General features: G+C 45.4%; 104 protein-coding genes and 1 pseudogene (1 of these 105 running past the window's edge). 47 read left to right on the top strand and 58 right to left on the bottom strand.

Annotated elements, in window-relative coordinates; translation table 11 throughout:
* On the bottom strand, positions 1 to 568 hold the 5' portion of the coding sequence (locus F8R13_RS04850) for a pirin family protein (RefSeq protein ID WP_152832210.1). It extends 272 nt beyond the left edge of the window; 568 of the gene's 840 nt are visible here — the first part of the coding sequence; it begins with the start codon at positions 566 to 568; its stop codon lies beyond the left edge, outside the window.
* Positions 569 to 618: 50 nt separating this feature from the next.
* A complete protein-coding gene (locus tag F8R13_RS04845) occupies positions 619 to 1014 on the bottom strand; it encodes a DoxX family protein (RefSeq protein WP_152832209.1) in 396 nt (131 codons plus the stop codon).
* 131 nt (positions 1015 to 1145) lie between these two features.
* Here F8R13_RS04845 and F8R13_RS04840 point away from each other — a divergent pair, with 131 nt between their 5' ends.
* From F8R13_RS04840 to F8R13_RS04830, 3 genes are all read left to right on the top strand, one after another.
* Complete coding sequence (locus F8R13_RS04840) at positions 1146 to 2048, top strand: LysR family transcriptional regulator (protein WP_152832208.1); 903 nt, start codon at positions 1146 to 1148, stop codon at positions 2046 to 2048.
* A 91-nt stretch (positions 2049 to 2139) separates the two neighbouring features.
* Positions 2140 to 3342: a methyl-accepting chemotaxis protein gene (locus F8R13_RS04835; RefSeq protein ID WP_152832207.1), complete on the top strand. Its 1203-nt coding sequence runs from the start codon at positions 2140 to 2142 to the stop codon at positions 3340 to 3342.
* Between the two features lie 248 nt (positions 3343 to 3590).
* Entirely contained in the window at positions 3591 to 6425 is a 2835-nt protein-coding gene (locus F8R13_RS04830) for a PAS domain S-box protein (protein ID WP_152832206.1), read from the top strand.
* On the opposite strand, the gene F8R13_RS04825 is transcribed toward F8R13_RS04830, so the two are convergent.
* The 5 genes from F8R13_RS04825 to F8R13_RS04805 are packed head-to-tail and all read right to left on the bottom strand — an operon-like array spanning position 6412 to position 12023.
* On the bottom strand, positions 6412 to 7683 hold the full coding sequence (locus F8R13_RS04825; protein ID WP_152832205.1) for a hypothetical protein: 1272 nt from the start codon (positions 7681 to 7683) through the stop codon (positions 6412 to 6414). The genes F8R13_RS04830 and F8R13_RS04825 overlap by 14 nt on opposite strands.
* Before the next feature lie 18 nt (positions 7684 to 7701).
* A complete protein-coding gene (locus F8R13_RS04820; protein WP_152832204.1) occupies positions 7702 to 8427 on the bottom strand; it encodes an ABC transporter ATP-binding protein in 726 nt (241 codons plus the stop codon).
* Between the two features lie 37 nt (positions 8428 to 8464).
* Entirely contained in the window at positions 8465 to 9790 is a 1326-nt protein-coding gene (locus F8R13_RS04815) for an FtsX-like permease family protein (RefSeq protein WP_152832203.1), read from the bottom strand.
* Complete coding sequence (locus tag F8R13_RS04810; protein WP_152832202.1) at positions 9787 to 11154, bottom strand: FtsX-like permease family protein; 1368 nt, start codon at positions 11152 to 11154, stop codon at positions 9787 to 9789. The genes F8R13_RS04815 and F8R13_RS04810 overlap by 4 nt, the downstream gene beginning before the upstream one ends.
* A 47-nt stretch (positions 11155 to 11201) precedes the next feature.
* Positions 11202 to 12023 carry an outer membrane lipoprotein-sorting protein gene (locus tag F8R13_RS04805; RefSeq protein WP_253806350.1) on the bottom strand — a complete coding sequence of 274 codons (822 nt, stop codon included), beginning with the start codon at positions 12021 to 12023 and terminating at the stop codon, positions 11202 to 11204.
* A gap of 211 nt (positions 12024 to 12234) precedes the next feature.
* Between F8R13_RS04805 and F8R13_RS04800 the strand changes: the two genes are divergently transcribed.
* The 9 genes from F8R13_RS04800 to F8R13_RS04760 all read left to right on the top strand — a co-directional run bounded on the left by F8R13_RS04800 (position 12235) and on the right by F8R13_RS04760 (position 22188).
* A complete protein-coding gene (locus F8R13_RS04800; RefSeq protein ID WP_253806349.1) occupies positions 12235 to 13392 on the top strand; it encodes an efflux RND transporter periplasmic adaptor subunit in 1158 nt (385 codons plus the stop codon).
* A gap of 1 nt (position 13393) precedes the next feature.
* A complete protein-coding gene (locus tag F8R13_RS04795; protein ID WP_152832201.1) occupies positions 13394 to 16579 on the top strand; it encodes an efflux RND transporter permease subunit in 3186 nt (1061 codons plus the stop codon).
* Positions 16580 to 16799: 220 nt separating this feature from the next.
* Positions 16800 to 18002: a zinc metallochaperone GTPase ZigA gene (gene zigA / locus F8R13_RS04790; RefSeq protein ID WP_152832200.1), complete on the top strand. Its 1203-nt coding sequence runs from the start codon at positions 16800 to 16802 to the stop codon at positions 18000 to 18002.
* A gap of 11 nt (positions 18003 to 18013) precedes the next feature.
* Entirely contained in the window at positions 18014 to 18472 is a 459-nt protein-coding gene (locus F8R13_RS04785) for a transcriptional repressor (protein ID WP_152832199.1), read from the top strand.
* A gap of 10 nt (positions 18473 to 18482) precedes the next feature.
* Positions 18483 to 19043 (top strand): carbonate dehydratase, encoded by a 561-nt coding sequence (locus tag F8R13_RS04780; RefSeq protein WP_152832198.1) that lies wholly within the window; start codon positions 18483 to 18485, stop codon positions 19041 to 19043.
* Positions 19044 to 19056: 13 nt separating this feature from the next.
* A complete protein-coding gene (locus tag F8R13_RS04775) occupies positions 19057 to 19671 on the top strand; it encodes a DUF2796 domain-containing protein (protein ID WP_152832197.1) in 615 nt (204 codons plus the stop codon).
* A 20-nt stretch (positions 19672 to 19691) separates the two neighbouring features.
* Positions 19692 to 20381 carry an ABC transporter ATP-binding protein gene (locus F8R13_RS04770; RefSeq protein WP_371414903.1) on the top strand — a complete coding sequence of 230 codons (690 nt, stop codon included), beginning with the start codon at positions 19692 to 19694 and terminating at the stop codon, positions 20379 to 20381.
* Complete coding sequence (locus F8R13_RS04765; protein WP_152832196.1) at positions 20378 to 21631, top strand: ABC transporter permease; 1254 nt, start codon at positions 20378 to 20380, stop codon at positions 21629 to 21631. Before F8R13_RS04770 ends, F8R13_RS04765 begins: the two co-directional genes overlap by 4 nt.
* Complete coding sequence (locus F8R13_RS04760) at positions 21631 to 22188, top strand: DUF3299 domain-containing protein (protein WP_152832195.1); 558 nt, start codon at positions 21631 to 21633, stop codon at positions 22186 to 22188. The genes F8R13_RS04765 and F8R13_RS04760 overlap by 1 nt, the downstream gene beginning before the upstream one ends.
* A gap of 54 nt (positions 22189 to 22242) precedes the next feature.
* On the opposite strand, the gene F8R13_RS04755 is transcribed toward F8R13_RS04760, so the two are convergent.
* The 6 genes from F8R13_RS04755 to F8R13_RS04730 form a co-directional block, all read right to left on the bottom strand.
* A complete protein-coding gene (locus F8R13_RS04755) occupies positions 22243 to 23010 on the bottom strand; it encodes an ABC transporter ATP-binding protein (RefSeq protein WP_152832194.1) in 768 nt (255 codons plus the stop codon).
* Position 23011: 1 nt separating this feature from the next.
* Complete coding sequence (locus F8R13_RS04750) at positions 23012 to 24019, bottom strand: iron ABC transporter permease (protein WP_152832193.1); 1008 nt, start codon at positions 24017 to 24019, stop codon at positions 23012 to 23014.
* Positions 24016 to 25056, bottom strand: coding sequence for an LLM class flavin-dependent oxidoreductase (locus F8R13_RS04745; RefSeq protein ID WP_152832192.1), 1041 nt, complete (start codon positions 25054 to 25056; stop codon positions 24016 to 24018). The genes F8R13_RS04750 and F8R13_RS04745 overlap by 4 nt, the downstream gene beginning before the upstream one ends.
* Positions 25053 to 26087: an ABC transporter substrate-binding protein gene (locus tag F8R13_RS04740; protein ID WP_152832191.1), complete on the bottom strand. Its 1035-nt coding sequence runs from the start codon at positions 26085 to 26087 to the stop codon at positions 25053 to 25055. The genes F8R13_RS04745 and F8R13_RS04740 overlap by 4 nt, the downstream gene beginning before the upstream one ends.
* 22 nt (positions 26088 to 26109) lie before the next feature.
* Complete coding sequence (locus tag F8R13_RS04735) at positions 26110 to 26649, bottom strand: molybdopterin-dependent oxidoreductase (RefSeq protein WP_172967699.1); 540 nt, start codon at positions 26647 to 26649, stop codon at positions 26110 to 26112.
* Between the two features lie 115 nt (positions 26650 to 26764).
* On the bottom strand, positions 26765 to 28804 hold the full coding sequence (locus F8R13_RS04730) for a TonB-dependent siderophore receptor (protein ID WP_152832189.1): 2040 nt from the start codon (positions 28802 to 28804) through the stop codon (positions 26765 to 26767).
* 575 nt (positions 28805 to 29379) lie between these two features.
* Here F8R13_RS04730 and recQ point away from each other — a divergent pair.
* A complete protein-coding gene (recQ, locus tag F8R13_RS04725; protein WP_152832188.1) occupies positions 29380 to 31209 on the top strand; it encodes a DNA helicase RecQ in 1830 nt (609 codons plus the stop codon).
* Between the two features lie 444 nt (positions 31210 to 31653).
* On the opposite strand, the gene F8R13_RS04720 is transcribed toward recQ, so the two are convergent.
* Positions 31654 to 32700 carry a zinc-binding alcohol dehydrogenase family protein gene (locus F8R13_RS04720; protein ID WP_253806348.1) on the bottom strand — a complete coding sequence of 349 codons (1047 nt, stop codon included), beginning with the start codon at positions 32698 to 32700 and terminating at the stop codon, positions 31654 to 31656.
* 297 nt (positions 32701 to 32997) lie between these two features.
* Between F8R13_RS04720 and F8R13_RS04715 the strand changes: the two genes are divergently transcribed.
* Positions 32998 to 34068 (top strand): GGDEF domain-containing protein, encoded by a 1071-nt coding sequence (locus tag F8R13_RS04715; RefSeq protein WP_152832187.1) that lies wholly within the window; start codon positions 32998 to 33000, stop codon positions 34066 to 34068.
* Between the two features lie 88 nt (positions 34069 to 34156).
* Here F8R13_RS04715 and F8R13_RS04710 read toward each other — a convergent pair whose 3' ends face one another.
* Positions 34157 to 34342 (bottom strand): hypothetical protein, encoded by a 186-nt coding sequence (locus tag F8R13_RS04710; protein WP_152832186.1) that lies wholly within the window; start codon positions 34340 to 34342, stop codon positions 34157 to 34159.
* Between the two features lie 204 nt (positions 34343 to 34546).
* Here F8R13_RS04710 and F8R13_RS04705 point away from each other — a divergent pair, with 204 nt between their 5' ends.
* Entirely contained in the window at positions 34547 to 34870 is a 324-nt protein-coding gene (locus F8R13_RS04705) for a hypothetical protein (RefSeq protein WP_152832185.1), read from the top strand.
* A gap of 96 nt (positions 34871 to 34966) precedes the next feature.
* Here F8R13_RS04705 and F8R13_RS04700 read toward each other — a convergent pair whose 3' ends face one another.
* The 3 genes from F8R13_RS04700 to F8R13_RS04690 form a co-directional block, all read right to left on the bottom strand.
* Positions 34967 to 35755: a DUF4395 domain-containing protein gene (locus tag F8R13_RS04700; RefSeq protein ID WP_152832184.1), complete on the bottom strand. Its 789-nt coding sequence runs from the start codon at positions 35753 to 35755 to the stop codon at positions 34967 to 34969.
* 326 nt (positions 35756 to 36081) lie between these two features.
* A complete protein-coding gene (locus F8R13_RS04695; protein WP_152832183.1) occupies positions 36082 to 36975 on the bottom strand; it encodes a class I SAM-dependent methyltransferase in 894 nt (297 codons plus the stop codon).
* A 43-nt stretch (positions 36976 to 37018) separates the two neighbouring features.
* The gene (locus F8R13_RS04690) at positions 37019 to 37930 is read right to left on the bottom strand and encodes a LysR family transcriptional regulator (RefSeq protein WP_152832182.1); all 912 of its coding nucleotides are present in this window, start codon (positions 37928 to 37930) and stop codon (positions 37019 to 37021) included.
* 128 nt (positions 37931 to 38058) lie between these two features.
* Between F8R13_RS04690 and metE the strand changes: the two genes are divergently transcribed.
* Entirely contained in the window at positions 38059 to 40416 is a 2358-nt protein-coding gene (metE, locus tag F8R13_RS04685; protein ID WP_152832181.1) for a 5-methyltetrahydropteroyltriglutamate--homocysteine S-methyltransferase, read from the top strand.
* A 53-nt stretch (positions 40417 to 40469) separates the two neighbouring features.
* On the opposite strand, the gene F8R13_RS04680 is transcribed toward metE, so the two are convergent.
* The gene (locus F8R13_RS04680; protein WP_152832180.1) at positions 40470 to 44258 is read right to left on the bottom strand and encodes a hypothetical protein; all 3789 of its coding nucleotides are present in this window, start codon (positions 44256 to 44258) and stop codon (positions 40470 to 40472) included.
* 199 nt (positions 44259 to 44457) lie between these two features.
* On the opposite strand from F8R13_RS04680, the gene F8R13_RS04675 reads away from it, so the two are divergent.
* Positions 44458 to 44571 carry a histidine phosphatase family protein gene (locus tag F8R13_RS04675; protein ID WP_216642596.1) on the top strand — a complete coding sequence of 38 codons (114 nt, stop codon included), beginning with the start codon at positions 44458 to 44460 and terminating at the stop codon, positions 44569 to 44571.
* Between the two features lie 17 nt (positions 44572 to 44588).
* Here F8R13_RS04675 and F8R13_RS04670 read toward each other — a convergent pair whose 3' ends face one another.
* Complete coding sequence (locus F8R13_RS04670; protein ID WP_216642595.1) at positions 44589 to 45149, bottom strand: helix-turn-helix domain-containing protein; 561 nt, start codon at positions 45147 to 45149, stop codon at positions 44589 to 44591.
* Between the two features lie 64 nt (positions 45150 to 45213).
* Here F8R13_RS04670 and F8R13_RS04665 point away from each other — a divergent pair, with 64 nt between their 5' ends.
* Positions 45214 to 45996, top strand: coding sequence for an SDR family oxidoreductase (locus F8R13_RS04665; RefSeq protein ID WP_216642594.1), 783 nt, complete (start codon positions 45214 to 45216; stop codon positions 45994 to 45996).
* 105 nt (positions 45997 to 46101) lie between these two features.
* Here the strand turns inward: F8R13_RS04665 and F8R13_RS04660 are convergent, their stop codons facing one another.
* Positions 46102 to 46569: a nuclear transport factor 2 family protein gene (locus F8R13_RS04660; protein ID WP_152832178.1), complete on the bottom strand. Its 468-nt coding sequence runs from the start codon at positions 46567 to 46569 to the stop codon at positions 46102 to 46104.
* Positions 46570 to 46656: 87 nt separating this feature from the next.
* Here F8R13_RS04660 and F8R13_RS04655 point away from each other — a divergent pair, with 87 nt between their 5' ends.
* Entirely contained in the window at positions 46657 to 47223 is a 567-nt protein-coding gene (locus F8R13_RS04655) for a TetR/AcrR family transcriptional regulator (RefSeq protein ID WP_216642593.1), read from the top strand.
* A gap of 143 nt (positions 47224 to 47366) precedes the next feature.
* Positions 47367 to 48047 carry a 2,3-bisphosphoglycerate-dependent phosphoglycerate mutase gene (locus tag F8R13_RS04650; RefSeq protein WP_152832177.1) on the top strand — a complete coding sequence of 227 codons (681 nt, stop codon included), beginning with the start codon at positions 47367 to 47369 and terminating at the stop codon, positions 48045 to 48047.
* A 29-nt stretch (positions 48048 to 48076) separates the two neighbouring features.
* Here F8R13_RS04650 and F8R13_RS04645 read toward each other — a convergent pair whose 3' ends face one another.
* Both F8R13_RS04645 and F8R13_RS04640 read right to left on the bottom strand, forming a co-directional pair.
* Complete coding sequence (locus tag F8R13_RS04645; RefSeq protein ID WP_152832176.1) at positions 48077 to 48280, bottom strand: hypothetical protein; 204 nt, start codon at positions 48278 to 48280, stop codon at positions 48077 to 48079.
* Positions 48281 to 48543: 263 nt separating this feature from the next.
* The gene (locus tag F8R13_RS04640; protein WP_216642592.1) at positions 48544 to 48843 is read right to left on the bottom strand and encodes a helix-turn-helix domain-containing protein; all 300 of its coding nucleotides are present in this window, start codon (positions 48841 to 48843) and stop codon (positions 48544 to 48546) included.
* A gap of 480 nt (positions 48844 to 49323) precedes the next feature.
* Between F8R13_RS04640 and F8R13_RS04635 the strand changes: the two genes are divergently transcribed.
* Complete coding sequence (locus tag F8R13_RS04635; protein WP_216642591.1) at positions 49324 to 51201, top strand: bifunctional diguanylate cyclase/phosphodiesterase; 1878 nt, start codon at positions 49324 to 49326, stop codon at positions 51199 to 51201.
* 123 nt (positions 51202 to 51324) lie between these two features.
* Here F8R13_RS04635 and F8R13_RS04630 read toward each other — a convergent pair whose 3' ends face one another.
* From F8R13_RS04630 to arfB, 3 genes are all read right to left on the bottom strand, one after another.
* Positions 51325 to 51888 carry a cytochrome b gene (locus F8R13_RS04630; RefSeq protein WP_371414902.1) on the bottom strand — a complete coding sequence of 188 codons (564 nt, stop codon included), beginning with the start codon at positions 51886 to 51888 and terminating at the stop codon, positions 51325 to 51327.
* Between the two features lie 206 nt (positions 51889 to 52094).
* Positions 52095 to 52883: a glutamate racemase gene (murI, locus tag F8R13_RS04625; protein ID WP_152832174.1), complete on the bottom strand. Its 789-nt coding sequence runs from the start codon at positions 52881 to 52883 to the stop codon at positions 52095 to 52097.
* Between the two features lie 32 nt (positions 52884 to 52915).
* A complete protein-coding gene (arfB, locus tag F8R13_RS04620) occupies positions 52916 to 53335 on the bottom strand; it encodes an alternative ribosome rescue aminoacyl-tRNA hydrolase ArfB (protein ID WP_152832619.1) in 420 nt (139 codons plus the stop codon).
* 170 nt (positions 53336 to 53505) lie between these two features.
* On the opposite strand from arfB, the gene F8R13_RS04615 reads away from it, so the two are divergent.
* Entirely contained in the window at positions 53506 to 54447 is a 942-nt protein-coding gene (locus F8R13_RS04615; protein ID WP_152832173.1) for an MBL fold metallo-hydrolase, read from the top strand.
* A 26-nt stretch (positions 54448 to 54473) separates the two neighbouring features.
* Here F8R13_RS04615 and F8R13_RS04610 read toward each other — a convergent pair whose 3' ends face one another.
* The 4 genes from F8R13_RS04610 to F8R13_RS04595 all read right to left on the bottom strand — a co-directional run bounded on the left by F8R13_RS04610 (position 54474) and on the right by F8R13_RS04595 (position 57490).
* Positions 54474 to 55397, bottom strand: a complete 924-nt coding sequence (locus F8R13_RS04610; protein WP_152832172.1) for a DMT family transporter — start codon at positions 55395 to 55397, stop codon at positions 54474 to 54476.
* Between the two features lie 76 nt (positions 55398 to 55473).
* Positions 55474 to 56202, bottom strand: coding sequence for a helix-turn-helix domain-containing protein (locus tag F8R13_RS11810; protein WP_371414901.1), 729 nt, complete (start codon positions 56200 to 56202; stop codon positions 55474 to 55476).
* A 28-nt stretch (positions 56203 to 56230) separates the two neighbouring features.
* The gene (locus tag F8R13_RS04600) at positions 56231 to 56698 is read right to left on the bottom strand and encodes a carboxymuconolactone decarboxylase family protein (protein ID WP_152832170.1); all 468 of its coding nucleotides are present in this window, start codon (positions 56696 to 56698) and stop codon (positions 56231 to 56233) included.
* A 135-nt stretch (positions 56699 to 56833) separates the two neighbouring features.
* Complete coding sequence (locus tag F8R13_RS04595; protein WP_152832169.1) at positions 56834 to 57490, bottom strand: methyltransferase; 657 nt, start codon at positions 57488 to 57490, stop codon at positions 56834 to 56836.
* A 153-nt stretch (positions 57491 to 57643) separates the two neighbouring features.
* Here F8R13_RS04595 and F8R13_RS04590 point away from each other — a divergent pair, with 153 nt between their 5' ends.
* Together F8R13_RS04590 and F8R13_RS04585 are read left to right on the top strand one after the other, a co-directional pair.
* Positions 57644 to 58540 carry a HipA domain-containing protein gene (locus F8R13_RS04590; RefSeq protein WP_152832168.1) on the top strand — a complete coding sequence of 299 codons (897 nt, stop codon included), beginning with the start codon at positions 57644 to 57646 and terminating at the stop codon, positions 58538 to 58540.
* Between the two features lie 14 nt (positions 58541 to 58554).
* Positions 58555 to 59289, top strand: coding sequence for an HIRAN domain-containing protein (locus tag F8R13_RS04585; protein ID WP_152832167.1), 735 nt, complete (start codon positions 58555 to 58557; stop codon positions 59287 to 59289).
* A gap of 159 nt (positions 59290 to 59448) precedes the next feature.
* Here F8R13_RS04585 and F8R13_RS04580 read toward each other — a convergent pair whose 3' ends face one another.
* From F8R13_RS04580 to F8R13_RS04565, 4 genes are read right to left on the bottom strand one after another with little or no spacing between them, the layout of a single operon-like run.
* Positions 59449 to 60081, bottom strand: coding sequence for a Vat family streptogramin A O-acetyltransferase (locus F8R13_RS04580; RefSeq protein ID WP_152832166.1), 633 nt, complete (start codon positions 60079 to 60081; stop codon positions 59449 to 59451).
* Between the two features lie 14 nt (positions 60082 to 60095).
* Entirely contained in the window at positions 60096 to 60980 is an 885-nt protein-coding gene (locus F8R13_RS04575) for a biotin-dependent carboxyltransferase family protein (RefSeq protein WP_152832165.1), read from the bottom strand.
* A complete protein-coding gene (gene pxpB / locus F8R13_RS04570; RefSeq protein ID WP_152832164.1) occupies positions 60977 to 61711 on the bottom strand; it encodes a 5-oxoprolinase subunit PxpB in 735 nt (244 codons plus the stop codon). Before pxpB ends, F8R13_RS04575 begins: the two co-directional genes overlap by 4 nt.
* Positions 61708 to 62436, bottom strand: a complete 729-nt coding sequence (locus F8R13_RS04565) for a 5-oxoprolinase subunit PxpA (RefSeq protein WP_152832163.1) — start codon at positions 62434 to 62436, stop codon at positions 61708 to 61710. Before F8R13_RS04565 ends, pxpB begins: the two co-directional genes overlap by 4 nt.
* Before the next feature lie 48 nt (positions 62437 to 62484).
* Between F8R13_RS04565 and F8R13_RS04560 the strand changes: the two genes are divergently transcribed.
* From F8R13_RS04560 to F8R13_RS04545, 4 genes are all read left to right on the top strand, one after another.
* The gene (locus tag F8R13_RS04560; protein WP_152832162.1) at positions 62485 to 64731 is read left to right on the top strand and encodes a primosomal protein N'; all 2247 of its coding nucleotides are present in this window, start codon (positions 62485 to 62487) and stop codon (positions 64729 to 64731) included.
* Positions 64732 to 64882: 151 nt separating this feature from the next.
* Positions 64883 to 65386, top strand: a complete 504-nt coding sequence (locus F8R13_RS04555; protein WP_152832161.1) for a DUF2062 domain-containing protein — start codon at positions 64883 to 64885, stop codon at positions 65384 to 65386.
* Positions 65383 to 67332: a TIGR03545 family protein gene (locus F8R13_RS04550; protein WP_152832160.1), complete on the top strand. Its 1950-nt coding sequence runs from the start codon at positions 65383 to 65385 to the stop codon at positions 67330 to 67332. Before F8R13_RS04555 ends, F8R13_RS04550 begins: the two co-directional genes overlap by 4 nt.
* 106 nt (positions 67333 to 67438) lie before the next feature.
* Positions 67439 to 70642, top strand: a complete 3204-nt coding sequence (locus tag F8R13_RS04545; protein ID WP_152832159.1) for a methyl-accepting chemotaxis protein — start codon at positions 67439 to 67441, stop codon at positions 70640 to 70642.
* 51 nt (positions 70643 to 70693) lie between these two features.
* Here F8R13_RS04545 and bioC read toward each other — a convergent pair whose 3' ends face one another.
* From bioC to bioB, 4 genes are all read right to left on the bottom strand, one after another.
* The gene (gene bioC / locus F8R13_RS04540; protein WP_152832158.1) at positions 70694 to 71635 is read right to left on the bottom strand and encodes a malonyl-ACP O-methyltransferase BioC; all 942 of its coding nucleotides are present in this window, start codon (positions 71633 to 71635) and stop codon (positions 70694 to 70696) included.
* Positions 71636 to 71643: 8 nt separating this feature from the next.
* Complete coding sequence (gene bioH / locus F8R13_RS04535; protein ID WP_152832157.1) at positions 71644 to 72486, bottom strand: pimeloyl-ACP methyl ester esterase BioH; 843 nt, start codon at positions 72484 to 72486, stop codon at positions 71644 to 71646.
* A 109-nt stretch (positions 72487 to 72595) separates the two neighbouring features.
* Positions 72596 to 73771: an 8-amino-7-oxononanoate synthase gene (gene bioF, locus F8R13_RS04530; RefSeq protein ID WP_152832156.1), complete on the bottom strand. Its 1176-nt coding sequence runs from the start codon at positions 73769 to 73771 to the stop codon at positions 72596 to 72598.
* 48 nt (positions 73772 to 73819) lie between these two features.
* A complete protein-coding gene (gene bioB, locus F8R13_RS04525) occupies positions 73820 to 74845 on the bottom strand; it encodes a biotin synthase BioB (RefSeq protein WP_152832155.1) in 1026 nt (341 codons plus the stop codon).
* A gap of 407 nt (positions 74846 to 75252) precedes the next feature.
* Here bioB and F8R13_RS04520 point away from each other — a divergent pair, with 407 nt between their 5' ends.
* On the top strand, positions 75253 to 75966 hold the full coding sequence (locus F8R13_RS04520; protein ID WP_152832154.1) for a ComF family protein: 714 nt from the start codon (positions 75253 to 75255) through the stop codon (positions 75964 to 75966).
* Positions 75967 to 76092: 126 nt separating this feature from the next.
* On the opposite strand, the gene F8R13_RS04515 is transcribed toward F8R13_RS04520, so the two are convergent.
* The 12 genes and pseudogenes from F8R13_RS04515 to hisB all read right to left on the bottom strand — a co-directional run bounded on the left by F8R13_RS04515 (position 76093) and on the right by hisB (position 84186).
* Positions 76093 to 76779 (bottom strand): zinc metallopeptidase, encoded by a 687-nt coding sequence (locus F8R13_RS04515; protein ID WP_152832153.1) that lies wholly within the window; start codon positions 76777 to 76779, stop codon positions 76093 to 76095.
* Between the two features lie 4 nt (positions 76780 to 76783).
* Positions 76784 to 78379 (bottom strand): annotated as a pseudogene (locus F8R13_RS04510) (thioredoxin domain-containing protein); the annotation flags it as partial.
* Between the two features lie 12 nt (positions 78380 to 78391).
* Positions 78392 to 78667, bottom strand: coding sequence for a DUF255 domain-containing protein (locus F8R13_RS11805; protein WP_172967695.1), 276 nt, complete (start codon positions 78665 to 78667; stop codon positions 78392 to 78394).
* Entirely contained in the window at positions 78636 to 79733 is a 1098-nt protein-coding gene (tatC, locus tag F8R13_RS04500) for a twin-arginine translocase subunit TatC (protein ID WP_152832150.1), read from the bottom strand. The genes F8R13_RS11805 and tatC overlap by 32 nt, the downstream gene beginning before the upstream one ends.
* Positions 79734 to 79736: 3 nt before the next feature.
* A complete protein-coding gene (gene tatB, locus F8R13_RS04495) occupies positions 79737 to 80231 on the bottom strand; it encodes a Sec-independent protein translocase protein TatB (protein ID WP_152832149.1) in 495 nt (164 codons plus the stop codon).
* 40 nt (positions 80232 to 80271) lie between these two features.
* Positions 80272 to 80514 carry a Sec-independent protein translocase subunit TatA gene (locus F8R13_RS04490; protein WP_152832148.1) on the bottom strand — a complete coding sequence of 81 codons (243 nt, stop codon included), beginning with the start codon at positions 80512 to 80514 and terminating at the stop codon, positions 80272 to 80274.
* Between the two features lie 162 nt (positions 80515 to 80676).
* A complete protein-coding gene (locus tag F8R13_RS04485) occupies positions 80677 to 80997 on the bottom strand; it encodes a histidine triad nucleotide-binding protein (RefSeq protein WP_029912177.1) in 321 nt (106 codons plus the stop codon).
* Between the two features lie 82 nt (positions 80998 to 81079).
* A complete protein-coding gene (locus tag F8R13_RS04480; protein ID WP_152832147.1) occupies positions 81080 to 81409 on the bottom strand; it encodes a phosphoribosyl-ATP diphosphatase in 330 nt (109 codons plus the stop codon).
* Positions 81406 to 82179, bottom strand: coding sequence for an imidazole glycerol phosphate synthase subunit HisF (gene hisF, locus F8R13_RS04475; protein WP_152832146.1), 774 nt, complete (start codon positions 82177 to 82179; stop codon positions 81406 to 81408). The genes F8R13_RS04480 and hisF overlap by 4 nt, the downstream gene beginning before the upstream one ends.
* 12 nt (positions 82180 to 82191) lie before the next feature.
* Positions 82192 to 82935, bottom strand: coding sequence for a 1-(5-phosphoribosyl)-5-[(5-phosphoribosylamino)methylideneamino]imidazole-4-carboxamide isomerase (gene hisA / locus F8R13_RS04470; RefSeq protein WP_152832145.1), 744 nt, complete (start codon positions 82933 to 82935; stop codon positions 82192 to 82194).
* A gap of 31 nt (positions 82936 to 82966) precedes the next feature.
* Entirely contained in the window at positions 82967 to 83599 is a 633-nt protein-coding gene (hisH, locus tag F8R13_RS04465) for an imidazole glycerol phosphate synthase subunit HisH (protein WP_152832144.1), read from the bottom strand.
* Positions 83599 to 84186: an imidazoleglycerol-phosphate dehydratase HisB gene (hisB, locus tag F8R13_RS04460; RefSeq protein WP_152832143.1), complete on the bottom strand. Its 588-nt coding sequence runs from the start codon at positions 84184 to 84186 to the stop codon at positions 83599 to 83601. Before hisB ends, hisH begins: the two co-directional genes overlap by 1 nt.
* A gap of 416 nt (positions 84187 to 84602) precedes the next feature.
* Here hisB and ccoN point away from each other — a divergent pair, with 416 nt between their 5' ends.
* The 9 genes from ccoN (at position 84603) to ccoS (ending at position 93229) form a co-directional block, all read left to right on the top strand.
* Positions 84603 to 86033 (top strand): cytochrome-c oxidase, cbb3-type subunit I, encoded by a 1431-nt coding sequence (gene ccoN / locus F8R13_RS04455; RefSeq protein ID WP_152832142.1) that lies wholly within the window; start codon positions 84603 to 84605, stop codon positions 86031 to 86033.
* Positions 86034 to 86106: 73 nt separating this feature from the next.
* Positions 86107 to 86934: a cytochrome-c oxidase, cbb3-type subunit II gene (gene ccoO / locus F8R13_RS04450; RefSeq protein WP_152832141.1), complete on the top strand. Its 828-nt coding sequence runs from the start codon at positions 86107 to 86109 to the stop codon at positions 86932 to 86934.
* A complete protein-coding gene (locus tag F8R13_RS04445) occupies positions 86927 to 87109 on the top strand; it encodes a hypothetical protein (RefSeq protein WP_152832140.1) in 183 nt (60 codons plus the stop codon). Before ccoO ends, F8R13_RS04445 begins: the two co-directional genes overlap by 8 nt.
* Positions 87110 to 87132: 23 nt before the next feature.
* Entirely contained in the window at positions 87133 to 88032 is a 900-nt protein-coding gene (gene ccoP / locus F8R13_RS04440; protein ID WP_152832139.1) for a cytochrome-c oxidase, cbb3-type subunit III, read from the top strand.
* A 71-nt stretch (positions 88033 to 88103) separates the two neighbouring features.
* Positions 88104 to 88250 (top strand): hypothetical protein, encoded by a 147-nt coding sequence (locus F8R13_RS11455; RefSeq protein WP_172967694.1) that lies wholly within the window; start codon positions 88104 to 88106, stop codon positions 88248 to 88250.
* Between the two features lie 128 nt (positions 88251 to 88378).
* Positions 88379 to 89851 (top strand): cytochrome c oxidase accessory protein CcoG, encoded by a 1473-nt coding sequence (ccoG, locus tag F8R13_RS04435; RefSeq protein ID WP_152832138.1) that lies wholly within the window; start codon positions 88379 to 88381, stop codon positions 89849 to 89851.
* Between the two features lie 102 nt (positions 89852 to 89953).
* A complete protein-coding gene (locus tag F8R13_RS04430; protein ID WP_152832137.1) occupies positions 89954 to 90496 on the top strand; it encodes a FixH family protein in 543 nt (180 codons plus the stop codon).
* Positions 90497 to 92989 (top strand): heavy metal translocating P-type ATPase, encoded by a 2493-nt coding sequence (locus F8R13_RS04425; RefSeq protein WP_371414900.1) that lies wholly within the window; start codon positions 90497 to 90499, stop codon positions 92987 to 92989. It abuts the gene before it with no gap.
* Between the two features lie 12 nt (positions 92990 to 93001).
* The gene (ccoS, locus tag F8R13_RS04420; RefSeq protein WP_371414899.1) at positions 93002 to 93229 is read left to right on the top strand and encodes a cbb3-type cytochrome oxidase assembly protein CcoS; all 228 of its coding nucleotides are present in this window, start codon (positions 93002 to 93004) and stop codon (positions 93227 to 93229) included.
* A gap of 31 nt (positions 93230 to 93260) precedes the next feature.
* Here ccoS and F8R13_RS04415 read toward each other — a convergent pair whose 3' ends face one another.
* The 4 genes from F8R13_RS04415 to F8R13_RS04400 are packed head-to-tail and all read right to left on the bottom strand — an operon-like array spanning position 93261 to position 98564.
* Positions 93261 to 94946 carry a formate--tetrahydrofolate ligase gene (locus tag F8R13_RS04415; protein ID WP_152832136.1) on the bottom strand — a complete coding sequence of 562 codons (1686 nt, stop codon included), beginning with the start codon at positions 94944 to 94946 and terminating at the stop codon, positions 93261 to 93263.
* Between the two features lie 36 nt (positions 94947 to 94982).
* Positions 94983 to 96170 (bottom strand): glycolate oxidase subunit GlcF, encoded by a 1188-nt coding sequence (gene glcF / locus F8R13_RS04410; RefSeq protein ID WP_152832135.1) that lies wholly within the window; start codon positions 96168 to 96170, stop codon positions 94983 to 94985.
* 4 nt (positions 96171 to 96174) lie between these two features.
* Complete coding sequence (locus tag F8R13_RS04405; RefSeq protein WP_152832134.1) at positions 96175 to 97128, bottom strand: FAD-binding protein; 954 nt, start codon at positions 97126 to 97128, stop codon at positions 96175 to 96177.
* Positions 97128 to 98564: an FAD-linked oxidase C-terminal domain-containing protein gene (locus tag F8R13_RS04400; protein WP_152832133.1), complete on the bottom strand. Its 1437-nt coding sequence runs from the start codon at positions 98562 to 98564 to the stop codon at positions 97128 to 97130. Before F8R13_RS04400 ends, F8R13_RS04405 begins: the two co-directional genes overlap by 1 nt.
* 62 nt (positions 98565 to 98626) lie before the next feature.
* On the opposite strand from F8R13_RS04400, the gene F8R13_RS04395 reads away from it, so the two are divergent.
* From F8R13_RS04395 to F8R13_RS04385, 3 genes are all read left to right on the top strand, one after another.
* Positions 98627 to 99742, top strand: coding sequence for an alanine--glyoxylate aminotransferase family protein (locus F8R13_RS04395; protein ID WP_152832132.1), 1116 nt, complete (start codon positions 98627 to 98629; stop codon positions 99740 to 99742).
* A 196-nt stretch (positions 99743 to 99938) separates the two neighbouring features.
* Positions 99939 to 101087, top strand: coding sequence for an EAL and HDOD domain-containing protein (locus F8R13_RS04390; protein ID WP_253806347.1), 1149 nt, complete (start codon positions 99939 to 99941; stop codon positions 101085 to 101087).
* Positions 101088 to 101091: 4 nt separating this feature from the next.
* Positions 101092 to 102078, top strand: a complete 987-nt coding sequence (locus F8R13_RS04385; protein WP_152832130.1) for a GGDEF domain-containing protein — start codon at positions 101092 to 101094, stop codon at positions 102076 to 102078.
* Between the two features lie 87 nt (positions 102079 to 102165).
* Here F8R13_RS04385 and F8R13_RS04380 read toward each other — a convergent pair whose 3' ends face one another.
* The 3 genes from F8R13_RS04380 to gpmI form a co-directional block, all read right to left on the bottom strand.
* Complete coding sequence (locus F8R13_RS04380; RefSeq protein ID WP_152832129.1) at positions 102166 to 103578, bottom strand: glutamate synthase subunit beta; 1413 nt, start codon at positions 103576 to 103578, stop codon at positions 102166 to 102168.
* A 21-nt stretch (positions 103579 to 103599) separates the two neighbouring features.
* Positions 103600 to 108075: a glutamate synthase large subunit gene (gltB, locus tag F8R13_RS04375; protein WP_152832128.1), complete on the bottom strand. Its 4476-nt coding sequence runs from the start codon at positions 108073 to 108075 to the stop codon at positions 103600 to 103602.
* 243 nt (positions 108076 to 108318) lie between these two features.
* Complete coding sequence (gene gpmI, locus F8R13_RS04370) at positions 108319 to 109884, bottom strand: 2,3-bisphosphoglycerate-independent phosphoglycerate mutase (protein ID WP_152832127.1); 1566 nt, start codon at positions 109882 to 109884, stop codon at positions 108319 to 108321.
* A 138-nt stretch (positions 109885 to 110022) separates the two neighbouring features.
* Between gpmI and F8R13_RS04365 the strand changes: the two genes are divergently transcribed.
* From F8R13_RS04365 to F8R13_RS04350, 4 genes are read left to right on the top strand one after another with little or no spacing between them, the layout of a single operon-like run.
* Positions 110023 to 110484: a rhodanese-like domain-containing protein gene (locus F8R13_RS04365; RefSeq protein WP_152832126.1), complete on the top strand. Its 462-nt coding sequence runs from the start codon at positions 110023 to 110025 to the stop codon at positions 110482 to 110484.
* The gene (gene grxC / locus F8R13_RS04360) at positions 110484 to 110759 is read left to right on the top strand and encodes a glutaredoxin 3 (protein ID WP_253806346.1); all 276 of its coding nucleotides are present in this window, start codon (positions 110484 to 110486) and stop codon (positions 110757 to 110759) included. Before F8R13_RS04365 ends, grxC begins: the two co-directional genes overlap by 1 nt.
* A gap of 26 nt (positions 110760 to 110785) precedes the next feature.
* Positions 110786 to 111244: a protein-export chaperone SecB gene (secB, locus tag F8R13_RS04355; RefSeq protein ID WP_152832125.1), complete on the top strand. Its 459-nt coding sequence runs from the start codon at positions 110786 to 110788 to the stop codon at positions 111242 to 111244.
* Between the two features lie 54 nt (positions 111245 to 111298).
* Complete coding sequence (locus F8R13_RS04350) at positions 111299 to 112315, top strand: NAD(P)H-dependent glycerol-3-phosphate dehydrogenase (protein ID WP_152832124.1); 1017 nt, start codon at positions 111299 to 111301, stop codon at positions 112313 to 112315.
* An 89-nt stretch (positions 112316 to 112404) separates the two neighbouring features.
* Here the strand turns inward: F8R13_RS04350 and F8R13_RS04345 are convergent, their stop codons facing one another.
* On the bottom strand, positions 112405 to 112869 hold the full coding sequence (locus tag F8R13_RS04345) for a tRNA (cytidine(34)-2'-O)-methyltransferase (RefSeq protein WP_152832123.1): 465 nt from the start codon (positions 112867 to 112869) through the stop codon (positions 112405 to 112407).
* A gap of 26 nt (positions 112870 to 112895) precedes the next feature.
* Between F8R13_RS04345 and F8R13_RS04340 the strand changes: the two genes are divergently transcribed.
* Positions 112896 to 113843 (top strand): dihydroorotate dehydrogenase, encoded by a 948-nt coding sequence (locus F8R13_RS04340; protein ID WP_152832122.1) that lies wholly within the window; start codon positions 112896 to 112898, stop codon positions 113841 to 113843.
* A 29-nt stretch (positions 113844 to 113872) separates the two neighbouring features.
* On the top strand, positions 113873 to 115066 hold the full coding sequence (gene tyrS, locus F8R13_RS04335; protein WP_152832121.1) for a tyrosine--tRNA ligase: 1194 nt from the start codon (positions 113873 to 113875) through the stop codon (positions 115064 to 115066).
* Positions 115067 to 115343: the final 277 nt, after the last annotated feature.

Here is a 115343-nt window from a genome sequence, read left to right as displayed (position 1 = left end):
GGGTGAAGTCAGTATTGGCAGGTAAAGAAACATCGAAGTAGGTTGGCTTCACCCAATCGTTGATGATGGGGCCTTGCGTACCTTCATCGGTTTGTCCGCTGATAACACGGACTTCGGTACCATTGTCGCGGACTTCCACCGGCAGTTGTTCCGGGTCATAATCCTGATAATGAGGGTCTTGCATCTTGGCGTGACTCGGCAGGTTGATCCACAGCTGAAAGCCACGCATCGCGCCATCGACCTGCTCCGGCATTTCGGAGTGCACAATACCTCGACCAGCCGTCATCCACTGGATACCGCCGGGTTTGAGCAATCCGTTATTGCCTAAATTGTCTTCATGGCGCATGGTGCCTTCCAACATATAGGTCACGGTTTCAAATCCGCGGTGCGGATGCGGCGGAAAGCCGGCGATGTAATCTTCCGGGTTTTCCGTTTCAAAGCGGTCAAGCATCAGAAACGGATCAAGCATATTCAGCTCCGGGCTACCGATGACTCGCGTCAACTTCACGCCCGCACCATCTGATGTCGGCATGCCGAGTGTCAGCATGCGGATTTCTTTGGTTGTCATAGCAGTTCCTTTGTTTTGGCTAGGGGCGGTAAGTGATACGACCCCATGACTTAGTCTTGTTTGTTTAAGTGTCGGTTGTCCAGCGAACAAGTTCCGGCGCCATGATGAATCAAGGTTAGGAAACCACCGATAATCGCCATGTTTTTCAGGAACATGATTTGTTGGATTTGGTCGGCAAAATTGGTGTGGAAAATCAATGCCGCCAACAAAGTAAAGCCAGCCAATAGGAAAGCGGCAATACGTGTATGCCAACCAAAGGCAATCGCCAAACCACCTGCGACCTCGGTCAAAATAACCAAAGGTAACAATGCACCGGGGACCCCCATGGCTTCCATGTAACCTTGGGTGCCGGTGTAGTTGGCGATTTTTCCAAGCCCGGAAATGATAAAAATAGCGGCGAGCATCACGCGCCCCAAAGGCGCAGACAGTTTAATGAGTGAGTTCATGATTTTCTCCTTAGGTCAGTGAGTAAAGTTTTTGCTTTGAGTCTATGATAGAACTTGTTATCTATAAGAAAAACCAGCAAAATTAAAACTTACTGTTGCTATTTCAAGAACAATCACAGGCGGTGGGCGATATGGGTCAGTTAGAAAAAATCGAGATATTCATACGGGTCGTTGAGGCAGGCGGTATCGGTAAGGCGGCGGAGCAGCTGAACATGGCAAAGTCCGCAGTCAGTCGTCGACTCAGTGAGTTAGAAGATGAGTTGGGCGCGAAGCTGATTCACAGAACCACGCGCTCTTCTAATTTGACGGAAGCCGGTTTGCGCTTTTACGAAAAAGCGCTGGGGGTCGTGTCGGCATTTTCCGAGTTGACGCAGAGTGTTAATGTCGATGATCAGGCGTTATCCGGTTCCTTAAGAATTGCCGTGCCTTTATCATTTGGTATGTTGCATCTGACGAAGGTCTTTGATCAGTTTATGAAGGTCTATCCAGGGATTAACTTGGATATTGATTTTTCCGACGGTGAAGTTGACTTGATCAGCTCGGGGTTCGATATGGCGATTCGTATATCGGATTTAAAGGATTCCAGCATGCAGGCAAGGAAGATTGCGCCAATCCGTTTCGGCTTGGTCGCCAGCCCGGCCTATCTTGAAAAACATGGCGCACCTCAAAGTTTGCAAGATCTCAAGCACCACCAGTTATTAAAGTATGGTAACGATGGCATGAACTCGTGGCGACTGACGGACGAAAACGGTGAAACGCATGACATTAGTTTTTCCACCCGCTTGCAGGCCAATAATGGCGAGTTCCTGAAAGAGATGGCGAAAGCCGGCCACGGTATCGTCATGGAGCCGACCTTTATTATCTGGAAGGATATGCAGTCCGGTTCTCTTGTGCCGGTTTTGGAGAACTACTACCGTCCGGAAATCTATGTCTATGCGGTTTATCCTCGTAACCGCTTCGTATCTAAAAAAACACGAACGATGATTGACTTCTTATTGGATTATTTCAAGCAAAAGGCCTATTGGGATGCGTAATAACTCTTATATAAGGTGTGTTTCAGACTAGGAGTTGGCAAGCTACTTGCTGATTGGCTGGAAAAGCAAAAAATCTATAAGGAAGAAATAGATGGTATCCTTCGACTTCAAACAACCTAGCATTCTACGCAGAATGTTCTTGGTCTTTCTCGGATTTGGCCTCGGGATGGGGGTGATATTTCCGGTATTTGCCCATCTCTTCGTCATCTGGAAACCCGGGATGTTGTGGTGGTTCGTTATGGCATGTGTTGCCGCCGGTGTGAGTATAGGGGTTTTCAACTACTGGCTGTTGAATGTCATGTTGCTAAACCGATTGAAACGTATTGGTGAAGTGGCAAACGCCATCAGCAATAACGACATTACTCACAAATGTAGCCTTGTCAGTAACGACTTTATTGGTGACATGGCGCAGAGCTTTAATGGTATGTCCGGCAACCTGCGTGACATGGTGAAACGTATTGCTCAGGTATCCGGCGAGTTAAATCGAGCATCGGATGAAATGACTGCCGTCACCAAAGAAACTCAATCTGGTGTTGAGCGCCAACAAGAAGGCACTCAGCAGGCGGCACAGGTGATCGCTAAGATGTCAGATACAGTGGTAGAAATGTCAAACAATACCCAAGCGGCATCTGAAGCGGCAAATGAGGCGAATATTGCCACCGAAAAAGGGTCAAGTGTCGTAAACAGTACGGTATTGTCCATTAAAAAACTGGCGGAAGAGGTTGAGCAGACTGCAACCGTTATTCAACGTTTGAAAGAAGACAGTGAAAATATCGGTTCGGTGCTGGACGTTATTAAAGACATTGCCGAGCAAACCAATCTGTTGGCGTTGAATGCGGCGATTGAAGCCGCAAGAGCCGGCGAGCACGGACGTGGCTTTGCTGTGGTGGCGGATGAGGTTCGTGTATTGGCAAGCAAAACGCAGGAATCGACCAAGCAAATCGAAGGGATGATTGAAAAACTTCAGGATGTTGCTTTGGAAGCGGTAGGGGTTATGAACCAAGGCCGTGAGCAAGCCCACAATAGTGTATTGCAAGCGAACGAGGCTGGTGAAGCGTTGCAATCCATCGCTGAAGCGGTGAAAACCATCAAACAGATGAACAGCCAAATCGCAACTTCGGCAGTGAGTCAACGCGCTCAGTCCGATGTGGTCAGCGATAATGTCCATCAAATCAATGATATTGCCCAAACCGTTGCTGCCGGCGCGGCAAAAACCTCTGAGTCCAGTGCTTTGGTTGGCAATTACGCGACGCAGTTGAGTAGTCTTATCGGTCAGTTCAAGACCGACAAATAGCCTTTTCTTTTGTTATTATATGCGCCTCCGAAATCGGGGGCGTTTTCATTTCCATTGTAGAAAATTTCGATTCAAACAGTTCTGGTTTACGCAAATTTAGGTATCAATTCGTCCGGCCGTTTATTAATATATATTTTTATAAGAATACGATAGATTTTAGAGGGGTGCTTTCATCAGAAGTGTCTCTTTAATACGACATAATGTAGCTTAGTTTGAGTGGTATCATGCGCTTGACTAAGGGGGGTTAGATGAGTTTTTCACATGTGCTGGATGATCTTGAGTTAAAAGATCATATCCAGTTATTGGATAGTTTGCCGGTGGGGATGGGAATTGTTGAGACCAACGGTACTATCCGCTTTATCAATAAAGCTTTTGCGGAGATGCTTGGCCGTAGTGCCAAAGAAATGGTGGGAATGCATCAATCCTCCCTTCACCCTGAAAACGGTGAAAGCAAAAATACTTTTGCTCAGCATATAGAGGCTTTGGTAAAAGGTGAAATCATTTCTCTCGAAGCGGAAGTACTTCGTGCCGATGGCGAAATTATCCCAGTAGAAATCACTGCTAACACGGTTCTATGGCGTGGTGAATCATTGGTTGTCGGTATTTTCAAGCAGATAACCAAGCGCAAAGAAGCATTAGCATTACTTCAAGCCAGCCAGCGGGAAATGAATGCCATTTTTGAAACCTCGCAAGTCGGCATTATGCTGGTGGATGCCGACCGTATGATTGTGCGCTGTAATCAGCGGATGTGCGACTTGTTCGGCGCAAAATCACTGGATGAATTGGTTGGTCAGCCGGTTCGGACCATTCATGTTTCCGAAGAAACATATGTGGAGTTCGGGCAACGTTATTTTTTCTCCTTGGTGAAGAATAGGGCGATGCATATCGAGTATCAATTCAAGCGACTGGATGGCAGCATCTTTTGGGGACGTATCAGTGGGAAAGCGATGGATGATCACGTCCCTGCCGATCTCTCTAAGGGCGTTATTTGGGTGTTGGATGACATCTCTGAAATGAAAGCCGTTGAGCATGATTTGACGGTTGAGCGAAATCTGTTTGCGGGCGGGCCGACTGTCATTTTGAAGTGGGCGCCTTACGAGGGATGGCCGATAATCTATGTTTCCAAAAATGTGGAAACCATTTTGGGCTATACCTCAGAAGAAATGATGTCTCCAAAATGTTCCTTCGAGAAGCTGATTCACCCTCATGATTTTCCTGGTGCCAAGAAGATTTTGGAAGACAGTCTTTTTGGTCAGTACAAGCACTTTGAGTTGTCTTATCGTTTAAAAACCAAATCCGGTGAATATCGTAATTTTTATGACTATAACCAAGCGGAATATCATCCGAATGGAGAGGTCAAAGAGTTATATGGTTATCTAGTCGATATGACCGAATACTTTGAAGTGCAGAAAATGAGCGACTTGTTGCTGAAGAGTACGACAGAAGGAATTTTCGGGATCGATTTGCAAGGAAGAACCACCTTTGTTAACCCTGCCGCATTGCAAATGCTGGGGTATGAAGAGTCGGAATTGTTAGGACACCAGAATCATAGCTTGATTCACCATTCTGATGCTGCTGGACATGAAATCCCAATGAAAGACTGTCAAATGTCACTGCCGATTAAGACTCGTAGTGATTATCACGTTACTGATGAGGTCTTATGGCGTAAGGACGGCACCTATTTTCCGATCGAATATTGGAGCACGCCGATTAGGCAAGATGGGCAAGTAGTCGGTTCGGTTGTGACCTTTAAGGATATTTCTGAAATCGTGGCGCAAAAACAGAAAATCAGTGATTTGGCTTACTTCGATAATTTGACGGGTTTGCCGAATCGCCAGATGTTTTTCGACGCGTTGAAAGAAGAGCTGATACGCGAGAGAGACAGTAGCCATCGTGCGGTCATGTTGTTGTTGGATTTAGATCACTTTAAAGAAATCAACGACTCATTGGGACACCCTATCGGCGATAAATTATTGTTAGCGGTTATCAGCCGTATCAGACGAAAACTTCATGAAAAAGATGTGTTTGCCCGTATGGGAGGAGATGAGTTCGGCATCCTGTTAAGTCATAATACAGGCGGGATTGAAGCCGAGTGTGTTGCGGATTCGATTGTTGCACTCTTCAATGATACTTTTGATATAGAAGGGCATGAGGTCAAGACGTCAGTGAGTGTCGGGATTGTGTTCTGCGATCCTAGCAAAACCAGAAATGAAATGATTTCTGAAGCAGATACGGCACTGTATCATGCCAAGAGTTCCGGTCGGAGCTGTGCGGTATTTTTCGAGCCTTCCATGTTGGATAAGGTGCATAGAGACGTGACTTTGTTTGGTGCACTTTCCCATGCGATAGAACATCAAGAGTTTGAACTCTACTACCAGTTGCAGTATGACCCTAACACCAAACAACCGGCAGGAGCCGAAGCGCTTATTCGCTGGCCAAAAGCGCCAGAAGCCGTGCGGGATTTCAATTCACCCGCTGACTTTATTCCCATAGCGGAGCGCCGCAATTTGATTCAAGCACTGTGTTTATGGGAAATAGAGCAGGTTGCCAAAGATTTGCCTTTATTACGGGCAGTCGGTTATGAGCATCGAATTTCCATTAACTTATCCGGCAAGCAATTGGCGAGCTCGGAGGATATGGGTCAACTGTTAAAAGCAATCCAAGACAGTGACTTGGCGTTTACCGACCTGGAGTTTGAAATTACCGAAACGGCATTCGCAGAGTTATCGGAAGAAGTGCAAAAGCTGTTGGATGTCTTTATTAGAAATGGAGCAGAACTTGCCATTGATGACTTTGGTACGGGGTTTTCCTCGCTTGCGGTGTTGAGACAGTTGAAGAGCACGTACTTGAAGATCGACAAGCAGTTTATCGACCATGTGCATTCCAATGCCGATGATTATGCGATTGTGGCGGCGACCATTTCCATGTCCAAGGCATTGGGTAAAAAAGTTGTTGCTGAAGGCGTTGAGTCGGAAATACAGCTACAATTGCTGAAAGAACTCAACTGCGACCTTATTCAGGGGTACTATTTTGCCAAGCCTCAACCCTTGCAAGCGGTTTGCGAACAACTTAAAAATACATGACGAACTTCGCGGTCACACTCAGCGGCACCGCGCCAAACTCTGACTGAAGTTGTTGGTTTGAGGTCAAGCCTTTACCGTTGGTGAACAACGCGGAAATCAGTAGACTCGATTCATTGCTGACCGAGTAGGTGGCATTGATCTGGTTTAACCACGATGCCTCGGTGTCCTGCCGGGAGTCTTTCAACCAACTCGACAGTAAAAGGTATTGCACCTGCCAGAGAGGGATGACGTCTTTCTGGATGCTGACGCCCGCCAACTGACGACTCAGTTGCGGCAGTAACCCATAACGATACCAAGATTGAGATGCCACGGTATTGAGTTGGCTAACGTTTTCAGCACCCCGCTCGTTGTTATAGACTTCTCCGGCAATCAAGATGCCGTTGTCGAATTGATAGTCGATACCGGCTATCCAAAAGTTATAGTCGCGCTTCGCATTCTTGTCATGGGTTCGAGTGCCCTCAACACGAAACCCCATGCCTTGCCAACTTGTCTCGAAAGAACCGCCATAAATCCGGTTATCCAATACATCGGCGGCAATCAACCCCAGTTCGGAGACATCACCAACCTGCGCACGATAATGCAAAGCCACATTGGTTTTGCCTTTCGATAGGGTTTGGGCATCCGACGAAAATACATAGGCTGCCGTCAAAGAAGAGAAAGCGCTGGGGTAAAAGTCCAATGTCGCGGCATCAATGCCCGGTTTGAAATCGGTGTCCAAGTCGGTGGGCGCGAAACTCCCAAAGACATTCATCGGCTGCCAGAAACGTCCGGCGCCCCAATCAATGGGTTGGCGGCCGATAGACGCACTGGCGGAAGCATCACCAAACAACTTGGAGATCTGAGGAATTTGCGTTTTGTAAACGGCGCGATCAATTTCATAGCCGATTTTGGTCTGGGTATTGGGGGAGGTGTCTGTCCAGTCGTCCGACAAGGTTTTTGCCCGGAACAAATCCGAACTGTGAAGGTTGCTGGTGGGATAGTTTTCCACATATTGACGGACGGTTCGCAAATGTATCGACCATTGGTCTTGAGGCGAGGTGTCGTCCAGCATCAAACGCAACCCCTGCTGATTGGCATTGAGGTAAGTGTCCTTGCCTTTTTTGCTGCCGGCTTGGTCGGCATCGGCATGCGCCAAAGCACCCAATACGGCGACACGTCCGGTGAACTGAGGCGAAGCCCAGCTTGACGGCGCGTAGCCGACTGCCAATATCTCTATGGCAAGCAGGCAGAATAAAAGAGGAGGTTTCAACGTCCACATGATGGTTTAACCTTTGCGTTAGCCTTTACCATCGTGTTCGATTTTACCGTCACGTAATCGAATAATGCGTTCCGCCCGTTCCATCACGCGAGGATCGTGTGTCGAAAACAAGAAGGTGGTTTGCTCTTCATGCGATAGCTTGTGCATGATGTCCAACAGTGCAAACGCATTTTCCGAGTCGAGGTTGGCGGTGGGTTCGTCCGCCAATACCAGCATTGGGTTTGCCGCTAAAGCACGGGCGACGGCAACGCGTTGCTGTTGTCCGCCACTGAGTGCCGCCGGACGGCGATGCATTACATCTTGCAGCCCAACCAACCCTAGATAGTGTTCGGCGCGAGTCCGGCGTTCTTTTTCATCCACACCTTGCAATACCATTACCAGCTCAACATTTTCCAATGCATTCAAAACCGGAACCAGATTGTAGGCTTGGAAAATAAAGCCGAGTTGATACAGACGGAAATTGGATAAGTCCGATTCGGACAATTGCGTCATATCAATGCCGTTAAGGTTGACCGAACCTTCAGAAGGTCTATCCAAGCCACCGATGATGTTCAGCAGCGTGGTTTTACCAGAACCGGAAGGACCGACCAGTGCCGCAAACTCGCCTTTTTGAACGGTCAGGTTAACATTCGTCAACGCCTCGACCTGTAGCTCGCCTTGCTGGTAGAACTTATTGATATGCTCCAGCGACAATAGTGGTGAACCCTCCTGCTGAGGGTTCTTGTTCTCTAAGTTGTCTGACATATTTTTTCCTATTCCTTTGGCGATTCGTCAACTTGCTTCAAGTTCGCAAGGCTTCTATCGGTGTGACTTTAGCCGCTTTAACGGCAGGGTAAATGCCCGTTACCATGGTGGTAATAAAGACAATTTCCGTCAATTGTTTCACTCGATCCCAAGAGAGTTCAGTGTAGATGATAGGGTCCATCATTGTGCCCATCAAACTGGTTCCACCTTCCATAAACGACGAGAAGTCGATGCCATGATGACTGAACCATAAGTGGGTCAGTCCCCCCAGCAACCAACCGGCGATGATGGCCAGTAAACTCAAAAAGAGGGATTCGAACAACACCAATAACAACAAATGTTGACGGTTCATGCCCAAGGCTCTCAATAGACCAAACTCCCGCGTGCGTTCCAGTACGCTCATCAACACCGTGTTTAAAATACCGAAAACCACCATAATCAATATGAATATCAGAAAGACGTAGTTCCCTGCATTATCCAGTGCAATGAATTGAATCAGTTGCGGCATCATTTCCTGCCAGTCGAGCACGACCAGGTTATGGTCGTTTTTCAGCAAGCCTTTCAGTTTTTGTTTCCAAGCATCCTGTGTGTCAGGATCCTGCAAGAAAATCGCGATACGGGTAAGCGGCTCGCGGAAAGCGTCTCCGCCTTCACCAATCAGAAATTGGCGGGCAAAAGACAAGTGGCTGACAATGAAGAAATCATTCATCTCATCCATCGGGGCATGGAAGATACCTCGAACTTTGGCTAGATAAGCCTGCGAGTCGCCGCCTTTTTTACCCGCCATCAAGACAATCTTGCTGCCTATTTTTGCCTTGAGTTTACGAGCCATGCCAGAGCCGATAATCACGCCACGTTCATCGTCAGATGTTAACCATGCGCCGGAAATAAGCGTGGGTTTGAGTTTCTCCGCCATGGGATCAAGCGGGTGGTGCAGTGAGCTTTCCGTCTCGATGCCGAGTAGCCCTGCCCCCACCGAGTTGTTGGCCGTACTCGCAAGCGTTTGGATGGATATTCTCGGCATCACCTTTCCAGGCAGGTCAAGCGCCTTAATTGCCGCGACCAGTTGCTTGCCATTGTGGAGGAAAGAGTGGTTGCTCGGTGCCGCCTGATAGTCTTTCGGTTGCACGGTGAGATGACCTTCACCAAGCTGAATGGCATTACGAATCATTGAGTTGTGGCTACCGTCGCCAATGCCGATGAAAAGTACCGCCAAGGCGAAACCGACGGCGATTGAGCTTAAAGTGATGACGGTACGTTTGCGGTTACGCCAAAGATTTCGCCATGCCATGGTGCCCAGCGTGGTGATTAAAATCTGCCAGGTTGGGGTTGTACGTGTTGTGGTTTCACTGGCTGGATTCATCGTATCGCCTCCGCTGTGTTCAGTTTTAGCGTGCGCAGTGCCGGAATCAAAGAGGCAATAACGGTCAATACCAGCATCAGGATGACAGCTTGCCAGATTTGATCCATAGAAATCGATCCCTTCATGATGGGTTCGAACACGACACCTGCCCAATCATAGCCGTCCGGTAGCTGGCTGCTGAAGTCAATGCCGTGATGTTCAAAACGGAGTGCTATGCCGCCGCCAACCACGGCACCGATGATGGCAGATAAGACAGCCAGATAAAGGGATTCCAGTAAAATCATCACCAAGATTGCCCAGCGTTTTAAGCCAATGGAGAGCAGTATGCCGAATTCATGGGTGCGTTCGTGAATCGCCATCATCAGGGTGTTAATCATACCCAAAGCCGCCAAGCTGACAACGATAACGCCGATAATCAGTAGCATGGAGCGGCTGAGTGACAGCATGCTGGCAACGGATGGGTTGAGTTGTTTCCAGGTTTCGACAACAAATTTCCCACCTAGATTTTTAAGTGTGTCTCCCGACTTTAATTGTTGAGTGGAAATCTGAGCCAGTTGTTGTAGCAAGTGTTGTTGGATTTTCGTTAAGTCGGCATCTTCCGGTGTTTTGATGGCGACTTCATGCATGCCGTTTTGCATTGCCATCAAATCCTGATAGGCGGGCACAGACATCAAAACGCCCATGCGATCAAAGTTAGGGTCAAACGGGCTGAGTATGCCGGTGACTCTATACAAGGCGTTGCCGATACTGCCGTCGGCAGCCTGAGTCATCAAAATCAATTCACTGCCGAGCGTCAGTTGCAGATTTTTCGCCAGTTGCGTACCCACCAAAACGCCATAACCTTCGGGGTTGATTTCGTCTTGTGTGTCATTTTTGATGGGCGCCATACTTAAGTCGGTTTTGCCGTTGCGGAGGTGTTCAAGCAAATGGGTGACTTGGTTTTCTTGTTTTGGGTCGACGGCTTCAATCAACACGCCGGTGGAGTTTTGTTTGGAGCTTGCCAAGCCTGCTGCATAAAGTCTTGGCGCGAATTTAAGTTCAGGGTTTTGTTTTTCCAGCTGGTTCAGTGTCTGCCATGATAGGGTGGCGTAGAGGTCTTGGTCGTCAAGGTAGGCTTTACGGTGGATTTGCAGCTTTCCGGTGGAAATGTCGGTGGCATAACTCACCATCTGGTCGGACATGCCTTCGAGCAGGGCTGAGTAGAGAATCAGCATCACCAAACTACCTGACAGTGCGGAAACAGTGAGTAGGCTTCGTATGGGGTTACGCCAGATGTTTCGCCAAGAGATAAACAGCAGCATACGAAAAAACCCCGATCCGTGATTGGCGTGAGTGGGCTGGAATTCGGGACTGGGCGTTTTCATGACGTAGCTTTAAGTCTCTGTTGAGGTCTTCATTTCAATGTCTTCTTTCAATGCCTTCTTTTGAGGGATTGCAGTGAAAAGAAACTTTGCGGAACCGACACATTGAATTCAATCTTGTTATATTCGAGCACAGTGGATTCCGTCGGCTTGTCTTCTGGTTGCAGTTTCATAATCATCGGCACGATTTTGCCGTCCACCTTCTTGAAGTCGCTGAAAGTCATGCGGCGAATTAACTTACCGTCTTCGTCATAATAGTCGGCGCGTGTCGGTGTCAGTGAAGATTGGATGACATCCATTACCACTTTACCCCAAACGACGGCGGCATTCTCTTTAGGCAGCGCGGTGATTTCATAAATCTTTTGTCCGTCACGCATGCCGGAGAAGGTCAGGCTGACGTTATAGTCCGCTTCAAAAGTGTTTTCCTTCACCAAGTCGTCATTGGTGAAGTGACTGCCCATCCAGGAACCGGACATCATACTGGGGGGAATCTTGGTGACGCGATTGATCTTAGGCAGATAGTTCCAGATGTTTTCACCGACTTTCAAAGTCGCAATGCCACGGTCTTTGATAGGGGCTTGAATGACGACCAGCGAGTTTTCCATGCCGCGAGACCAGGCTTCAAGGGTGAGCTTGCGTTGGTAGTGACGGGTTTTCACCGTCATGGTCATATCGGCATGGGACGTGGTGCCGCGCCATAGGTTGTCTACATGACGAACCAACGCCTGAATATCGACTTTGTCCGATGGTTCTGCAGCCGTCGCGCAAGTGGTATAGGTCGCAAATAGAAAAAGAGCCAGAAAAGGAATTGAAAAGCCTTGATAGAGACGACGCATCCTGCATCGGTCAAGGCGTAAAAAGGACTGTTCCATCAGAAAATTTCTCCCCAGAAAAAGTGGGTGTTATGCATGGATTCTAAACACCGCATCCAACAGAGTCAAATTACCTGCTGAAACTGCTCAAAATCTCCACGAATCGATCATAATTGTCGGTGATATTTCTTTGCAAAAAAGTGGGTTACGACCTACAATTATTTTCATTTGGTAATGTTTTTCATTCCGGCAATCATGCATGGAATGATCCTTGGAACTTCTTATTTTTATGGCATTCTTTTCGCGCATTTTTTTCCACTCGTTTTTACTTTTCGGCATCCTGACAGGTCTTGTATTGAGTGCCAGTGTGTCGGCGGCAGAAAAGCCGGCGCCAAAAGCGGTCGAAGTGATTGCATACCAGGTTAAACCCAAACCGGTTCAGCAGACATTACGTGCCTTGGGAAGTTTGCAGGCAAAGGATTCCGTTAATATTGCCGCATCCGTTTCAGAAGTCTTGAAAGGCTTACATTTCCAGGATGGACAGATGGTTCGCAAAAGCCAGCTGTTGGTAGAGTTGAATGCCCAAGAGCAGTTGGCGTTGTTGGAAGAGGCGAAAGAGGTGGCGGAAGAAGCCAAGCGACAGTATGACCGGGTAAAAGAGGTCGAAGGGCGCGGTAATGTCACCAAGGCGATGGTTGACCAGTATTACAGTGATTGGAAAACGGCGGTCGCCAAACGCAAAGTCATTGAAGCCCAAATTTCCGACAGACGTTTGTATGCACCTTTTGCCGGGCAGGTCGGGTTTCATCAGTTCAGTGTTGGCGCCTATGTGCCTGCTGGTTCGACCATTGTCAGTTTGGACGACACCAGTCAGATGAAAGTAGAGCTCCTATTGCCGAGCCGTTACCTGAGCCAGTTGAAAGTCGGTCAACCGGTGGAGTTGCGTACCGCATCTTTCCCAAATCAGGTTTTCAAGGGCGCTGTGTTCGCCATTGCCCCTAGGTTGCAATCCAATTTGCGTATGGTTCAACTGCAAGCCAGAGTCGCCAATCCGCAAAATCAACTGAAGACGAATATGGTGGTTGAAGCGCAATTATTGATGCCACCCCAGCAACAGTTGCGCATTCCTTCCAGTGCGATTTTGGCGATTGGCGATCACCAGTTCGTTTACCGTTTGAAACCCATCAAGAACAAAGAACTGTATCAGATGGAAAGGGTCGAAATCCAAACCGGAGATCGCGGTTTCAAGCAAACACAAGTATTAAAAGGGATTGCCTCCGGTGATGTGATTGTCAGTCAAGGCATCATGAGTTTACGTCCGGGGGCGTTGGTGAAAATCAAGGTGATGCAAACCGACCAACCGCAATCGCAACTACTGGCACCGATGAAAAAAGCGAAGCACTCATCCGGCGAAGCGGCGGTGAAATAATATGTGGGTTTCCGATACGTCCGTTAAAAGACCGGTCTTTGCTGCCGTTGTCTCTCTGTTGTTGTTCGCATTTGGCCTGATGTCTTTTGACCGCATGAGTTTGCGGGAATACCCGAATGTCGATCCACCGATTGTCACCATCACCACCGATTATCTCGGCGCTTCTGCCGATGTGGTGGACAACCGCATCACCAAAGTCATTGAAGATCAGATTTCCGGGGTGGCGGGGATAGATTCCATTGATTCCACATCGTCTGACGGGCGTTCAAGCATCAAGGTAGAGTTTACCATTGACCGTGATATTGATGATGCGGCAAATGATATTCGTGACCGAGTTTCACGTGTAACAGATAACTTGCCGGAACAGGCGGATCCACCGCAGGTTCAGAAAGCCGATAGCGATGCCAGCCCGATCATGTGGTTCAACCTTGCCAGTGACCGTATGACGGTACCGCAGCTCACCGATTATGCCGAACGCTATATCGTAGACCGTTTTTCCGTATTGGACGGGGTGGCGAATGTTCGAGTCGGCGGTGGACAATCTTTGGCATTGCGTATTTGGCTAAATCCGCAAAAAATGGCGACCTACGGCCTGACGACGCAAGATGTGGAAAACCAACTGCGCTCCGCCAATGTTGAGTTGCCAATCGGTTCTTTGCAGGGCAGTCAAGTAATGCTCAACCTGCAAGTCGATAAACCGATGCAAACGGTGCAAGACTTCAAAAATCTCGTGGTCAAACAGGACAAGCAAATCGGTCAAGTTACCTTAAGTGATATTGCACAGGTTTATATGGGCGCGGTGGAGCGCCGCCGTATCTTTAATGGCAATGGGATTCCAATGGTGGGTATTGGTATTGTAAAACAATCCACCGCCAACACCTTAACCGTGGCAAAACTGGCGCGTGAACGCAAAGACTTGGTGAACAAAACCTTGCCGGAAGGTTTGAAACTCCATTCCAGCTATGATGCTTCGGTATTTGTTCAAGAAGCCATCAATGAAGTGTATAAAACCTTTGCCATTGCCTTAGTGCTGGTGGTAGGCGTGATGCTGGTGTTCCTGCGCAGTTTCCGCGCGGCGATGGTGCCGATGGTAACCTTGCCCGTGTCGATTATGGCGACCTTCTGGGTGTTGTGGATGCTTGGCTTCTCCGTCAACCTACTGACCTTGTTGGCACTGGTGCTGGCAATCGGCTTGGTGGTGGACGATGCCATCGTGGTATTGGAAAACACGCAACGTCATATCGAGATGGGACATAAGCCGATTGCCGCCGCCTACCTGGGAACCCGTCAGGTCGGTTTTGCCGTGCTGGCCACCACCATGGTACTGGTCGCGGTGTTCCTACCGATCGGCTTTTTGGAAGGCAATATCGGGCGGCTCTTCTCCGAGTTCGCCGTGACCCTCGCGGTGGCGGTGATTTTCTCCATGTGGGTGGCACTGAGTCTGTCGCCTGCCTTGGCGTCCATTCTCCTCAAGAAAAAAGCCGATAGTGTCGGCAGGGTTGATGCCGTTACTGGCGAAGTGAGGCAGGGCAAAGCGAATAAACGTCTGTTCTGGTTTAGAAAACTGCTGATTAAAAACCTGCGACATCCTTGGGTGATGCTGTCGATTTTGGCGGTGTTGTCGGCAGGTATGCTGTACTTCGGTAAAGATGTGCCGAAAGAATATGTGCCGAAAGAAGACCGAGGCGTGTTTTTCGTGATGGTTAAAGGCCCTGAGGGTGCGACTTTTGACTATATGCAAAGTTACATGGCGGAAATCGAAAAACGCCTGATGCCGTTGGTGAACAATGGCGAAGCCAAGCGTTTGTTGGTGCGTGCGCCACGTTCGTTCAGTAACTCGGAAATCTTCAATTCCGGTTTCGTGATTGTGGTGTTGAATGACTGGTCGGAGCGTCGATCCGCCTTTACGATTATGAAAGAAGTGCATCAAAAACTTTCCGATCTAACCGGGGTGAAGGCGATTCCGGTGATGCGTTCTGCCATTGGTGGGCGTATTCAAAAACCGGTGCAATTTGTTATCGGTGGTCCAAGCTATAAAGTGCTGGCGGATTGGAAAGAGAAGATGGAAGATGCCATCGCTAAAACCAATCCCGGGTTGAACAGTTTGGATTGGGATTTTGAACCCAATAAGCCGCAACTGCGTTTGCACGTGGATTATGACAAAGCCAAGGCTTTGGGCGTCACTTATCAAGACATCAGCGAGACTTTGCAGACACTTCTCGGCAGTAAAAAAGTCACCACGGTGAAATACAACGGCGAAGAGTACGACATCATTCTCAAAGCCGATTCCAAGTGGTTCAAGACGCCGCAGGATTTGGAGCAGATTTATCTGCGTTCTGCCACGACCAATGGCATGGTGCCGCTGTCGATGTTCGTCACCACGAAAGTTGAAGGGGTGGCTTCCAGTTTGTATCGCTACAACCGGATCAAGTCGATTACCCTGTCCGCGAAACTGGACGAAGGCTATTCGCTTGGGCAGGCATTGGATTACCTCAATAAACTCACCCGCAAAACCCTGCCGGATGATGCGACCATCGACTACAAGGGAGATTCAAAAGATTTCCAATCTTCTTCAAGCTCAATGGCGTTTGTATTCCTGTTCGGTTTGGTGGTGATTTTCCTGGTGCTGTCGGCGCAGTTTGAAAGTTTCGTGCAACCCTTTGTCATTATGCTCACCGTGCCGCTGGCACTCGCAGGCGGGGTGTTTGCCATGAAGGCTTATGGCCTGACGTTCAATATTTACAGCGAGATTGCCATGGTGATGTTGATTGGTCTGGCGACCAAAAACGGGATTTTGATTGTCGAATTCACCAACCAATTGCGCGATAGAGGGCTGTCTTTGTATCCGGCATTGGTGACGGCCACGCAACTGCGTTTTCGCCCGATTATGATGACGTCCATCGCCACGGTCGCAGGTACTGTGCCGCTGATGTTGTCCAGTGGCGCGGGGTCGGAATCCCGTCAGATTCTGGGGGATGTGCTTTTCTGGGGGGTGAGTTTCTCTACGCTGTTGAGCCTGTTCGTGATTCCGGTTGCCTATGCGTTATTGGCAAAACGCAGTGGTTCACCGCTGCAATCCACACGTAAACTCGAAGCCGCTTTGCAGGACTACCAAGGTACGGAAACGAAGCACTCGACGCCCGAAGGGGTAAGTCGAGAAACGAAGCACTCGACGCCCGAAGGGTAAGTCGAGCAAAGCATTAAAAATCTACCAGGTTGGGGGTGGATTAATTCTGTTCCTGGCACGCATCGTTCTATTTTTTATCATCCATTTGATGACTGCTTTAGAAGAGAGCGGTATTTAATTATTATTGCATATTGCATATTGCATATTGCAATTTAAGTGTTATGTTATAACATATCAAAAATACGCGAATAAGACCGAATAATATCGATTGGATGCTACGATGAAAAAATTGCCTGTTACCGTTCTATCCGGCTTTTTAGGGGCTGGAAAAACCACTCTACTGAACCACCTGTTAAATAACCGAGACAACCTGCGGGTGGCGGTGATCGTCAATGATATGAGCGAAATCAATATAGATGCTAGCCTGGTGGAAGGTGAAGTTTCGTTGAATCGTTCTGAAGAGAAGATGGTGGAGATGTCTAATGGCTGTATCTGCTGTACCTTGCGTGAGGATTTATTGATAGAGGTTTCGCAGTTGGCGAAATCCGGTAAGTTTGATTATCTGGTGATTGAATCGACGGGTATTTCAGAGCCTTTGCCGGTTGCTGAAACCTTTACTTTTGAGGATGAAGACGGTACTTCTTTGTCTGATGTCGCCTTGCTGGATACCATGGTCACCGTGGTGGATGGTGGGAATTTTCTGAAGGATTTCCGTCAGGCAAAATCTTTGCAGGAAGCAGGCGAGAGTTTGGGAGAAGAAGATCAGCGTAGTGTGGCTGATTTGTTGATCGACCAAGTGGAATTCGCCGATATTTTGCTTATCAGTAAAACCGATTTGATGACCTTAGAACAAGTCGAAGAATTGAGTGCGATTTTGCGTTCACTGAATCCTGATGCGGAAATTCTGACCATGTCAAAAGGCAATGTTCCGTTGGAAAAGGTGCTGAACACAGGTAAGTTTAATTTTGAAAAAGCCCAGCAAGCCCCTGGTTGGTTGAAGGAAATGCGTGGAGAACATGTGCCGGAAACGGAAGAATATGGCATAGGGAGTTTTACTTTTACCGCTCGTAAGCCTTTTCATCCATTGAAGTTCTATCGTTTTCTCACGCAACCTTGGGAAACCGGAAAGTTGATTCGTTCCAAAGGTTACTTCTGGATAGCCAGTCAACCTCAGATGGCCGGCATCTGGAGTCAGGCAGGCGGTATCGCACATCACCACTGGGCCGGTATGTTCTGGAAGGCTGTACCCGAGGAACGTTGGCCGACAGACGAAGAGTCTCGCGCTTTCATTCGATCGAAATGGGTGGAACCTTTTGGTGATATGCGCCAAGAACTGGTTTTTATCGGACAAGGATTAGACGAACAAGCCACCAAAAAACAATTAGAATCCTGTTTATTGACCGAAGAAGAACTTTATGCCGGCGCGACTTACTGGATGCAAATGGAAGATCCGTTTGAACAACCCTATAGCACCGGCGCTTAAGGGACATAGATATGACTGAACTTGATAAACGCTTGCAACAAGCTCGAATCACCTGTCAACAACAGGGGCAACGTTTGACGCCGATTCGTGAAAAGGTGCTGAGGTTACTGCTGATGTTGGACAAGCCTGTCAGTGCTTACGAGTTATTGGAACACTATAAGGCCGACGAGCAAAGTGGTACCCAGCCGATGACGATTTATCGCGCGTTGAACTTTTTAGAATCTCAATCCTTGATTCATCGCCTTGCCTCTACACGGCAATATGTCGCTTGTCATCATATTCATAATGAACCTCATAGTGAATTGACCCAGTTTTTGATGTGTGATCACTGTGGCAGCATTGAAGAAACCCCTTTAGCTGGTTCCCTCTGGTCGGCAATACAACATAATGCCGAACAAACGCATTTTCATATTGATCAGCCGAGTCTAGAAATTCATGGCACTTGCCAGAAATGTCAGACTGCAATTTAGGAACCCTGTCATGATTAGACGAAATCCAAGTGGTGATTTACCGCAAATTCATCCTTCTGCCTTTGTTGACCCAACTGCGATTTTATGCGGAAAAATTATCGTCAAAGAAAATGTATTCATAGGACCTTATGCGGTTATTCGTGCGGATGAATTGGATGACAACCAACAAATGGAAGCCATTGTCATTGGCGCACATTCCAATATTCAGGATGGTGTGGTGATTCATTCCAAAGCTGGAGCGGAAGTTTCTATTGGCGAGCGAACGTCCATTGCTCATCGCTCGATTATTCATGGTCCTTGTCGAGTGGGGGCAGGGGTGTTTATCGGTTTTAACAGTGTACTGTTTAATTGTTATGTCGGTGATAAAGCCGTGGTTCGCCACAACTCGGTGGTGGAAAGTTGTGAGTTACCTGAAGGGTTTTATGTCCCTTCCACAGCGCATATTGATAGAGATACTGACTTAACTCAGTTTCCGAAAAAAACGATTAAGATGTCGGAATTTTCCGAGTCAGTAGTGGAAACCAATAATAAATTGGTCAGCGGCTACAAAGCCATTCAAAACGAATTTTAACGGGGAACCCATTATGCGTCTTCTGACTTTGTTAACCATCGGTTTTTTGACCGGGATGCCATTACTTGCCGCTCAATCAGAAGCCCATGAAGCGCACGAGCATGGTGTTGCCAACTTGACTTTGGCGCAGTCTGGCGAAAAGCTTTTGCTGTCGATTCACTCCCCGGCATACAACGTGTTTGGTTTTGAGCATGCGCCGGTTACGGAAGCTGAAGAGGCATTGGTGAAAACGCATTTGCAGGCGTTATCTTCGGGGAAGCAAATAGATGGCAAGCTGTTGATCAGATTTAACGCAGAAGCTCAGTGTGAGCTGAAGAGCGTTGATGTGGATAATCCTTTTCACGCCCAAGCTGAAGCAAGAAAGGAAGCAAATGAGGCGGCAACGCACCATGATGATGCCGACCATGATGCTCACCATGAGCACCACCATGAGCACCACCATCATGCCGATATTGATGCCGATTACAGCTTTACCTGTAAAGCCCCCCTGGACTTATCCTCCCTTGATTTAGACGGGTTGTTCATGAGTTGGCAACATCTTGAGCAAGTCCGGGCGCAGTGGGTAGTGAACAATAAACAATCCGCCGCTACGCTGTCTAGACAGAATACTTCTGCATTATTAAAGTGAAATCGGCAGTGAATAATCGGGTGATTGACATCAACCAACTTCGCTATCGTTGGTCAGGACAAACGCAGGATTGTCTGTCGCTGCCTTCTTTAGTGGTGGAGCAGGGGCAACACCTGTTTATCAAAGGGCCAAGCGGAAGTGGTAAAACTACCCTGCTCAATTTGTTGTCTGGAATTTTGGTGGCGGAAAGCGGCACTCTAAAAGTGTTGAATACGGAGTTGTCTTCGCTGTCAGCGATGAAGCGTGATCGTTTTCGCGGCGATCATTTGGGGGTGATTTTCCAGCAGTTTAACCTGTTGCCTTATCTCTCTACATTGGACAATATTTTGTTGCCCCTTAATTTTTCCAGATACAGACGAGACAGAGCGCCACAGCCTAGGCAACAGGCAGAGCAATGGATGGGTTTATTTGGGTTACCTGAAGGGGTTATTTCCCAACCTGTGAATCGTCTCAGTATCGGTCAACAGCAAAGAGTCGCCATTGCCAGAGCTTTAATGGGTCGTCCTGAGTTGATTATAGCCGACGAACCGACTTCAGCATTGGATGCAGACAATCGTGACCGATTTGTGGATTGGTTGTTTAACGCAGCCGAACAAGCCGGATCGACAGTGGTCTTTGTCAGTCATGACGCCAGTTTGGCAAAGCACTTTCATCACGAGGTGGATTTGGCGCAGTTGAATCAGGCTGCCAAACAGGAGGTCGAAGGATGAATCTGCTGTTACTCGCAATCAAAAGTGCCTGGAGTCGAAAAGCCAGCTTATTGTTGGCGACCTTTTCTATTACCGTTAGCGTTGTCCTCTTGTTGGGGGTTGATACCCTGCGCAAAGAAGTTAAAAACAGTTTTTTCACCACTTTGTCCGAGACGGACTTGATTGTTGGTGCGCGCAGCGGCCCAATCAACCTTCTGCTTTACAGTGTTTTTCATATTGGCAATGCCACCAATAACATGGGCTATCAGGCGTATTTGACTTTGAAAAACCGACCTGACGTCGCCTGGGCAGTGCCGCTCTCGTTGGGAGACTCCCATCGAGGTTTTCGCGTTGTGGGAACCACAGCCGATTTCTTTCGTTATTACCAATATGGTGACGGGCAAAAATTGCTTTTCCGTGAAGGCCATGCCTTTCACGACCTTTATGACGTGGTACTTGGTGCCAAGGTTGCACAGAAGTACGGCTATAAAGTAGGCAGTACCATCATTCTTGCGCACGGGGTCTCGGACAGTGCATTGACCCCTAAGCATGCCGATAAACCTTTTAGGGTCAGCGGAATTTTAAAAGCCACGGGAACACCGGTGGACAATAGTCTTCAGGTTTCATTGGCTGCGATAGAAGCCATTCATATCGATTGGCATGGCGGTATGCAATCGCCATTGAAAATCTCGCCGGAGATGGCGCGGAAACTGATTGTGGAACCTGAGACAGTGACCGCAGTGATGCTAGGTTTGAAAAATGAATTGATGACGTTCAAAGTGCAACGTGCTATTAATGACTATACAAAAGAACCCCTGCTAGCCATTTTACCGGGAGCAACGCTAGCCAGCTTGTGGCAAATCATGTCACCCTTTGAACAGGCGCTCTTAGCCATTGCTGCAATGGTGTTTCTGGCAGGGTTAACGGGTATTTTGATGACGCTGCTCAGCACTTTGAAAGAACGGCAATATGAAATTGCCGTTTTGCGAGCAGTCGGTATTCACGGTTATCATGTTGTATTATTGTTTGTCATAGAAACACTGTTCATAATGCTGTTGGGAACCTTATTCGGAATGTTGATTTTATATGCGGGTTTAGCGGCATTTTCTCCTTACCTTGCGGAGCACTTCGGATTATTTGTACAGCCTGTCTGGCCGGACATTGAACAACTTCAATTTATTGGTATTGGTTGGTTGGCAGCCGTGCTGATTAGTTTTATCCCGGGAATTGCTGCTTACCGCAATAGTTTGAATAAAGGACTGAGTTCTTGATGAGACGCCTGACTAGGTTTGTCGGATACCTGCTGTTATTGGTTTCTTTTCCCTTATTGGCAGCCGATAAAGCAAAGCCAATCAAGTGGAGTGACTTGATTCCGCCGGGTTATGACCCGAAAACATTGCTGAAAAAATATGAAAAAGACATCATGCGGATCAATGAGCTTCCCGACAATAGCAAAGAAGGGCTGGCCATTTTACAAAAGATCGAAGCTGAACTCGCTAACGCGCCCGTGAATCCGAAACTTGACGGCAAAAAGGTCAAGCTGGCCGGTTACATTGCCCCTATTGACATTAAAAATGGTCTGATTACGCGCTTCCTGTTAGTGCCTTATTTTGGAGCCTGTATCCATGTTCCACCGCCCCCTGTCAACCAGACCGTCATGGTCGAAGCCGCTAAAGGCCAGGGCGTTAGGATGCACCAAGTAGATTACGCATTTGAAGTGACGGGGGTGCTAAGCTTGCAACACTTCAAAACCGACATGGGCGATGCGGGTTATTTGCTAAAGAACGCCCACCTCAAACTTTACAAAGATGATGTTTGGCTGAGATGATTTCTCGGGTAAAAGTATTCAAAAATCTACCAGGTTGGGGTAAAACATTCTGGGTTAAGACATTTTGGGTAATTGAGCGGCGGTTAGCTGATAAAGGTCGCAGAGTGTTTCCGCATCCAATATTTGTTGCGGATGACCGTCCTGTATAAGCTTACCCTGCTTCATTACCAAAGCCCTGTCTGCCATTTGAAGCGCGTGAGAAGGGTGGTGAGTTGTCATTAAGATGCCATGGCGTCTGCGCCCAAGTTCCCCAATTTTTTCCAGTAATTTAATTTGATTGCCGAAATCAAGACCATTGGTCGGCTCATCCATAAAAATAAACGGCGTGTTCTGCGCTAATGCACGAGCAATCAAAACCAGCTGACGTTGACCTCCAGAGAGCTCTGTGTAAGGCTTATTCTTAAGATGAGCGATATTGAGCGTTTCGAGCAGTGATTCTGCTTCTTCTCTTTGGGCTTTGCTTGCGCGCTGCCATGAAGGTTGAGTCGCCATGCTTCCCATTAAAACCATTTCAATCACCGGGTAGCCGAATGCCAGACGATGATATTGAGGAACATAGCTGATAATTTGAGCTTTTTCTTTTGGGGAAAGTTGTTGTTCGTGGTGATTGCCAAACATTACTTTCCCAGCGCTTTTGGGATGCAACCCGAGAAGCGTACGTAAAAGCGTGGTTTTTCCGCAACCATTAGGGCCTAATAAAGCAGTGATTTCTCCTTGCTTCAACAAGAGGTCTAATTGCTCGAAAACCATTTGACCGTCATGATGCGCGCCTAAGGAGGTGGCATGAATATGATTGATGCGCTTGTTAAGACTGACTGCCATATTAAGTGTTACTCCAACCTTTGTTGACGTTCCGTAGTGCCCAAGCGAAAACGGGCAATCCAATTAACGCGGTCAAAATGCCTAAAGGGATTTCGATGCTGAGCATGAGTCTTGCGAGGTTGTCCACCATTAGCAAATAAATGCCGCCAAGCAGGGCTGATGCAGGGAGTAATAAGCGGTTATCCGCACCTAATAATAGTCGGGCAACATGGGGAATAACCAAGCCTACCCAACCGATCATGCCCCCAAGACTGACGGTAATAGCAGCCAGAAAGGTTGCTAATATGATGATATGAAACCGTTTTGTTTCAACGGATACACCGAGTGTTTTCGCTTCATCCTCGCCAAGGCTAAGCAAGTTTAGAGTGTGTCCTTGCAGAGCCATCAAAATAATGCCAAATAAAATAAACGGTGCGACAAATATCAGTAAGTTATCCTGAACATTCGCAAGAGAACCCATCAGCCAATAAACGATTGCAGGAAGTTTGTCATAAGGGTCAGCGACATATTTGACGATGGACAATAAAGCACTGAATAATGCGCCGGAAATCATGCCCCCAAGCACCAAGAGTGTTAAATTATTTCGAGTTTGATTGCTCGCAAGAAGCAATGTGACAAGAACCGCAGCCATGCCAAAAAGAAAGCTGAAAAGTTGCATCATCCATAAGGAATCGAACCAGAGAATACCCAGTGAAGCACCAAAAGCGGAACCGGATAAAACCCCTAGAATTCCGGGTGAAACGAGTGGGTTCATGAACATGGCTTGAAAGGCCGTGCCGGACACGGCTAATGCCGCGCCGATTAAAATAGCGGCGATGACTCTTGGTAGCCGGACATCCAACATGATAGTAGTCATCATTGGATCAATGTTGCCCGATAGCCAGCCAAAGTGTCTGAGTAGTTGCGTTACGCTACTCACGGGAGAGAAATCATAGCGTCCCATGGTGACCGATAAAAGCGCCAAGCCAATAAGTACCAGCAAAAAAAATAGTAGGATACGAGCATTCATGAAGTCAGGGATTCCGCCCGATCTGCATTGAAGTGTTTAGCGGTAAAACCTTCCCAAATGTCGTGCATAAACTGTTTTATTTGATATGTACGTTCACTGTGTTTGGCAGTCAAAGGGTTGAGAGCAAGGTTGGTCACACCCAGTTCATGTAGCTTTTCAAGCTTGCAAAAAATGTCCTCGGGCGTTCCTAGTAAGGTGTTTTCCATTAGTTCCTCCTCCGATAGTTTTGTCATCGGTCCCGCTTTTTTGTCAAACAATTGGTGCTTGTGTGCCCGAACAGCTTGAATGTGTTGCCATGCAATATCTTTGGCAGTGTTGATATTTTCGGCAATATATAACCCACGTGACACCATCATATTGGGCTTATGATTTTTCCGGTGGTGTTGGCGATAAAGCATGATGGTGTTTTGGATTTTCTCTGTCGACCAGAACTGTGCAGACATTAAACCTAGCTCAAGTTCAGCAGCGAGACGAATGCTAGTCTCTTTAGCTGTCGCAAGGTAGAAGTGTTCAGGGCCGAGTCGAGTTTTGGGTTGCAGGTCAATATTCTGCCATTGATAACGCTCGCCATAATGCGAGGTATTTTCAGTATTGAAGAGTTTAAGTAGGGCAGGCACAGCTTCTTCCATCCGTGAACGTCCAAGCTCGCCGTTCATGTTGAAAGCAGTATTTTGAGCTTCAAAGGGGCCACCCTTTGCAAAGCCTGCAACGACTCGATTTGGGTATAGAGTACTCAGTGTTGCAAGCTGTTCAGCAATGGACAAGGGGTTGTGAAAGCCAATCAATACCGCCGCACTGCCAAAGCGCATCCTTTGTGTTGATGCCAGAAAGTGTGCCATCAGCATCAAAGGAGAAGGCGCCAAACTATGAGCATTAAAGTGATGTTCGGTCACCCAAGCTTCTTCCATACCCAGTTCTTCGGCAACTTGTACCAAGTGAGTAAAGTTTTGATAAGCCTCAACGGGAGACTCATTGTGCTCGGGGGTCATGTGTAGCATGATGCCGATGTGCATTTTAGATGCCGTCTGTCTGCTCATAGTGTTTTTCCGTTGAGAATTGTTTGAACCTGCTCATCTGTAAGGGAAACCTGGAAAAAGAGATGAAAAAATTCCTTGGTTTGGCGGATATCATTCCATTGAATCTGATCAGGATAAAGTTTATGCATTAACCATGGTGCTGCGATCATGCGCATAAAGCTCGGTGGGCGGTCTATCCATCGGAAAGGTGTTTGCGGAACAAGAAACACCTGTTTGTTTTTCACTGCTTTCAGGGCTTGCCATTTGGCATCGACATACACTTGACGGTAGAAAGTTACATCTTGCGTAATAATGGCATCAGGGTTATAAGCCAGAAGTTGCTCGAAATTGATGTTGACGCGACCGAAGCGGTTTTGTTTACCCGAGCTAGCAGGGCATAGGTGTGAATTAATGGCGCCCGAGAGAGGAATGACTTCGGAATGAATGGAGCCTCTGCATTCCGTGGCAAGCCCGCTAGGGGTCTCGGCATAGTAGACGGTTTTCATCGGGACGTTGTTTGTGCGGAGTTTGTGTTTTTGTGCACTTAACCATTTGATTTGCTTTTGAGTATAGTCAGCTAAAGTATTTGCTCTTTGTGGTTTACCAAGCCAAACACCAAACTGCCGGATGGCTGTTGGATAATCTTCTAATCTGTCCAACTTCAGGGAGCATACTGGTATGCCAAATTGTTTCAGGGAGGCCTGTTTTTCAAGGTTGACGGTAGTTCCCGAGTTGACGATTAGCTGCGGTTTGGTCGCCACTAAATTTTCCATGTTGGGCGTTCTGCCTTGGCCAAACCAACCACCGATGACAGGTTTCGAGAAGCTGCTGTCTGGAAAGATCCCTTTTGCCTGTGGCGGAGCGGGAAAATTCCAACCGGCGAGTTTTTCTGGTGCCAATACCATCAATAGATAGGTGGCAACGGGTGTGGCGGTGTAGACCGTTTGAGGTGCGTTTTTTAAAAAACAGTCGGCACTTTTGGCAACAGGGTTAATGAATAACCCCATTGCGCCCAAAAGACCGATTAGATAAGTTTTGTAACGAAAAATCATATCGCGAACCTGGTTGAGACTCTTATTCTGTTTTGGGCTGTAACATGCGGACTTCTATTTTGCGTAGCCATTTCACTTGGCGTGCACCTGTGTGAGTGTCCATTGATGAGATTAAGGCAAACTGACCTTCGCTTTGATCTAGAGGCTTGCCGTCTTTTGCAAAATAGACCAATACCTTATTGCCATCGGCGCGGTTGAAAATCTCGCCCCAAGAATAAGTCACCCAGTAATTGTCTGTGGCATAAGCGATGAATGCCAGTTTACGAAAGTCCTTTGGATGCTTGACCAAGAGCCCAGCCCTTATCAGTAACGTTTTGAGGGGAATGCCTGTCAGTTTATTAATATGACCTTTGTTGGCGCCGCTTTGGCAAATTAACGGTAGGTCACGCACTTCTTCAGAAGACATTTTCTTTAAGTCGGCCAATGTTAGGGTTAACGGGTGAACTACGGAGCCTGTAATGCTTAATTCAGTGCTCATCTTGCCGGAAGTGTCACTGGCAAAAGCAGCAGAGGTTAAGAGAGTGAAACCTATAAAAACTAGGCGTAAAACCAGTTGTTTCATTTTAAGTTGTCCTTTGAGGTCTGATTGGTGTCGATGACAAATACAGGTCATCGACAAAACTGTTTGAGAGAAAGCAAAAACAGGATGTCTTGCTTTCTCTTTGGTAGTTGTTCTTTTAGAACTTAGCGTTAACGTTCATCCATAATGAGCGGCCTGGCATAGGGTCTCCTTCGGAAACTTCGTAGTCGGTATCCAACACATTTCTCAACACAAAGTTTGTGGTGAAATGTTTGTTGATTTGATACTCGGCACGGGCAGTCCAAAGGTTGTGCCCAGCCACTGGGCGAGAACCGTCACTGCTTGTTTGTTGATCGGCTATGTAGTCCCAATCAACGCCCATGTTGAGCGACGAGGTGGCAAACCAGTCGGACGAAATGTGCACTTGGTTTTTCGGCACGTTGGTTGCCGTTAAAGACTTGTCTGCCAAAACACGGTCAAGATAGGAATAGCTCAAATTCACATCTACCGTTTCCGTGACAGGCATGCCCATGCTCAACTCAAGACCAGACGAAGTAGATTTTCCGACGTTTTGATTTTGTGTACAGCTGGTAGCTCCTGCACCGCACAGTGAGTTGGCGACGCTTACCGACTCAATGGCGTCAGAAATATCAGAATAGAAAACGTTGGCTTGGTAACGAAGTTTGTTGAAGTGCCCTTTTGACCCTACTTCATAACTTAAAGCTTGTTCGGCTTTCAGATTAACGTTGGGTATGGCTTTACCCATCCTATAAGAGAACATATCTTTCATATTCGGGAAGCGTGACTTAGCGGAAACGCCGGCAAACACAGTGTGCGTTCCCAATTCATGCTCTGCTTTGATTTGGAAGTTGTCTTTGTTCTGTGAGCCATGTGGGTCGTTGTTGGGATCGCCGTCATCTGTTTTGGTCAATTCGTATAGATCATGACGATACCCAAGTGTCAGACTGGTTTTTTTTGAGAATTGAATCGTATCTTCCAGCGTGCCTGAATAGGTGTGGCCTTGGTAGGTACGCCAGCTTTGGTCAAAAGAAGACGGTGAGTTGTCTTTTTTCAGATCACGCTCTTTATGTTCATCATTCTTAATGAACAGTGCCGCTTTGATCATATGATTGTCAATAGGCACGCCGCCTTCTAGGCTGCCGCCAATGCTATGGTCATCATATTGCGAACGGAAGGCATAGCCTTTTGTGATAGTGGTATAGGTATCGTCATTGTATGAATAAAGCTTGTTCTTAAAGTTGTCATAGAACAGGCGTGATTTCAAATAACCTTTTCCGATTTGAGTGCGTCCTACATAATAGACGCTTTCTTTATCCCACTGCGGCCAGTCCCAATAACGGACGGATTGTCCAGTTGCCGCAGTATCGCCGGCATAAGGTGGCGACTGCTTGGTTCCCTGGGTTTTGTAGTAGCTGATGGCATACTCATCTGTTGCGTTTGGGGTAAACCCAAATTTCAGGTTGCCGGTTGAGCTTTCACTTCCAGAGTGGTTGCGGTTACCTTTGCCTTGTACGGTTGGATTGACAGGAGAATAACTGTCAGAAAGCGGAAAATCGCTGCCTTCTAAACGGGAAACACCGCCGGTAACATAATATTTATCGGACAAGCGAGAACCAACTTGGATGTCCTGCGCATTTTTGAATAGGCCATCTTTCCCTGTTTCAACACCAAAGTTCGCATTCACTTCCAAAGGTTTGGATGGGCGCTTGGTTACAAGGTTAATAGACCCGCCCATATTGTTTGGTCCTTCGAGTAGTGATCCTAAGCTTTTTGTGACTTCGATTTTGCTCAAATCACTGGTTCTAAAGCGGCTCAAGTCGATATTACCGTCATAAGGAATGTAGATTGGAATGCCGTCCAAGTTTAGGGTGATTTGTCGTGAATCAAATCCACGGATACTTGCACGTGTTTCTGCACGTTGTCCACCGAACTGTAAACTGACGCCAGGAATATCTTCAATAGCCTGACCGACATCGGTATCTCCTTTTACGCGTATGTCGTCAGGCGTGACAGTTGAGACGGTTCCTGCGTTATCTGACTCGCCAGAAACCGAAATCGTACCCAGTTTGAAAACATCACTATTTTTCTGAGTGTTTTGTCCTTTGTCTGTCGCTAGAGCCTGTTGGCTGATGAGAGCGGCGATAACCAGCGAAAGTTTTGCCGTTTTTGTGTTCATTGTTGATTGCTCCAAAGTTCTTTATATATATAAGTACATATCGATGGTCTTACCAAGTCCCAAGCTACTTTTGTATAGAAAAGCGCGCCGGTTTTTATAATGGAAACGAGTTATCAGCCATTCGACTTCTACATCATCTCTTGAAAGAGACTTGATCTGAAAGCTACAGCAATTGTCATTGCGATCAATCGCTATAGCTAACAAAGCATAACGGTATGCATAAAAAAATTGGCAATGCCAATTTAATGGGAATTTCGTAAGGAAATTCCGTTATGTATAAAAATATATAACGGTCAGTATTAAAGCACTCTAATATAGGAAATGCAATAGTCTTTAAATTTGCAATGCTGATTTAACTATATGATTGGTAAGGTCTTACAAGTGGTTCCATTATGAAAATCTACCAGGTTGGGGTAAAGGGCGCTCGGTGAGGGTTTTCAACGCCCATTCAATGTTGGGTGCTTCGTTTGGCAATGATGCCGATAAATAGTCTTGTAAGCGGTATAATATTGCCAATAAACAAAGCAATAACCCAGTTGCTTTCTTGAACAAAATCTAGGTTTTTTCCCCGCGTTATGTCACTTGAGTCCCCTTCTGTTTTTTGTCAGCAACAGGCCTTGGATTGCCTGCAATCGACCTTTGGTTATACCCAATTCCGTTCGCATCAAATCGAAGTGATTGAGGATGTCATGCAGGGCGCAGACTGCTTTGTGTTGATGCCGACCGGGGGTGGAAAATCCTTGTGTTATCAGATTCCTGCCTTGTTGCGCGAAGGCACGGCAATCGTGGTGTCGCCATTGATTTCACTCATGCAAGATCAAGTCAGCGCGTTGAAGGCGAATGGTGTGCAAGCGGCTTATTACAACTCAACTCTCGGTCTGGAAGAAGCCAACCAAGTGTTGATGCAACTCCATACCGGGCAATTGGATTTGCTGTATGTCGCGCCCGAAAGATTGTTGAATCAGGATTTTGTCCAGCAGTTGCAGAGCTTGCCAATCAGTTTGTTTGCGATTGATGAAGCGCATTGTATTTCACAGTGGGGGCATGACTTTAGGCCGGAATACAGTCGTATCGGTCAGTTGCGCAACCTGTTTGCCCAAGTGCCTTTTATTGCCCTGACCGCGACGGCCGATGCCGCCACCCGTGAGGATATCGTGCAGCGTTTGTCGTTGCAGTCGCCCAAGGTGCATGTCATCGGATTTGACCGCCCGAATATTCGCTATACCGTATTGGAAAAACGTCAGCCTTTTAAACAGTTGGTTGATTTTTTGGATCAGCGAAATGCAGCGGAAGAAAGTGGTGTGGTCTATTGTTTAAGCCGCAAGCGAGTGGAAGAAGTGGCGCTGCAACTACAACAAAAAGGCTATCGCGCGCAGGCTTACCATGCAGGGCTGCCGGCGGAAATACGCCACAAAGTGCATCAGCAATTTATGCGCGATGAAGTCAGTATTGTGGTGGCGACGGTGGCATTCGGCATGGGCATCGACAAGCCTAATGTCCGCTTTGTGGTGCATTATGATTTGCCGAAAAACATCGAAGGCTATTATCAGGAAACCGGGCGCGCCGGTCGGGATGGATTGGCATCGGAAGCCTTGTTGCTTTACGGCGCGCAGGATGTGGTGACGGCTCGGCATTTTATCGAGCAGGTCGCCAATGAAGATCAAAAGCGGATAGAGAGTTTCAAACTCGCCAGCATGGTGGAGTTTGCCGAAGCCCAGACCTGTCGGCGCAGTGTGCTGCTGAATTATTTTGGCGACCCGATGCACCATGCCTGCGGTAATTGTGATGTGTGTTTGAACCCGCCCGTGTTGTTTGACGGCAAGGTCGTGGCGCAAAAAGCCTTGTCTTGCGTGTATCGTTTACAGCAAGGCTTTGGCATGAGCTATGTGATTGAAGTGTTGCGAGGGGCGGACAATGAACGCATTCGCCAATCGGGACATCAACAGCTCAGCACCTATGGCATCGGCAAAGAATTTTCGGTTGCCGAGTGGCAAAGTATTTTCCGTCAACTGATTCACCGTGGCTATTTGATGCAGGACATTCGCAACTATTCGGTGTTGAAGTTGACCGCATCGTCCGGGGATGTGCTGAAAGGTAAGGTCGAACTACAACTGGCAAAACCCCGGGTGAAATCGATAAAATCTGCCAGGTTGGGTCGGACGACTGCGCGAGAAGGGTTGACCGAATCTCAACAAGAAGTTTTTGAAAACTTGAGAGCCTTACGCAAAGAGATTGCCGACAGTGAAGATAAACCTGCCTATCAGGTGTTTGGTGATGCCACCTTGCTGGAAATGGCGGTCGCCCTGCCGAAAAATGACCATGAACTTCTGCAAATCAGCGGGGTGGGCGAAACCAAGCTCAGCCGTTATGGTTTCGAGTTTTTAAATCTGCTGCGTCAAGCTTAGTCAAAAAGTCTCGTCAAAATCTACCAGGTTGGGGTGGGCGGACTAAATGCCAGAAATAAAAAATCGGCATAAAAAAAGACTTATAAAAAAAGACTTATAAAAAAAGACCCAAGGCAGGCAAGCTGGCTTGGGTCTAATCTTTAGTTAAATGACAGATAAATATAAAAACTAAAGAGAGTCGTACCCCATCTATTCAACTGAAGAGATGAGAATCGTTATGTTCAGTTGGGCATAACGATCAGCATAAAAAAATTGGCGAAGCCAATTGAGTACCCTAATGAATCTAACGTAAATCTGGTGATTCTTTCTCGATTCTTATGCTGGTTTCGTTATGTACTACTAAACATAACGACTATATTAGAACATGCTGATTTTAAGATTGCAAATCCTTTTTATCAAAAAAGACTAAAAAATCAATTTGGCTGGACATGCCTTCTTTCCAGCCTAGAAGCCTTCGAGTACCACTTTGCCGATGGCGCTATGGGTTTCGATGAATTCATGTGCGGCCTTGAGGTTTTCCAACGTCAGCTTGCCGAAGTGGTGGTTCATCGTCGATTTGAGGCGACCGCTGTCTATCATCTCCGCCGCTTCTTTGAGGATAGTGTGTTGCTGACTCATATCTTCGGTTTTGAATAGAGATCGGGTGTACATAAATTCCCAATGAATCGAGACGCTTTTTTGTTTGAAGGCTGAAATATCAAAAGTGAGAGGATCATCAATCAAACCAAACTTACCTTGAGGGGCGATGAGTTCTGCAATTTCTTCCAGATGCTGACCGGTAAGATTCAGTGAGACAATGGTCGGAATCGCAGGCAGATGAAGTTCTTTGATTTGGGGTACCAGCAACTCGCGGTGATTGATAATGTGATGGCATCCCATTTCGTTCAACCATTCCTCGGATTCAGGTCGTGAAGCGGTGCCGATAATGATTTTCTGTGTCAGCAGCTTGGCAAGTTGAATCATGATGGAACCCACGCCACCGGCAGCCCCGATGATGAGCAGGCATTTGTTGTCATCCTGTTTGATTTGCAGGCGGTCAAACAGCATTTCCCATGCGGTGAGAATAGTGAGTGGCATGGCTGCCGCATCGGCAAAGTTCAGGCTCTTTGGTTTGAGGCTCACCAAGCGTTCATCCACCAACTGATATTCGGCATTGCTGCCTTGGCGAGTGAGTTCACCCGCATACCAAACATCGTCTCCTACCTTGAAGTTCGTCACTTCATCGCCGACGGCGACAATTGTACCGGCGGCATCCCAACCCAGTACTTTCGGGTCGGTATCGTCAGATTGCGCAGCATGGCGTTTGCGGATTTTAGTATCTACCGGGTTGATGGAGACGGCTTTGATTTTCACCAGAATGTCGCGGTGGGTTGGCACCGGCGTCGGCAGGGAAATTTCCACCAGATTCTTGGTGGTATTGGTTTCCTTTGCTGCCAGGGCGGCAATGGCTTTCATTTTTTCAGGAATGTTCGGTTGGATTGGTGCTGTCATCACAAACTCCTTTGCCTGCAGTGCAGAGACGGACAATATTAAATCAGTGTTGAGCGGTATCTAATGCTGTTCCAATTTTCCTATTCTAAACGTATAGTTTTTATCTGTAACCCTATAATTTTGCAAGATTGAGGGGATATTTCTTTACACAAATCCCAAGCTTTTACTGGTACAGGAGCAAAAGTTGAGCTAAATTAAGTTTATTGCCAATGAAGATAATTTTGTGACCGAGTGATGGGGAGTGTCCATCAGTTTTGTCTCTGCTGTACACACGGTTTCTAGGTAGGAGTGTTGGATATGATGCGAACCGACCAAACTTTGCTTGAACAAATGCAAATAAGCGAAGTGGAAATCAGTAATAGGATGGCTCTGCTGGAGTTGGGGCAAGATCAACTGGCGCAACTGGCGGAATATAAAGCTTTGATTGAAGAGAATATCGACTTTATTGTCGATGAGTTTTATGACAAGCAAACCAAGATTGACGAAATTTCCTTGTTGATTGGCGATGCCGATACTCTGGGGCGACTTCGATCCGCACAGCGAAAATATGTGACAGATCTCTTCGCCGGTGATTACGGTATAGCATACGTCAACAATCGCTTGCGCATTGGCATGGTTCACAAGCGGATTGAGCTCTACCTCTCGGCGGTGATGACACTCAAAAACCTCATTTTCCACGTCCTTAAAAGCAATATCCGCGATACCAAAAAACTGGAAAGCACTCTCGATGTGTTGGACAAATTATTGTATTTCGACACCACATTGGTGTTCGATACTTATATCGACAGCTTGGTATCGGAAATCGAAAATGCCAAACGCAAAACCGAGCTGTATGCAAAAGACCTTGAAGAAAAAGTCGCAGAGCGTACTGAACAGCTTGAGCGTCAGGCTCGCCTTGATCCTTTGACCAATCTCTATAATCAACGCGCACTTCAAGAACTGATGCATAAAGCATTGCTGGTCGCCAAACGGCATCAATCCTGTTTGTCGTTGATCTATTTCGATATTGACGAATTCAAAGCCGTGAATGACAACCAAGGGCATATTAAGGGTGACGAAGTCCTGAAGGCAATCGGCGATATTTTGTTGAACAACACGCGAGAAACCGACATCGCCTGCCGATATGGCGGAGATGAGTTTTGCGTTATTTTGCCAGAATGCTCGGCGGAGGATGCCGAAAAACTCTGCCATAAAATCATTCAGGCACTTCAAAAGAAATATCCAACACTCACTTTAAGTATGGGCATTTGTGAAACGGGACCGGTGGAGTTTCTTGAGGGGGATGAATTGATTCGTTTGGCGGATGAACAAATGTACCTCGCCAAAAAAGACACAGGCTTCAAGATTTGCGTTATGGCGAAAGATTAGAAAGGATTTTAATTGGGGTAGTGCAAGATGCCCGAACCCAAAATTGCCTTCGGACATCTCTGACCGCATTCACGCGGTTAAGCTTTGATTAAGCGATACGTTTTACCGCTTTTTTAGCCACTTTACGCGCACTTTTCTTGGTGCTAGGCTTTTTCTTCATAACCGCTTTAGCGACTTTGCTCGTGATTTTTTTCGCTTTCTTTTTAGAAACCAATTTCTTGCTGATTTTAGATGCGACTTTTTTGACGGCTTTTTTCTTAAGCGCTTTTGCCATGATGGACTCCTTTACGGGTTTTTGAAAAGTTTGAGTGCTTATCGCCATGTATTTTTTTGATTATTTTAAGCAATAAAATACATATAATGGTAATAAGTTATTACGATTATGCAGACTTTATTGTGTTTGTCAAACCATTAGCATTTCTTGCGACGGGTTCAAGACGCTATAATGTGCCAGCTAATTTTTTGCCCGGAGCAAACCATGACGTTTGTCGAATTTAAAAAAACATTGTTGGATGCAGACATTTCCCTGCCGAAATTCAGTCGCCTGATTAAGGTGAGTGACAAAAATCTTCAGGCCTATAAGAAGAAGGGAGAGGTGCCGAATACCATTGCCGTTATCGCCAAAAGTTTTGCGGAGTTTCACCGTTTGGGCGTGGATTACCGGGAGTTGGTCGAGTCGCTTGACTTGACAGCCAAGACCAAAAAAGGTGTGGGGTTCGCCAAGAAGACGGTGGAAAAATCTACCGAGAAGTCATCCGAAAAGCCGGATGGTAAAGATAAGAAAAAAGACCCTGCCGAGTAAAATCTACCAGGTTGGGGTAAGCGGACTAAACGCTAGATATAAAAAAACGGCATCCTGCCGTTTTTTAATGAGTTCTTCCTGAAGTCATGAATGAGATTAAGAGGCGTGTTGCTCCGTTGATTTTTGCGCAGCCGCTTCTTTTGCCAAGCGTTCTTGGTTTTTACGGGCAATCTCATCCCAGTCGATGTTGTTACAGGCTTCACATTCATCTTTCAGAATACCGACTTTCACCAACAAGGCATGTACTTTACAGCCTACGCAGAAGCCCATGACCGCTTCCATCCACATAAAGCCAAGACAGACCCAAACCAAAGATAAAGGAATGTAGTAAGACATATACTGGCGATCGGTTGGCAACACTTCATGTCGGAAAATGGTATTGACCCAGTTTGCGAACACGTCAGGGTTGAAGAACACCAAACAGGTTGCAATGATTGACGCACCAATCGTCCAAGCAAAACGTTTAGGCGCCAAAGGCTTCCAGATTGGCTTCGCCGTTCTCTTAGCCAGGAACGAAGCAAGGTAAATGGTTGGTGACAAACGTGCCGTAATCGTCGTCATCCCCGCCAACATTTCAAATAAACCATACCAAAGTAAATTAGTTTGGAAAGTCCAGTCGTACACGCGCTTGATGGCCTGAACGCTGTAAATGATATTATTATCCCAATCCATGTCGCCGCTATCCACAGCCGTGTTACCGTCTACCACCCAATGTGAAACGAAGAAAGCGTTCCAAAGCGTGAAACTCATATAAATAGAAATAAACAAAAGCATCCCTGCACGAATACGAACAGCGACATCATTAATATAAATAGCGTCTTCTTTGGTATCTCTGAACCAAAGGTTTTTGACAACGTCTGAGATGTCGTTAAAAAATTTAGACATAGGAAAACTCCATTGTTTTTTTGATCTGCATCAACCTTTTCAATTTTATGGGTAGAACAGAGAGGGTTCAATAGTGTACGGAAGGCGGAAGGGAGTCATATTTTATGATTTTGCCCTAAAAATGGACGAAACTCTTTTATAGAGTATTTTTCAAGCAGTTGATTTTACAGGAATTTATGACGATTCTGTGACAAATTTTTTTTATATAAGTTTGTTGTAATATTAGTTATAAATTATTTGTATTGTGGCAGGTAGATTTACTAATAAGTACAAGAAAATAAAAGGATTTTACTTAGCCCAATCAACTAAATAGAGGCTGAACGTAATCAAGATTGCGGTGCGGTGACAGCTGTGGAGACATATAAGTCATAACGTGTGTTTGGGCTTTGGATGCTGGCAGACGATTTTTTGCCGCTTGCCAGTTGAATCGGTTCCGCTTTTGCCGGGCGCTTCACCGCTACACGTTTTTTCGCCACCGCCAAGGCCGCTTCAAGCAATCGACTCGAATCCATGTCCGGGCCAACCAATCCTTGTAGCGCCGTCATTTCTTTATTGGTAGCGGCTTTTTTCTTTTTCTCAGGATACATCGGGTCGAGGTAAATGGCATCCGCTTCTGGCCTTGTTGTCGCGATAAACTCAGCTGCATCGGCATTTACCAACTGCATTCGGCTGATGGTTGCGGTTAAGAACTCGCGTTCATCTTCATCGAAGCGTTGGGTTTTGCCCTGAGTCGTGTGAGACGCTTCCAGTTGCAGTTCAAGGTTTGCACGGTTCAAGGCGTCTTGCAGCAACGCAGCGACGATGGGTGAGCGTTCTATCATCAACACCTCACAACCCAAGGTGGCAAAGACAAATGCGTCGCCGCCCATGCCAGCAGTGGCATCAATGACTTTTGGCGTGAAGTCGGAGGCAATCCCCACAGCTCTTGCCAGCGGTTGCCCTTTACCGCCACCGAATTGGCGACGATGATTTTTCTTGCCGCCTAAGAAGTCGATGAAAACCGGCCCGGTGGTTTTGGAAAAAAGTGCCAGGTTGGGGGGTAGATGTTCATCGTCGGCATAATGCCAACCGAGCAGAAAGTCATAATCACTGATATTGCTCTGCTTTTTCAACGCCTGCTCACGCACAACGGATGGCAATTCAAGCGTTGGTGTCAGCGCCAAAAGTGCATCGTTCAATTGCGTGTTTGATTCTGTTATGAGGGCGAGGGTGGCGTTCATTTAAATGATTCGAAAATTAAGGGTTTATGATCAAAGTTCGTAATTAAGGGTTCATATTATCCGCAATTAGGTGGATAAAGTCTTCTAGATAAGGCAGTCTTTGTTCCGAGCGTCGCGTGGCGGCATAGAGCGTTGACCACAAGCCTTCTTTGCCTAGCGGTTTGGTCGGCAGGTGACTGAACTCCGGCAAGGTTTTGATAAGCCATTTGGGTAGAATGCACACGCCGCGATTCAAAGCGACGTTCTGCAACATCATCACCGTGAGTTGCGAGTGGCGGATTTCCTTCGGCTTGATATTCGCGGGGTTTAAGAAACGACGGAAAATATCCAGCTTTTGTTTGTCCACCGGATAGACAATCAATGTCTGATCCTTGAAGTCTTCCGGCAGTAACGTCCCTTTTTGGGTAAAGGCGTGTTGTGGAGAAAACACACAAACCTGTTCATAGCTGAACAAGGGGGTGAACACCCGGTCTTCTGAAGGTTCGGGGTCGGAGGTGATAACCAAATCCAATTCTTGTTTGTCCAGCTTGGCAAGCGTCAGTTCACCGCTTTGCTCCGGGCTGTTGCCGAACACATTCAAAATATCCAAATCCACGCCTTGCCATTTCTCCTGATAGTTTTGCACCAAAGGCAGTAACCAGTCGAAACAGGTGTGGCAATCGACCCCAATCAACAAACGCCCAAGGTTGCCCTGTTCCATTGCCGTCAGCACCTGCTCTGTGTGCTGGATTTTCGGTAGCACTTCTTTGGCACAAGCCAGCAGGGTTTCACCGGCAGGGGTAAAACGAATCGGGTTGGATTTTCGCTCGAACAGGTTTTGCCCCAGTTGCGATTCCAACAGTTTTATTTGATGCGATAACGCAGATTGCGTCATGTGCAACTGCTGTGCGCTGATGTTGACCGAGTGGGTTTCCGCCAGCGACAGGATGGTTTTGAGGTGTTTGATTTCTAACATAAACAATATTATGAATTATTTTCATGTTTATGTGAATTTTATTCGTTTGTTTTCATGTTTGTACCGGCTTACTATGCGAGTCGTGAGTAAAGCGTTCGCTTTCAAAAAAATTAAAGGAGACAAACATCATGGCATTACACAATCTTGGCTACCCCCGTATCGGCGATTTTCGGGAATTGAAATTTACGCTAGAAGCCTATTGGAAGGGCGAAAAAAGTTTAGCGGATCTCGAAGCGCAAGCCAGAGAAATCCGTTATCAGAATTTTCAAACGCAAATCAAAGCCGGAGTGGAGCTGATTCCCGTCAATGATTTCGCCTATTACGATCAAGTGTTGAATATGAGTACCTTATTGGGGGTGATTCCCAAGCGTTTTCGCCAAGATGCGTTTGATGTGGAAGTCGCTTTTCGCATGGCACGTGGTCGTGCGCCATCGGATGACGGGCATGGTTGTTGTGCGGGACATGGTTGTGAAACACAGTCTAAAGCCGATTACGCCGGCGCGATGAAAAAATGGTTCGATACCAACTACCATTACATTGTGCCGGAGTTGGAAGAGGACACCGAATTTGCTATTACTGACACACGCCTTTTCGATGAAGTGGCAGAGGCACTGGCCTTGAAGCAGGATGCTGCCAATATCGATTTTAAACCGGTGTTGGTCGGCCCCGTGACCTATTTGTATTTAGCGGAAAACAAAGGCACGGCTATTCCCAAACTCAGTCGTTTGCCTGCGTTGTTGGCAGTTTATGCGCAAATCTTGCAACGCTTGGCGGAGCAAGGCGTTGAGTGGGTGCAAATCGACGAACCGATTTTGGTGCTGGAGCTGGAAGCCGAGTGGCAAAACGCCTTTAAAGACGCTTATCAAACGCTGGCGCAATCTCCGGTCAAACTGTTGTTGGCAACCTATTTTGAAACCTTGGGCGACAACCTAGATTTAGTCTGTCAGCTTCCTGTTGCCGGTTTGCATTATGACGGGTTGCGTGGCGCTAAGCAGTTGGATGATGTGGTTGAGCTGTATCCGGCAGATAAAGTTTTGTCCATCGGTCTGGTGGACGGGCGTAATATTTGGAAAACCGACATCACCGATGCCATCGAACAGCTTCAAGACGCCAAAGCCAAGTTTGGCGATAACCTGTGGATAGCGCCGAGTTGTTCGCTGTTACACGTGCCGGTCAATCTCGAAGTGGAAACCAAGCTGAATCCAGAGTTGAAAAACTACCTGTCATTTGCCAAACAAAAATTGGGTGAAATCAAACTGCTGAACGATGCGTTGAATGGCAGCGAGAATGAAAAAGGTCATGAAAAAGCCTTAGCGGAAAATCGTCTGACACTAAAAGCTAAAGCCAATTCCAATCTGATTCACAATGCCGAGGTGCAAACCCGCCTTGCCAAGTTAGATGAAATCCCGCTGACGCGAGACGAACCCTATGCCTTCCGAACCAAGTTGCAAAAAGCCAGATTCGGTTTGCCCCTGTTCCCGACCACCACCATCGGTTCCTTCCCGCAAACGCAGGAAATCCGTCAGGCCAGACGTAAGTTCAAAAACGGTGAGCTGGATGAGTTGGACTATATTGAAGCCATGCAGGCGGAAATTCGCGATGTCTGCGAGCGCCAGGAACGCATCGGTATTGATGTGTTCGTACACGGTGAACCCGAGCGCAATGACATGGTCGAATACTTTGGCGAACAGTTGGATGGCTATGCCTTTACCCAGTTCGGTTGGGTGCAGTCCTATGGTTCGCGTTGCGTGAAACCGCCGATTATTTTCGGGGATGTCTCGCGTCCGTTACCGATGACGGTCAACTGGTCAACTTACGCACAAAGCCAGACCGACAAGATTATGAAAGGCATGCTGACCGGCGCGGTGACCATGTTGCAATGGTCGTTCGTGCGTAACGATCAAACCCGTGAAACCACCTGTAACCAGATTGCCCTAGCACTCAGAGATGAAGTGCTGGACTTGGAAGCCGCCGGTATTCACATGATTCAAATCGACGAAGCCGCGTTGCGTGAAGGCTTGCCATTGAAGCAATCCGATTGGGAGGATTATCTCTATTGGGCGGTCAATAGCTTCCGCCTCACGACTTCCGGGGTGCAGAACGACACGCAAATCCATACCCATATGTGCTATTCCGAGTTCAATGACATTATCGAAGCCGTGGCGAAAATGGATGCCGATGTCATCACCATCGAAACGTCCAAGTCGCAAATGAAGTTGTTGGATGCCTTCGTCGATTTCCAATATCCGAATGAAATCGGGCCGGGCGTTTACGACATCCACTCACCGAATATCCCAACGGTTGAGCAGATGGTGGATTTGATTCAAAAGGCGGCTAAGAATATTCCGGCTGAAAGACTCTGGGTGAACCCGGACTGCGGCCTCAAAACCCGCGGCTGGAAAGAAACCGAACCGGCACTCGCCAATATGGTGGAAGCTGCGAAGATTCTGAGGAAGCAATTTGAAGAAAAAATCCAAAGCGCCTAATTCATTCTAAATGCTGAAAAAACTGCCAGGTTGGGTCTGGCGGTTTTTTAGTGTTAATCGTGCAACTCAACATCTTGATCATGTCTTTTTGCATGGTACTTATAATCTTCTGATAACTCTCTTAAAACCAACGCTGTTCTTGGAAAAGTTAAGCTCATTACGTTTGCAGCTTCAGTATATTGATTAGCTAAAATCCTTTCTTGATCGCCACCGGCATATGGATGTCTAGAAGTAATGCCTCGTAAATTGTGTTTTCCATTTACAAGGCCATCTTCAATTTTCTTACTTTTGCATTTTTCTAAAACCGAGCGGACGGCTTCATGTGGCCAAAAGCCATCTTTTCCCTTAGGGCAATGAGATAAATATTCTCCAATTTGGCTGTCTCCAATATCTTTACGCCCTATTTGTTCTAATTGCTCTCTGGCAGAAGTTACCCATGTATTTAATATATTTTGATCAATGTCTTCACCACTTTGACCTGGCAAAGTAGTAATCATATTGAGGAGATTCCAAGCATTTTCTGCACGAATCTGCATCTGTTCTGTTGTTAACGTTTCAGGGGAATCTTCTTTGCCATCTTTTCTTTTGTACATCCAAGAAATGAGCTGAGCGAAGAAACTGGGGTCATCTGCGACAGCTTTGATTAAAGTTTTAGGCAATTGTTCTTGATATTCAAATAATTTTAAAAAGTTCCATTCAATTTGCACCATCGTTTCATCTGGTATTTCTCCTGAATGCTGTAAGAATTCAATACACTTAAGAATATCATAATGTATTCTTTGTAAACCTACTTGCTCCATATCTGCTGGATTAGAGATTGCCTTTTTCAAAATATCGGCAACCAAGCTAGGGTTGATTTGAGTTAGGTGTTCTTTTTTGTATAAAGCTGCTGCCATCACATCAATCGCTGCAAAGGGGCGATCATACTTAAAAAACTTTTCTACTATTCGCAACCGAGTGATGATTGAATCGGCTGAAAAATATCGATCAAGGCTCATCCAAAAATATTTTTGAGTTTCTGTTGGCTGTGCATCTACTACGGTTAACGTTTTTTCATTTATCGGAAAACTTAGCAAAAATTCAGCCTTAGTTTGGGTTGCCCAGTCTTTGTTTTCTACGAGAAGTTGTTTTGCTCTATCAAATTCATTATGTGCTAGAGGTGTAAGGAAGCCTTTTGAAAAAGCCTTTTTTTTGCCAGATTCATTTATCCAATTAAAAGCTAGTGATTCTAGGGAATTGGATATGGGTGAAAAGTAGGCGGTATTACCAATGATGTCAGGATAACTAACATTCTCTATAAAGTGAATAATTCCATCAGAACCATGCTCCTTGGTAATTTGTTCAACGACATCGATTCGTTTTTTTGAAAGTAGTTCTTCTCTCTGATAATGGTCAAATTCTTTTTTATTTAAAGGTTCAATCAGGTTAGGGTGATAATCCCTAAAAAGGAATGAGTTACTTTTCATTGCATCAGGAAAGTTAAATTTATTGTAAATATCTTCCAATCTTTTAAGTAAAGCTTCTTCCCAAGACCAATCTGTATCTGGAAATTCTCGGTGATGTGAAATTGTATTTCTTAGTGAATCTAAAATTTTAATTCTCTGATCATCGTTTAGGTGGCTATCGTCTAAACTTAAGAATTTAGCTAAGATTGCCTCTATTTGTTTTTCTGTATAGGAATCGAAGCTTTTAATTAAATCAATGATTCTATTTTCTAAATCGTTATCGACTTCATTCAAAAGTAAATCCACAATTGCTTTTGTATAGTTCATGTAGGCAACATTGGTTGTTGTTGAATCAACACTTAATGCCCAATCTCGATATTTTGGTTTGTGGACACCCGAAGTCATACCGGGAAATGTATTAATTAGCTTCAACATTAATTTCCATGCAATATCTGGAAAATTAGGAATTAAAACATGCTGTAAAATTTTGAGTCTTTCATCGTGAGTTGCCGAAACGTTATTAATCCAGCCTAGAAAAACATCAACCAACGAACTAAAAGGTCTTTTGCCCCACCGACCCCCAGGATCAATTTCAGATAGACGAGCCAAACAAGAACATGTTTGGGTTAGGTACAGTTTATTCCAAGAAATGCTCTCCAGTCCCCACAAAATATTACTGTGATAACATACTCCACTAAAGGTATCTTCACCTTCGGCTTCAAATATTTTCAACATTGGAGAAGCTGATCCTTGACTTGAAGCATCAATTGCATCTAGAAACTCTTTTGGGGCTGCTTCCGCAAATGAGAGAGTACAAGAGTCTAAAGAAAACCAGAAACGAACATGATTATTTTCTTCATACAAAGTACGTAACCAGTAGCTAATGTTTGACTGAACAGAAATACCGCCTAAATGGTTTGAATAGTCGTCGCCAAAGTTAGCTAGTAGAGCCAGAGTGTCTGCTATACCGCTTTTTAATGCACCTGAGTATTTTGGAACGGTTCCATGAATATTAGCGAAAAATCGTTCATCAGGACTTAGGTCATACGCAGGATCAAAGTCAGTAAAAATCAAAGGGATAACATCTTTTAAGCGATCTAAGTATGTTTTAGAGAGCCTTGGGAAAATTAAAAACCATAAATCTAATTTAGAAATAACTTGCCAAACATCTCTAATATATCTGACCGGAGGATCCGGTTCTTTGGATAGTGCAGTAAGCTGTTTTTGTAATTGTTCATACGGTAAGTCTGATAATTTTTCTAGAATTTGCTTATCATTTTCGTTACTTTCAATCCATTCGGATGAAAATAACACTGTAAAGAGTACTTCGGGATCATACTTATCTAACCATACCGGGTAAATTACATCTCTTGGCTTGAGCCAATCATGCCTAAGTATTGGCTCAAGGTATCCTTTTGTATCTTGATATAGAGTATTAGCTTCGGAATCATTAAAACCTAGTGTTTTAATTGCTTCCTCACGAACAAGTCGTGGCTGACGTTCTAATGTTAAGGACGGAGATTTTGCATATTGGTCATCAATGATGATTACTAGATGATTCTTTGCTGTCGCAGCGCCAATGTTGGTTGGTTGAAAGCCATATGGCACTAAAATAAGTGGTTGGTCATTTTCTAACATAAAGTCCCAGCTTTCTTGGGATTTTATAAATAGTGCTCTTGAACCAAATATTTCGTTTGTCTGAATTACTGCTAAGACAAATCCATATGCTTCAGCTTTAGACGTTGAAAGAATTCTAAAAACACCTGAACCTTTTGTAAGGAAGTTACTGAGTTCTGAAATTTCATTTTCACGATTATGTTTAAAGAAGCTAGTAGTTAAAGGTTTTTCAGTAATGTTGCTATATTCTTCCCAAGCCTGATCTATATCTTTAACAGTTGGTTCTCTTTTGCCTAAAATTTGAGCGAACCACCGATGCACAGCGGGACAGTATTCTAGCCATTCAGCAAGGGTACTTGCATTGATTCCTTTGACATCCTTCCATATTTGGTCGGATTTTTTTTCGGAAACCCACTTGTCTCTGGTTGTCCATAAACGAGAGGTTACAAAAACAAAAGAAGTTTCTTCAGGAGAAAAAGGTTCTGGTTTATCTGAGCGTTTTTTGTAGTCTTTATCTGCTTTGTTTTTAACACTGTTGTTAGTGCCAAATTCCCAACCAGATTTTCCTTCAGGAACAAATTTAGTGCCTTCTTTTACGTTAAGAACCCCATCCCAACCGCCAACAGCAATACTATCGCCAGATGGAAAATCGATTTCTTCAGGGGTTACAGACGCGAGTATGAGTTTTTTAATCAAAAGGGGGAGCATTTCTTCGGCAAGACGCTTATTTGTAGCAGTCCAGTTTTTTATATCATTTGCTGTTATGTTCCATCCGCTCATGATTGCCTCACTAGTAATTTTGATAAAAAATATGTGTGTTTAAGAAAATAATTCTATTTATTATTAAAGCGGTAGGCTAAAAAAGAAAGAACAAAAACCAAAGGAATCATGTATTTCAAATCTCATGATTTCTTCCATACAAAATCCATTTCAAAATCATTATGATAAAACTCTATCTTCCTTCGCTTAGGGGTGCGTGATGTCAAAGCTGGTTTTATTGCGGCACGGGGAGTCCGTGTGGAATCTGAAGAATATCTTTACTGGTTGGGTGGATGTGCCTTTGTCGCAAAACGGCATCAACATTAATGAGTAAAATCTGCCAGGTTGGGGTCAGGCATTATCATAGGTCACTAAGAAAATGCCTTTGGCAAGAGAGCCGCTTTTGCTTTCGAACCGATGGGGAATGGCGGCATTGAATGTCGCCATTCTGCCGGCTTTTAGCGTGATGTTTTCCGTGGCATGGTAAATTGTGAGTTGTCCAGATTCCAGCCAAAGATATTTGGTTGAACCCGGAATGTTAGCGCCAAAGTCCGTTTTGCCGTAATCGGTGAAATGGAAGCTGTAAAAATCCGTTGGAACCTTACCGGCTTGATGGGTCAGATGATGGCATACAAACGGGTGGTTGGGTTTGCTGACGATATTATTTTCATTTGGCTGGAAGACTTTAATACGAGATTGGTTTTCTGGCGGTTCAACTAATTCGCCTAGTCGAATATTCATGGCATTCGCCAGTTTTGACAGCACGTTAATCGTGGGGCAGGCTTGCCCGCTTTCTATTTGTGCAATCATCGAGCGACTTACTTGAGAACGCTCCGATAAACTTTGTAAAGTTTCCTGGTTTGCGAGTCGATATTGTTTGATAAACGCACTGATGTGGGCGAAGTCATTCATTGCATTTCCACTATATTGGAATAATTTCACTATAGTATATTTTGTATTTCCTGACATCGCTATAGTGCAATGGCTGAAAACAGCAATTTCATTTAAGGAGAGCATGATGGAAATGAAAGTATTGGCAATTACAGGTGGGTATTCCGGCATTGGTTTGGCGACAACCAGTTTGTTTATTGAGCGTGGCTATAAAGTTGCGGTGATGGGGCGATCTGAGCAAGGACTGGATAGTCTGAAAGAAAAGTATGGTGATCAAGTCTTAATCTTTCAAGGAGATGTGACGAAGTTAGCAGATATAGAGATGTTCTATCAATTTTGCATCGAAAAGTGGGGGCGACTGGATGTGGTTGTGGCAAACGCAGGCATTGCAGAAGCGCAAAATGTTGAGGCGGTGACAGAAGCCAGTTTTGACAAGAGCTTTAATGTGAATGTTAAAGGCGTTTTTTTTACGGTGCAAAAGGCAATACCATTTTTAAAGATAGGAGCTTCGATTATTCTCATTTCTTCGATTCAGGCGCAAAAAGGCGCTGGCGTTTGGTCTGTATATGGCGCTACTAAAGCCGCTGTCAGGTCTCTTGGACGTTCGTTTGCTGAACAATTGAGTCCACAGGGAATTCGGGTGAATGTTCTGTCCCCCGGAGTTACGCAAACACCGATTTTCGACAAATTTGGTTTTGAAGAAGGTGTTTTGTCAAATATTTTGCAGCAGGTTACGGCTGCAACACCGTTGCGTCGAATTGGTTCGCCAAATGAGATTGCAAATGCGATATTATTTTTGGCTTCAGATGAGGCTTCTTTTGTTTCGGGTGCGGATTTTCAGGTAGATGGTGGGCTAGCGCAAATATAAACGCGGTATCCATTTTCACGACTAACTTCATGCAAACACACTTTAAAACTATTGAGTAAAATCTGCCAGGTTGGGTATCTGGCAGTTTACTTGGCTCGTCAAGGTTTACATTTCTAAATCACTAAGACTTGGGTGATCGTCTGGTCTGCGTCCTAGAGGCCAAAAGAATTTTCTTTCAGCTTCGTCAATTTTCATGTCATTAATGCTAGCGAATCGTCTTTGCATTAAGCCTTGAGGGTTGAATTCCCAGGTTTCAATTCCGTAAGAGCGAAACCATTGCTCTGTTTGATCGTGCCATTCATACGCAAAACGAACGGCAATACGGTTTTCACGAAATCCCCAGATTTCCTTTATGAGTCGGTAGTCGAGTTCCTTTTCCCATTTTTGTTTTAGGAAGCCTTTTACTTCTGCTCGACCACGAGGAAACACTGTTCGGTTTCGCCAAACTGTATCCTCGGTATAAACCAATGCGACTTTTTCAGGGTCGCGAGTATTCCAGGCATCTTCTGCCATGCGAACTTTTTGTATCGCAGTTTCCATGGTGAATGGTGGTGTCGGTGCTTTAATTTCCATATTGTTCCCCTATTTTTTAAGTATGTAGACAAGTCTGTCTACTTAAAAGTGTAACCAAAGTAGACAGACTTGTCTATAATGCATGCCATGAAAACAAAAAATGATATGCCCCCTGCAAAAGTTTCTGATGCCAAAACCCGCATCTTGCTGACAGCACACGATTTGTTTTACCAAAACGGCATTCGAGCCACTGGTGTGGATAAACTAATTAAAGAATCGGGAGTGACTAAAGTGACTTTTTACCGACACTATCCTAGTAAAAATGATTTGATTCTGGCGTTTTTACATTATCGTCATGATAAATGGATGGCTTGGTTCTCACAGGCATTAGAGCAGAAGAATAATCAAATAGAACGGTTGACCGATGTTCTTTCGGAGTGGTTTTCAGATAGTGACTATCGGGGATGTGCTTTTATTAACAGTGTTGGTGAAATTGGCAGTGAATTACCGGAAGTGTCAAAAATTTCACTGAAGCATAAAGAAGATATGACAAATCTAATTGCGGCATCATTGTTGAAATCTGGACAGCCTGAAATACTATCCGAGGCGATTTCTCTCGCTATAGATGGCGCAATTACGCGCGTTCAAAGTGGGCAACCAGTTAAAAAAGTGCTAGAGACTTTGCAGTTAATCCTAGAAAAACTTTTGAAGTAACTTGCCTAGATTTCCGAAAAGTTTACGATGGTATCTGATCATTTTTAGAAAAATGACTCTTAAATCTTACGATTTACTTCATAAAAAAGGCGCATAAAAACCATTATGATAAAACTCTATCTTCCTTTGTTTAGAGGTGCGTGATGTCAAAGCTGGTTTTATTGCGACACGGGGAATCCGTGTGGAATCTAAAGAATATCTTTACCGGTTGGGTGGATGTGCCTTTGTCGCAAAACGGCATCAAGGAAGCGGAAGCCGCAGGCCAGAAAATCGCGGATATCGAATTTGATGTGGTGTTCAGTTCCATGCAGATTCGCGCGATGGAAACCGCGATGATTGCCTTAGTGCAATCGCACAGCGAGAAAACGCCGGTGGTGTTGCATGATGACCCGGAGATGAAGGATAAAACCGGCATTTACAGCGAAGAAACGCTGGCGAATATCTTACCGATTTATCACAACTGGCATTTGAACGAGCGCTATTACGGTGAACTGCAAGGGCGAAACAAGGCACAAGTGGCGGAAGAGTTTGGGGATGAGCAGGTGCATATCTGGCGCAGAAGTTATGATGTGCCGCCGCCGAATGGCGAGAGTTTAAAAGACACGTCGGAACGTACCATTCCCTTCTTTGTGGAGAGTGTGATGCCTTTGCTGACGGCGGGCAAAAACGTGCTGGTATCGGCGCATGGCAATAGCTTACGCTCAATCGTGATGTTGATTGAGAACCTATCGAAAGATCAGGTGCTCGAGTTGGAGATTCCTACCGGTACGCCATTGCTGTATGAGTGGGCGGACAACAAATTGCACAAAAAGGCGTTGGCTTAAAACGGCAAGAATGAGCATCGGAATAATCGCTAAAATCTACCAGGTTGGGGTAAGAGTATAAACATCACTTGAACGGCAACCACTTCACCGAAGAGTTTGGAAAAACGCTGAGGGTCGAAAAAATCATCGCGGATAAATAAGGAATCATCTGCACCAGCAGCACCATACACCACACCAAGGTTTCCACCGAGCGGAAGCCGACATACCAACTGATTCCGACTAATTTCACTCATGATGGCAAAAGGGTCATTGAATCCGAGCGGATTTCAAAATGAAAACAAACAGTCGTTAAAATGCATCGGTTTTGAGAGGAAATACCAAACCTGGAGAATTAAGCTTCACCCCGCTCGTTGCGCCATCTCAGTTTTATATATATGAAAAGCACTTTTATTTTAGACGGATACACGGGCAAATGTAACGTTAATTCGATCTTTGCAAAATGATGAGTGCGTCACCTTAATCACGCTGAATTAAGGTGACGTTTTTGGTTAGAAAATCATGGATCGTTTTTCAGTTCTTTGTGTGTTTTATAGATTTCACTGACACCGTCAAGCAGGCAGCAAATGTCTATGTCCAGAACGCATGCGATTCTGGCGAGATGCTCAATATTGAAGTGTTTACCGTTTAAACAGATTTCTGCAGTTGAAATTACGCCGACAGAATCATGCCCAAGTTCATGGGCGAGTGCGACTTGAGAAAGTCCCTTTTCTTGTCTGTGTCGTTTGACATTCTGTCCAATTTTTAAGTGAACATTGCGAATCCATTCTTGTTTTTCGTTATTGATTTTCTGGTTCATAGAGTGCTCACAACAAAACTACCTATAGCTAGGTATGTTTATGCTAGAATGATTTTTCGTCGCCTACCTATAGGTAGTTTTAGGGAAAACTAATGGAATTAATGGAAAGTATTTAGTTTCTTCTATAGGGTGATAAAGTGTTTTTCGGACGTAAAGGAGTACGGAAGAGAGCATTTTTTGAAACATTTAGAAAGTTACCTGTTCGGATGTTCTGAATCTTGAAACGGCGATTCAATAAGCATGTTTGATTGCACGAAACCTGAAAAATACTCATGATGAGGATTAACAGAAATGGCTCAAAAAGAGAGCAAGAGTCTAGTTGCATGTGATTTTTTGGCAAAGAAGTCGTTTAAGGGGCTTAGGTTCTATCATGTTTTGTTTGAATCTTGTCAAACCCCAGTTGTTCTTCTAAATCCAAACGGAAAGATCATTTGCATCAATACGCCGGCTTATGAGTTTTTAAGCCTGGCGGAAAGTGTTATGGATCGTCATTTCCATGAGTTACTATCGGCCGATAGTATGGAAATCTTTATTAATTTCTTGAAAACAATTGAGGCTTCCATTGATGACCAGGTGGTGCATCAAAACCATGTCTTCGAGCTTCATGACGGTAGATTTTTTACGCTGAACAGTCAGTTGCTGAAACCAGAGCTTTCAGGTAAGCCTTATTGTCTAGTATATCTCAACCGAATTTCTGAAGGGGCAGCCACCATTCATTCTTTATATCTGGCAAACGCTCTGATCGACCAGATTGCAGATGGCATTCTGGTGATGGATGGGCAAGGCAAAATCATTAAGTCAAACAAAGCATTTACAGACACTACGGGCTATGAGCAAATGGACGTGCTCAATCAACGGCCCACCCTATTCCGTTCCGGCGTTCACGATGAAGACTTTTATAGCAACCTGTGGAAAAGCTTGGATGAGACCGGTAGCTGGCGAGGCGAGATATGGAACCGACGAAAAGACGGGTCCATTTATCCCGGCTGGTTACAGGCTTCAAAGGTTTTGGACAAGCTTTCCGGTAAGCCATTTTATGTGAGTGTGTTGACCGACATGAGTGAACGCAAAGCCGATGAAAAACGGCTGGATAGACTGGCTTACTATGATTCACTGACTGGTTTGGCAAATCGAGTCCTGCTCAACAGCTTCGTTGAAAACAGTATTGCCGGGACTCAAAAAAATGATAGTGGGAAAATCGCTATTTTGTTCATCGACCTGGATAAGTTCAAGGCGATAAATGACCACTTCGGTCATAGCGAAGGCGATTGGATACTTAGAGAAGCTTCCAAAAGAATTGCTTTCTATACCAAAGAATCCGACTTGGCCTGCCGGTTTGGTGGGGATGAATTTGTGGTGGTGATGACCAATGTCACCCGGGAAAGAAGCATAGAAGAAACTGCGGAAAACTTGGTTCGCAGGCTGTCTAAACCCTATGTTCGCGGCAAGCATATCCATCGTTTGACGGCATCTATCGGTGTTGCTTTTTACCCAGAGCATGGTGGCAATGTAGAGGAGTTGTTGCGCCGAGCAGATTCCGCCATGTGTCGAGCCAAAACCCAAGGGCGAAACAGTTATCAGTTTTTTGAAGAGAAAGACGAGCAAGAACTGATTGAAATGAACAAGATCGCGCATTTGATATGGCAGGCGATAGAAATGCCGAAAAACCATATCGAAATGCATTATCAGCCAATATTCTACAAGGACAGCTTCCATTCACCAGTGGAATATGAAGCCTTGATTCGTCTCAAGAACGAAGAGGGTGAGTTGGTTTATCCGCAGCACTTTATCGAGTACTCCGAGCAGAATGGCTTGATTTCACAATTAGGCTTCGCGTTGTTTAAAAAAGTCTGTGACGATCTTGGGACAAAGGAGTTGGATAGCAGTATCAAGGTTGGCATCAATCTGTCTCCGGTGCAGTTGGACAACCCAAAACTGGTTGAGAAGCTCTGTGCGATTGCGCATCAAAAATCAGTCCCTATTTCTCGCTTCAATTTTGAAGTCACAGAAACCGCTATCATGCACAACCTGAGTGCCACCATTGCGGTTTTGGAGCAATTGCGGGAAAAGGGCTGCCATATTTTGCTGGATGATTTTGGAACTGGCTATGCCTCGCTGGCAATACTGAAAAGCTTGCCGGTGGATATTGTCAAAATCGACCGTGCCTTTGTCAACGACATAGAAACCTCAAGCGAAACACAAGAGATGGTAAAAGCCATGATTGCCATGTCGAAAGCCATGAATCTGAAAGTGTTGATTGAAGGTGTCGAGACCGAAGCGCAAAAGCGTTGGCTTCAGAATAAAGAAGTGGATCTGTACCAAGGCTATCTGCTTGGGCGACCTGCGCAATTTGCTTGAGAGGGCTGACGCGTTCTTAAAATCTGCCAGGTTGGGTACGCGTGATAAAAAGATGCGCTTCAACGAGGCTGAATTGAAGCGCATAAATTCTAAGCTAGAAGAGTTTATTGATTAGCTTATGCATTATTTTGGGGAAATGTCTGCGCCCTTCATACGGTTCAGAGTGTTGTCCTTATCGATGAAGTGGTGCTTCAACGCACCGGCAATATGCAGTGCAACCGCCCCAATCAAAATATCCCCCGCCAAACTGTGAACCACTTTACCTGCTTGAGCCAAAGGGGCATTCAACGGAATCATTTTAGTCGGGTCGTCAGGGTTTGGGTTGGGTGCGACCAGTTCTAAGCCGAAGAACGGAATACCGTAACCGCCCAGACCAGACATCATCATCCCGGAAATAGGCATCAGGATAGTGCCGATAATCAACAACCAATGCACAATTTTCGATAGAGTGATTTCAACCGGCGTGTATTGTCTGACTGGCTCCAACCAGCCGTTTTTCATACGGTTGACAATACGCCAAACCACAAATACTACAATCAACACCCCAAAAGACTTGTGCCAGGAGTATAAAAAGAAACTCTTGGTCTCGTGCATATACACACCGACTGCCAAGAGAGCGATCATAAAGGTGGCGACCACCCAGTGAAGAAAAATAGTTTGTTTGCTGAGCTTGCTATAGGTATCCACGTTTGACTCCTTAGGTTTGAAACTGGGATGACTGCGCGTATTTTCGCGTTTTAGTTCTTAGGATTTTAGCAAGACACTTTTGCGTTTTTGTTTATATTTAGAGAATTCATTGTTGTCGAATCAGCAAGAATGCTTTTCTTGAGTTAGACATATACGTCTTCTCACTTGCAAAATCTGCCAGGTTGGGTAGGGCACCTTACCATGCATTAAAAGCTTTGTGCTTGCGCGTCTGCTCCCCAAAGATATTGGATTTGCTGTTGGAAAAGCGCCATGTCGCCATTGCTGAAAAACTCGGTGGTACCTGTTGCGGTTCGTGCCGACAAAAGGGCTTCATTCCTCAAGCGTCTGGCAACTTCTTTGGCAACCGCCAGTTCGGTGCTGATGACGGAAACTTTTTCGCCCGCTACCTTTTCAATCACGGGCGCCAAGTGCGCAAAGTGCGTGCAACCGAGGATAATGGTGTCAGCGCCTTTGTTGATAAGCGGATGCACATATTCTTCCACCGCTTGCGTGGCGGCTTCATCATTTAGTTGCAGCGCTTCGACCAAGCGCACCAGCTTGGGCGAGGGCTGGATTTCCATATGGGCATTGCCCGCCACGCGTTTTGCCAGCGCATCAAACGCATGGCTGGTGAGGGTTTTTTCGGTTGCCAATACGCCAATCACGCCCGTTTTGGTGTGAATGGCGGCAGGTTTGACGCCCGGTTCCACGCCGATAAACGGCAGGTCGTATCTTTCACGCAGGGTTTTGATGCTAACCATGGTCGCGGTGTTGCAGGCGACGACGATGGCTTTGACATCTTGGGAAATCAGAAAATCCACCACCGCTAAAGAGCGTTGCAAAATGGTGTCTTCAGTCTTTTCGCCATAGGGCGCGTAAGCCGTGTCCGCGACATAAAGGATGTTTTCGTTCGGGAGTAATTCTCGGATTTTTTGGGCAATCGGCAAGCCGCCAATGCCGGAATCAAATACGCCAATAGGTCTGGAATCAGTCATATTTTTATTTATTAGTATCGAATGTCTCTATTTTAATCGTCATGGCGCACACGTTGCCGAAGATTTTTAATTTGACCGCGTTGTTTTTTCTCATCCACTCGTTTAAGGCGTGCGCTTTTGCTTGGTCGAGTCGGTATGCGTGTTTTGGGTCGCACTGCAGACTCTTCTAATATAGCCTGTAATCGTTGTAGTGCCTCTTCTTTGTTTGCGGCTTGCGTACGGTGAGATTGAGCCTTGATGATAATCACGCCATCTTTGGTAATGCGTCGGTCGGATTTTCTCAGCAAACGCAGCTTGAAGTCTTCCGGCAAAGACGAAGCCTTAATGTCGAAACGCAGATGAATCGCAGTTTCCACCTTATTGACATTTTGTCCACCAGCACCCTGCGCGCGCATGGCATGCCATGTGATTTCGGATTCTGGAATGATTTGTCCGGTGGAAAGTCTTAACATCATGATGTGTCTTGTTTAGGTTTGTTTCCGTTCTCTTTTTCTGTCGTGAGAACGCCTGAATAGTAGGCAAAAATATTGGATAAATTAATGATCTAAATCATATCACTTTCAGCCCCTTGGGGCTAAGATAGTGCCAAATAAAGCACCATAATGCTAAGGGGAAGAAGGCTATGTTTAAGTGGAAAATGATTGCGCTTATCGGAGTGCTGTTTTGCATGGCTACTCAAGCCAGTGAAGCCGCAATACAACAACAGAATGGGTTTGAGATTCAAAAGGTCAGCGACAATGTGTATGCGCTTGTCGGCGACATGACACAACGTAGTCCGCAAAACCTGGGTAACAATGCAACCTATGGTGTTGTCATTTTGAAAACAGGTGTTTTGTTGGTTGACTCGGGGGGGTCTTATCTAGGTGCTAAAGCGATTGCCAAAACAATTCAAGGCTTGACGAACAAGCCTGTGAAATGGGTAGTGAATACCGGAAGTCAGGATCATCGTTGGTTAGGGAATAGTTATTTTAAGAAAATGGGCGCGGTAATTTATACCAGCGCACGTGCGGAAACAGACCAGAAATCTGGATGCAATCAGCAATTTTCTATGATGGAAGGCTTTATTGGCAAAAAGGGGATTGAAGGTACTCAATGTGTTTATGCTGATCATACCTTCAAAAAACATCTTGCGTTAAAGCTGGATGGCGTCAAATTCGAGCTTTATCATGAAGGAACGGCGCATACCTTTGGAAACAGTTTTGTATGGATGCCTTCTCAAAAGATCGCTTTTGTCGGAGACATGGTTTTTAATGACCGTGCATTGGGCATACAGTACACCAAAGACGTGAACGGTTGGATTGCTACCTTTAACGCCATGGCTGCGTTCAAACCGAAAATGGTTGTGCCAGGTCACGGACATGCGGGAGATTTGGCTTTGGCAAAACGTGACACCTATGATTATTTGGTGTTTTTGCGAGATAAGGTACGCCAACTTGTTGCCAATGACGAAGATATGATAGCTGCGGGTAAAATCGACCAAAGCCGATTCAACTATTTAAAGCAGTTGGACAGTATCGGTGCAAAAAACGCCATGTGGATTTTTGAAACCCTTCAGTTTGAGTGATTTAGCAAGTCGTCTGTCTAGACGTTTTAGGGCACCTTGTTCTTGTGTGATCGCAGTTTTCCGGCTGCAATCACCAAACCGATAAAAATCAGCGCCAGCCCCAAAAAGCCGGAGGTGGTGATCTGCTCGCCAAGGAAAATGACCGACAGCACCAAACCAAAAGCCGGTATCAAATGGATAAACGGGCTGGAGCGGTTGGCACCGATTAATTCCACCGCCTTATTCCAAAACAAATATGCGAGGATAGAGGCAAAAACCGCTACATAAGCCACGATGAGCACCAAGTTCATATCAACATGAACCGGGCGGTTTTGCACAAAGGTTTCCATCAGATAAAAAGGCAACAGTCCGACGACACCGATAATCACCGTCATCGCAAAAAAGCCACTGCCACCAATGCCCGCCGGCTTGTTGTGGAGTAACACAGAATAGAGCGCCCAACTGATAACTCCGCCCAACACCCAAAGTACACCGGGGTCGCTCTCCAAATCGGTCAGGTTGGAGAGGTCGCCATGAGTCAGTACCAACAACACCCCCGCAGCGGAAACAATCAACCCCAGAACCTGAAAAATTTTAAGTCCATGTCCCAGCAGGATGGCTGACAACAGCATGATGAACACCGGTCCTGCCGACAGCAACAATAATGCATTGACCGCAGTAGTAGTCTGCAAGCCGATATACACCAGAGTGTTAAACGCGCCGACACTGAATACGCCATAAAAAATCATCAGTCCGGGATGCTGGCGCATCAACGGCCATTGCTGTTTCAGGTCTTTCCACGCCCAAGGGATAATGAAAACCGCCACTGCTGCCCAGCGCCAAAACGCCAATCCAATCGGCGGTACACTCGCATGCACCGCACGCGCCAGCACGAAATTACCCGCCCAGAACAAGGTGGTGAGTATCAGTAAAAGATAGGCTAAACGATTATTTTGCGTGGTGGTTTGCATGGGGTGATCCAGAATAGTTTATGTGGGGATTTTAAAGACTCAATTATAAGAGCTAAATCTTGGGTTAAGGGAAAATTTAGCCTTTGAGATCGTTACCATTATTAGTGCTGACGAGGCGCCGATATTGGTTTGGTGTGATGCGAACGATCTGTTTAAATTCGCGGGTCATGTGTGCCTGATCGGAAAACCCATGCGCCAAAGCCAGTTCGGACAGTTCTACATTCGGTTGGCGTTTCAGGTTGGTTTGTACTCGGCGGATGCGTGCAATGCGCTGGTAATGTTTGGGTGTGATGCCGAGTAGTTTACGAAAGCGTCTTTCCTGCTGGCGTTGACTGATAGTCATTTGAGATTGGGCGTCTTCTGATAATCTCGCAGTTTGTGTTAAATCCAAACCCTCCAACCAACGATACAGGCGAATGATGCGGGAAAAGTGATTTGGACTTTTCGCCAAGGCGTGGTGCAGAGCTTTGAGTTCAGTATTTAAGTCACTTTCCTGCAAGCCAAGCGGCTGGTCATATAGCTCGCCGAAAATACCGAAACCCACACCGGGATAAAATCTCACGCCTGCCAACTGAGTACCCGGTTGCCAAGTTTTGGCGTGAGATCGGGTTTCAACCGGCGACAGAATCACTTTTTCCGTAAACAGCGCCCCATCCATAACAATGTTTTCAGTCAGATTGAAAAGAATACTGCTACAGGCATCTGCCGGTAGCCATTGTGTTTGAGGTGATGCACTTTCGGCAGGCACGGAAAAAGACCAGATGCCTTGCACAAAAGGCGACAGCTTTCCTTGAGGTTGAAACAACCTCAAAGAAAAGCTTTTTGATGGAAGGTTATTTTTTGCTGGGCTGATAGCGTCCAACCTCCGGTTTAAACACTTTCACGATGCGATTCCAACTGTTGATCGCATTGATGGCGATAGTTAAATCTACCAGACTTTGTTCGCCAAAGCTATCCAGTGCCTGTTGGTAACGCTCGTCGGAAATCGGTTGACCCGATGACACCAATTCCGCCCAATCCAAGGCCGCCTTCTCACGTGCCGAGTAGAGCGGCATATCGCGCCACGCACTCAAGCCATAAATGCGCTCTGCGGTTTCACCAAGCAGCAACGTATCTTTGCTGTGCATGTCAATGCAAAAAGCACATTGGTTGATTTGCGAGACTCTCAGCTTTACCAGCTCCCAAGTGATGACCGGAACCGTTTCGCTTTGTTTGAACTGCTGGCGTAGGTACGCCTCTTGTTGATGCAGGATTTCAATCGCTTTTGGAGAAATAGCTGCGTAGTTGATGCGATTAGTCATAGTGTGCCTCCTGTTGTTACACAGGATTTATGTTAGGCACTCGTTAAGTGGATTTATTGAAGAAAAACGACATCTGAAATTTGGTTATGAAAATCTGCCAGGTTGGGGATAACGAGGTTCTATGAGGCATGAGCTCTATCGGCGATAGTTTAGGATAACGCCTTTGAATTCGGTGGCTAGGCTTGCCTGCTGTTGCGCATCCAGCTTTTGCTGGCTATGGCTGAAACCCTTTGCCACCATTTCCTTGCTGAATTTGGCATGGTTGCCGCGACCGGGGTCTACCAAAATCACTTCGGCAGACGGGTTGGCGTGGCGATCGATAAACTGAGACAACAGCTCGATATGATTGGTTTCATAAAGCAAGTCCGAGCCGATAATCAGGTCAAAGTAACCTAGACCAGAGTTTTCTTCATTCCAATCTGTGGTTAAAAACGGAATCTCTTTTTCCTGATTAAGCCGAGCATTTTCCACCAGAAACTTGCCTGCCTGCGGGTGAATGTCCGTTGCCGTAATATCCGCATGGCGCGCATTCAACAACAAGCTCGAAAGCCCTAATCCACAACCGACCTCTAAAATCCGTTTCCCTTTAATATCGAAATGCTCCATCTCGTTTGCCAGCACTATGCTAGCAGGCCAGAGCACACCGAATATCGGCCACTGGGCTGAAGAAATCCCCATGCCTTCCGCTTCACCGAACGGATCATAAAATTGTTGGTTGTCTTTCAGACTGCGGACATGAATATCGAATACATCGAATTCAATGGTTTGATAACGGATACGGAAACCGGACATATAAATAAAGCCTTTTCAATTGCGATATTAAATAAAAACGCAACAAGAAAGACTCAGTCGACTAGGTCGCTACGTGGGAATATTTTTTACTATAAATTTAAAAACTGTTAAGCTCAACAAATATAAATTTAAAAGCCTGTTTTTGGAGAAATATTGATTGTCAGCTTATTGGAAGAATTTAGTGTTATAGAAGTTCATAACCCAAAAAATATTGAGCATCAAGGCACTAAATATAAATTTTGGTATGGAGATCCAGATGCCCCTATTTTGTTCAAGGAAGGGAAAATCCAAGGCGAGAATTGGGCAGAGCTTGTAGCTTCAGAATTAGCAAGAAAAATAGGGCTTCCAGCTGCAGAATATTTTCCCGCAATTTATAAAGAAAAAAAAGGGGTCGTTACCCCATCATTTGTTAGTAGGACTCAAAGATTAGTTACCGGGAATGAATTATTTTCAAGGTTAAATTCCACATATGCAGATGTTTCATTTTGGAAAAGAAAAGATTATAAGTTGGCGACATCACTTGTTATTCTGGAGTCTATGTATGGACACAACGATGAGTTTATCACGCTTCACCCATTATTGCGGCCAGCAGAAATTTTTGTTGGATATTTGATATTTGATTTTTTGATTGCAAACCAAGATCGACATGATGAAAACTGGGGATTGCTTCGTGGAGAAAATCAATTATCATTGGCGCCAACTTATGATCATGCATCAAGTTTAGCCTGTAGGGAGCCTTTAGATAAAAGGCTAGAAAGATTAAAAACCAAAGATAAAAATTATACGATAGAGTTTTTCTTAGGGCGTTCTATTACACCGTTTCATGGTTTAGATAGTAAAAGGCTTAAAAATAGTGATGTTTTAGCTTATTGTTTTAAGCACTATAGCTTTGCCGCAGAGTTTTGGGCAAAAAAAATAATGTCTGTTTCTGATGATTTCCTGATAAGTGTGTTGGATATCTTTCCACATGATTGGATGTCAGAAATAGAGAAAGAATTTACGTTAAAAATGTTGCAAATTAATCGTGGTCACATCCTTGAGTATTTGTAAGGAACTTTAAAATTATGTGTAAAGAATTGGTTTTGACTTGGCAATCACCGTCTAATAGAGAGTGGTTTGTCGTTGGCCGCTTAAAACAGGAACAAAATGCATATAAGTTTGTTTATACAAGAGGCGCTGAAAAAGCAGAAGTTCACGGCTTTATAGGCTTTTCAGGGATGTCAAAATTTGATCAAAAGTACCAGTCAGATACGTTATTTCCTTTGTTTCAAAATAGAGTTTTAAATAAATCCAGACCGGATAGGGGAGATTTTCTTGAATGGTTAGATATGACAGAAGAAAATTATTCTGAGTTTGAAGAGTTAGCAAGAACTGGTGGAATCAGAGTTACGGATAATGTTCAGCTATACCCTGTACCGGAAAATAGGGATGGATTTTATGAAGTTTTATTTTTTACTCATGGAACAAGACATTTAGCTCCACATTTTTTAGATAGAGTTGATAGATTGTCTAAGGGAGAAAAGTTGTATCTAGCTTTTGATCGACAAAATGAAAGAGATAATGATGCAATTCTGTTAAGGACTAAAGACCCGGTTGAGTTTGTAGGTTATTGCCCAAAATTCTTCGCTAAAGACTTTGTAGAGATTTTAAATAAATCTAATCCTTTAGATGACATTGTTACTGTAGAAAAAGTAAATTCATATGCACCGGAACAATTAAAGCTTTTATGTAAGTTTAGAGCTTTGTGGCCAGAAAATTTTATTCCCTTTAATCATGATGATTTTTGTCCATTAATTTAAATTAATGACTAGTTTAGTGTTCTGATTTTATATTTGACTTATGTGTTTAAACTGAAATTTTTGTCTTGGCTTGCTTTGCACTAGCTTCGCCAAGTCTTTGGCAATCACCGTTCCGATTTTTGGCAGCCGCCAATGGTTGGGTTAATTCAAGCATGAACTTTATGTCACTTTTTGCAGTACAGAAAGATCACCGCCAGTAATGGCAGAGAGATTTTTAGTGATTTTCTCCACAGGCCAATCCCACCAGGCGATATCAATCAGTTTGTCTATCTCGTCCTGATTGAAGCGCATACGAACCACCTGAGCAGGATTTCCTCCAACTATGGCATAGGGAGGGATGTTTTTAACCACAACCGACTCTGCTGCGATAATCACACCATGCCCGATTTTAACGCCGGGCATAATCGTAGCGTTATACCCAATCCAAACATCGTTTCCGATTTCGGTATTTCCCTTAAAAGGCAAGCCTTCTGGTTTGGGGATTGCCGCTTCCCAGTCCTGACCGAAAATGCCGAAAGGATAGGTCGAGAGGCCGGACATTTTGTGATTGGCACCATTCATGATGAATTTCACATTGGTAGCGATGGCGCAGAACTTTCCAATAATGAGTTTGTCGCCGATGAACGGATAGTGATAGAGGACATTTTTCTCAAAGTTTTCCGGCCCGCCCAAGTCATCGTAATAGGTGTAGTCACCCACTTCGATGTTGTCCCTCGTAATAAAATTTTTCAAAAAGCCGACTTGAGGAAAGCCTTTCATGGGTTCTTTATCATTTGGATTAGGTCCGAACATCTTTCTTCCTGTGCCTAAAGCGCTAATTTAAATTGAATTTTTTGTTTGGGTTGGCTCTGCGCCAGTTTAGCCAAATCCTTTGAAACAATCGTACCAATTTTCGGGTAGCCGCCAATCGTTGGGTGGTCTTTGAGCATAATGATGGGGTGACCCGACGGTGGGATTTGCACTGTGCCGGGTGTCATGCCTTGCGATACCATCTGAGTGTAGGGCGGTTTTATTTCTTGCTCGGCAATTAAGCGGCAAGCGGTGCGGTCGAATTCGTTGGAGGCTTCAAACGTCTGTTTAAAAAACGCTTGGCGTTGCACCTCGTCAAACTCGTAAAACTGGTGGGCGGGTAGCAATCTCAAGGTGACCACATGACCGAATTCCAAATATTCCGTTAATTCGGATTGTGGGAAATAGGGGGCTTCTTTTTCTTCCGTGGTTGGGCTAAACGGCAAACAATCCTCTACCTGAATCGCACGACCAATACCTTCACGAAAATTCACCGAACGGCTCTGCCAAAACTCTTCGGTTTGAAAGCCGCCATCCACACCCAAGTAAGCCCGCACACCGTCTAAAGTTTGCGCTTGATGGAAGTCGATTTTATCGCCCGCTTGTATTGGCAAAGGTTTATAACGCAGAATGGGTTCGCCATTGCAGGTGGCACCGAGATTGGCACCGGTAATGACAATGCGCGTCGGAGCATTCGCCTCCAAACTGACATGCCCGTAGGGTATTTCCAACACCGCGGCATTTTCAGGATTGCCGAGCAGTTTATTCGCCCAGTCATAACTCACGCTATCCAGTGCGCCGGAAGTCGCCAGCCCGAATTGCTGATAGCCGAAACGTCCGGCATCTTGAATGCTGGCTTGAAACCCTGCTTTTAACACTTTGAAGCACGCCTGTTCGTTCATGGCGTTTCTCCGTTTTTGATTGCGAGGAATTCGTTATATCCAATGGGTTCAAACTTCACTTGGTCACCCACACGAAAGCGCATGAGATTGTCTGGATTGTTGAGTGATAAATCCCAAGGCGTTTGTCCGAGTATTTGCCAACCCGCAGGAGACGCTTTGGGGTAGATGGCGGTTTGTCGGTCGGCAATGCCGACACTGCCCGCGGGTATGCTCAAACGTGGTGAAGCATGGCGCGGGGAGGCAATGCGTTCATCCACTTCTCCCAAATACGCAAAGGCGGGCGCAAAACCGATGGCACATACTTGGTAAGTTCGCTCACTGTGGATGCGGATGATGTCTTCAATGGAGAGTGCTTTTTGTTGGGCAAGTTCAGCTAAATCCAACCCAAATTGCAGGTCATAGCACACCGGAATAACGTGTATTTTCCCGGAGGAATCTTGATGAAAATCTGCCAGGTTGGGGGTGTCTTGTTGTAGTTGTTCGACCAAGTTTTGAAGCTGTTGTTTTGCCGTTGCATAGCTTAGTTGCTGTAAATCGAACACCAATAATAGGCTGTGATAGGAGGGCACAATCTCCCGTAAATTTTGAGCAAAAACGGTTTCAATTTGGGGAATGAGTTTTTGCAGGAGCGGTAAAAAATCCATTAGCCCCGCGGTGTTTTCTGTGCCTGTGCTAAAGGTCAGCAACAGGGCGTTTTCGGAGGCGGGTTGGATTTGGTACTGAAACGTCATACAGCACCCTTAAGCTGGTTGGCGAATGTAATCAGTGCTTCGACCGATGCAGGATTGTCCGAGTGAAAGCATAAGGTATTGGGTGAGGTATGTTGTTGATGTTCCTCGTGAAACATCCAACTTTGTTGGACGATGTCTGTTGCCTCTTGATATAAGCTATTTGGTTGGCTACGCGGCGCAAGTTGTCCGTTATCCACATAAGCACGGTCGGCAAAGGCCTCAAACAGTAGCGCTACACCGAATTCATTCGCAAGTGCTTGGTAATCAGCATCTTTGATACCGCCTTGTATCATCAGTTTGACGGGGGCGTTTTTACCTTGATTGAAGTCTTGGCAAAATGACAGGATTTGCTTGAAGAGGTCATCCGAACGCATCATGTCCAAATAGAGCGCACCATGAGGTTTGATGTGGTGAAGCGTCAGCTCTAATTCTCCAGCAAGTTTGTTGAGCAGTGAAACTTGGTTGACTAGGGTTTCATGCAGTTCGTCTGCGGATAGGTTGATGGATTGACGTCCGAAGTTGGCTTGATCCGGGTAACTGGGATGTGCGCCGATTTTCACACCGTGCTGTTTCGCGAGGGCGAGTGTTTCCACCATGCTGGCAACATCACCCGCATGACCGCCGCAGGCGATATTCGCAAGATGGATGTGCGGCATGACAGAGGCATCCGGGTTGGGGGTGAGATTTTCCCCCATGTCGCAATTAATGAGAATCATGTTTTGCATAGGAAACTTGGCGTAAAATAAACTCCATTCTAAACCAAATTAGTCTTTATGTTTATTCAGGTCGCCGTTCCCGGGCCGTTTTTGACGCCCTTGGATTATCAATATGTCTATGATGAAAAACAGATTCTGCCTGTGGTTGGCGGACGTGTCTGGGTGCCGTTTCGTAATCGAAAACTAATCGGTGTCGTCATGTCGATCAAGGAAACGACGGATCTTGACGTTAAAAAGATTCGTCTGATTTCCGAAGTGGTGGATGCTGTGCCGATTTTCTCCGAGCGGGATTTGCAGTTTCTGCAATGGGCGGCACACTATTATCACGAACCTATTGGCAATGTGATGCAGACGGCATTACCTAAACGCTTGAAAGAGGGGGAGGCGGTGGCGTTGGAAGGGGTCACTGCGTGGCAGTTGAACGATACGGGTCGTGCCGAAGCGTCGGAGAAAATCCGTTCAAACGCAATTCAGCAATTGAATGTGCTGGAGTTCCTTAAATCTCATCCTTATCCGGTGACGGAATCAACTTTAACAGCGTGTTTGAGCGGTTGGCGCGCACCGATGAAACGCTTTCATGAAATGGGCTGGGTGGATAAAACCGAGAAGAATTGTCTGCATGCTTGGCAGCAGGCGGAAGAAGCGAACCATGCACTGAACGACGAGCAGCAAGTGGCTGTGGATGCGGTGTTGGATATGGCTTTGCAGGCAGAGAACTTTCATGCTTTCTTGTTGGAAGGGGTGACCGGCAGCGGTAAGACGGAAACCTATCTCGGCATGATTGAAGCGGTCATCGCGCAAGGCAAACAGGTGTTGGTATTGGTGCCGGAAATCGGGCTGACGCCGCAGACGGTGGAGCGATTCGAGCGATTTTTAAATCAACCGGTGGCGGTAATGCATTCGGATTTGACGGACAAAGAACGCCATTGCGCTTGGTATATGGTGCAGTCGAATCAGGTGAAGGTGTTGCTGGGCACGCGTTCGGCATTGTTCACCCCTTTTGCCAATTTGGGGTTGTGCATTCTCGATGAAGAACACGATTTGTCTTTTAAACAGCAGGACAACTTCCGTTATTCGGCACGGGATGCTTTGGTGCGCCGCGCGCAGTTGGAAAAAGTGCCTGTGGTGTTGGGCTCTGCGACACCATCTTTGGAAACCTTGCACAATGCGATGTCGGGGCGTTACGGCTATCTGAAACTGACGCAACGTGCCGGCGGTGCATCCTTGCCTGAAATGCAGTTGTTGGATGTGCGTGGCGATAAATCGGTGCAGCAGCATGAAGGGGTGTCTGCGGCGTTGCGAGAGATGATTGCGAATCACCTTGAGCGGCAAGGACAGGTGTTATTGTTCCTGAACCGCCGCGGCTTTGCGCCGGTACTGATGTGTCATAGCTGTGGCTGGCAGGCGGCCTGCCCGAGTTGCGATGCGAATATGACTTACCATCATCAATTCCGTGAGTTGCGTTGCCATCATTGCGGTTATCAACAAAAAGCGCCGCAGGCTTGTCCGAGCTGTGGCGAACAAGAGTTCGTGAATGTCGGTCAAGGCACGGAAAAACTGGAAACCATTATTCAGAGTTGGTTCCCAAGCTATAAGACTTTGCGCATTGACCGTGACACCACCCGAAACAAAGGTCAGATGGCGGAAGCCACACAGCTTGCCCGTGAAGGGAAGGCGGATATTTTGATTGGTACGCAAATGCTGGCAAAGGGGCACCACTTTCCCAAAGTGACTTTGGTGGCGTTGTTGGACATAGACCAAGGTTTGTTCAGTTGCGACTTCCGCGCCGCAGAGCGTATGGCGCAATTGGTGGTGCAGGTGGCGGGGCGTGCCGGGCGTGCGGAAAGAGAAGGCGAAGTGGTGATTCAGACCCATCACCCCGACCATCCGTTACTGAAAACTCTGGTTGAGCATGGTTATGATGCCTTTGCGAAAGAAGCGTTGGACGAGCGTAAAGCGGGAGAGTTGCCGCCGTTCAGTTATCAGATTTTGCTGCGTGCGGAATCTATCGACCCACACTCTGGCTGGCAATTTCTATTGGACATAGAATCGGCATTGCAACTGAAAGCGGTCGATCAGACAAAATCTGCCAGGTTGGGGTCAGCACCTTTGGAGGCCTTTGGCCCGGTTTCCGCACCGATGTTACGACGACAAGGGCGGTTTCGTTATCAGTTGTTGCTACAAAGTTCGCACCGAGGGTTGTTGCATCATTGGTTGGGCAGTCTGGAGTCGAATATCTACGCGCACCCATTGGTAAACAAGGTTCGTTGGTCGATAGATGTCGACCCACAAGAGATGAGTTGAGTCGGTATCTGACATACGGAAAACTGAACAAAAACACCGCCAAAAGGCTTGGTGTCGGTGTGAAAAACCTTTATGATGAAGTAATAAATAAAATCGAAAAAACACTGAATTATCCGGCTGTCGCGGTTGGTAAATCAATAGGAAGTTTTCAATGGCACTACTGGCAAAACTCTTTAAAGCGTTGAATGCAAATCAGTACCCAGGTCAGATTTCATTATCGTTTGTTCTCGGCATGATTATGGGTTTGACCCCGTTGTTTTTCCCTCATAACTTACTGACCTTAGCGTTGGTATTCTTTTTAAGAATCAATATTTCCGCATTGTTGGTTTCTTTAGCCTTTTTCTCCGGTTTGGCCTATCTTCTCGATCCGGTGTTCAACCAAGTCGGCCTGGCGGTGTTACAGTCATCATCACTCGAACCTTTGTTTACCGAAATGTATAACAATGCATTCTGGCGTTTCATGCATTTCAACAATACGGTGATATTGGGTAGTGTACTGGTGAGTTATTTGTTGGCGATTCCTGCATTTTTTATTTTCTTGGTGCTGATTAGAACCTATCGCCATAAGTTCCTGGCATGGGTGTCGAAATTTAAAATCGTTCAAGTGCTGAAAGGCAGCGAAAAAGTGAAGACGGTTGTGGGGTTGATGGAATGACACAAGCTACGAATACTGTGCAAAACACCGAAGAAGTAAACGCGCCAAAACAGAACAAGCCGAAAGGATGGATTCGCTGGTCGGGTCTGGTGACTTTCCTTGTGTTGGTAGGTGTTGTTTTTGCCATGACTTATCTGGCACTGACGATGGTGCTAAAGTCTCAACTTGAGAAGTATGCTTCACAAGCTTGGGGGGCGGAAATCAGCATCGACCGTTTGGATTTTAGCTTTTTGCCGTTGGGTGTCAGCTTGAATGGCATTGACGTGACCGACCCGAAAAAGCCGATGCAAAATTTGGTGACGATTGGACACTTGGGTGCGAGCCTGAATATGTATCAATTGGTGGTCGGGCGCACTGTGATTGAAGATATGAGCGTGCAGCATTTGGCATTCAACCAACCACGGATGACTTCGGGTGCGTTGAAGCAAACAGCAAGCAATACTGAAAAAACGCTAGCGAAAAAAGAAGACAGTAAAGCTTCAAGCGGCTTTGCCGTACCAAATATGTTGGTGCCGAATCCGCAGGATATTCTTGGTCGACAATCCTTCAAAACCACCGCTCAGGCAGAGAAAATTAATGCGCAGTTGAAACAGCTCAACGATAAGTGGACGTCTTTGCAAAAACAAATGCCTGACAGCAAAGTGATTGCAGATTATCAAAAACGCTTTGAGGCGTTGACGAAAGGTTCAATCAAGAATTTTAACGACCTGCAGGCGAAGCAGGCAGAGTTTGAAAAACTGCAAAAAGAAGTCTCGCAAAAAACAGATGCCATCAAGCAAGCGCAGACATTGTTTGACAAGGATTTACCGCAATTGAAAAACGAAGTGAAGGCGTTGAAGAAAATGCCGGCACAGGATTTTGCGAAGTTGCAGTCGACCTACAGCTTGGATCAAAACGGTTTGAAGAATTTTACTTACTTGGTTTACGGCGCGAAAGTACGTGAATACACAGATCAGGGCTTGGCGATTTATGAGAAGGTCAAACCTTTCATTGAGAAGTTCGCTGCCGAGCGCGCGGCGGCGAAAAAACAGCAAGTTGAAGAAAAGCACAAACGTCAACTTGGACAGGATATTGCTTTTGTTGAGCATGATCCTGAACCGGATTTTATTATCAAACGTTTTAAGCTGTCTTCCGATTTGGATTGGGGGAAAGTGGCTGCAACCGCGAACAATATCAACTTTGATCAACCGCGAAGCAGAATGCCGACTTTGTTCAATGTCACCGTTCAGCCGACAACACAAAAAACTGCGTTGACGATTAAGGGGCAAAGCAACTGGGTTCAAGCTGGAAAAGGCTTTACCGAGGCGAAAATCAGTTGGCCGGGTTATGCGTTGAAAAACTGGGCAATGTTGAAAGACGATAACTTGCCATTGAGCATGAAGTCTTCAGAAGTGGCGGTGAACGGTAAGATCAAAATCACCCAGTCTCAAAAAGTCGATGGTGTGGTGGATTTGGATTACCAAAAGGTTGCTTTCGATATGGGCGCGACCAAGTCGAAAGAAGTGAAGCAATATCTGGCACCGGTGTTTGAAGCTATTCACCAGTTTACGGTTACGTCTGATGTGAGCGGTGAATTGTTGTCGCCAAGCATTGGCGCGCGTTCGGATTTGGATCGTAAAGTATCCAACTCGTTGAACAAGGTGTTGAACAAGCAGATTGCCGATGCCAAGGCACAGTTGAGAAAGCAGTTTGATCAGAAAATGGCGGATCAACTGGAGCCAATCAACCAAAAGCTGTCGGCATTATTGGGTGATCAAGTGAAATTGAACAGCAATGCCAAGGGCGTGAATGACATCTTGTCGACCACGCCGGAAAAATTCGTCGAGCAACTAAGGGCGAAGTACGAAAAACAAATGAAAGAAGAAGCTCAGAAAAAAGCGCAAGATGCGATTAAGAAAGAGCAAGATAAGCTACAAAACCAGCTCTTAAAACAGTTTAAGTTTTAAGGCATAAGATTGATTGCAGTAAGAGATGAGATTGAGAGGGTGAAGGTGTATGGCTATATGACGAATGCACTCACTCTTTTTGATGTGGACAAAGGATGGTGTCTTTATGCGTAATAATTCTCCAGTAACCCAAAATGAACGTTTGATTCCTGAAGATTATATTCTGGTATCGGAAACGGATTTGGTGGGGAACATCACTTATGCGAATGAACACTTTGTAGAAATTAGCGGTTATACATGGGCGGAACTTGAGGGGCAGCCCCATAACATGATTCGTCATCCTGACGTCCCGCCGATTGTCTTTAAAGATTTATGGGAAACTCTGAAAAAAGGAAAATCCTGGCATCAGTATGTGAAGAACCGTTGCAAGAACGGTGATTATTACTTGGTAGAAGCCAATATTGCACCGATTGTTAAAAATGGTGAAATCATTGGTTACAAATCAATTCGCAACCCGATTAAGCGAGAGATGATTCCGCAAATCGAAGCGGCTTATCGCAAACTGGCTGAAGGCAAGCTGGTGATTCGTAAAGGAGCGGTGATAACCCGTTTTTCCGAAAAAATCGCCCGCTGGAGCCCACTCCCTAAGAAGAGCATTCTTGGAAAAACCATGGTGCCATTGGTCATCATGGCACTTATGTGGAGTATCGTACTCCAGATTTATCTGCAAAAAGTGGCGGATGACATGTATCTCAGCAGTGTGCATGAGCGCCAGGCCTTGTTGGTGGATAACCTTAACGCCAAAATCCAAAGTCAGTCACAAATCGCTGAAACCAACGCTGTGGGCTTGGCGGGGAACTCGGCTTTGATCTACGGCTTGCATGACAAGCAGGCCACGGTTATCTGGCAAATTCTAGAAGTGAACTATCAACAGTATGTGAAACGTTCGCACATGAAGAATATCGGCTTGGCGGTGTTTGATGCCAATATGAAAAAAGTGTCGAATAGCGGGGTGAATATTTCCGTTACGACGATGCCGGAGCATTTAACTACCAAAATTGTTTCGCAGCCTGAAGGTGCATTTATTCAAGCACAGGTGCCGGTTTTGTTTGGTGAGAAGAAAATCGGGTTGGTGGTGTTCAACTTGCCATTGACGGAGATGTTGAGACTGGAGCAAAACCGTGATCATCAATATGCGGTTTATCACGCGGGTGGCAATCAATGGATGCCGACAAAGGGGTTTGAAGATTCACCAGTGAATCAGCAGATTGCACAAGCTGACCGCTCGACTTTGGAAAAAGAAGGTCACTTGGTTATCGGTAACCGTTTGTTGGTGGTCGATCCTTTGAAAGAGGATGGCAAGTTGGTCGCCATGCAAGTGATTTCCGAGTCAACCGGCGTGTTGAAAAAAGTTTTGCATGACAGTTATTTCATGATCTATGTCGCGCAGGCAGCGATGAGCGGCGGGTTTATCCTGTTGTTGATTCAGGTGTTCTGGAGAATGCGAAGCTTCATCCTGAAACCGATGAAGAGCTTGACGGAAAAACTCAAAATCGCTTCGGAGGATGGTTCGCTGTCGGTGCGTGCCGATGTGTATTCTTCTGATGAAATCGGCCGTATGGGCGAGAGCTTCAACCTTTATGTGTCGGAAATCCAGCATTTGATGATGAGTGTGTCGGATATGATTGATAAGCTTTCTCAGGGTCAATTGAGCACACGCATCGATACCGATGTTAAAGGCGATTTGAATATCCTCAAAAATAACGTGAACACTTCTGCGGATAATATACAGACGGTGATTCAAGAACTGAAACGCGCCATCCACTCCATTAAAGACGCGCAATATCACTTTGAGACAGCGCACCAGTTCGAGGGTGAGTTTGGTGTAATGGTCAGCGAATTGAAGTTGGCGATGGACGATACCTTGAAAGCGATTACCGGTATCAATGGCACAATGGAAGCCATCTCCGAAGGGAATTTCTCGCAACGATTGAACGTTGAGTTAGTCGGCGAGTTGGCAAGTTTGAAAGAAAATATCAACTCGTCTCTGGATCAGTTGGAATCCGGTATTTCTGAAACCGTTGAAGTCCTGGTGGCGCAGTCCGAAGGGAACTTGAAGCAGCGTGTACAGGGCAAATACACTGGTAAGTTGGGAGTGATGGCGGAAGCGGTGAATACCTCGTTGGATAACATTTCCAGCGCGATTTCCGAGTTGAAGTCGGCCTCTGATACGGTTAATAACGCTTCCAGCCAAATTGCGAAAGGGTCTGTCGATTTGGCGGGACGAATTCAAAATCAGGCAAATACCTTGCAGGAAACCGTCAACTCCATGGAGATGATTACCGAAATGGTTCGTCAGAACGCGCAAAACGCGAATGAAGCCGCAGCCTTGGCAAGCTCTGCCAAAGAACAGGCGGACAACGGTTCTGAGGTGATGAGTCGTACTAAACAGGCGATGTCCGAGGTATCGACTTCCAGCCAGAAAATTTCGGAAATCATCGGGCTGATTGATTCAATCGCATTCCAAACCAATTTGTTGGCGTTGAATGCGGCTGTTGAGGCAGCAAGAGCGGGTGAGCATGGTCGTGGTTTTGCGGTGGTTGCAGGCGAAGTGCGCACTCTGGCTGGTAAGTCAGCCGATGCGGCCAAAGAGATCCGCACCTTGATTGAAAGAACTGCCGGTCAGGTCTCTGATAGTGTGAATTTGGTTGAACAGTCGAACCAGGAATTCATTTCAATCGTCGATGTTTTGATGCGCATGCATGAATTCATCGGACAAATTGCTCAAGCGAACAAAGAACAAACGCGTGGTGTTGAACAAATCAACACTGCGATGGAGGGGATGGATTCGGTCACCCAACAAAACGCTGCACTGGTGCAAGAGACCGCGGAAGCGGCAAATATGTTGAATGCCGAAGCGGATGAAATGAAAAATCAGGTGGGCTTCTTTGATACCAAGTCATCTGAACTCGATAGTGGGATGACGCGTTCACTGGCGGTTATGGACAGTTTCCATGTTGAAAAAGCTCAGTCGACTGCCAATGTGTGGGATTTGGCATTGGCGGAAAGAGCTTTGAGAACCTGGGTGAATAAACTGCAAGCCTATATCAATGGGCTGGGGGATGTGAGTCGAGATGACTTACATGAAAACAAAATGCTGTCAGATTGGCTTAAAAACCAAGGGAAAGAGACATTTGGAGATCAGTCAGAATTCCGCTTATTGGAACAGCTTTACCCGACTTTGAGAAGCGAAGTCATCAAGACTTTCGATATGCAGCACAATGGTGAAAGTGCCGAAGCACAGGTTCACTTCATTATCGTTAAAGAAATGTCGACGAGTGTGTTGGACCTGCTCAAGGCACTTCAATAAGCCAAGCACAACAGTGATTGACTGCTTAATTCAAGGTTCAAGCTTTCAGGCCTAAAGATTGTTTTTAGACTTGAAAGCTTGGGCTTTGAAACTTTCCAAACTGACTTCCACTAGACCGCTTCGGTCTCTATCAGGCCCCTTGAAAACTTCTTGTGCCGCCCAGGCATGTCCATGCACGACTTCGTAGGTAGCCGGAATTTTGCCTTCGGTTCTGAACTGTTCGTAGGCTTCCAGCATACGCGTGAAGTGCTGTTTACCCATTAACCCAACCTGGCGGTTTTTATGGGCGCTGGTGGCACCAATGGCTTTCAAATCCTTCAGCACGCCAATGGGTTTATCGTAAGTGAGCGTGAAGTGTTCAACATCCATGACCGGTTGCCCGAAGCCATTACGAATTAGGGCATCGCCAATATCGTGCATGTCAATGAAAGTGTTGACGTGTTGCTGTTCGTCCACCTGCGCCCAGGCTTGGCGTAACTCTTTCAAGGTGTCAGGCCCAAACGTGGTCATCATCAATAACCCTTCCGACTTCAGTAGACGGCGAAACTCCTTAAAGACCGCATCCAAGTCATCGCACCATTGCAACATGAGGCTGGTGACAATCATGTCGGCACAGCCATCTTCCAGTGGAATGTTGTTGGCATCCGCATGGATGAATTCAATGGCGTTGGTTTGCGAGCCAAACACACGTTGAGTTTTTTGCCAGAGCGAAGGCGGGAACTGCTGCGCTAAGTTTTGCTGTGCTTTTGTCAGCATCTGGGTAGACAGGTCAACAGCGATCAGTTTGCTATGCGGGTAACGCTGGCGCATTTTAGCGGTCAGAATGCCTGTACCAGCACCAATATCTAAAATGGTTTTAGGCTCAATCTGCACCAGTTCAAGTCGCTCATCCAGGTGTGATGCGACTTGCTTTTGCAAAATGGCAGCGTCGTCATAGGTCGCAGCGGCGTGGTCGAAGTGATGTTGGATGTGTTCTCGGCTGAAATGTTGCATAGTGTGCGTTATACGTGGCTTGTGTGTTGTTTGTCATATTGTTTGATAAAAGCGATAATCGCCTGCGCAGTTTCTTTCGGGTGGGAGAAAAACGGCATATGGCTTGCGCCTGCGACAATTTCAATTTGTCCTTCTCTTTGCAGGCGGCTTAAGTCTTGAATCAAGTCTTTTGGAATCAGTGGATCGTGTTCGCCGAGCAACCAAAGTGTCGGTTGCTTTAAATCGACCAGTCGTCCACGGTTATCAATGTTTTTCAACAGGGTTAGACCTTGCAACAGCCCTTGCAGTTTTGGCTGTGTACGCCCTTGCATTTGATGCTTGAGGCGTTTCATGAGATCACGGGCATTATCGGAGCCTTGGAGTTGTAGGTTCCAAAACTGCTTCAGCACGCCAGCCGCTTCCAGACTCATGGCTTTGATGAAATCTCCCATCAGAGAAGGACTGACGGCCCATTTCCAATTATCATTCTGCGTAAATCTTGGCGTACTTGCCATGCAAATCAAGGACTCGATTTTGTCAGGGTAAGCCAGTGCCAGTTGCTGAGCAAGCAGTCCACCCAACGACCAACCCAGTAGATGGCTTTTTTCTGGTAGCTGCTCCGCCAATGCTTCGAGCCACACGGCATTGATTTCATCATCTTTCAGATCAGGAAGCACCGGGCTTAATCCGAAACCGGGTAATTCAATCAGGTAAAGATTGAAGTACGGTGCCAGCATTTCTGTTGCCCAGTCCTGCCAAACAGCATTTTCCGCCGCCCAGCCATGAATCAACGTCAGGTTCGGCGCAGCAGGTTCTTCATTGTCGTTTGAAGACTGGTGATGAATGAATGTTCGGTTGAGCGTTAGTTTCATGAACGATGTCTGATTAAGATTCGGTGAATTTAAAACAAGTGAGCCATTTTACCTTTTTTGACAAAGGATTGCTTGCGCCTTGCGGATGGTTGTAGCGCTAATAAATCGGTTATTCAGGTGTGTTTGCTTGAATGATAGCCAGCGCATCGAGCAACTGCTGAATTTGAGCATGGGTGTGCGAAGCGCACAAGGTGATGCGCAGGCGAGCGGTGTCCTTTGGAACAGTTGGCGGACGAATGGCGGATACCCAGCAACCGGACTGTTTGAGTGCATCAGACCATGCAATGGCAACTTCGCTATCGCCGAGTAATACCGGTTGAATAGCGCTTTCCGACGGCATGAGGTTTAAGCCAATCGCCTCGGCTCCTTTGCGGAAAAAGGCGATATTGTCCATGAGTTTCTGGCGACGAACATCGGCATCTTTCACCAATTTTAAGGCAGCACGGGTGACTTTGGCATTCACCGGTGACATGGCGGTGGTGTAAATATAAGGACGGGCAAATTGAATCAGTGCTTCAATCGCCACCTCGCTACCGGCGACAAATGCGCCAGAGGTACCGAAAGCCTTGCCGAGTGTCCCCATCAAAAGGGTGTTTTCATCCGCCTGTAACCCGAAGTGTTCAAAGCAACCTTTACCTTGTGAACCCAGCACGCCGATGCCGTGGGCATCGTCCACAAGAAGCCAGGCGCCATATTTCTGGGCCAATTTCTGTATGGCGGGTAGGTTTGCCAAGTCACCATCCATGCTGAAGACTCCGTCGGTCACAATCAGGCATTGGATATTGTCTTTGTGCGCTTGCTTCAAGCGTTTTTCCAATGCGTCTATATCGTTGTGGGCATAGCGTTTGAGTTCTGCGGCAGAAAGCTGTGCACCGTCCAATAAAGAGGCATGGTTCAGCTTATCGGAAACAATCCAGTCCCCTTTTTGCATCAGCGCTGGCTGTACCGCAAGGTTGGCCATGTAGCCGGTGGAAAACAAGAGTGCGCGGTCAAAACCGAGCCAATCCGCTAACTCATCTTCTAGCAAGTGGTGTTCGAGATGATGGCCTGTCACCAAGTGTGCTGCACCCGAGCCAACGCTTAAGTCTCCAGTTTCCTGTAGCACGTTTTTCAAGGCAGGATGATTGGCAAGTCCAAGGTAGTCGTTTGACGAGAAATTGATGGTCTGCACGCCATTGATTTGCATGGCGGTATCTTGAGCGGTGGTCGCCAAGGGACGGCGGCGGTAAAGATGCTCTTTCGCACGTTGCTCAAGGAGAGGTTGGAAGCGGGATTTTATCGACATGGCAAAACGCCTTCTCGGCTTAGCGAGAAGGAAAGTTCCAGAGGGCGATTAAGCCGTTAGCTCAGTGATTTGTTCCGCCATTTTCTTTGCGGTCATTTCAGCTTTTGCGTTCTGCTGCATGTGGATGCCCAACTTGGCGAACAATTGCATATCGTGGTTGGCTTCCGGGTTTTCTGTGGTGAGCAGTTTGTCACCGTAGAAAATGGAGTTGGCACCAGCTAAGAAGCATAGTGATTGTGCTTCGTCTGTCATTGACATACGACCCGCAGATAGGCGGACATAGGTTTTTGGCATGACGATACGAGCCGTTGCGATAACGCGGATGAACTCGAAAGAATCCGTTTGGTCTTTCATGTGCGCTAAAGGTGTCCCTTCCACCGCGACCAATAAGTTGATTGGTACCGAATCCGGGTGATGTTCCATGGTTGCAAAAGTACGCAATAGCTCTGCACGGTCTTTATGCTCTTCACCCATACCGATAATGCCGCCGGAGCAGACATTAATACCGGCTTTTTGCACTTTGTCGATGGTGTTCAAGCGGTCTTGGTAGTTACGGGTGGTGATGATTTTTGGATAGAAGGCTTCAGAAGTATCCAGATTGTGGTTGTAGTAATCCAAGCCGGCATCTTTCAATTGCTGTACTTGGTCATCGTCGAGCATACCAAGTGTGACACAGGTTTCCAGTCCAAGTGCTTTGACAACACGCACCATCTCCAATACACGCGGGAAATCCTGCTTGGTCGGGTTACGCCAAGCGGCGCCCATGCATAGACGCGTTGCCCCACATTCTTTGGCGGCAAGTGCTTGTTCGATGACTTCTTGCACTTCCATCATGCGCTCTTTTTCGACATCCGTTCCATGGTGGGCGCTTTGTGGACAGTAAGCACAATCTTCCGCGCAGCCACCAGATTTGATGTTGATCAATGTGCTGGTCTGAATTTCATTCGGGTCAAAGTGCATACGATGAACGCTTTGCGCCTGGAAAATCAGGTCATTAAAAGGCTGGTTCATAATGTCTCGAATTTCTTCGAGTGTCCAATCGTTACGGATAGCACCGATGTCTTGAGGACTCATGGGTTTTTCCTTCGCATTTAGTCTCAACGGAGAGAGGCACTCATTGCGCTTCGCCATTGATTTGATAGGTTTATTTCGTGATATTCTATCTAGGGCACCTCTAATAACCCCAAATAAATTCTGGCAACGCCAAGTTTGTCAGATCAAGGCGTGAAGCTGCAGCAATGTCTAGACCTTGCAAAGGTTCACAACACAGAGCGGGCAAGCTTGGCTAAGCCCCTACGGGCGGGGCTTAAAGGCTAATTTTTCGTTGTTACGACTCTTGGCCATAGAATGCTAAGACCTGCGAGTCGCGCCTAGAATAATTGCCTTTAAGTCCCGCAGAATTTTATTTGGCGTTACTAGAGGTGCCCTCTATTATAACGGAAACGAAGGCTAGACTGATTCAGTTTTGGTGGTTAGAGGCAATGATGCAAAGCAATAAAAATCATTCTTGGATTCAGCGACTTGAAAACTGGTTGTTGCCGCCTGTCGGTCAGGGAAGCCATGCACTGCTATCGTCAATACCAGCGGATTTGGATGATGTCCTGTTAGCTGAACTGGATTTTTGGCAGCAAGGCTGCCCTCGCTGTGCCGCGCCAGGTACGAGTAGTCATGTCTGTGGCGATTGTTTGGCACATCCTCATTTTGTCGATCATACCCAAGCCTTGCTGGTGTTCAATGATGCTGCCAAACAAATGATTCATGGATTGAAATATCAGGGAGAGTTGTTTTGGGTTCGGGTGCTTGCCGAATTGATGGTGCAGAGAATCACCGCTGAGCAAGTCGATGCATTGATAGCTGTCCCTTTGCACCCGAATCGGCTGGTGGAGCGAGGTTTCAACCAGGCGTATGAGCTGGCTAAACGACTGTCGAAACATTATGGTGTGCCTTTGATTGATAGCGGTGTGGTTCGGCAGGTGGATACGCCTCATCAAACGTTATTGGATAAACAACAAAGGCAACGCAACTTGAAAGCGGCGTTTTCAGTGGATAACGCGGTTTTGGCTTCTATGCAAAAAGTGGTGTTGATTGACGATGTAATGACAACGGGCGCCACGCTTGAACAACTGGCAAAGATGTTAAAGCAAGCTTACCCCCAGCTACAAGTAGAAGCTTGGGTTGTGGCAAAAGCGGTTTAGGTGTTGCAGCGTTTAAAATCTGCCAGGTTGGGGCTAACTATCTTCTTAAACAGTCACGCTATAGCTGTTTCAAGGCTACCCCGACCTGGTAGATTTTTGGTGTTGTGATGCTTAGTGGCGCTATTGTTAATGTCGTTTCAGCGCACGCAACCATTTCCATAAGTTGAACAGGCTGGATAGGGATGCGGAAACATAAGTCATGGCGCAAGCGGTGAGAATTCTCTTGCTGGTTTTCAGGTCTTTATTATTTAGATAATTGCCTTCTTTCAATAAAGGCAGGGCTCGGTTATAGCTGGCATCAAACTCCACCGGCAAGGTGCTGAGGTGAATGATAACCGGCACACCCATGCCGATAAAGCCTGCGGCAAACGTTACCAAACCAATCATTGGCGTATGCATCAAGGGAATCAAAATCGGCGTCGCCATTAAAGCGATACCACTCATCTGTTGCATCCATCTTGCACGTTCGATTAACACGGTACGCTGCTTTAGCGGTTCATAATTCGCTTGGTCTTGTAAGGCATGACCTATTTCATGGGCAACCGTAGTGATGGCGGTCAGTGAGTTGGCGTGGTAGTTTTCCGATGAAAGTCTGACAACCTTATTGATAGGGTCGTAATGGTCGCCTTCCTGAGTTTCTTCAACACGAATAGCAAGTTGGTATTTGTTGATTAGGTGTTCGGCGAACTGATGACCGCTGCCCGGAATGTCAGGGTGCGGTTTGCTGTATTTATTGAGGATATGTTTGGTCCACAAGCTCGGTACGCTGGTGATGATAAACAAAAGAACAAACGCAATAATCAGGAATGCCATGGAATCAGTCAGTATGGTTTCGACAATTTAAATAAGACGCATAGTCTAGCGGTGAAGTGCTGAGTTGTGAAGCAGCTTGTGAATCCGATTGCCAAAATCTACCAGGTTGGGTGCAGTCAAAGATCGCAGTTGGGCTAGGGAGTGCATCATCGGGAATCGCCCAGCCACCAACTTGTCCAGGAAGCAGTGGCGCTGAGGTGTAAAGCCAGCCTTGTGCGGTGAAAAATCGTGCATGCGCCTGCTTTGAAAGTTGCTGCAGTATGTTTGTGAAGACACTGTTCTTTGTTGCGCTCTGCCAGTCTCTTAACCCTTGAAAAACAAATGCATAATCTTGAAGCGTTGCGCTGCCCATGGGGCGATTGTCTTTTGAATAAGCACGTGGCGCATTGTTTTTCTGCCCAGTGGTTTGATTAAAAGCATCCAACAGTCGTTTGGCAAGTTGGTTGCCTTGCTGATGATAGTCTAGGTTGTTGGGTTCAGATTTTACCGCCTCAGCATAGGCTGATAGCATGAGCCCGTTCCAGCCCAAAATACTTTTACTGTCTTTTGGAATGTTGTTAATCGGGCGCACCAGTTTGGTTTGAATCGCTTGCCAGTTTTGATGGGTTGGTTTTGGTAGCCAAGCCGGTGTTTCACTATGCTTGTTAAAGGGTGCTGGATGGTTGGGCTGATCCAAATGCCAGTCCTGAGAGGCTTGTTGATACTCGTCGTCGTTCAGTGCGGCTTTCAACTCTGTTTTTGTCCAGAGGTAGTCGCCGCCTTCAAACCCCTGTTGATCTATGGCGGATTCACTGCTGAGAAAAAGCTGTGTTTTCGGGTTGTAAAGGTGCTTTTCCACATAGGTTATCGTTGCCTTTGCTGTATGCAAAAAATCCTTTCGTTGAAAGCGCTTGGCGGCAATGAAATAGGCTTTAGCCAATAAGGCTTGTGTGTAGAGCATTTTTTCAAAGTGTGGTGTTTGCCACTCGGGATCAATCGTGTAACGAAAGAACCCACCGTTGATGTGATCTTGAAGGTTCTGTTGCTGCATTTGCGTCAGGGTCAGAACCAACCAGTCCTGTTGATCTTCTGATAAATTCGGGTAAGTCAGTAGTGATAGCAGCAGGGGCGCTTTTGGGAACTTGTTTTCAGTTTTCAGCCCGCCGCTGAGTGTATCTTCCTGATTGCTCAAAGTGAGGAAAAAGTTGTGCTGGAATTGCTGCCGCGTAACGCGCTTTTTATCGGTGATAGGGCTATGTGCGTCTTCGGCAATCGCCTTCTTTGCAGTGTTGATGATTTTGTCTGGATCACTTTGCCAAAGCAACTGTATGCGTTTGAGGGTTTTTATGAACTGTTGGTGAGGTTGGTAAGTCAGTGCAAAAAAAGGATAACCCTGAGGTGTAAGAAAAACGTGCTCAGGCCAGCCAGCGTGCCCAGAGGCTTTGCGGGCAAATTCAATCAGGTAACGATCAAGGTCGGGCATGAGTTCTCGGTCGATTTTGACGGAAATAAAATGTTGATTGAGGTAGTCAGCGACCTGCTGATTCCGATAGTTTTCACTTTGCATGACATGACACCAATGGCACGAAAAGTAACCACTTGAGATCATGATGATTTTGTTGGATTGCTGCGCCTATTGGAGAATGCTGGCTTGCCAAGTCTGCCAATGAACAGGGTCGGACGCGTGCATTGAGAGGTAAGGCGATGGATTGTTATCAAGTTGGTTGCTATTGAAGTGGTTTGGAAGTTCGTTGGCTTGAGACGGCAGGGCGAAAATAGCTGTAAGGAGTGCGAAGCCAGTGAGCAAAGGCTTTATGGCGTGTAGCGAACTGCCGAGCGCCATCAGTTGTGTAATCAACTGATGGCAGGCATATTCTTTAAGATTTAGGCTTCTCTTCTGAAGCGTCATCTTTCGCTTCGTTTTGAGGTTCATCCTGACCGTCGCTATTTTGAGGTGACTCGTCATTTTGACGTTTTTTGTAGTCTTCTTCAAGCGCTTGGAATTCTGCATCGATTTCATCAAAGGCATTATCCCAATCTTCGTCCTCTTCTAATGAATCAACTTGATCGGCATAGCGGTCGTCAAATTCAATATCGTCCGGTACAGGGTTTGGCGTAAAGGTTGAAGTTGCTGCCGCGGAAGCCGTTGTTGCCGAAGTTTTCGCTTCTCCAGAAGTTTGTTTCTCTTCGGTTTCGGATTCAGCTTCGTTAGCTTCACGCAGAGCTTTTGCCTTGTCACGTCGCTTTTTGACATAAGCACCGACTATCACGCCCGTTTCATAAAGTAACCACATCGGAACCGCCAGCATGGTTTGAGAAACCACATCCGGTGGGGTTAACAGCATACCGATAACGAAGGCTGCCACAATGATATAAGGGCGTGCATGAGTTAGTTTCTCGGCAGACACCATACCCGTTAAAATCAGGATGACAACGACCACCGGTACTTCAAATGCTACCCCAAAGGCAAAGAACATTTTGATAACGAAGTCGAGGTAGAGCGAGATGTCGGTTGCGATGGTCACGCCATGGGGTGCAGTGGTCGACAAGAAGCCGAATACCAAAGGGAATACCACATAGAAAGCAAAGGCGCCACCGGCATAAAACAGGAACGAGCTGAAAAACAGAATTGGTGCGACCAGTTGTTTTTCGTGCGAATACAGTGCAGGAGCGATGAAGCGCCAAGCCTGATAGAGAAGAACCGGCATAGCAACGTACACACCCAAGACCAAACTCAATTTAAAAGGTGTTAAGAAAGGGGATGCAACACCGGTTGCTATCATGCTTGCACCGGCAGGCAAAAAGCGTGTCAGCGGCTCGGAAATGTAGGTATAAAGTTCATTTGCGAAAGGAAAGAGTGCCAAGAAAGCGACCAAAATGGCAAGAATCCCTTTAGTCATTGAGTTTCTCAGCTCAAGCAGATGTTGAACGAGCGTCATTTCCTGATCATGAGGCGGTAAGGCAGATGAACTCATGGACTAAGCTTTCTCTTGTTGTGGAGCGGGTTCTTTTTCAGCTGGTGTGTCAGTTTTGACAGCTTTTTCTTCGCTAGCAGCCTTATCAGTAGCAGCAGGCTTTGTGGCTGTTTTGTCAGGTTCCGCACTCGGTAAGACCGGCTGTTGTGGCGCTTTATTGAATTGAGATTCAGTCGAAGTGACAGGTTCTGACCCACCAAAAGTTGGTCGGGAGATTTCTTCTACTTCCCAGTCTTGTTGAAGTTGGCTGAAATCATCGTGTAGGCTGTCGGAAACCGATTCAATGGCTTTTTTCTCTTCATCTAAATTGATGGAGTCATGAAGCTCGCGCACTGCGGAACTGATTTCGCTATCTTCTTTGACGCTGTTAATAAAGCGTTTGGTTTTACCGATAAATTGCCCAATTTTTCGGGCAACTTCAGGCATGCGTTCAGGCCCGATGACGATAAGCGCCACCACGAGAACGAGTAGGATTTCGGTAAAGCCAATATCAAACATAGGAAATGCGAAATATTAAAGAAGGTCGAAGGCTTAACGCTTAAGCGTCAGGCTTTTCTTTTTTCTCTTCAGCTTTTACGTCAAAGACATTTTCGCCTTCTTTCTTCTCAAGCTTTTGCTCGGTAGTCGTTTCAGCGTCTTTGTTTTCTTCTTCTTTGACGGCGCTTTTGAAGCCTTTGATCGCACTACCTAGGTCTGTTCCTACGTTGCGAAGACGCTTAGCACCGAATAAAACCAAAACGATTGCTAAGATAATTAATAATTGCCAAATACTAATGCCCATTCTATTTCTCCAGTCATTGAACGCATTTACAAATAGGGGTTCAAAAAAGTGATTGCTAATATTAGCAGAGTCAATAACTTAACGTACAAAAAACTCGCTTTGAAATAGGCGTTTTTCGTTAAAAAAAGTTTATGACTTGTTTAAAGCATTTAATGCTTAAATTTATTTTCCTAATAAGTGGATATGGATGTGGAATACTTCCTGTCCGCCACTTTCTCCTGTATGGATTCGTGTTTGAAATCCATCAAGTCCTTGAGACTCAGCCAGTTGTGGCAAAAGCAGCATCATGTGTCCCATCAGGTCTTTGTCTTCTGGTGAAAGGTCAAAGAGTGTGGCGATTTGCTTTTTTGGAATAATAAGAAGGTGGATGCGTGCTTTTGGGTTGATGTCACGGATGACGATACATTTTTCGTCTTCGTAAATAATATCAGCAGGCAACTCACGATCGATGATTTTGCTAAAAATGCTTTTTTCAAGAGTCATGATGCTTTCCTTGTGAGAGTCATATTACTTTGTTTTCTAGTAGGCACTTTTGATGCCGTAAACAAAGAAAAGGGGTTAAATTCTATTCGCTACGATTGGCTTTTTCAACATGGCCAGAAAGTCCAAAACGCCGTTCAAGTTCTTGAAGGATGTCTTGGCTGGTTAAGCCTTGTTGGTGGAGTAAAACCAAGGAGTGGAACCAAAGGTCGGTCACCTCATAAACAAGGTGTGACTTGTCTGAGGAGTTGTCGCAGTCTTTTGCGGCCATGACCGTTTCAGTTGCTTCTTCCCCGATTTTCTTAAGGATTTTGTCGAGACCTTTATGGTAAAGGCTGGCGACGTAAGAGTCCTCGGCGGATTCTTGTTTTCTGTTTTCTAGGACTTCGTCAAGTTGTTGCAGAAGTTCGCTCATAGTCGTACCTCAATGCCTGCTTTTTGCATGGCTTGTTTGGCTTCTTGTACAGTGTGTTGCCCAAAGTGGAAAATACTGGCGGCCAAGACAGCTTCGGCATGGCCGGATACAACCCCTTCGGTTAGGTGACTAAGTTCACCAACACCACCCGATGCAATGACCGGGATGTTGACCGAGTCAGCAATGGTGCGTGTCAATTCCAGATCAAATCCAATTTTTGTACCATCTCTGTCCATGCTGGTGACCAGAAGTTCGCCAGCGCCGAGTTCTTCCATTTTTCGAGCCCATTCAATGGCATCAATACCAGTTTCTCTTCGTCCGCCATGGGTAAAAATTTCCCATTTGTCTGAATCGCCAGCTACACTAACTTTTTTAGCATCAATAGCGACAACAATGCATTGTGAGCCAAAAGTATCGCAGGCTTCTTGAACAAAGGCAGGGTTGAAGATGGCTGCAGAATTGATGGCGACTTTATCTGCGCCAGCGTTTAGCATGCGACGGATATCTTCGACGGTACGAATGCCGCCACCTACCGTTAATGGGATGAATACTTGGCTGGCGACTTCTTCGACAACGTGAACCATGGTTGCACGATCATCGGCAGTCGCTGTAATGTCGAGGAAAGTAATTTCATCGGCACCTTGTTCGTCGTAACGCTTGGCGATTTCAACCGGGTCGCCGGCATCGCGGATGTCGACAAATTGCACGCCTTTGACGACGCGTCCATTATCGACATCTAAGCAAGGGATGATACGTTTCGCTAAGCTCATGGTTTGCCCTAATTAATGAGACGCAGACAACTGGTCGGAAAGAGTTTGGCCTTCTTTGAAGTTTAGAGTTCCTTCGTAGATGGCTCGTCCGGTAATGGCGCCAATGACACCATCGCTTTCAATGGTTGCTAGCGCTTTGATGTCGTCTAGGTTGGTGATGCCGCCGGAAGCGATAATCGGAATGTTCAATGCTTGTGCCAACTGTTGAGTTGCCTCAATGTTGACGCCTTGCATCATACCGTCTCTGCCAATGTCGGTGTAGATAATGGCATCGACGCCATCGTTTTCAAACTGTTTGCCCAGTGTTGCGACATGGTGGTCAGTAACTTCTGCCCAACCGTTGATTGCAACCATTCCGTCTTTAGCGTCAAGTCCAACCATGATGTGACCAGGGAATGCTTTGCATGCTTCGGCAACAAATTCAGGGTTGTGGACGGCTTTAGTGCCAATGATGCAATAGCTGACGCCAGCGTTTAAGTAAGCTTCAATCGTTTGTAAGTCGCGGATACCACCGCCGATTTGGATTGGTAACTCTGGGAAATGTTCTCTGACCTGGTAGACCGCGTCGCCATTCACGGGTTTGCCTTCAAAGGCGCCGTTCAAGTCGACCATGTGTAGGCGTCGTGCGCCTTCATCAACCCAACGTTGCGCCATGGCAACGATGTCCCCGGAAAATACGGTTGCATCTTCCATAATGCCTTGGCGTAGTCTGACGCATTGGCCGTCTTTTAAATCAATAGCAGGAATTAGTAGCATATTCAGTAGGTTAAATCTTTAGTTGTTAATTTTAGGGTTGCCAATTCAAGAAGTTTTTGAAGAGTTGTAGGCCAGATTCGGCGCTCTTTTCTGGGTGTGCTTGAATCGCGAATAAGTTGTCTTTGGCGATGGCTGACGTAAACTTGGTGCCGTGAGTGGTTTCACCAGCAATAATCTCTGGTGTTTCTGGCATGACATAGTAGCTGTGTACAAAGTAAAAGCGACTGTCTTGTGGAATCTTATGCCAAAGCGGGTGTTCTTGAGTTTGGTGGATTTGGTTCCAGCCCATGTGAGGCATTTTTAGTTCTGGGTGTGCCGTTAGATTAAATTGAACAACATCCCCTTTTAAAATATTCAAGCAGTCAATACCGTTGTTTTCTTGGCTGTGTGTCATTAACACTTGAAGCCCCATGCAAATGCCGAGAAAAGGTTTTTCATTAGCCGCTTTTTGCAGGCTATGAATCATGCCGGTTTCATTTAAAGCCTGCATGCAGGCCTTGGCTGCGCCTTGACCCGGGAAGATAATGGCATCGGCAGAGTCTATGTCTTGAGGGTGGCTTGATATGATGATCTTTGTTTGATCATCTGCCATGTGCTCGGCAGCCTTAGCAACCGAGCGCAGATTTCCCATTCCGTAATCAACGACAACAACGTGTTTTGCCATTAAAGGGCACCTTTTGTTGACGGCAGAACGCCTGCCATGCGTTCATCACTCGTCAGCGCCATTCTCAATGCGCGGCCAAAAGCTTTGAAAATGGTTTCTGCCTGGTGGTGTGCATTGTGACCTCTTAAACAGTCAATGTGCAGCGTCACTTGTGCGTGATTCACAAAGCCTTGGAAGAACTCATAGACTAACTCTGTGTCGAAGCTGCCAATAGAGCCTTTGGTGAAGTCTGCATTGAAAACTAGTCCAGGTCTTCCGGAAAGGTCGATAACCACTCTGGAAAGTGCTTCATCCAATGGGACATAGGCATGTCCATAACGTTGAATGCCTTTCTTGTCACCAACAGCTTCTTTCAGGGCCATACCAAGCGTGATGCCAATATCTTCCACTGTGTGGTGGTCATCAATATGTGTGTCACCATTTGCTTCGATGTCTAGGTCAACCAGTCCGTGGCGAGCAATTTGATCCAACATGTGCTCAAAAAAAGGTACGCCTGTATCAAGGCTGGCTTTTCCTGTGCCGTCTAAGTTGATAGAAACCTTTATTTGTGTCTCAAGCGTCGCTCTTTCGATGAATGCATGTCGCATGTGTAAAAGTCCTGGGTAATCAAGTTGCGAATATTATAGTGGTTTTCAAAAAAAGTTGCTGAGTTTGAGTGAAATGTGATGCTAAGTCTGTTTGATGCTAGGGTAGTGGGATTTGCTAAATCGCGAAAAGAATTAAGAAACTCTAATGTGTGGTATAAAAAAAATTTGTCTTATAAAGGCTGAAATTATGGGGGTTCTTTGAGATAATTGCCGAGTTAATGAATGTGAAAGCTTCATGAAAAATGAATAAAGTGTTGAGGCTTCAGTGCTTTTTCTTGATTTATATTAATTTTTTGTCTGCTTTGGCACAAGCAGATTTTTGATTAATGTTTATAATGCCGCCTGAGGGACTTCAATAACCAATTTATTTTTTGATTGGGGTTGAATTAATTTTGACTAAAAGGGGGATCCAGCTAATGGATACTATCGCAAAGCCACAATATGACAATGGTGTGGTTAAGTACCTAACGGTTGGTGCAGTTGTGTTTTTAGTTGTCGGTACTATGTTTGGTACTTACGCTGCTGCAGAACTTGCCTGGCCGGTTTTAAACTTTGATATTCCTGAGATTACGTTTGCTAGATTGCGCGTAATGCACACCAATACGGTTATTTTCGCGTTTGGTGGTATGACGTTGATGGCGACTGCTTTCTATACCGTACAGCGTACAAATGGTATAAGACTGTGGAGCAATGGTCTGGCTTGGGTAACAGCAATTCTGTTCACTGTTGGTCTGTTGGCAGTAGTTGTTACGATTTCTTTGGGTATGACCACAGGTAAAGAGTACCATGAACAAGAGTGGCCTTTGGCTATCGCAATTGCTCTTGTTTGGACGCTTTATACTTTGAACTTCGTGATGACGATTGCTTCTAGAAATAAAGAAACGCATCCGAACGTTTATGTATCCAACTGGTTCTTCCTTGGAATGATGATCGCAATCACTTACTTGTATGTAGTAAATGGTTTGGCGATTCCTGTTTCTTTGTTCCGTTCATACTCTCTGTTCTCTGGTGTTCAAGATGCCATGATTCAGTGGTGGTGGGGGCATAACGCGGTAGGTTTCTTCCTAACTGCTGGTTTCCTTGCAATCATGTACTACTTCGTACCTAAGCAAGCACAACGTCCTATCTACTCATATCGTCTATCAGTTATCCACTTTTGGGCATTGATGTTCGGTTATGTATGGTTGGGTGCTCACCACTTGCAATACACAGCTCTTCCAGACTGGACAGGTTCTTTGGGTGCGGTAATCTCTCTAGCGATGATCATTCCTTCATGGGGTGGTGCGTTGAACGGTATGTTAACGCTTTCAGGTGCTTGGGATAGATTGCGTACTGACTATATTTTACGCTTCTTGATCATTTCATTGGCGTTCTACGCAATGTCAACGTTTGAAGGGCCTGTTATGGCTTCTAAAACAGTAAACGCCTTGTCTCACTATACTGACTGGACTATCGGTCACGTACACTCTGGTGCGTTAGGTTGGGTTGCGATGGTTTCTATCGGTGCGATTTATCACATGGTTATGAAACTGTGGAAAACTGAAATGTACTCAATGAAGTTGATTAACTTCCACTTCTGGTTGGCGACTATCGGAACTGTGTTCTACATCGTTGCTATGTGGGTATCAGGGATTATGCAAGGTTTGATGTGGCGTGCGTATGATGAATACGGTACGTTGGCATATACTTTTGCTGAGTCTGTAGCTGCTATGCATCCATATTATGTAATGCGTACAGTTGGTGGTTTCTTGTTCTTCTCTGGAGCGGTTGTTATGTTGTTCAATATCGTAATGACAATTAGAACTGCCGAAGCAAGACAGTCAGCGCCAGTTGCTGCCCAAGCTTAATGCTGAGGATTGCGGGAGAGCTGTATAAGTCTCCCGCAAGTTAGATAAATTATGAGTTGAGGAGCATAGACTCATGTCAGATAGTAAACCAAGAAATTTGCAAGAACGCCTAGAACGAAATATTTTCGGGTTGTTTTTAGCAACTGCTTTCATGGTATCCATCGCGGGTATCGTAGAAATTGTTCCATTGTTCTATCTAAAAAGTGCTGTTGATTACACTGAAAAAACAGATAAATATGGAAACCTAGAAAACAAAAAGTTCCCTGAACTTGTATGGCACAGAACCTTTACTGTAAATGCTGATGGTAAGTTGGTTTCAGACAAGGCTTTGTACAAACAGGATAAAAATGGGAAGTGGGTAATTGGTGATTGGAAACCAGGTGATGGTGTTCGTCCATATACTCCACTAGAACTTGCTGGTCGTGACATTTATTTGCGTGAGGGTTGCTATATTTGTCACTCCCAGATGATTCGTCCTTTCCGTGATGAGCGCGAGCGTTATGGACACTTCTCACTAGCAACAGAATCAATTTACGACCACCCAATGCAATGGGGTTCAAAACGTACTGGTCCTGATTTGGCTCGTGTTGGTGGTAAGTATTCTAACGAATGGCACGTAATGCATTTGATGCGTCCACAGGATATGGTTCCGGAATCAGTTATGCCGGCTTATCCATGGTTAGCTGAAAACCCAATTTCAAAAAGCTTCTTCGGCACTAAGCGTGACATGAAAGAGCGTTTGAAAGTCATGCGTGAGTTGGGTGTACCTTATACCGATGCAGAAATCGCAAACGCTGATAAAGCAATCCAAGGTTATACGGAAATGGATGCTTTGGTAGCGTATCTGCAAGTGTTGGGTACGATGGTTAAACTAGACGATAGTAAATCTTACCGTGAGTAATATCTCGGCATATTTCAGCACAGACTGGGGTTCGATGACGACCTCAGACTGGGTTGGGTTAACGATTACGGTTGTTGTGTTTTTCGGTATGCTGATTACTTTTGCGCGTACCCTTCGCCCAAGTAAAAGAAAAGAGCTTGAGCAAGAAAAATACAAAATTCTAGACGAAGATTAAAATTATTCTGAGGAGAATAAATTATGGCACATCATAATCCATGGCCAGACGAAGGAAATACTGGGCATATTTGGGATGAGGATCTCCGCGAATTGGATAATCCGCCTCCTCTTTGGTGGATGCTTTCCTTCTATGCTGGTTTTGTTATGATCATCTTTTATGCGCTTTACTATCCAACGATTCCGTTGGAGCATTCGCATACTAAAGGTTTAGCGGGTTGGACTCAGGTTGGTGAATACCATGAAGACTATAAAGTCCTAAAAGACTGGCGTAAGAAAAAGTTCGCTGATCAAGAAGAAAAATTGGCGGCATTATCAGTTGATCAAATCTTGAAAGATAAAGATTTGACAACTTACGCTGTTAAAACATCAAAAATGCTATTTGGTGATTACTGTGCAGCGTGCCATGGTGCAGGTGGTCAAGGTAACCCTGATTTCCCTGTTCTAGCTGATGATGATTGGTTGTGGGGTGGTAAACCAGCTCAAATCCAAGCCACTATTACTAATGGTCGTATTGGTAACATGCCGGCTAGAGGTATGATGGGCAACTTGACTGATGAAGACATTAACCATGTTGCTGATTATGTAATCGCTTTATCTAATGGTAAAGGCAACGATCCAAGTGTAGCGGCTGGTAAGGCTGTTTATACTAAAGGGATGTGTTTTGCATGTCACGGACCTGCTGGTAAGCCATTGGCACCTGCGGGGGCTGCAAACCTAACAGATCACATCTGGCGTTTTGCGGGTGATAAAGATGACGTTATCAGAACCATTAAATATGGTGTGAATGTTAAGAAAAATGGTGAGTTGATTGCTCACACAAGAAATGCGGTTATGCCAGCATTTAAAGAAAGGTTACCGAATCCAGAGGTTAATATTAAACGCTTAGCAGTTTATGTTTATTCTTTAGGTGGTGGACAATAGAATTAAAGGAGAACTTAGGTTCTCCTTTTTTTTGTGTAAAGAAAATTGATCTAAATCAATGGAGGTTGGGTATGAATGACTTAAATAGCGATATGGTTCTATGGGTCTCAATTGCAGCGGTAGTTGCAACGATTATTGTTTTGGTTGGTTTTGCGTGGAAAGCGACTAGAGGAATTGAAGGACTAGAAAAAAAGGAAGATGACTCTTCCAACAATTAATTTTTAAAGGCCTATCTTTTTAGGCCTTTTTTATAATTCATTTATTTAATTGTATAAAAAACATTGCTTAGGAAATAAGCACCGTTTCTTATACAATTTTTTCGTTTTTAACTTACTAGGAATAAGTAATGTCAGATGTACAAAAAGAAATGAAGTCAAATGACTCGAACCACATGGCATCTTTGCTTGACGAAATGAACACCTCCAATAAGAACCTTCAGAATATTGGGGTTGAGTTGTTAACTGTTCATACAGAAGGGACAGTTCATGCAAAAAGGATTTCGGGTAAGTTTCGTAATGTGAAATGGATTGTCATGGCGTTATGGTCCATTTTCTTTTTGTCGCCGTATTTACGTTGGGATGGTAATCAAGCAATCTTGTTTGATTTAGCTGATCGACAATTCCATATTTTTTGGGTAACTATTTTGCCGCAGGATATTTGGATGTTGGCAATGATTTTATTGTTCTTTGCCTTGTTACTGGCGGCTACGACAGCAGTTGCGGGTCGTTTATGGTGTGGTTATGCCTGTTTCCATACTGTCTGGATGGATGCTTTTACTTGGATAGAAGAAAAGTTTGAGGGGCAGCCTAACAAACGAATTGCACTAGACAATGAGCCTGTAAGTTTTAAGAAAATCAGAACTAAATTTCCAAAATGGGTTGCTTGGGCTGCGATAGGGTTTTTGACAGGCTTTTCATTTGTTGCCTATTTTGATCCTGCATTTGATCTTTGGTATCGCTTGTTCAAGTTTGAATGGACGTTTACCGAGACCTCTATTATTTTGGGGCTAGGTGCTGCAACGGTCTTCTTTGCGGGCTTTTTGCGAGAGCAGGTTTGTATAGGCTTTTGTCCATATGCACGTATTCAGGGAGCAATGATTGATACAGAAACCGTTGTGCCGACTTACGATGTTGATCGAGGTGAACCTCGTGGCCGGATGAGACGCGCGAAGCCAGGTGAAGAGGCGCCACAACTAGGTGATTGTATTGACTGTAACCTTTGTGTTGCGGTGTGTCCTACGGGGGTTGATATTCGTAAAGGTCAACAGTTTGGTTGTATTACCTGCGGCTTGTGTATAGATGCTTGTGATTCTGTGATGGAAAAAATCAAAAAACCAATAGGTTTGATTCGCTATGCTTCTTTGGCAGAATTTGCAGGTAAACCTTTTGTACCGTTATTTAAACGACCAAGGGTACTTGTTTACACAGGCATTATGACTTTTGCGGCAGCAATGCTAGTTTGGGGGCTGCTAACGATGTCTCCGATTGATATAAAAGTTTTACATGAGCGTGCACCACTCTTTGTACAAATGAGTGATGGAACGATTCAGAACAAATATTATGCAAAAGTGGTGAATAAAACTGATAAGCCTATGAATGCAAAAATTACGGTTACAGGTCCTAAATCACTAATGTATATCGTGGACAAAGAGCTGCATGTTATCCCAGGTGAAGTTGGAACAGCGGAGATTTTAGTGAGAATTCCCACACAGGATTTGAAGGAAATTAATACGCCGATCGAAATTCATGTACAAGACATGGATAAGCCAGCGATTAAAGCCGACTACGACAGTATGTTCATTGGCCCAAGACCACGTTAGCAGTTCAAGACTTTTGTCAGACTAATCAATTATAAAAAAGAAACAATACTATATAATGATAGCCCTAGAATTCTAGGGCTTTTTATTTTGAGGGGAAAACTTTTGGCTGAATCAAAACAAGCACTTTCAAAAGACGGTAAACAGAAGGACTGGAGCGTTGCTTGGAAAAATCCTTTTGTAGTAGGCTGGTTTGTTATATTGGTTATTGTTGTTTCTGTGAACTTCTTCATGGTCAGTATGGCAATTGTGACTTTCCCTGGGCTGACGATTTCAGATTATTATGAAAAAGGTCAGGATATGGGACAAATCATTGCCAGAAGAAAGAAGATGGAAGCTCTTGGATGGGATATGGATATTAATATCCCTATTCTGACGCAAGGTAAAAGCCAACAAGTTGTCGTTACTGTGCACGACAAATCCGGGAAGGCAATGGATGTTGACACCGCCATTCTTTATTACTACCGCCCCTCTGATAAGAATTATGATGGTCAGCTTAAGCTGGAACATTCAGGTAAAACCGGCGTTTATCAGGGAATGATCAATTTACCGCTTAAAGGTAAATATGATTTTGTAATGGAAGTGACTAAAGGAAAGGATGTTTTCAATCTTGGTCGTTCTATTATGGTTCAGGATAAAGGTCAATAAGTGTCTATCGGGTCTTGTTTTCACTGCGGTCAGCAAATCGAAAAAGGGGAGCTTGTTTTACAACCTATTAGGGGGGTAGAGCGATCTTTTTGTTGCCATGGCTGCGCAGGTGTTTGTGATGCAATCTATGAAGCTGGAATGGAGAGCTTTTACAAACGTACGATTGAAGGTGATTTACTGTCGCCACCGCCACCACCGAGTAAAGATGCATCCTTCTTCGACTATGACGAAGTACAAGCTCAGTATGTGTCGGAACTTTCTTCTAAAAGAGAAATTACACTTATCTCCGAAGCCATTCACTGCGCGGCATGTATCTGGCTGATAGAGCATACTCTTGCGAAAATTGATGGTGTATTGTTAGCAAAAGTTAACTTCACCAACAAACAAATCAAAGTGCGTTGGGATAACGACCGCATCAAACTCTCTGAAATCATAAAGAAGCTTAATAAAATTGGTTACGATGCGACGCCTTATGATCCATCGGCGAGTCAAAAAGCTTTCCGAAAAGCCAATAGGGACTTGTTATTCCGCCTAGGTTTTGCCGGGTTTGCCATGATGAATGTCATGTGGTTTTCCGTTGCGCTTTATTCTGGTGCGGATACTGAAAGTGAATTCAGGAATTACTTTCACTGGATAGAATTCGTTATTGCGACGGCAGTCATTCTCTATTCGGCAAAACCTTTCTTTCAAGGGGCAATGACATCGATTAAATCCAGAAGCGTCGGGATGGATGTTTCTATTTCTTTAGGTGTAATTACCACCTATCTGTATTCGTTTTGGGTAACAGTGGATTCGAGTCACCCGGGTGAAGTGTATTTCGATACCATGGTCGACTTTATCTTCTTGTTGTTGATAGGGCGCTACATAGAAGCGATATCCAAGAACAAAGCTGTAGATGCTACCAGAAGGTTGGTTGAATTACAGCCCAAGGTAGCACGTTTGAAGACCGAAGATGGTTTTGAAGTGGTTTCTGTTTCGAGGTTGCGCAAGAAGGATTTGGTAATCGTTAAGCCAGGAGACCAGATTCCTGTTGATGGAACGGTTGTTTCCGGTACAGGAAATGTTGATGAAGCCATGTTGAGTGGTGAATCAACTGAAGTGCTTAAAAAAGAAGGTTCAAAAGTTTCGGCGGGTACCAATAACATAGATGGCTCCTTAACCATTGAAGTTGATGCAGTCATGCATGAAACGATGCTAGGAAAAATTGTTGAGCTCGTTGAAGAAGCTCAAGGTGCCAAAGCAAGTATTCAATGTACTGCAGAGCGCATCATGCCATGGTTTGTGACGGTTATTATCACCTTGGCAACGATGAGTTTTGTTTACTGGATCGTGAAGGCGGATATCCAGACAGCAATGATCGCAGCGACTTCTGTATTAATTATTACCTGTCCTTGTGCATTTGGATTGGCAACTCCGATGGCAACAGCGGTAGCCTCTGGCGTGTCTGCAAACCACGGTATTTTGATTAAAAACGGAGCGCTGCTAGAAACCTTAAATGATGTTGAGCATTTTGTTTTTGATAAAACAGGTACCTTGACCAAAGGTCAGATGCGTCTAGTCGATAGCCATTTTATGGCAAGTGTTGAAGATCAAGCTGAAACGTTAAAAGACATTTTCCGTGTTGAATACCATTCCGAACACAGTTTGGCTAAAGCGGTATGTTTAAGTCTCGAAGAGATGTACCCTGAGCTAACGCATCAGAATATGGATCTAGACTTTTTCCAAGCACATCCTGGCAGGGGAGTAGAAGCACGTTACCATGGTAAGCACTACCTGATGGGGACAGCAACGTGGCTTGAAGATTATGGTATGTCATTGCCAGAACAGTTTATTGCTTTACAGGATGAGCGTGCGGAAAAAGGACAAACATCGGTTTGGGTTTCAAGAGATAACGAAATCATTGGTATTTTGTTCTTGGAAGATGAGCTACGTTCAGATGCACTTGAGCTAATCAACCGTCTAAAAGCAAAAGGCAAAGCTGTTACATTGCTTAGTGGTGACAGAGAAGCTGTTGCGAGAACCGTGGCCGAAAAGCTTGGTGGCATGGAAGTTATTGCCGAAGTACTGCCAAAAGATAAGCATGAGAAAATCAAGCAAATCCAAGCTACCGGTGTACTTGTAGCAATGGTGGGCGATGGTATTAACGATGCGCCAGCGCTGGTTCGCTCCGATGTTGGCTTTGCATTGGGTTCTGGGACAGATATTTCTATGGACAGTGCTGATATCGTGCTGCTTAACAATGAATTGTTGTCGATTGATACCGCGGTTGAATTATCCGCCAGAACGTTGAGAACGATTAAACAGAATATTGCCAGTAGTATCATTTACAATATTACTTTGGTTCCACTGGCGATGGCGGCAACTTTAACACCATTGATTGCAGCAGTAACGATGCCGTTAAGTAGTTTGTTTGTTGTTGGTAATGCCGCCCGAATTAGAACGTTCTTTAGTAAGCGTGCAATTGCCAAACGTCGCCAAAAAATACATCAGTAGGAGAGTGTTGCAGTGGATGTTATTTTTGGCTTAATCCCCATGATGTTGATTGCCGGCTTCATTTCCGTTGTCGTGTTTATTTTGATGGCAAAATCTGGTCAGCTGGATGACTTGGATGGTGCTGCAAATAGTATTTTTCTTGATGATGAATACGAAGAGGATGAAGTTCAAGACACTAAAGAGGCGACTCGAGAGCAGCAAAGTAGCCCAGATGAAAACAAGGAAAAAGAACAGCCATAGGTCTTCTCTCTACGGCTGCTAGTTTGTTTTGTTAGAACAGTCCTGTGATGACACCATTGTCATCAATGTCTATTTTTTCGGCAGTGGGTGTTTTGGGAAGTCCCGGCATGGTCATCATATTGCCTGCAATAGCGACAATGAACCCTGCACCATGCTCAAGTTTAACACTGCTGATTTCAACACTGTGTCCTGTTGGCGCGCCTTTTAAAGATGGATTCGTCGAGAAAGACATTTGTGTTTTTGCCATGCAAATCGGAAGATTTCCATACTTTTCTTGAAGCTCGGCAATCTCTCCCTTTACTTTATCATTGGCAACAATTTCGGATGCGCCGTAAAGCTTGGTGGCTATAGTCTCGATTTTGTTCCAAATAGGCATGTCATCAGGATAAAGTAGGTTTAGGTTATCATGAGTGATATTTGAACCCTCAACCATTCTGACCACCTCATTTGCCAACGCTTCAGCACCTGCGCCACCTTCGGCCCAGTGTTTCGACACGATGCATTTAACACCCAGATCGGAACACTTCTTAATGATGATATCGGTTTCAGCATCTGTGTCGAAGGTGAAATGATTGATGCAGACTACACAGGGCAGTTGGTAATTTTTAGTCACATTGGTGATGTGGCGTTCAAGGTTCTCAAAGCCTTTTTCAACGGCCTCTAGATTTTCCTGATTCAGGTGGATTCGATCAACGCCACCATGGTATTTCAATGCGCGGACGGTTGCGACCAATACCACAGCGGACGGTGCGAGTTTGGCGGAACGGCACTTGATGTTCAAAAACTTTTCGGCGCCTAGGTCAGCACCGAAGCCTGCTTCTGTAATGGTGTAATCAGCTAGCTTTAATGCGGTTTTTGTGGCTGTCACCGAGTTGCAACCATGAGCGATGTTGGCGAAGGGGCCGCCATGAACCAGTGCAATGTTATTTTCCAGCGTTTGGACAATATTCGGTTTGATGGCATCTTTTAGTAAAGCAGCCATAGCCCCGTGAGCTTTTAAGTCGCTTGCGTAAACGGGCGTAACTTTATCTGTTTTATAGCCGATAACAATTCTTCCAAGGCGTTCCTTCAAGTCTGCTCTATTGGTTGCGAGACACAGGATAGCCATAACTTCAGATGCCACAACAATATCAAAACCGTCTTCACGCAAATAACCATTTGCGGGGCCGCCCTGACCAACTGTGATTTCCCTTAACGCACGATCATTCATATCTACCACGCGCTTCCATTTGATACGTCTTGGGTCAATGTCCAACGCATTGCCATGATTGATATGGTTATCTATCATCGCAGACAAAAGGTTGTGAGCAACGGCAATGGCATGGAAATCACCAGTAAAGTGCAGGTTAATATCTTCCATAGGAACGACTTGCGAGTAACCACCGCCGGCGGCACCGCCTTTCATACCAAAGCAAGGTCCAAGAGAAGGTTCTCTAAGACAAATAATCGTCTTTTTACCGATTCTATTGAGTGCGTCGCCCAAGCCGACAGTTGTCGTTGTTTTGCCTTCCCCGGCAGGTGTTGGGCTAATTGCCGTGACCAAAACCAGCTTGCCTTCTTGCGTTTGATGCGAAAGGCTGTCTACATACTCTAATGAGAGTTTTGCTTTGTAATGTCCATAAGGATCTAAATGCTCTGCTGGAATCCCGAATTTCTCAGCAGCCAATCCGATAATGGGTTTCATCTTTGCACGTTGTGCAATCTCGATATCAGACATAGTCAGTTTCCTAAAAGTAGTAAGAGACTTCTTGTTTTACAGAAGTTCTATCCAATGCTTAACCGGTGTACTAGTCCCCTTTTGGAGGTGTGTTAGACAACCGATATTTGCGGTAACAATGATTTCGGGAGCTTCTTTTAAAAGCGACTGAATCTTGTTGTCTCTAAGTTGATAAGATAATTTTTTCTGAAAGATAGAATACGTTCCTGCAGACCCGCAGCAAAGGTGGGCATCCTTGACTGGACTTAATGCAAAGCCTAAATCTGTTAACAGTGCTTCTACCCGACCTGGCAGTTTTTGGCCATGTTGCAATGTGCAGGGAGACTGGAAAACAATCTTTTGATTGCTCTCTTTTTTAAATTGAGATAAGTCCTGACTTAGTAGAAATTCAGAAATATCGTAGGTATGTTCTACAATGCGTTCGGCTTTTTCAGCATAGTTTTCATCATCTTTTAATAGATGCGCATAATCCTTAATCATCACACCACAACCGCTGGCGTTCGAGATGATGGCTTCGACGCCTTGATCGAGTTGTGCTGCCCAAGCATCAATGTTTTGCTTGATTTGCTCTAGTGCAGCGCCTTCACCAGATAGATGGTGGTTGATCGCACCACAGCATTGAGATTGTGGTGTCTCGATGACGTTGTAGCCGAGTTTATAAAGCACGCTCTTGGAGGATAGGTTGATATTAGGAGCCAAAGTGGGTTGCACGCACCCGGCAATCAATAACACGCTCTTAGTAGTATGAAGAACATCTTTTTGTGATTCTGTTTGCAGTTTGAGCTTTTTGTTTACGCCATGGTGTTTATTCCAAGGGGTTAGCGCAATCAGAAAATTAAACAGCTTTGGTGAGGTGAGCAAAGAGCGTAATGCAAAGCGGGCAACGCGCTGATGCCATGCGCGAGGGCTTTGCTGTTCCATGATTTTGCGGCCAATGTCCAACAAGTGCCCGTACTCTACGCCAGAGGGACAAGTTGTCTCACATGAACGACAGGTAAGGCATCTATCCAAATGCTTCAGTGAGTTTTCAGAAGTGACATTGCCTTCTAAGGTTTGTTTAATGAGGTAGATTCTTCCACGAGGAGAGTCGAGCTCATCACCAAGAATTCCATAAGTTGGGCAAGCAGAAAGGCAGAAGCCACAGTGTACACACGCCCTTAAAATGTTATCTGCAGTTTGTGTTTCTGAAGGGGAAAGTAAGTCTTTAACAAGTTCTGTTTTCATAGCGTTAGTAGAAAATTTCGTAAGGATCAAACACTGACTTTAACCCCCGTTTTATGTCAGTGATTTTTGTATGTGAGTCAAATGATGGACGTCTTGTCTTTTCGTGCAGGTTCCATAAATCAACATGAGAAACATCAGGCTTGTTTTCACTAACAACCCAACGTCTTGCACCCACCTGATCGATTAATAACGTGTTATGAATTGGTGGATGCATGGAGTCGACGCTGACGCGCCATAATTTTTGCTTGCCACTAATCTCCGGCCTAAAAGGGTTCATTTTATGCCAAATATAATTGTCTTCCGGCATGGCTGATTGAGGTGGATGAACGCCAATCAATCGATAGTAGAGCTTACCTTGATAGTACGCGCAACCGGAAATCGGCAGAGCTGTGCCTGCCATTTCATTCATTTTGATAATGGCATCCGCTTGTCCCATTTCAATGGAGTAAGTCTTCTCTTCCATGAGTGGAAGGACTTTTAAACTGATTTCAGTAACAAGACCGAACAGTCCTTTTGAACCTACCAGTAAGCGAGCAACGTCATAGCCTGCGACATTTTTAATCATCTGGCCGCCAAACGTCAGTTGTTGACCTTGTCCGTCAATCATTTTGATGCCAAGTACGAAGTCTCGCAAAGCACCGAAAAACGGTTGCGAGGGCCCGGATAAACCACAGGCATAATTACCGCCAATGGTGGAGTCACCGTAGTCAGGCGTGTCAAAAGCCAACATTTGATTGTGTTCGGAAAGTTCCTGTTTCAAGTCTGAAATTTTAGTTCCCGCCTTTACCGTTACGACTAGTTCGGCAGGGTCGTAGCCGGTAATGCCCGCATAGCCACTCATATCCAAAGCCTGGTGTTCATGGTTTAAAGCAACTTTGCTTTGATTGCCTATAATTTGCAAGCGGCGCTTTTCATGTAAAGCCTGTTTTATCTGTTCTTGGAAGTGTGTCAATGGCATTAAAAACGCTCCAAGTGCGCAAAAGGCAGTTGGCCGTTATGAACGTGCATGTGGCCGAGTTCTGCGCACCTATGCAAGGTTGGTACTGCTTTACCTGGGTTTAACAGGTTTTCCGGGTCAAAAACACGTTTTATCTTATGAAAGATTTCGATTTCAGGTGCTGAGAATTGTTGGCACATAGAGTCCAGTTTTTCCACGCCAACACCGTGTTCTCCAGTGATTGTGCCACCCACATCAATGCAAAGTTTTAAGATTTCGGCACCAAATAATTCTGTTTTTTTGAGTTCGCCCGGAATTTGTGCATCGTATAGGATTAAAGGATGCAAATTGCCATCCCCAGCATGGAAAACATTGGCGACTTTCAGTTCATAATATTTTGACATCCTTTCAATTTCATCCAATACATGAGCCAATTGATTTCTTGGGATGGTGCCATCCATACAGTAATAATCAGGAGAAAGACGCCCCACTGCAGGGAAGGCATTTTTACGGCCCTGCCATAGTGCAATTCGTTCTTCATCATTGCGGGACAGCTTTAACATATAAGCGCCGTTTTCTTTCAAAACTCTTGATACAGTTTCCGTGTCAGCTTCGACTTGATATTGGTTGCCGTCAACTTCACATAAAAGTAGTGCAGCGGCTTCAAGAGGGTAGCCGACATGTGCAAATGCCTCAGCGGCTTCAATGGAGAATTTATCCATCATTTCCAAGCCAGCAGGGATGATGCCCGACTTCAGAATATTGGTCACAGCATTGGCGCAATCGCTGACTTTTTCAAAAGCCGCCATGATCAGTTGAGAAGCATCAGGTTTGGGGAGTAGCTTGACTTTGATTTCGACAATAACGCCAAGAAGCCCTTCAGAACCATTCAGTAATGCTAAAAGATCGACACCATCATCACGATAGTCCAGCACCAACTCTTCACCATCAATAGTGATGACTTTGATGGCAAGGACATTGTGCACGGTCAAACCGTATTTTAAGCAGTGAACGCCTCCTGAGTTTTCCGCAACATTTCCACCAATGGAACAAGCCACCTGAGAAGAAGGGTCTGGAGCATAGTAGAGATTGTATGGGGTAGCTTCCTGCGAAATAGTGATGTTTCGTACCCCAGGTTCAACCACTGCTGTTCTGGCTAAAGGGTCGATTTCCAGAATGCGGCTCATTTTGCTTAAGCCTAAAACCACCCCATTCTTTAAAGGGAGTGATCCGCCAGATAGTCCTGTACCGGATCCACGAGTAATAATGGGGGTGCTATGCTTTCTGCAAATAGCTAAAGTCTGCTTCACTTGCTCAATATTGGCAGGGAGAACAACGGCGAGCGGCTTTTCTCTATAAGCCGATAGTCCGTCACATTCAAACGGTGCTTTTTGCTCATCATCAACGATGACTTGGTCTCGTGGTAAGCGGTGTAATAATTCTTGAACAACATTCATTTTTCCAATTATAATTGACCTAGATCAATTTTTTAAACACATTTTTATAGGAATTTGGTTTTATGCAGTCATTTAACCCCCCTGTTCGTACGTTGATGGGGCCTGGCCCATCTGATGTTCATCCACGTATTTTGTCAGCTATGGCAAGACCAACTATTGGGCATTTAGATCCAGCATTTGTTGGCATGATGGATGAAGTTAAAGCTATGCTGAAATATGCGTTTCAAACTGAAAATGCCATGACGATGCCTGTGTCCGCTCCTGGTTCTGCAGGTATGGAAACTTGTTTTGCTAACTTGGTTGAGCCAGGCGATAAAGTGGTGGTATGTATCAACGGCGTTTTCGGTATGCGTATGAAAGAAAACGTTGAGAGAGTTGGCGGTGTATGCGTCGAAGTACATGATGACTGGGGTAAGGCAGTTTCACCTGAAAAAGTAGAAGAAACGCTAGCGGCAAATGCAGATGCGAAAATTTTGGCGTTTGTCCATGCCGAAACTTCTACGGGTGCATGTTCAGATGCAAAAGCACTATGTGAAATCGCACGTAAGCATGATTGTTTGACGATTGTCGATGCAGTAACTTCTCTTGGGGGAGTGGAGTTGCGTGTTGATGAGTGGGGTATTGATGCCATTTATTCCGGTACACAAAAGTGTTTATCTTGTACGCCGGGGTTGTCTCCAGTTAGTTTTAGTGAGAAGGCTTTAGATAAGGTTCGTAATCGTAAAACTAAGGTTCAAAGTTGGTTTTTAGACCTAAATCTTGTCATGGGATATTGGGGGCAAGGTGCTAAACGTGCCTATCACCACACGGCACCAATCAATGCACTTTACGCTTTGCATGAATCATTGGTCATGTTGCATGAAGAAGGTTTGGAGAATGCTTGGGCGAGACATAAGTCTATGCACGATAAGCTTAAAGCCGGCCTGGAAGAAATGGGAATTGGGTTTGTTGTAGATGAAGATGTTCGGTTGCCGCAATTGAATTCTGTTTGGATTCCTGATGGTGTTGATGATGCCGCAGTGCGCTCTGAACTGCTAAATACCTATAACTTGGAAATCGGCGCTGGATTAGGCGATTTTGCTGGGAAAGTTTGGCGTATTGGTTTGATGGGCTTCTCTGCAAAAGAAGAGAATGTCTTATTCTGTTTGTCCGCACTGAAAAAAGTTCTCAATAAATAAGCCTCAAAGCGGTTTGCCCATGTTCGGTAAGCCGCTCTTTTCCTTTTTGCCTCTCTAAATTTAAAATAGTTCTTTATCGTTGAACAATAATAATTGATGCTTCGTACTTATCGGAAGTGATAAGATAATTTTATTTTAATGTTTGTTTCATTCGAGTATGTCCAATAGCGAGTTCTTCATCGGGCGTCAGCCGATTATGAATAGAGAAAGCAACCTTTATGGTTATGAGTTGCTTTTCCGTGGTGGTTTCGACCCAAATGAAGCCGTGTTTGATTCAGGCCAAGAAGCGACTGCTGCAGTTATTCATAATTCTATGATGGGGCTAGGTCTTGAAAATATCGTTGGTCAACATCAAGCATTCATCAATTTCCCCGAAAGTTTTTTCCTAAGTACCGAAACCCCCTGTTTTTCTCCTGACAATATTGTGGTTGATGTGTTGGAAGATGTTCCGCCAACCGAAGAAGTTATCGCAGGAATCAAAGTATTAAAAGAGCAAGGCTACATGATTGCGCTGGATGACTTTGTATTCAAGAAACGCTTGGTTCCATTGATACAGCTGGCTGATATAATCAAATTTGATGTTCAGTACGTTAAGCCCGAAAACATTCCCGCTCTATTTACGAAAGTGAAGCAAATCACCAATGTGAAGATCATTGCCGAAAGGGTTGAAACTAAAGAAATGTTTGAAGTCTGTAAACAGGCTGGTGCGGATTATTTTCAAGGGTATTACTTTGCAAAACCTGAGGTAATTTCGGGTAAGCAACTTAACGTTGGTCGGCATAATTTGATTTTGCTTTTGGAAAAAATTTCGGACGAAAATTTACATATTGAGCAATTGATCGAGATTGTTGAGCGAGATGTTGGGTTGACGCATAAACTCATGAAAATGGCGGAACAGTATCGTTCGCTCACTATGCCGGAATTTTCATCTTTACGCGATGTCATGATGCTTTTCGGGTTAAAGCGAGTACAGTCATGGGCAACCCTAGTGTCAATGTCGATATTGGACGATATTGTGCCGGAGATTTTCAATCTTGCGAGAACCCGCGCGGTATTTATGCGAAGCCTTGCACAACATGAAGGCCGCGGAGCGGTAGACTCTTATTACTTGGCAGGTCTATTTTCGATGTTGGATGTTATCTTACAGCAGGAAATGGAAGATGCTCTAAAGCAGTTGCCAATCAATGAAGAGATCAAGCACGGTATCTGTAAGGGCGCTAATTCCTATGGTGAACTTCTAACCATTGCTAAGCAGTTTGAATCCGCTAGCGATCATAGTATTAATTCAGATCACGTTAAGCTTTACATGAAAGCATTGTCGGAAGTCAATGAAATGAGGTTCTAGCAAGATGAATGTGTTTGCTAAAACGGAATTTAGGATTCGCTTGCTGTTTGCCATCTACCTGTCTTTTCTTGCGTTCTTTTCTGCACTTTCATTGATACACCAAAAATATGCTAATGCCGCTGTCTTGGTGGTTTTTTTCTTTATTTTGATTGGTTTGATTTATGCCATAGACAAAAAAGGATTAACCCTTGGTATAAAGCTTAGTTTTACCTTAATTACCTTACCTTTTCTCGTGTACTTATCTATAGATGGGGGGCTCCAAAACACCGCGTATTTGTGGAGTATTCCGATTTTTATTTCAATACTTCATGTTGCCGGCTTCTTTATCGGGTTTATAGCATCGGTTCTGTATTTGTTACTAATCTTGTTTCTGGCAACTTCCGGGTATATTCACTACTTCATTCCAGACAGGTTTTATGCGGTCGCGCTAGCAGTAATCCTGTTGTCTAGTATTCATGAATATCTGATTCACAGACAAAGTTCCGAACTGACCAGAAACATGGAAGCGAAAAAGAAACAAAGTGAAACCGACTCCTTAACAGGGTTATTAAATCGCCGTTTTATTGATGAGAAGATTGCCTCTTGGGCACGAGATACGGATATTGGCAAAAAAGCGTTAATGATTGTGGATATAGACCATTTTAAGAACGTCAACGACAAGTTAGGGCATGTTGAGGGAGATCGTGTGCTGGAAGAAGTAGCCAAGGCCATTTCATCGGTAGTGCGCCCGAATGATTTAATTGGTCGATGGGGAGGAGATGAGTTTCTTGTGTTTCTGGAAGATGTTAAGGAGTCAGACTTGCGTGCGATATGTGAGAGATTATTGTCCAGAGTCCAAAAAATTAAGTTGAGTCCAACAGAGAGTGTAACGGTTTCGATAGGCGCGGCAACCGCATCCACCGAGTTTCATCGTTTATTTGAAGAAGCTGATCAAGGTTTGTATTTTGCCAAAGAAAATGGCAGAAATCAGTTTTCTGTTAAGGCGTTGTAATCCATTAAAAAATCTGCCAGGTTGGGGGTATAAAAAAGCGGTGTCGATAAAATCGGAACCGCTTTTTTTATGCGTGAGCAGAATGGATTAGACTTTCAAGTAGTCCAGAATCCCTTCAGCGGCGGAGCGTCCTTCTGCGATCGCATGAACGACTAGGCTTGATCCTCTGACCATGTCGCCACCTGAGAATACTTTCTCATTGCTTGTTTGGAATGGGTATTGAGTACTGTCAGCAGCAACGACTGTGTTCCAATCTGTCAGGTTGATACTGAAGTCTTTAAACCAAGCTGGCGGGTTAGGTTGGAAACCGAATGCAACAATAACAGCATCGCAGTCAATCACTTGCTCTGAGCCGTCAACAATTTCTGCGCGACGACGACCGTTTTCATCCGGTTCACCCATGCGAGTCTCTACAACTTTCAAGCCTGCAACTTGACCGTCTTTCTCAACCACTTCAACCGGAGATAAGTTGAACTTGAATTGAACGCCTTCTTCTTTTGCGTTTTTGACTTCAGCGCGTGAACCAGGCATGTTTTCTTCATCACGACGGTAAACGCAGTAAACTTCGCTGGCACCTTGACGGATTGACGTTCTGGTACAGTCCATGGTGGTATCACCACCACCAAGAACAACAACCTTTTTGCCTTTCATCGAGACGAAAGGTTCTGGCTTTTGTTCATAGCCCAATTCGTGTTTCACGTTACCGATTAGGAAGTCCAGTGCTTTGTAAACTTGTGGAAGGTCTTCGCCAGGGAAACGACCGGCCATCGGTTTGTAAGTTCCCATGCCAAGGAAGACAGCATCATAGTTATCCAACAGTTCTTGGAAGGCAATGTCTTTACCAATTTCTGTATTACAACGGAACTCAACGCCCATGCCTTCAAGAATTTTCCGGCGTTTGACAACAATATCTTTGTCCAATTTAAATTGCGGAATACCAAAAGTCAGCAGTCCGCCAATCTCTTGCTCTTTTTCATAGACAACCGGTTTAACACCGTTGCGGATAAGGATGTCCGCACAGCCTAAACCAGCAGGTCCAGAACCAACGATAGCAACCTTTTTATCCGTCATAGCGATGTTAGTCAGGTTTGGTGTCCAACCCATATCTGTGGCAGTGTCAGTGATGTACTTTTCAACCGCGCCAATGGTAACTGCACCGAAGTTAGTGTCTTCTAAAGTACAGGCTTGCTCACAAAGACGGTCCTGAGGGCAGATGCGACCACACATTTCCGGTAGAGAGTTGGTCTTGTGGGATAGCTCTGCGGCTTCAACAACATTCCCTTCAGCTACCAGTTTCAACCAGTTTGGAATGTAGTTATGAACCGGACATGCCCATTCGCAATAGGGGTTCCCGCAGTGAAGGCAACGATCGGCTTGCGCCATAGCGTCATTCAGACTGAACTCGGTATAGATTTCTTGAAAATTCTGCTTGCGCTCCATCGCCTCTTTCTTTGGCGGAAGTTGGCGATCAAGCTCTAAAAATTGTCTAACATTTCCCATTTTCTGTTCAATCCTTATGAATTACGCAGCGGTTTGCACGAACAAGGTGAATAAGTCATCAATGCTGATAGCACGTGATTTAACCAACCAGAAGTTTGGAATCATTTTGCTGAAGTTAGTCAAAACGTCCTGTGCATAAGCACTTCCGGTTTTTTCTGCATATTCCGTAATCAATTCTTTCAAATAAACGCGGTAAGCTTCAGTGGCTTCGGTATCAATGCGAATGGCTTCGACCATTTCCGTGTTCAGGCGATCAGGCAATGTATGGTCTGTGTCTAGGATGAATGCCATCCCGCCAGACATGCCCGCACCAAAGTTAACGCCAACTTCGCCCAAGCTAACCACTGTTCCACCAGTCATGTATTCACAACCGTGGTCCCCTAGACCCTCGACAACTGCAATGGCACCTGAGTTACGAACACCAAAGCGCTCACCGCCTGTACCGTTTGCAAATAGCTTACCGCCAGTTGCGCCATATAAGCAGGTGTTTCCAACAATAGGTGTGACATGTGGGTCGAACGATGAGTTTTGTGGCGGTCTGATGACAATTTCACCACCAGCCATACCTTTACCAACGTAATCGTTAGCATCACCTTCAAGGTGTAGGTTCAAGCCATCGACGTTAAATACACCGAACGATTGGCCTGCAATTCCTGTTAGTTTTAGGGTGATTGGTGAATCTTTCATGCCATCATTGCCATAACGCTCAGCGATCTCACCTGCAACACGGGCACCGATTGAGCGGCCAGTATTAACAAGTTTGAAGTTGAAGATACCCCCATTTTTACCTTCGATTGCAGGCAAAGTGGTTTTGACCATTTCTTCGGCAATATGACCATCATCCCATGGATTGTTTCTTGTGACCTGAACCGTTTGAGGCTTGTCTTCGGGAACACCACCATCTGAGATGAAAGAGCTCAAATCAATATTTTTTTGTTTGGCTGTCAAAGGTTCATCAATGACTTTCAATAGATCAACGCGACCTACCAAATCTTCTAAGCGGGCAACGCCCAACTTAGCCAGCCATTGGCGTGTTTCTTCAGCGACGAAAGTGAAATAGTTCATAACCATTTCAGGCAGTCCGATGAAGTGTTCTTTACGCAAGCGCTCATCCTGTGTTGCAACGCCTACGGCACAAGTGTTCAAGTGACAAATACGTAGGTATTTACAACCCAATGCAATCATCGGTGCGGTTCCGAAACCGAAAGATTCCGCACCAAGGATGGCTGCTTTGACAACATCCAAACCTGTTTTTAGACCACCGTCAGCCTGTAGGATAACTTGACCACGAAGGTCGTTTGCACGCAGTACTTGATGTGCTTCAACCAGACCCATTTCAAATGGGTTACCAGCGTACTTAACAGAGGTTAGCGGGCTTGCCCCAGTTCCACCGTCATAGCCTGAGATGGTAATCAAGTCAGCATAAGCTTTTGCAACACCAGCAGCGATGGTTCCAACACCCGGTTCAGCAACCAGTTTGACGGAAATCAGGGCATTCGGATTAACTTGCTTCAAGTCGAAAATCAGCTGAGCCAAATCTTCAATTGAGTAGATGTCATGGTGAGGTGGTGGTGAAATCAACGTAACACCTTGTACCGAATGACGCAATTTCGCAATCATAGAGTCAACTTTGTGACCTGGTAATTGACCACCTTCACCTGGTTTAGCGCCTTGAGCGACTTTGATCTGTAGTACTTCAGCATTACGCAGGTAGTGTGCAGTTACGCCAAAACGACCTGATGCGATTTGCTTAATTTTAGATACTTTTTCTGTGCCATAACGCGCAGGATCTTCAGCACCTTCACCAGAGTTTGAGCGAGCACCTAGGCGGTTCATTGCAATAGCAAGCGCCTCGTGTGCTTCAGGCGAAAGAGCACCTAAAGAAATCCCTGCTGAATCGAAACGTTTGAAGATGGATTCAATTGGTTCAACTTCTGACAAGTCGATAGATTTGATGTCGTCTTTAAAAGTAATCAAGTCACGAACCGTCATAGCTGGACGCTTGTTAACCAACTCCGCAAACTTGTCGTAATCAGTTTGCGTGCCTTTTTGTACGGCTTCGCGTAGGTAGTTCACCACGTCAGGGTTGTAAGCATGGTATTCACCACCGTGAACATACTTCAACAAACCACCAGGCTGGATGAATTTACGCGGGTTGAATGCTTCCCAAGCCAGCTGTTTGTTGTCAGCTTCGATGTGTTCGAAATTTGTTCCTTCAATACGAGAAGGTGTTCCGGTAAAGCACAGATCAACGATTTCACGAGTTAAACCAACGGCTTCAAATAGTTGTGAACCACGGTATGAAGTGATGGTAGAAATCCCCATTTTTGAAAGGATTTTCATTAAGCCTTTGTTGATACCTTTGCGGTAGTTCTTGATGTAGTCGCTCATAGCTACTTTACTATCAAGTTCTTTCGTGCGAACCATGTCGGCAATACTTTCGTATGCAAGGTAAGGATAAACCGCTGTTGCACCATAGCCGAATAGTACTGCAAAGTGATGTGGATCCCTGGCGGTACCCGTTTCAATGATTAGGTTGGCTTCAGGGCGTAGACCTTCTTTAATCAATCTATGGTGAACGGCACCGGTTGCCATTGCTGAAGGAATGGTCAGTTTACCTTGTACTAGATTCATGTCAGAAAGTACTAGCAGGGTACTGCCAGACTTAACGGCATTAACAGCTTCATCACAAATATCTAGGATAGCTTGTTTTAGGGATGTTGCTTCATTGTCATAATGTAATGAAATGACCTTATGCTGATAGTCCTTATCGCCGAAGTTAATCAACTGTTCCATGATAGATGGAGACAGGATGGGGGATTTCACTTCCAAACGACGTGCATGATCAGCACTCTCGTCAAACATGTTAAGCTCACGACCAAAGCAGGTGTTCAAAGACATAACGATGCTTTCACGCAGTGGATCGATAGGGGGGTTCGTTACCTGAGCAAACATCTGACGGAAGTAGTCAAATACAGAGCGTGCCTTATGCGAGAACACAGGTAGTGGCGCATCATCGCCCATTGAGCCGGTAGCTTCTTGCCCTGCTTCCGCAAGCACGCGAATAACCTGATCTCTTTCCTCGAAAGAAACCTGGAAATATTTTTGATAGATTGCTGTTTGGTCTGCATCCCAGCCGCGAGTTTGATCTTTGCAGTCCAATCTCTCGGTAATGTGCATATAGCCCTTATCCATCCAGTCACGGTAAGGTTTGGCAGCTTTCAATTCATTGTCGATGTCTTGTGGTTTAAGAAGTGTTCCTGACTCCAAATCAACGGCAATGATTTGGCCTGGTTTCAAGCGACCTTTTTCAACAACATCTTCTGGTGCGTAGTTATAAACACCGATTTCAGAAGCAAAAGTAACGTGTCTGTCTTTGGTGATGACATAACGTGTTGGGCGTAGACCATTACGGTCAACACCACAGATAGCGTATTTACCCGTGTTGATAACCATCCCTGCAGGACCATCCCAAGGTTCCATATGCATAGAGTTGTACTCTAGGAACGCTTTAAGATCTGGATCCATGTGAGGCATGTTTTGCCAAGCTGGTGGAATCAATAATCTCAACGCTTGGAAAACTTTCATGTCGCCCATCATCAGAACCTCCAACATGTTGTCCAATGAGTTGGAGTCAGAGCCTGACTGTGCCACTAAAGGTTTTAGTTGAGATAGTTCAGGAATTAATGGTGTTTCAAATTTGCTTTGACGCGCCAATGCCCAGTTGCGGTTTCCTCGAATTGTGTTCAACTCACCATTGTGCGCTAAGAAGCGGAATGGTTGTGCCAGACGCCATTGTGGCAGTGTGTTGGTAGAAAAACGCTGATGGTATGAAATACAAGAAGAGGCAAAACGCTCATCATGTAAATCCAAGTAAAACAAAGGCAGCTCTTTCGGCATGACCAAGCCTTTGTAAGATAACAACTGGCTGTTTAGCGATGCAATGTAGAAAGTAGCATCGTTTGCTTCAATCGCCATTTCAGCTTTGCGGCGAGCAACAAATAGCGCACGGTTGAAGTCAGCTTCAGACATGTCTGAAGGTGCATTGATGAAGATTTGTTCAATGACTGGTTCCATGCCAGCGGCTTGTTCTCCTAGAACTGACGAATTAACAGGAACTTTTCGCCAACCAAGGACATCAAGTCCTTTTTCTTTAAGTAAAGATTCTAGAGTTGCGCGTGCAAAATCTGCTTTGGTTGCATCTTGGTTTAAGAAAACCATACCGCAAGCATAAGTAGCCGCTAGAGTGAAGCCTAGTTTAGAGGCTTCGTCTTGAAGGAACTGATCAGGTTTCTTAATAAGAAGTCCACATCCATCACCAGTACAACAGTCTGCAGCAACACCACCGCGGTGAGTCATGTTTCCAAGTGACTCAATCGCGGTTTTAACTGCCCAATGGCTAGGCTGATCGTCCATTTGGGCGATCATGCCAAAGCCACAGTTCTCTCTTTCAAACTCAGGAGAATATAGACCTTGTAATTGGTTTAACGAATTCATAATCAGTTTCCTGTAATACTATTGTTATAACTTATTGTTATATTTGTATTTTTTCAATTTTTCTTGTTCTTCTCTGGGCTTGAAAAAATAAAAAATGGTGCGAAATTATAAATTGTCTCGCGTTAAATTTCAATGCGGATGCCGAGAAGTCGACTTTGTTTAAAGTCAAAAAAGCACGTTCAGGAGAATTAACGCCTGAACGTGCTTTTAAATCGGTAAAATTCTACGTCGAATTTTAGGGGGTTATTTGAACGAACAAAGTGATTGTCCGGTCATTTCGTCCGGTTGACCAATGCCCATCATGTCGAACAGGGTAGGAATGACATCACACAATGCGCCACCTGGTTTTAGTGTGCATGAGCGTTCACCATAATAAACCATATCAACCGGGAAGGTTGTATGAGAAGTAAGAGGTTTGCCTTTTTCTTCGTCAAACAACAATTCAAGGTTTCCGTGGTCAGCGGTAATGATTGCTTCGCCACCGACTTCTTTTAGTGCCTTAAGGATTTCCCCTAATGCTTCGTCGACTGCTTCGGCTGCTTTGATGCAAGCTTCCATTACCCCAGTGTGCCCAACCATGTCTGGGTTGGCGATGTTGCAGATAAAGGTGTCATATTCTCCAGAGTGAATGGCTTGAATTAGCTTTGCCTTCACTTCCGGTAGACTCATTTCAGGTTGCAGGTCATAGGTTGCAACCTTTGGCGAGTTGATCAGGATGCGGTGCTCATCTCTGTTTGGTTCTTCCACACCACCATTGAAGAAGAAGGTGACATGGGCGTACTTTTCCGTTTCGGCAATGCGTAGTTGCTTAAGGCCTTTTTTGGCAACGTATTCACCATAGGTGTTGCGAAGTTTTGTTGGGCGGTAAGCAATCAGGGCGCCGAACTTTTCAAAGTTCTTTTTGTATTCCGTTAGGGTGACGAAAGCTGATAAAACCGGTGTTTTGCAACGGTGAAAATCTTCAAAGTCGTCAAAAATAAACGCTTTGGTTAGTTGTCTAGCGCGGTCAGAGCGGAAGTTCATGAAAATGATTGAGTCACCATCCTGAACTTGCGTTTTTGAACCATCTTCAAGTGCAATATGGGTCGCTTGGATGAACTCATCATTCTCGCCACGTGCGTAAGCTGCTTCCACTGCTTCGGTAGCTGAAGCGTATTCAAACTCGCTGATACCGCAAGTGATTACGTCATAAGTTTTGTGTACGCGATCCCAGCGGTTATCTCTGTCCAAAGCGTAGTAACGTCCTGTAATCGAGGCAATACGTCCGCCACCGATTTCTGACATAAAGGCTTCAATGTCTTCGATGTATTGAAGTGCGCTTTGTGGAGATGTGTCGCGACCATCGGTAAAAGCGTGCAGTACAACATTGGCGCCACGGTCGTGAGCCATTTTGATCGCGGCTTTAATGTGATTGATGTGCGAATGAACGCCACCATCAGACAGTAGGCCAAGGATGTGAACAGTACGATCACGGTCAATGGCAGAATCAATCGCTTTTAGCAGTGCGTTGTTTTCAAAGAAACGGCCATCATCAATATCTTTCTGGATGCGAGTCAACTCTTGGTAGACCACGCGACCAGCGCCAAGGTTCATGTGTCCAACTTCAGAATTCCCCATTTGACCTTCTGGCAAACCAACAGCAAACCCTGAAGTATTGATTTGGGTGTGAGGGAATTTGGAAAGCAAGCCATCCCAATTGGGAGTGTGTGCTTGAGCAATCGCGTTGTATTTTGTTTCTTCGCGATGTCCCCATCCATCCAAAATAATTAATCCGGTTGGTCGGTGTTTTAAGTTTACAGTTTCAGTCATGGTATTTTCCGTCGAAAAAAGAGGGTTGTGCTTGAATTTAATGAATTTAGTTAAAAACAGTAAATAGACGTTTATTGTAACGAGTTTCATTGTTAAAATCATTAGCTTTGAAATGAATCATTTGTTAAAGGAACTTAGATGTTTATTGAGTTTGTGCACGAACAGCTGTTTTTGTTTATCGCATTGGCGGTCATTGTGATAATGCTTGGCTACAGCTATTTTGGCGATAAGATGTCCGGTTATAAGTCTGTGAATGCCGATGAGGCGGTTAGGCTATATAACAATGGTGCTTGGGTTTTGGACGTGCGCACGGATGGAGAATATAAAGGTGGATTTATCGGTGAAGCTGAGAATATCTCATCAACCGATATTTCTAAGAGACTCTCAAGTTTAGAGTCTCATAAAGCTGATGATATTTTGATTTACTGTCAATCAGGCGCACGTTCCGCAAGTGTTGCCAGAATGTTGGTTAAGCAGGGCTTTACCAAGGTTCATAACTTAAGTGGCGGTATTATGTCCTGGAAAAGTGCTGGGCTCCCGGTCAATAAGCAAGTATCCAGAAAACAGTTAAAAAAAAACAACAGAAAGGAGGGCGTGTAATGTCGGAAAAAGCGATGCCGGAAATTACGATTTACCTAACGTCAACCTGTCCATACTGTAATATGGCGAAAAACTTATTGAACGGTAAAGGCCTGTCGTATAACGAAATCAACGTTGGCGGTGATTCTGCTCTTTGGGCCGCAATGCAAGAGAAGAGTGGTCGCAACACTGTTCCACAAGTTTTCATCGGAGAGCATCATGTGGGTGGGTTTGATGACTTGTCTGCCGCAGATCGTTCTGGTGAGTTGGATAAAATCCTTGCTGAAAATGCTTAAGTAAAAGAATAGGAAATAGAGTTTACATGTCTGAAAATAATCAAACTGAAGTGCAACAGCATTTTCAAATCCAAAAAATTTACACGAAAAACATCTCTTTTGAATCACCAAAAACCCCTGAAGTTTTTCTTCAAGAGTTTCAGCCTAAACTTGACGTTGACTTAAATGTTGAAACGGATGTTTTGGAAGAAGGAACTTATCATGTGTTGATTCGTGTGACTGCGACTACCATGATTGAGGATGCAACGGCATTTTTATGTGAAGTTGAGCAAGCCGGTATTTTTACGCTAGAAGGCTTCAACGAACAAGAGATTCAATACTTGTTGGCTTCTCAGTGTCCGGCGGCGTTATTCCCTTATGCGCGTGAAACCATTTCAAGTTTGGTCGCAAAAGGTGGCTTTCCGCAGTTGGTTTTGGAACCAGTTAATTTCGATGCGATGTTTGCAAGTCATTTAGAGCAAGAAGCTCAAGGGACGCAACAATAATTTGGTGAAAGGTGTTTCACTAAAGTCGGTTTTGAATAGTTGAGCGCGGGTTTTATGTCACAAAAAGAAGTGCAAAACGTCGTTGTTCTCGGTGCGGGTGCTTGGGGAACGGCCTTGGCTATTCACTTGTCTCGTTCAGGGCAATCGGTATCTCTTTGGGCGCACAGTGAGGTGCACACTCAAAGCTTGATGCAAGAGCGCAAAAACCAAAAATATTTACCTCAAGTTCATTTTCCAGATAGCCTTCGGGTGGTAAGTGACCTCGCTTCCAGTCTTGAAAGCGCGGATGCCATTTTGGTGGTGGTGCCAAGCCATGTCTTTCGTCAGGCGTTAAGCCAAGTCTCGGATATGGTTGATGTTTCCAAGAAGCATATTGCCTGGGCGACCAAAGGGTTTGAGCCGGAAAGTAAGAAGCTGTTGCATGAGATTGCAAGGCAGGAGTTGTGTAAGGATTGTCATTACACTGTGCTTTCAGGACCTACCTTTGCTGCGGAAGTGGCAAAAGGGTTGCCTACTGCAATGGTGAGTGCTTCAACTGATGAACAGGAAGCTGCTTATTGGGCGAGTTTGTTTCATCATGATGCCTTTCGTATGTATACCCAGGGCGATATTGCCGGTGTTGAAGTCGGTGGTGCTTACAAAAACATCATGGCAATCGCTACCGGTGTTAGTGATGGTTTGCACTTAGGGGCAAATGCTCGCGCGGCGATTATTTCCAGAGGCATGGCGGAGATGATGCGTTTTGCCGGATTGTACGGTGCGACACCAGAAACGCTAATGGGGCTTGCTGGGCTTGGCGACTTGGTGTTGACTTGTACTGATAATTTGTCTCGCAACCGTCAGTTTGGTTTGAAGTTGGCGTCGCCAAAGCAAACTTCTGAAAGTGCACAGCAGGAAATCGGGCAGGTGGTAGAAGGCGTTAAAGCCGTGAGAGTGGTTAAGGCCATTGCTGATGAAAAAGGACTGGATCTTCCCATTGCTGAGCAGGTGTATCAATTGGTAGAGGGTAATATTACCGCCAAGGAAGCGGCTGAGCATTTGTTGGCAAGAGAGTTAAAGGCTGAGTCTTAAAGCACTCAAGACTTGAAGTGACTAAAATCTGCCAGGTTGGGGGTATGTGTTCTGTACCCAACCTGGCAGATTTTTGTTTTTTGAAATGTCTATTTTGGCATGCTGAAGCCAAGTTGGCGCCATGCCTCATAGGCCATGACTGAAACGGCATTGGCGAGATTCAGGCTGCGGCCGCCCGGAATCATGGGGATGGTCAAGCGCTGTTCTTCAGGTAAGCTGGTGATGACATCCATAGGTAAGCCTCTGCTTTCAGGGCCAAACAAAAAAGCATCTTCGTCAGCAAACGTAGGTTCGGTATAATAGCGAGTCGTTTTGGTGGTTAAGGCGAAAACGCGGTTGGGTTGCACGGTGCGGATGCAGTCTTCGAGCGATTCATGCTCATGAAGATTGGCAAGCTCATGGTAGTCAAGTCCAGCACGACGTACCTTTTTTTCGCTTAAGTCGAAGGCGTAAGGTTTGATGAGGTGAAGATGCGCGCCCATATTTGCGCTCAAACGAATTAACGCCCCAGTGTTTTGTGGAATTTCCGGTTCATACAAGATGATGTGAATCATAGGTAACTGTTTTTTAGGATCGAGAGTTGATGGATTTATCGGTAAATTTGTGCGGCATTCATTTTAATAATCCGGTGGGTATGGCCTCCGGGAATGCTGGCTACGGCATAGAATACCAGTCTGTTTCCGGTTTTTCCAATAGAGATGTGGGGGCGGTGTTTTTAAAGGGAACCACTTTGGAGCCTAAGTTGGGCAATAAGCCTGAAAGGGTGATGGAATCTCCTTGTGGTTTGCTCAACTCAATCGGCCTGCAAAACCCTGGTGCTAAAGCCGTTATTGAACAATATTTGCCGAAGCTGAATTTGGATGAGTCGAGATTCATTATTAATGTGTCTGGTTCGTCTATTGAGGAATATGCAGAAGTAGTGCGTTTGTTCGATCAAACGGATTTGCCGGCGATAGAAGTAAACATTTCCTGTCCGAACGTGAAAAAAGGTGGTGCTGCTTTTGGTAATGATCCTGATATGGCGGCAAAGGTGGTTGAAGCTTGTCGTGCCAACACGACGAAACCGTTGATTGTAAAGTTATCGCCGAATCAGACGGATATTGCTGAAGGTGCAAGGCGTGTTATTGATGCGGGTGCCGACATGTTGTCTGCGATCAATACCTTGATGGGGATGCAAATAGACATTCATACAGCTAAGCCGACGTTGGGCAATAACCAAGGCGGTCTTTCCGGTCCGGCGGTCAAGCCTGTTGCCTTGCTTAAGGTTCATCAAGTTTATCAAGTTGCAAAACAGTATAATGTGCCGATTATTGGATTGGGTGGCATTGCCTCCGCTGAAGATGCGATTGAGTTTTTCTTGGCAGGTGCATCCATGGTCGCGATTGGAACGGCCATGGCAAAAGATCCTTTGTTGGTGAAAAAAGTAAACAAAGGTATTGCTCGTTATATGCAGCAGCATGGATATGCAAGCGTATCGGATATGACAGGTAAGTTGGCGTTGAACACCGATACCGTCCTGTGTGGTTAAGAATTTTTAGTATTTAATAAAGTAAAGAAATGAAGTCAGTAGAAGAACAGTTAGCCGTCATCAAGCGTGGCGCAGAAGAAATTTTGGTTGAAAAAGAACTGATTGAGAAGTTGGAATCAGGCAAGTCTTTGCGAGTCAAAGCCGGGTTTGATCCGACAGCACCTGATTTGCACTTGGGTCATACCGTGCTAATTAACAAGCTTAAGCAGTTTCAGGACTTAGGGCACGAAGTGTTGTTCTTGATTGGTGATTTCACTGCGATGATTGGTGATCCTACCGGTAAAAGTGCGACGCGTCCGCCACTATCGCCTGAAGATATTGAGAAGAACGCCGAGACTTATAAAGAGCAGGTCTTTAAAATTCTTGATCCAGCAAAAACGACGGTCATGTTCAATTCCGAGTGGATGGGGCAAATGACAGCGGCAGATATGATTAAGTTGGCAGCCACACAAACCGTTGCGCGTATGTTGGAACGTAATGACTTTGAAGATCGCTACAAGTCTGGAACGCCGATTGCCATCCACGAGTTTTTATATCCATTGGTGCAAGGTTATGACTCCGTGGCGATGGATGCTGATATCGAGTTGGGTGGAACGGATCAGAAGTTCAACTTACTGATGGGGCGTACGCTGCAATCTCATTTTGGCAAAAAGCCGCAGTGCACTCTAACGATGCCAATCCTTGAAGGGTTGGATGGCGTGCAAAAGATGTCTAAATCGTTAGGTAACTATATAGGTATTAAAGACGAACCGAACGATATGTTTGGAAAAGTCATGTCTGTGTCAGATGATTTGATGTGGCGCTATTATGAGTTGTTATCTTTCTTGTCCTTGGAAGAGATAGAAGAGCTGAAATTTTCTGTTGAGAATGGTGAAAACCCAAGAAACATCAAAATTAAATTAGCGCTTGAATTGATTGAACGTTTCCATTCTGCTGAAGCGGCGCAATCTGCACTAAAAGACTTCGAAACCAAGTTCTCGAAAAATGCAATTCCAGACGAAATGCCGGAGTTTACATTTAATGAAGCAATGCCTTTAGCGAACTTATTAAAAGAAGCCGGTCTGGTTGGTTCGACTTCAGATGCGCACCGTATGATTAAACAGGGAGCCGTTAAGTTGAACGGCGAAAAGATCGAAGATGGTCGTGTGACGGTTGAAGCTTGTGAAAAGCAAGTCTATCAAGTTGGTAAGCGTAAGTTTGCACGAGTGACGATTAACTGTTAAAAATCTACCAGGTTGGGTCTCTATTAAAAACGTCCTTTTGGGCGTTTTTTCGTATCCAAGAAATGTAAGTTGTTGATAGTTTGGATATTGTGATAAAAAGTGTAAAAAAAGTGTAAAAAAGTTAGGGGTAGGGCTTGCAAAGATTTTCAGAGTGATTAGAATACGCATCTCTTTCACAGGCTCTGTGAGAGAAGTTAAAAACCGATTGAGATTTTAGAAGTTTGAATCGGAAGTTTTTTGAAAAGTTCGAGTTAAAAATTTTTCAAAAAACGAAAAA

Source organism: Hydrogenovibrio sp. JE_KL2 (genome assembly GCF_009296185.1).
Classification (GTDB): domain Bacteria; phylum Pseudomonadota; class Gammaproteobacteria; order Thiomicrospirales; family Thiomicrospiraceae; genus Hydrogenovibrio.
The sequence above is the reverse complement of the archived record's forward strand: the minus strand, read 5'-3'. Positions and strand labels throughout refer to the sequence as shown.

Bases quoted from the DNA above. Each gene is read 5' to 3' on its own strand.
- F8R13_RS04845 (WP_152832209.1), bottom strand. From the start codon at position 1,014: ATGAACTCACTCATTAAACTGTCTGCGCCTTTGGGGCGCGTGATGCTC.
- F8R13_RS04840 (WP_152832208.1), top strand. From the start codon at position 1,146: ATGGGTCAGTTAGAAAAAATCGAGATATTCATACGGGTCGTTGAGGCA.
- F8R13_RS04835 (WP_152832207.1), top strand. From the start codon at position 2,140: ATGGTATCCTTCGACTTCAAACAACCTAGCATTCTACGCAGAATGTTC.
- F8R13_RS04830 (WP_152832206.1), top strand. From the start codon at position 3,591: ATGAGTTTTTCACATGTGCTGGATGATCTTGAGTTAAAAGATCATATC.
- F8R13_RS04825 (WP_152832205.1), bottom strand. From the start codon at position 7,683: ATGTGGACGTTGAAACCTCCTCTTTTATTCTGCCTGCTTGCCATAGAG.
- F8R13_RS04820 (WP_152832204.1), bottom strand. From the start codon at position 8,427: ATGTCAGACAACTTAGAGAACAAGAACCCTCAGCAGGAGGGTTCACCA.
- F8R13_RS04815 (WP_152832203.1), bottom strand. From the start codon at position 9,790: ATGAATCCAGCCAGTGAAACCACAACACGTACAACCCCAACCTGGCAG.
- F8R13_RS04810 (WP_152832202.1), bottom strand. From the start codon at position 11,154: ATGAAAACGCCCAGTCCCGAATTCCAGCCCACTCACGCCAATCACGGA.
- F8R13_RS04805 (WP_253806350.1), bottom strand. From the start codon at position 12,023: ATGGAACAGTCCTTTTTACGCCTTGACCGATGCAGGATGCGTCGTCTC.
- F8R13_RS04795 (WP_152832201.1), top strand. From the start codon at position 13,394: ATGTGGGTTTCCGATACGTCCGTTAAAAGACCGGTCTTTGCTGCCGTT.
- zigA (WP_152832200.1), top strand. From the start codon at position 16,800: ATGAAAAAATTGCCTGTTACCGTTCTATCCGGCTTTTTAGGGGCTGGA.
- F8R13_RS04785 (WP_152832199.1), top strand. From the start codon at position 18,014: ATGACTGAACTTGATAAACGCTTGCAACAAGCTCGAATCACCTGTCAA.
- F8R13_RS04780 (WP_152832198.1), top strand. From the start codon at position 18,483: ATGATTAGACGAAATCCAAGTGGTGATTTACCGCAAATTCATCCTTCT.
- F8R13_RS04775 (WP_152832197.1), top strand. From the start codon at position 19,057: ATGCGTCTTCTGACTTTGTTAACCATCGGTTTTTTGACCGGGATGCCA.
- F8R13_RS04765 (WP_152832196.1), top strand. From the start codon at position 20,378: ATGAATCTGCTGTTACTCGCAATCAAAAGTGCCTGGAGTCGAAAAGCC.
- F8R13_RS04760 (WP_152832195.1), top strand. From the start codon at position 21,631: ATGAGACGCCTGACTAGGTTTGTCGGATACCTGCTGTTATTGGTTTCT.
- F8R13_RS04755 (WP_152832194.1), bottom strand. From the start codon at position 23,010: ATGGCAGTCAGTCTTAACAAGCGCATCAATCATATTCATGCCACCTCC.
- F8R13_RS04750 (WP_152832193.1), bottom strand. From the start codon at position 24,019: ATGAATGCTCGTATCCTACTATTTTTTTTGCTGGTACTTATTGGCTTG.
- F8R13_RS04745 (WP_152832192.1), bottom strand. From the start codon at position 25,056: ATGAGCAGACAGACGGCATCTAAAATGCACATCGGCATCATGCTACAC.
- F8R13_RS04740 (WP_152832191.1), bottom strand. From the start codon at position 26,087: ATGATTTTTCGTTACAAAACTTATCTAATCGGTCTTTTGGGCGCAATG.
- F8R13_RS04735 (WP_172967699.1), bottom strand. From the start codon at position 26,649: ATGAAACAACTGGTTTTACGCCTAGTTTTTATAGGTTTCACTCTCTTA.
- F8R13_RS04730 (WP_152832189.1), bottom strand. From the start codon at position 28,804: ATGAACACAAAAACGGCAAAACTTTCGCTGGTTATCGCCGCTCTCATC.
- recQ (WP_152832188.1), top strand. From the start codon at position 29,380: ATGTCACTTGAGTCCCCTTCTGTTTTTTGTCAGCAACAGGCCTTGGAT.
- F8R13_RS04720 (WP_253806348.1), bottom strand. From the start codon at position 32,700: ATGACAGCACCAATCCAACCGAACATTCCTGAAAAAATGAAAGCCATT.
- F8R13_RS04715 (WP_152832187.1), top strand. From the start codon at position 32,998: ATGATGCGAACCGACCAAACTTTGCTTGAACAAATGCAAATAAGCGAA.
- F8R13_RS04710 (WP_152832186.1), bottom strand. From the start codon at position 34,342: ATGGCAAAAGCGCTTAAGAAAAAAGCCGTCAAAAAAGTCGCATCTAAA.
- F8R13_RS04705 (WP_152832185.1), top strand. From the start codon at position 34,547: ATGACGTTTGTCGAATTTAAAAAAACATTGTTGGATGCAGACATTTCC.
- F8R13_RS04700 (WP_152832184.1), bottom strand. From the start codon at position 35,755: ATGTCTAAATTTTTTAACGACATCTCAGACGTTGTCAAAAACCTTTGG.
- F8R13_RS04695 (WP_152832183.1), bottom strand. From the start codon at position 36,975: ATGAACGCCACCCTCGCCCTCATAACAGAATCAAACACGCAATTGAAC.
- F8R13_RS04690 (WP_152832182.1), bottom strand. From the start codon at position 37,930: ATGTTAGAAATCAAACACCTCAAAACCATCCTGTCGCTGGCGGAAACC.
- metE (WP_152832181.1), top strand. From the start codon at position 38,059: ATGGCATTACACAATCTTGGCTACCCCCGTATCGGCGATTTTCGGGAA.
- F8R13_RS04680 (WP_152832180.1), bottom strand. From the start codon at position 44,258: ATGAGCGGATGGAACATAACAGCAAATGATATAAAAAACTGGACTGCT.
- F8R13_RS04675 (WP_216642596.1), top strand. From the start codon at position 44,458: ATGTCAAAGCTGGTTTTATTGCGGCACGGGGAGTCCGTGTGGAATCTG.
- F8R13_RS04670 (WP_216642595.1), bottom strand. From the start codon at position 45,149: ATGAATGACTTCGCCCACATCAGTGCGTTTATCAAACAATATCGACTC.
- F8R13_RS04660 (WP_152832178.1), bottom strand. From the start codon at position 46,569: ATGGAAATTAAAGCACCGACACCACCATTCACCATGGAAACTGCGATA.
- F8R13_RS04655 (WP_216642593.1), top strand. From the start codon at position 46,657: ATGAAAACAAAAAATGATATGCCCCCTGCAAAAGTTTCTGATGCCAAA.
- F8R13_RS04650 (WP_152832177.1), top strand. From the start codon at position 47,367: ATGTCAAAGCTGGTTTTATTGCGACACGGGGAATCCGTGTGGAATCTA.
- F8R13_RS04645 (WP_152832176.1), bottom strand. From the start codon at position 48,280: ATGAGTGAAATTAGTCGGAATCAGTTGGTATGTCGGCTTCCGCTCGGT.
- F8R13_RS04640 (WP_216642592.1), bottom strand. From the start codon at position 48,843: ATGAACCAGAAAATCAATAACGAAAAACAAGAATGGATTCGCAATGTT.
- F8R13_RS04635 (WP_216642591.1), top strand. From the start codon at position 49,324: ATGGATCGTCATTTCCATGAGTTACTATCGGCCGATAGTATGGAAATC.
- murI (WP_152832174.1), bottom strand. From the start codon at position 52,883: ATGACTGATTCCAGACCTATTGGCGTATTTGATTCCGGCATTGGCGGC.
- arfB (WP_152832619.1), bottom strand. From the start codon at position 53,335: ATGTTAAGACTTTCCACCGGACAAATCATTCCAGAATCCGAAATCACA.
- F8R13_RS04615 (WP_152832173.1), top strand. From the start codon at position 53,506: ATGTTTAAGTGGAAAATGATTGCGCTTATCGGAGTGCTGTTTTGCATG.
- F8R13_RS04610 (WP_152832172.1), bottom strand. From the start codon at position 55,397: ATGCAAACCACCACGCAAAATAATCGTTTAGCCTATCTTTTACTGATA.
- F8R13_RS04600 (WP_152832170.1), bottom strand. From the start codon at position 56,698: ATGACTAATCGCATCAACTACGCAGCTATTTCTCCAAAAGCGATTGAA.
- F8R13_RS04595 (WP_152832169.1), bottom strand. From the start codon at position 57,490: ATGTCCGGTTTCCGTATCCGTTATCAAACCATTGAATTCGATGTATTC.
- F8R13_RS04585 (WP_152832167.1), top strand. From the start codon at position 58,555: ATGTGTAAAGAATTGGTTTTGACTTGGCAATCACCGTCTAATAGAGAG.
- F8R13_RS04580 (WP_152832166.1), bottom strand. From the start codon at position 60,081: ATGTTCGGACCTAATCCAAATGATAAAGAACCCATGAAAGGCTTTCCT.
- F8R13_RS04575 (WP_152832165.1), bottom strand. From the start codon at position 60,980: ATGAACGAACAGGCGTGCTTCAAAGTGTTAAAAGCAGGGTTTCAAGCC.
- pxpB (WP_152832164.1), bottom strand. From the start codon at position 61,711: ATGACGTTTCAGTACCAAATCCAACCCGCCTCCGAAAACGCCCTGTTG.
- F8R13_RS04565 (WP_152832163.1), bottom strand. From the start codon at position 62,436: ATGCAAAACATGATTCTCATTAATTGCGACATGGGGGAAAATCTCACC.
- F8R13_RS04560 (WP_152832162.1), top strand. From the start codon at position 62,485: ATGTTTATTCAGGTCGCCGTTCCCGGGCCGTTTTTGACGCCCTTGGAT.
- F8R13_RS04555 (WP_152832161.1), top strand. From the start codon at position 64,883: ATGGCACTACTGGCAAAACTCTTTAAAGCGTTGAATGCAAATCAGTAC.
- F8R13_RS04550 (WP_152832160.1), top strand. From the start codon at position 65,383: ATGACACAAGCTACGAATACTGTGCAAAACACCGAAGAAGTAAACGCG.
- F8R13_RS04545 (WP_152832159.1), top strand. From the start codon at position 67,439: ATGCGTAATAATTCTCCAGTAACCCAAAATGAACGTTTGATTCCTGAA.
- bioC (WP_152832158.1), bottom strand. From the start codon at position 71,635: ATGCAACATTTCAGCCGAGAACACATCCAACATCACTTCGACCACGCC.
- bioH (WP_152832157.1), bottom strand. From the start codon at position 72,486: ATGAAACTAACGCTCAACCGAACATTCATTCATCACCAGTCTTCAAAC.
- bioF (WP_152832156.1), bottom strand. From the start codon at position 73,771: ATGTCGATAAAATCCCGCTTCCAACCTCTCCTTGAGCAACGTGCGAAA.
- bioB (WP_152832155.1), bottom strand. From the start codon at position 74,845: ATGAGTCCTCAAGACATCGGTGCTATCCGTAACGATTGGACACTCGAA.
- F8R13_RS04520 (WP_152832154.1), top strand. From the start codon at position 75,253: ATGATGCAAAGCAATAAAAATCATTCTTGGATTCAGCGACTTGAAAAC.
- F8R13_RS04515 (WP_152832153.1), bottom strand. From the start codon at position 76,779: ATGGCATTCCTGATTATTGCGTTTGTTCTTTTGTTTATCATCACCAGC.
- F8R13_RS11805 (WP_172967695.1), bottom strand. From the start codon at position 78,667: ATGACGCTTCAGAAGAGAAGCCTAAATCTTAAAGAATATGCCTGCCAT.
- tatC (WP_152832150.1), bottom strand. From the start codon at position 79,733: ATGAGTTCATCTGCCTTACCGCCTCATGATCAGGAAATGACGCTCGTT.
- tatB (WP_152832149.1), bottom strand. From the start codon at position 80,231: ATGTTTGATATTGGCTTTACCGAAATCCTACTCGTTCTCGTGGTGGCG.
- F8R13_RS04490 (WP_152832148.1), bottom strand. From the start codon at position 80,514: ATGGGCATTAGTATTTGGCAATTATTAATTATCTTAGCAATCGTTTTG.
- F8R13_RS04485 (WP_029912177.1), bottom strand. From the start codon at position 80,997: ATGACTCTTGAAAAAAGCATTTTTAGCAAAATCATCGATCGTGAGTTG.
- F8R13_RS04480 (WP_152832147.1), bottom strand. From the start codon at position 81,409: ATGAGCGAACTTCTGCAACAACTTGACGAAGTCCTAGAAAACAGAAAA.
- hisF (WP_152832146.1), bottom strand. From the start codon at position 82,179: ATGAGCTTAGCGAAACGTATCATCCCTTGCTTAGATGTCGATAATGGA.
- hisA (WP_152832145.1), bottom strand. From the start codon at position 82,935: ATGCTACTAATTCCTGCTATTGATTTAAAAGACGGCCAATGCGTCAGA.
- hisH (WP_152832144.1), bottom strand. From the start codon at position 83,599: ATGGCAAAACACGTTGTTGTCGTTGATTACGGAATGGGAAATCTGCGC.
- hisB (WP_152832143.1), bottom strand. From the start codon at position 84,186: ATGCGACATGCATTCATCGAAAGAGCGACGCTTGAGACACAAATAAAG.
- ccoN (WP_152832142.1), top strand. From the start codon at position 84,603: ATGGATACTATCGCAAAGCCACAATATGACAATGGTGTGGTTAAGTAC.
- ccoO (WP_152832141.1), top strand. From the start codon at position 86,107: ATGTCAGATAGTAAACCAAGAAATTTGCAAGAACGCCTAGAACGAAAT.
- ccoP (WP_152832139.1), top strand. From the start codon at position 87,133: ATGGCACATCATAATCCATGGCCAGACGAAGGAAATACTGGGCATATT.
- F8R13_RS11455 (WP_172967694.1), top strand. From the start codon at position 88,104: ATGAATGACTTAAATAGCGATATGGTTCTATGGGTCTCAATTGCAGCG.
- ccoG (WP_152832138.1), top strand. From the start codon at position 88,379: ATGTCAGATGTACAAAAAGAAATGAAGTCAAATGACTCGAACCACATG.
- F8R13_RS04415 (WP_152832136.1), bottom strand. From the start codon at position 94,946: ATGTCTGATATCGAGATTGCACAACGTGCAAAGATGAAACCCATTATC.
- glcF (WP_152832135.1), bottom strand. From the start codon at position 96,170: ATGAAAACAGAACTTGTTAAAGACTTACTTTCCCCTTCAGAAACACAA.
- F8R13_RS04405 (WP_152832134.1), bottom strand. From the start codon at position 97,128: ATGCCATTGACACACTTCCAAGAACAGATAAAACAGGCTTTACATGAA.
- F8R13_RS04400 (WP_152832133.1), bottom strand. From the start codon at position 98,564: ATGAATGTTGTTCAAGAATTATTACACCGCTTACCACGAGACCAAGTC.
- F8R13_RS04395 (WP_152832132.1), top strand. From the start codon at position 98,627: ATGCAGTCATTTAACCCCCCTGTTCGTACGTTGATGGGGCCTGGCCCA.
- F8R13_RS04390 (WP_253806347.1), top strand. From the start codon at position 99,939: ATGAATAGAGAAAGCAACCTTTATGGTTATGAGTTGCTTTTCCGTGGT.
- F8R13_RS04385 (WP_152832130.1), top strand. From the start codon at position 101,092: ATGAATGTGTTTGCTAAAACGGAATTTAGGATTCGCTTGCTGTTTGCC.
- F8R13_RS04380 (WP_152832129.1), bottom strand. From the start codon at position 103,578: ATGGGAAATGTTAGACAATTTTTAGAGCTTGATCGCCAACTTCCGCCA.
- gltB (WP_152832128.1), bottom strand. From the start codon at position 108,075: ATGAATTCGTTAAACCAATTACAAGGTCTATATTCTCCTGAGTTTGAA.
- gpmI (WP_152832127.1), bottom strand. From the start codon at position 109,884: ATGACTGAAACTGTAAACTTAAAACACCGACCAACCGGATTAATTATT.
- F8R13_RS04365 (WP_152832126.1), top strand. From the start codon at position 110,023: ATGTTTATTGAGTTTGTGCACGAACAGCTGTTTTTGTTTATCGCATTG.
- grxC (WP_253806346.1), top strand. From the start codon at position 110,484: ATGTCGGAAAAAGCGATGCCGGAAATTACGATTTACCTAACGTCAACC.
- secB (WP_152832125.1), top strand. From the start codon at position 110,786: ATGTCTGAAAATAATCAAACTGAAGTGCAACAGCATTTTCAAATCCAA.
- F8R13_RS04350 (WP_152832124.1), top strand. From the start codon at position 111,299: ATGTCACAAAAAGAAGTGCAAAACGTCGTTGTTCTCGGTGCGGGTGCT.
- F8R13_RS04345 (WP_152832123.1), bottom strand. From the start codon at position 112,869: ATGATTCACATCATCTTGTATGAACCGGAAATTCCACAAAACACTGGG.
- tyrS (WP_152832121.1), top strand. From the start codon at position 113,873: ATGAAGTCAGTAGAAGAACAGTTAGCCGTCATCAAGCGTGGCGCAGAA.